At 42.8% G+C, this 115,343-nt stretch carries 119 protein-coding genes and 1 tRNA gene (2 of these 120 running past the window's edge); 41 read left to right on the top strand and 79 right to left on the bottom strand.

Translation table 11 applies throughout. From position 1 onward, the window contains the following. Together FHW88_RS22480 and FHW88_RS22475 are read left to right on the top strand one after the other, a co-directional pair. A protein-coding gene (locus tag FHW88_RS22480; RefSeq protein WP_176627978.1) for a DEAD/DEAH box helicase crosses the window boundary here: on the top strand, window positions 1-1,046 show its 3' portion. Its footprint begins 316 nt before the window's first position; 1,046 of the gene's 1,362 nt are visible here — the last part of the coding sequence; its start codon lies beyond the left edge, outside the window; its stop codon occupies window positions 1,044-1,046. A gap of 163 nt (window positions 1,047-1,209) precedes the next feature. Then, a complete protein-coding gene (locus FHW88_RS22475; protein ID WP_254780129.1) occupies window positions 1,210-1,533 on the top strand; it encodes an FtsB family cell division protein in 324 nt (107 codons plus the stop codon). Window positions 1,534-1,612: 79 nt separating this feature from the next. Here FHW88_RS22475 and FHW88_RS22470 read toward each other — a convergent pair whose 3' ends face one another. The 10 genes from FHW88_RS22470 to FHW88_RS22425 all read right to left on the bottom strand — a co-directional run bounded on the left by FHW88_RS22470 (window position 1,613) and on the right by FHW88_RS22425 (window position 12,469). Then, entirely contained in the window at window positions 1,613-2,035 is a 423-nt protein-coding gene (locus FHW88_RS22470; protein WP_176627977.1) for an endonuclease domain-containing protein, read from the bottom strand. A gap of 228 nt (window positions 2,036-2,263) precedes the next feature. Further along, window positions 2,264-4,345, bottom strand: coding sequence for a hypothetical protein (locus tag FHW88_RS22465; protein WP_176627976.1), 2,082 nt, complete (start codon window positions 4,343-4,345; stop codon window positions 2,264-2,266). 182 nt (window positions 4,346-4,527) lie between these two features. Then, entirely contained in the window at window positions 4,528-5,271 is a 744-nt protein-coding gene (fabG, locus tag FHW88_RS22460) for a 3-oxoacyl-[acyl-carrier-protein] reductase (protein WP_090529006.1), read from the bottom strand. Window positions 5,272-5,407: 136 nt separating this feature from the next. Beyond that, a complete protein-coding gene (locus FHW88_RS22455) occupies window positions 5,408-5,935 on the bottom strand; it encodes a hypothetical protein (protein WP_176627975.1) in 528 nt (175 codons plus the stop codon). Between the two features lie 296 nt (window positions 5,936-6,231). Next, entirely contained in the window at window positions 6,232-8,589 is a 2,358-nt protein-coding gene (locus FHW88_RS22450; RefSeq protein ID WP_176627974.1) for a TonB-dependent receptor, read from the bottom strand. 349 nt (window positions 8,590-8,938) lie between these two features. Next, window positions 8,939-10,255 carry an adenosylhomocysteinase gene (gene ahcY / locus FHW88_RS22445; protein ID WP_176627973.1) on the bottom strand — a complete coding sequence of 439 codons (1,317 nt, stop codon included), beginning with the start codon at window positions 10,253-10,255 and terminating at the stop codon, window positions 8,939-8,941. A 119-nt stretch (window positions 10,256-10,374) separates the two neighbouring features. After that, a complete protein-coding gene (locus tag FHW88_RS22440) occupies window positions 10,375-10,833 on the bottom strand; it encodes a DUF3368 domain-containing protein (protein WP_176627972.1) in 459 nt (152 codons plus the stop codon). After that, window positions 10,826-11,059 carry a UPF0175 family protein gene (locus tag FHW88_RS22435; RefSeq protein ID WP_090529023.1) on the bottom strand — a complete coding sequence of 78 codons (234 nt, stop codon included), beginning with the start codon at window positions 11,057-11,059 and terminating at the stop codon, window positions 10,826-10,828. The genes FHW88_RS22440 and FHW88_RS22435 overlap by 8 nt, the downstream gene beginning before the upstream one ends. 44 nt (window positions 11,060-11,103) lie before the next feature. Then, window positions 11,104-11,487, bottom strand: coding sequence for a polymer-forming cytoskeletal protein (locus FHW88_RS22430; RefSeq protein WP_090529026.1), 384 nt, complete (start codon window positions 11,485-11,487; stop codon window positions 11,104-11,106). A 115-nt stretch (window positions 11,488-11,602) separates the two neighbouring features. Further along, window positions 11,603-12,469 carry a M23 family metallopeptidase gene (locus FHW88_RS22425; protein WP_176627971.1) on the bottom strand — a complete coding sequence of 289 codons (867 nt, stop codon included), beginning with the start codon at window positions 12,467-12,469 and terminating at the stop codon, window positions 11,603-11,605. 202 nt (window positions 12,470-12,671) lie between these two features. On the opposite strand from FHW88_RS22425, the gene FHW88_RS22420 reads away from it, so the two are divergent. Further along, window positions 12,672-13,082: a BrxA/BrxB family bacilliredoxin gene (locus FHW88_RS22420; protein WP_176628095.1), complete on the top strand. Its 411-nt coding sequence runs from the start codon at window positions 12,672-12,674 to the stop codon at window positions 13,080-13,082. Between the two features lie 140 nt (window positions 13,083-13,222). On the opposite strand, the gene FHW88_RS22415 is transcribed toward FHW88_RS22420, so the two are convergent. Continuing rightward, a complete protein-coding gene (locus FHW88_RS22415) occupies window positions 13,223-13,780 on the bottom strand; it encodes a hypothetical protein (RefSeq protein WP_091165595.1) in 558 nt (185 codons plus the stop codon). A gap of 78 nt (window positions 13,781-13,858) precedes the next feature. Here FHW88_RS22415 and purD point away from each other — a divergent pair, with 78 nt between their 5' ends. Next, a complete protein-coding gene (gene purD / locus FHW88_RS22410; protein ID WP_176627970.1) occupies window positions 13,859-15,133 on the top strand; it encodes a phosphoribosylamine--glycine ligase in 1,275 nt (424 codons plus the stop codon). A 113-nt stretch (window positions 15,134-15,246) separates the two neighbouring features. On the opposite strand, the gene ispG is transcribed toward purD, so the two are convergent. From ispG to FHW88_RS22375, 7 genes are all read right to left on the bottom strand, one after another. Beyond that, window positions 15,247-17,316, bottom strand: a complete 2,070-nt coding sequence (ispG, locus tag FHW88_RS22405) for a (E)-4-hydroxy-3-methylbut-2-enyl-diphosphate synthase (protein WP_176627969.1) — start codon at window positions 17,314-17,316, stop codon at window positions 15,247-15,249. A 77-nt stretch (window positions 17,317-17,393) separates the two neighbouring features. Further along, the gene (locus FHW88_RS22400) at window positions 17,394-17,552 is read right to left on the bottom strand and encodes a DUF2683 family protein (RefSeq protein ID WP_176627968.1); all 159 of its coding nucleotides are present in this window, start codon (window positions 17,550-17,552) and stop codon (window positions 17,394-17,396) included. A 16-nt stretch (window positions 17,553-17,568) separates the two neighbouring features. Beyond that, a complete protein-coding gene (locus FHW88_RS22395) occupies window positions 17,569-17,868 on the bottom strand; it encodes a type II toxin-antitoxin system RelE/ParE family toxin (protein ID WP_176627967.1) in 300 nt (99 codons plus the stop codon). Continuing rightward, window positions 17,856-18,038 (bottom strand): hypothetical protein, encoded by a 183-nt coding sequence (locus tag FHW88_RS22390; RefSeq protein ID WP_091165582.1) that lies wholly within the window; start codon window positions 18,036-18,038, stop codon window positions 17,856-17,858. Before FHW88_RS22390 ends, FHW88_RS22395 begins: the two co-directional genes overlap by 13 nt. Before the next feature lie 48 nt (window positions 18,039-18,086). Then, complete coding sequence (locus FHW88_RS22385) at window positions 18,087-18,698, bottom strand: RDD family protein (RefSeq protein WP_176627966.1); 612 nt, start codon at window positions 18,696-18,698, stop codon at window positions 18,087-18,089. A 135-nt stretch (window positions 18,699-18,833) separates the two neighbouring features. Then, on the bottom strand, window positions 18,834-19,832 hold the full coding sequence (locus FHW88_RS22380; protein ID WP_176627965.1) for an MBL fold metallo-hydrolase: 999 nt from the start codon (window positions 19,830-19,832) through the stop codon (window positions 18,834-18,836). Between the two features lie 78 nt (window positions 19,833-19,910). Next, window positions 19,911-20,741, bottom strand: a complete 831-nt coding sequence (locus tag FHW88_RS22375) for an alpha/beta hydrolase family protein (protein WP_176627964.1) — start codon at window positions 20,739-20,741, stop codon at window positions 19,911-19,913. Window positions 20,742-20,915: 174 nt separating this feature from the next. Here FHW88_RS22375 and FHW88_RS22370 point away from each other — a divergent pair, with 174 nt between their 5' ends. Both FHW88_RS22370 and FHW88_RS22365 read left to right on the top strand, forming a co-directional pair. Beyond that, complete coding sequence (locus FHW88_RS22370; protein WP_176627963.1) at window positions 20,916-21,731, top strand: helix-turn-helix transcriptional regulator; 816 nt, start codon at window positions 20,916-20,918, stop codon at window positions 21,729-21,731. Window positions 21,732-21,810: 79 nt separating this feature from the next. Then, window positions 21,811-22,281, top strand: a complete 471-nt coding sequence (locus tag FHW88_RS22365; protein ID WP_090529058.1) for a YybH family protein — start codon at window positions 21,811-21,813, stop codon at window positions 22,279-22,281. 351 nt (window positions 22,282-22,632) lie between these two features. On the opposite strand, the gene FHW88_RS22360 is transcribed toward FHW88_RS22365, so the two are convergent. Together FHW88_RS22360 and FHW88_RS22355 are read right to left on the bottom strand one after the other, a co-directional pair. Next, complete coding sequence (locus FHW88_RS22360) at window positions 22,633-24,159, bottom strand: carbon-nitrogen hydrolase family protein (protein WP_176627962.1); 1,527 nt, start codon at window positions 24,157-24,159, stop codon at window positions 22,633-22,635. Window positions 24,160-24,203: 44 nt separating this feature from the next. Further along, window positions 24,204-24,590: a MauE/DoxX family redox-associated membrane protein gene (locus FHW88_RS22355; protein ID WP_090529065.1), complete on the bottom strand. Its 387-nt coding sequence runs from the start codon at window positions 24,588-24,590 to the stop codon at window positions 24,204-24,206. A gap of 168 nt (window positions 24,591-24,758) precedes the next feature. On the opposite strand from FHW88_RS22355, the gene hemA reads away from it, so the two are divergent. Further along, a complete protein-coding gene (gene hemA, locus FHW88_RS22350; RefSeq protein WP_090529068.1) occupies window positions 24,759-25,985 on the top strand; it encodes a glutamyl-tRNA reductase in 1,227 nt (408 codons plus the stop codon). A 394-nt stretch (window positions 25,986-26,379) separates the two neighbouring features. Here hemA and FHW88_RS22345 read toward each other — a convergent pair whose 3' ends face one another. Together FHW88_RS22345 and FHW88_RS22340 are read right to left on the bottom strand one after the other, a co-directional pair. Further along, window positions 26,380-28,749: an ABC transporter permease gene (locus tag FHW88_RS22345; RefSeq protein WP_176627961.1), complete on the bottom strand. Its 2,370-nt coding sequence runs from the start codon at window positions 28,747-28,749 to the stop codon at window positions 26,380-26,382. A gap of 349 nt (window positions 28,750-29,098) precedes the next feature. Then, window positions 29,099-32,758: an ABC transporter permease gene (locus FHW88_RS22340; protein WP_176627960.1), complete on the bottom strand. Its 3,660-nt coding sequence runs from the start codon at window positions 32,756-32,758 to the stop codon at window positions 29,099-29,101. An 819-nt stretch (window positions 32,759-33,577) separates the two neighbouring features. On the opposite strand from FHW88_RS22340, the gene hemC reads away from it, so the two are divergent. Then, the gene (gene hemC / locus FHW88_RS22335; RefSeq protein WP_255485396.1) at window positions 33,578-35,173 is read left to right on the top strand and encodes a hydroxymethylbilane synthase; all 1,596 of its coding nucleotides are present in this window, start codon (window positions 33,578-33,580) and stop codon (window positions 35,171-35,173) included. Window positions 35,174-35,222: 49 nt separating this feature from the next. Here the strand turns inward: hemC and FHW88_RS22330 are convergent, their stop codons facing one another. Both FHW88_RS22330 and FHW88_RS22325 read right to left on the bottom strand, forming a co-directional pair. Then, the gene (locus FHW88_RS22330) at window positions 35,223-35,666 is read right to left on the bottom strand and encodes a DNRLRE domain-containing protein (RefSeq protein ID WP_176627958.1); all 444 of its coding nucleotides are present in this window, start codon (window positions 35,664-35,666) and stop codon (window positions 35,223-35,225) included. Between the two features lie 42 nt (window positions 35,667-35,708). After that, window positions 35,709-36,176, bottom strand: coding sequence for a PKD domain-containing protein (locus tag FHW88_RS22325; protein WP_176627957.1), 468 nt, complete (start codon window positions 36,174-36,176; stop codon window positions 35,709-35,711). Between the two features lie 184 nt (window positions 36,177-36,360). Between FHW88_RS22325 and hemB the strand changes: the two genes are divergently transcribed. The 7 genes from hemB to hemJ all read left to right on the top strand — a co-directional run bounded on the left by hemB (window position 36,361) and on the right by hemJ (window position 42,994). Then, window positions 36,361-37,332, top strand: a complete 972-nt coding sequence (hemB, locus tag FHW88_RS22320; protein WP_176627956.1) for a porphobilinogen synthase — start codon at window positions 36,361-36,363, stop codon at window positions 37,330-37,332. A 258-nt stretch (window positions 37,333-37,590) separates the two neighbouring features. Continuing rightward, on the top strand, window positions 37,591-38,958 hold the full coding sequence (gene hemL, locus FHW88_RS22315; protein ID WP_176627955.1) for a glutamate-1-semialdehyde 2,1-aminomutase: 1,368 nt from the start codon (window positions 37,591-37,593) through the stop codon (window positions 38,956-38,958). A gap of 94 nt (window positions 38,959-39,052) precedes the next feature. Next, a complete protein-coding gene (locus FHW88_RS22310; RefSeq protein WP_090529091.1) occupies window positions 39,053-39,928 on the top strand; it encodes a sensor histidine kinase in 876 nt (291 codons plus the stop codon). Between the two features lie 18 nt (window positions 39,929-39,946). Next, window positions 39,947-40,654 (top strand): response regulator transcription factor, encoded by a 708-nt coding sequence (locus FHW88_RS22305; RefSeq protein ID WP_090529686.1) that lies wholly within the window; start codon window positions 39,947-39,949, stop codon window positions 40,652-40,654. Further along, window positions 40,654-41,184 (top strand): hypothetical protein, encoded by a 531-nt coding sequence (locus FHW88_RS22300; RefSeq protein WP_176627954.1) that lies wholly within the window; start codon window positions 40,654-40,656, stop codon window positions 41,182-41,184. The genes FHW88_RS22305 and FHW88_RS22300 overlap by 1 nt, the downstream gene beginning before the upstream one ends. A gap of 138 nt (window positions 41,185-41,322) precedes the next feature. After that, on the top strand, window positions 41,323-42,348 hold the full coding sequence (gene hemE, locus FHW88_RS22295) for a uroporphyrinogen decarboxylase (RefSeq protein WP_176627953.1): 1,026 nt from the start codon (window positions 41,323-41,325) through the stop codon (window positions 42,346-42,348). Window positions 42,349-42,460: 112 nt separating this feature from the next. Then, window positions 42,461-42,994 carry a protoporphyrinogen oxidase HemJ gene (hemJ, locus tag FHW88_RS22290; protein WP_176627952.1) on the top strand — a complete coding sequence of 178 codons (534 nt, stop codon included), beginning with the start codon at window positions 42,461-42,463 and terminating at the stop codon, window positions 42,992-42,994. 17 nt (window positions 42,995-43,011) lie between these two features. Here hemJ and FHW88_RS22285 read toward each other — a convergent pair whose 3' ends face one another. After that, a complete protein-coding gene (locus FHW88_RS22285) occupies window positions 43,012-43,314 on the bottom strand; it encodes a hypothetical protein (protein WP_090529102.1) in 303 nt (100 codons plus the stop codon). Window positions 43,315-43,456: 142 nt separating this feature from the next. Here FHW88_RS22285 and FHW88_RS22280 point away from each other — a divergent pair, with 142 nt between their 5' ends. The 4 genes from FHW88_RS22280 to FHW88_RS22265 all read left to right on the top strand — a co-directional run bounded on the left by FHW88_RS22280 (window position 43,457) and on the right by FHW88_RS22265 (window position 46,805). Beyond that, a complete protein-coding gene (locus tag FHW88_RS22280; RefSeq protein WP_176628094.1) occupies window positions 43,457-44,026 on the top strand; it encodes an RNA polymerase sigma factor in 570 nt (189 codons plus the stop codon). Continuing rightward, on the top strand, window positions 44,016-44,804 hold the full coding sequence (locus FHW88_RS22275; protein ID WP_176627951.1) for a hypothetical protein: 789 nt from the start codon (window positions 44,016-44,018) through the stop codon (window positions 44,802-44,804). Before FHW88_RS22280 ends, FHW88_RS22275 begins: the two co-directional genes overlap by 11 nt. A 32-nt stretch (window positions 44,805-44,836) precedes the next feature. Continuing rightward, entirely contained in the window at window positions 44,837-45,667 is an 831-nt protein-coding gene (locus tag FHW88_RS22270) for an outer membrane beta-barrel protein (protein WP_176627950.1), read from the top strand. 139 nt (window positions 45,668-45,806) lie between these two features. Next, window positions 45,807-46,805: an ABC transporter ATP-binding protein gene (locus FHW88_RS22265; RefSeq protein WP_176627949.1), complete on the top strand. Its 999-nt coding sequence runs from the start codon at window positions 45,807-45,809 to the stop codon at window positions 46,803-46,805. A 391-nt stretch (window positions 46,806-47,196) separates the two neighbouring features. Here the strand turns inward: FHW88_RS22265 and FHW88_RS22260 are convergent, their stop codons facing one another. Next, entirely contained in the window at window positions 47,197-47,508 is a 312-nt protein-coding gene (locus FHW88_RS22260) for a hypothetical protein (RefSeq protein WP_139159988.1), read from the bottom strand. 236 nt (window positions 47,509-47,744) lie between these two features. Here FHW88_RS22260 and FHW88_RS22255 point away from each other — a divergent pair, with 236 nt between their 5' ends. Together FHW88_RS22255 and FHW88_RS22250 are read left to right on the top strand one after the other, a co-directional pair. Continuing rightward, the gene (locus tag FHW88_RS22255) at window positions 47,745-48,860 is read left to right on the top strand and encodes a sensor histidine kinase (RefSeq protein ID WP_176627948.1); all 1,116 of its coding nucleotides are present in this window, start codon (window positions 47,745-47,747) and stop codon (window positions 48,858-48,860) included. Then, complete coding sequence (locus tag FHW88_RS22250; RefSeq protein WP_090529123.1) at window positions 48,857-49,591, top strand: LytR/AlgR family response regulator transcription factor; 735 nt, start codon at window positions 48,857-48,859, stop codon at window positions 49,589-49,591. The genes FHW88_RS22255 and FHW88_RS22250 overlap by 4 nt, the downstream gene beginning before the upstream one ends. Window positions 49,592-49,611: 20 nt before the next feature. Here the strand turns inward: FHW88_RS22250 and FHW88_RS22245 are convergent, their stop codons facing one another. Both FHW88_RS22245 and FHW88_RS22240 read right to left on the bottom strand, forming a co-directional pair. Continuing rightward, window positions 49,612-49,929, bottom strand: coding sequence for a hypothetical protein (locus FHW88_RS22245; protein WP_176627947.1), 318 nt, complete (start codon window positions 49,927-49,929; stop codon window positions 49,612-49,614). Window positions 49,930-50,146: 217 nt separating this feature from the next. Then, entirely contained in the window at window positions 50,147-52,138 is a 1,992-nt protein-coding gene (locus FHW88_RS22240) for a M1 family metallopeptidase (protein ID WP_176627946.1), read from the bottom strand. 347 nt (window positions 52,139-52,485) lie between these two features. Here FHW88_RS22240 and FHW88_RS22235 point away from each other — a divergent pair, with 347 nt between their 5' ends. Continuing rightward, a complete protein-coding gene (locus tag FHW88_RS22235) occupies window positions 52,486-52,713 on the top strand; it encodes a hypothetical protein (RefSeq protein ID WP_176627945.1) in 228 nt (75 codons plus the stop codon). A gap of 326 nt (window positions 52,714-53,039) precedes the next feature. Here FHW88_RS22235 and FHW88_RS22230 read toward each other — a convergent pair whose 3' ends face one another. The 7 genes from FHW88_RS22230 to FHW88_RS22200 all read right to left on the bottom strand — a co-directional run bounded on the left by FHW88_RS22230 (window position 53,040) and on the right by FHW88_RS22200 (window position 61,467). Further along, window positions 53,040-53,390: a Spx/MgsR family RNA polymerase-binding regulatory protein gene (locus FHW88_RS22230; protein WP_176627944.1), complete on the bottom strand. Its 351-nt coding sequence runs from the start codon at window positions 53,388-53,390 to the stop codon at window positions 53,040-53,042. A gap of 131 nt (window positions 53,391-53,521) precedes the next feature. Continuing rightward, window positions 53,522-55,993: a TonB-dependent receptor domain-containing protein gene (locus FHW88_RS22225; protein WP_176627943.1), complete on the bottom strand. Its 2,472-nt coding sequence runs from the start codon at window positions 55,991-55,993 to the stop codon at window positions 53,522-53,524. Window positions 55,994-56,108: 115 nt separating this feature from the next. Then, on the bottom strand, window positions 56,109-58,565 hold the full coding sequence (locus FHW88_RS22220; protein WP_176627942.1) for a TonB-dependent receptor domain-containing protein: 2,457 nt from the start codon (window positions 58,563-58,565) through the stop codon (window positions 56,109-56,111). Window positions 58,566-58,669: 104 nt separating this feature from the next. Beyond that, the gene (gene pth, locus FHW88_RS22215; RefSeq protein ID WP_176627941.1) at window positions 58,670-59,230 is read right to left on the bottom strand and encodes an aminoacyl-tRNA hydrolase; all 561 of its coding nucleotides are present in this window, start codon (window positions 59,228-59,230) and stop codon (window positions 58,670-58,672) included. Window positions 59,231-59,516: 286 nt separating this feature from the next. Continuing rightward, entirely contained in the window at window positions 59,517-60,101 is a 585-nt protein-coding gene (locus FHW88_RS22210; RefSeq protein WP_176627940.1) for a 50S ribosomal protein L25/general stress protein Ctc, read from the bottom strand. Window positions 60,102-60,297: 196 nt separating this feature from the next. Then, on the bottom strand, window positions 60,298-61,242 hold the full coding sequence (locus FHW88_RS22205) for a ribose-phosphate pyrophosphokinase (RefSeq protein ID WP_090529157.1): 945 nt from the start codon (window positions 61,240-61,242) through the stop codon (window positions 60,298-60,300). A 154-nt stretch (window positions 61,243-61,396) separates the two neighbouring features. Further along, window positions 61,397-61,467, bottom strand: a tRNA-Gln gene (locus FHW88_RS22200). Window positions 61,468-61,681: 214 nt separating this feature from the next. Between FHW88_RS22200 and FHW88_RS22195 the strand changes: the two genes are divergently transcribed. Further along, the gene (locus FHW88_RS22195; RefSeq protein ID WP_176627939.1) at window positions 61,682-64,819 is read left to right on the top strand and encodes a DUF2723 domain-containing protein; all 3,138 of its coding nucleotides are present in this window, start codon (window positions 61,682-61,684) and stop codon (window positions 64,817-64,819) included. Between the two features lie 253 nt (window positions 64,820-65,072). Here the strand turns inward: FHW88_RS22195 and FHW88_RS22190 are convergent, their stop codons facing one another. After that, a complete protein-coding gene (locus FHW88_RS22190) occupies window positions 65,073-66,149 on the bottom strand; it encodes a hypothetical protein (RefSeq protein WP_176627938.1) in 1,077 nt (358 codons plus the stop codon). A gap of 152 nt (window positions 66,150-66,301) precedes the next feature. Here FHW88_RS22190 and FHW88_RS22185 point away from each other — a divergent pair, with 152 nt between their 5' ends. From FHW88_RS22185 to FHW88_RS22175, 3 genes are all read left to right on the top strand, one after another. Next, entirely contained in the window at window positions 66,302-66,985 is a 684-nt protein-coding gene (locus FHW88_RS22185; RefSeq protein WP_176627937.1) for a response regulator transcription factor, read from the top strand. After that, a complete protein-coding gene (locus tag FHW88_RS22180) occupies window positions 66,982-68,349 on the top strand; it encodes a sensor histidine kinase (protein WP_176627936.1) in 1,368 nt (455 codons plus the stop codon). The genes FHW88_RS22185 and FHW88_RS22180 overlap by 4 nt, the downstream gene beginning before the upstream one ends. A gap of 198 nt (window positions 68,350-68,547) precedes the next feature. Beyond that, window positions 68,548-68,916 (top strand): hypothetical protein, encoded by a 369-nt coding sequence (locus FHW88_RS22175; protein WP_176627935.1) that lies wholly within the window; start codon window positions 68,548-68,550, stop codon window positions 68,914-68,916. A gap of 16 nt (window positions 68,917-68,932) precedes the next feature. Here the strand turns inward: FHW88_RS22175 and FHW88_RS22170 are convergent, their stop codons facing one another. After that, window positions 68,933-70,033, bottom strand: a complete 1,101-nt coding sequence (locus FHW88_RS22170; RefSeq protein ID WP_090529177.1) for an acyltransferase family protein — start codon at window positions 70,031-70,033, stop codon at window positions 68,933-68,935. A gap of 134 nt (window positions 70,034-70,167) precedes the next feature. Continuing rightward, window positions 70,168-72,252 (bottom strand): beta-galactosidase, encoded by a 2,085-nt coding sequence (locus tag FHW88_RS22165; RefSeq protein ID WP_218117270.1) that lies wholly within the window; start codon window positions 72,250-72,252, stop codon window positions 70,168-70,170. Window positions 72,253-72,438: 186 nt separating this feature from the next. On the opposite strand from FHW88_RS22165, the gene FHW88_RS30215 reads away from it, so the two are divergent. The 4 genes from FHW88_RS30215 to FHW88_RS22150 all read left to right on the top strand — a co-directional run bounded on the left by FHW88_RS30215 (window position 72,439) and on the right by FHW88_RS22150 (window position 76,235). Beyond that, window positions 72,439-73,476 carry a family 43 glycosylhydrolase gene (locus tag FHW88_RS30215; RefSeq protein ID WP_255485395.1) on the top strand — a complete coding sequence of 346 codons (1,038 nt, stop codon included), beginning with the start codon at window positions 72,439-72,441 and terminating at the stop codon, window positions 73,474-73,476. After that, a complete protein-coding gene (locus tag FHW88_RS30210) occupies window positions 73,424-74,191 on the top strand; it encodes a discoidin domain-containing protein (RefSeq protein ID WP_255485394.1) in 768 nt (255 codons plus the stop codon). The genes FHW88_RS30215 and FHW88_RS30210 overlap by 53 nt, the downstream gene beginning before the upstream one ends. Before the next feature lie 539 nt (window positions 74,192-74,730). Next, on the top strand, window positions 74,731-75,234 hold the full coding sequence (locus FHW88_RS22155; RefSeq protein ID WP_176627934.1) for a hypothetical protein: 504 nt from the start codon (window positions 74,731-74,733) through the stop codon (window positions 75,232-75,234). Window positions 75,235-75,281: 47 nt separating this feature from the next. Further along, entirely contained in the window at window positions 75,282-76,235 is a 954-nt protein-coding gene (locus tag FHW88_RS22150; protein ID WP_090529188.1) for an acetyl-CoA carboxylase carboxyltransferase subunit alpha, read from the top strand. 137 nt (window positions 76,236-76,372) lie between these two features. Here the strand turns inward: FHW88_RS22150 and FHW88_RS22145 are convergent, their stop codons facing one another. After that, window positions 76,373-76,945, bottom strand: a complete 573-nt coding sequence (locus FHW88_RS22145; RefSeq protein ID WP_176627933.1) for an REP-associated tyrosine transposase — start codon at window positions 76,943-76,945, stop codon at window positions 76,373-76,375. A gap of 130 nt (window positions 76,946-77,075) precedes the next feature. Between FHW88_RS22145 and FHW88_RS22140 the strand changes: the two genes are divergently transcribed. After that, on the top strand, window positions 77,076-77,279 hold the full coding sequence (locus tag FHW88_RS22140) for a hypothetical protein (protein ID WP_176627932.1): 204 nt from the start codon (window positions 77,076-77,078) through the stop codon (window positions 77,277-77,279). A 42-nt stretch (window positions 77,280-77,321) separates the two neighbouring features. Here FHW88_RS22140 and FHW88_RS22135 read toward each other — a convergent pair whose 3' ends face one another. The 4 genes from FHW88_RS22135 to dnaK form a co-directional block, all read right to left on the bottom strand. Continuing rightward, complete coding sequence (locus tag FHW88_RS22135; RefSeq protein ID WP_090529196.1) at window positions 77,322-78,251, bottom strand: bestrophin family protein; 930 nt, start codon at window positions 78,249-78,251, stop codon at window positions 77,322-77,324. 31 nt (window positions 78,252-78,282) lie between these two features. Beyond that, complete coding sequence (locus tag FHW88_RS22130; protein ID WP_090529199.1) at window positions 78,283-78,774, bottom strand: hypothetical protein; 492 nt, start codon at window positions 78,772-78,774, stop codon at window positions 78,283-78,285. Between the two features lie 330 nt (window positions 78,775-79,104). Continuing rightward, window positions 79,105-81,909: a leucine--tRNA ligase gene (leuS, locus tag FHW88_RS22125; RefSeq protein WP_176627931.1), complete on the bottom strand. Its 2,805-nt coding sequence runs from the start codon at window positions 81,907-81,909 to the stop codon at window positions 79,105-79,107. A gap of 430 nt (window positions 81,910-82,339) precedes the next feature. Then, a complete protein-coding gene (gene dnaK / locus FHW88_RS22120) occupies window positions 82,340-84,241 on the bottom strand; it encodes a molecular chaperone DnaK (protein ID WP_090529206.1) in 1,902 nt (633 codons plus the stop codon). Between the two features lie 258 nt (window positions 84,242-84,499). Between dnaK and FHW88_RS22115 the strand changes: the two genes are divergently transcribed. Then, complete coding sequence (locus FHW88_RS22115) at window positions 84,500-84,790, top strand: hypothetical protein (RefSeq protein ID WP_121808811.1); 291 nt, start codon at window positions 84,500-84,502, stop codon at window positions 84,788-84,790. 468 nt (window positions 84,791-85,258) lie between these two features. Further along, complete coding sequence (locus FHW88_RS22110) at window positions 85,259-85,753, top strand: GNAT family N-acetyltransferase (RefSeq protein WP_176627930.1); 495 nt, start codon at window positions 85,259-85,261, stop codon at window positions 85,751-85,753. Window positions 85,754-85,864: 111 nt separating this feature from the next. Here FHW88_RS22110 and rplQ read toward each other — a convergent pair whose 3' ends face one another. From rplQ to rplC, 29 genes are all read right to left on the bottom strand, one after another. Next, complete coding sequence (gene rplQ, locus FHW88_RS22105; protein ID WP_176627929.1) at window positions 85,865-86,416, bottom strand: 50S ribosomal protein L17; 552 nt, start codon at window positions 86,414-86,416, stop codon at window positions 85,865-85,867. A 159-nt stretch (window positions 86,417-86,575) separates the two neighbouring features. Continuing rightward, complete coding sequence (locus tag FHW88_RS22100; protein WP_090529218.1) at window positions 86,576-87,568, bottom strand: DNA-directed RNA polymerase subunit alpha; 993 nt, start codon at window positions 87,566-87,568, stop codon at window positions 86,576-86,578. Between the two features lie 178 nt (window positions 87,569-87,746). Further along, window positions 87,747-88,355 carry a 30S ribosomal protein S4 gene (rpsD, locus tag FHW88_RS22095; protein WP_090529221.1) on the bottom strand — a complete coding sequence of 203 codons (609 nt, stop codon included), beginning with the start codon at window positions 88,353-88,355 and terminating at the stop codon, window positions 87,747-87,749. Between the two features lie 67 nt (window positions 88,356-88,422). Next, the gene (rpsK, locus tag FHW88_RS22090) at window positions 88,423-88,812 is read right to left on the bottom strand and encodes a 30S ribosomal protein S11 (RefSeq protein WP_090529224.1); all 390 of its coding nucleotides are present in this window, start codon (window positions 88,810-88,812) and stop codon (window positions 88,423-88,425) included. 142 nt (window positions 88,813-88,954) lie between these two features. Then, on the bottom strand, window positions 88,955-89,332 hold the full coding sequence (rpsM, locus tag FHW88_RS22085; protein ID WP_090529226.1) for a 30S ribosomal protein S13: 378 nt from the start codon (window positions 89,330-89,332) through the stop codon (window positions 88,955-88,957). 99 nt (window positions 89,333-89,431) lie between these two features. Continuing rightward, a complete protein-coding gene (gene ykgO, locus FHW88_RS22080) occupies window positions 89,432-89,548 on the bottom strand; it encodes a type B 50S ribosomal protein L36 (RefSeq protein ID WP_022833269.1) in 117 nt (38 codons plus the stop codon). 4 nt (window positions 89,549-89,552) lie between these two features. After that, a complete protein-coding gene (gene infA / locus FHW88_RS22075; protein ID WP_022833270.1) occupies window positions 89,553-89,771 on the bottom strand; it encodes a translation initiation factor IF-1 in 219 nt (72 codons plus the stop codon). Between the two features lie 64 nt (window positions 89,772-89,835). After that, entirely contained in the window at window positions 89,836-90,627 is a 792-nt protein-coding gene (gene map, locus FHW88_RS22070) for a type I methionyl aminopeptidase (RefSeq protein ID WP_090529229.1), read from the bottom strand. 6 nt (window positions 90,628-90,633) lie between these two features. Continuing rightward, window positions 90,634-91,977 carry a preprotein translocase subunit SecY gene (gene secY, locus FHW88_RS22065; RefSeq protein WP_090529231.1) on the bottom strand — a complete coding sequence of 448 codons (1,344 nt, stop codon included), beginning with the start codon at window positions 91,975-91,977 and terminating at the stop codon, window positions 90,634-90,636. Window positions 91,978-91,982: 5 nt separating this feature from the next. Beyond that, window positions 91,983-92,429, bottom strand: coding sequence for a 50S ribosomal protein L15 (gene rplO, locus FHW88_RS22060; RefSeq protein ID WP_090529235.1), 447 nt, complete (start codon window positions 92,427-92,429; stop codon window positions 91,983-91,985). Window positions 92,430-92,433: 4 nt separating this feature from the next. Beyond that, window positions 92,434-92,613: a 50S ribosomal protein L30 gene (gene rpmD / locus FHW88_RS22055; protein WP_022833274.1), complete on the bottom strand. Its 180-nt coding sequence runs from the start codon at window positions 92,611-92,613 to the stop codon at window positions 92,434-92,436. Between the two features lie 6 nt (window positions 92,614-92,619). Next, window positions 92,620-93,138 carry a 30S ribosomal protein S5 gene (gene rpsE / locus FHW88_RS22050; protein ID WP_090529238.1) on the bottom strand — a complete coding sequence of 173 codons (519 nt, stop codon included), beginning with the start codon at window positions 93,136-93,138 and terminating at the stop codon, window positions 92,620-92,622. Between the two features lie 12 nt (window positions 93,139-93,150). Beyond that, window positions 93,151-93,501, bottom strand: coding sequence for a 50S ribosomal protein L18 (gene rplR / locus FHW88_RS22045; protein ID WP_090529241.1), 351 nt, complete (start codon window positions 93,499-93,501; stop codon window positions 93,151-93,153). Window positions 93,502-93,506: 5 nt separating this feature from the next. Then, complete coding sequence (gene rplF, locus FHW88_RS22040; RefSeq protein WP_090529244.1) at window positions 93,507-94,064, bottom strand: 50S ribosomal protein L6; 558 nt, start codon at window positions 94,062-94,064, stop codon at window positions 93,507-93,509. Between the two features lie 17 nt (window positions 94,065-94,081). After that, window positions 94,082-94,480, bottom strand: a complete 399-nt coding sequence (gene rpsH, locus FHW88_RS22035; RefSeq protein WP_090529247.1) for a 30S ribosomal protein S8 — start codon at window positions 94,478-94,480, stop codon at window positions 94,082-94,084. 148 nt (window positions 94,481-94,628) lie between these two features. Then, window positions 94,629-94,898, bottom strand: a complete 270-nt coding sequence (gene rpsN / locus FHW88_RS22030) for a 30S ribosomal protein S14 (RefSeq protein WP_090529250.1) — start codon at window positions 94,896-94,898, stop codon at window positions 94,629-94,631. Further along, on the bottom strand, window positions 94,891-95,454 hold the full coding sequence (gene rplE / locus FHW88_RS22025; RefSeq protein ID WP_090529254.1) for a 50S ribosomal protein L5: 564 nt from the start codon (window positions 95,452-95,454) through the stop codon (window positions 94,891-94,893). The genes rpsN and rplE overlap by 8 nt, the downstream gene beginning before the upstream one ends. Beyond that, window positions 95,454-95,783, bottom strand: coding sequence for a 50S ribosomal protein L24 (gene rplX, locus FHW88_RS22020; RefSeq protein WP_090529257.1), 330 nt, complete (start codon window positions 95,781-95,783; stop codon window positions 95,454-95,456). The genes rplE and rplX overlap by 1 nt, the downstream gene beginning before the upstream one ends. Before the next feature lies 1 nt (window position 95,784). Continuing rightward, the gene (gene rplN, locus FHW88_RS22015; RefSeq protein WP_090529260.1) at window positions 95,785-96,153 is read right to left on the bottom strand and encodes a 50S ribosomal protein L14; all 369 of its coding nucleotides are present in this window, start codon (window positions 96,151-96,153) and stop codon (window positions 95,785-95,787) included. 1 nt (window position 96,154) lies between these two features. Further along, complete coding sequence (gene rpsQ / locus FHW88_RS22010; protein ID WP_090529263.1) at window positions 96,155-96,409, bottom strand: 30S ribosomal protein S17; 255 nt, start codon at window positions 96,407-96,409, stop codon at window positions 96,155-96,157. A 20-nt stretch (window positions 96,410-96,429) separates the two neighbouring features. Then, window positions 96,430-96,639, bottom strand: a complete 210-nt coding sequence (rpmC, locus tag FHW88_RS22005; protein WP_090529266.1) for a 50S ribosomal protein L29 — start codon at window positions 96,637-96,639, stop codon at window positions 96,430-96,432. A 124-nt stretch (window positions 96,640-96,763) separates the two neighbouring features. Then, the gene (gene rplP / locus FHW88_RS22000) at window positions 96,764-97,186 is read right to left on the bottom strand and encodes a 50S ribosomal protein L16 (protein ID WP_090529269.1); all 423 of its coding nucleotides are present in this window, start codon (window positions 97,184-97,186) and stop codon (window positions 96,764-96,766) included. Between the two features lie 50 nt (window positions 97,187-97,236). Then, entirely contained in the window at window positions 97,237-98,109 is an 873-nt protein-coding gene (gene rpsC / locus FHW88_RS21995; protein WP_090529273.1) for a 30S ribosomal protein S3, read from the bottom strand. A gap of 6 nt (window positions 98,110-98,115) precedes the next feature. Further along, entirely contained in the window at window positions 98,116-98,544 is a 429-nt protein-coding gene (rplV, locus tag FHW88_RS21990) for a 50S ribosomal protein L22 (protein WP_090529276.1), read from the bottom strand. 6 nt (window positions 98,545-98,550) lie between these two features. Next, window positions 98,551-98,817, bottom strand: a complete 267-nt coding sequence (rpsS, locus tag FHW88_RS21985; protein ID WP_022832979.1) for a 30S ribosomal protein S19 — start codon at window positions 98,815-98,817, stop codon at window positions 98,551-98,553. Beyond that, window positions 98,817-99,644: a 50S ribosomal protein L2 gene (rplB, locus tag FHW88_RS21980; protein WP_090529279.1), complete on the bottom strand. Its 828-nt coding sequence runs from the start codon at window positions 99,642-99,644 to the stop codon at window positions 98,817-98,819. The genes rpsS and rplB overlap by 1 nt, the downstream gene beginning before the upstream one ends. Before the next feature lie 8 nt (window positions 99,645-99,652). Continuing rightward, window positions 99,653-99,943, bottom strand: coding sequence for a 50S ribosomal protein L23 (gene rplW, locus FHW88_RS21975; protein WP_090529282.1), 291 nt, complete (start codon window positions 99,941-99,943; stop codon window positions 99,653-99,655). A gap of 2 nt (window positions 99,944-99,945) precedes the next feature. Continuing rightward, complete coding sequence (gene rplD / locus FHW88_RS21970; protein WP_090529285.1) at window positions 99,946-100,578, bottom strand: 50S ribosomal protein L4; 633 nt, start codon at window positions 100,576-100,578, stop codon at window positions 99,946-99,948. 1 nt (window position 100,579) lies between these two features. Continuing rightward, on the bottom strand, window positions 100,580-101,197 hold the full coding sequence (rplC, locus tag FHW88_RS21965) for a 50S ribosomal protein L3 (RefSeq protein WP_090529696.1): 618 nt from the start codon (window positions 101,195-101,197) through the stop codon (window positions 100,580-100,582). A 416-nt stretch (window positions 101,198-101,613) separates the two neighbouring features. Here rplC and FHW88_RS21960 point away from each other — a divergent pair, with 416 nt between their 5' ends. From FHW88_RS21960 to FHW88_RS30440, 3 genes are read left to right on the top strand one after another with little or no spacing between them, the layout of a single operon-like run. Then, entirely contained in the window at window positions 101,614-101,820 is a 207-nt protein-coding gene (locus FHW88_RS21960; protein WP_090529288.1) for a hypothetical protein, read from the top strand. Then, a complete protein-coding gene (locus tag FHW88_RS21955) occupies window positions 101,808-102,029 on the top strand; it encodes a hypothetical protein (protein ID WP_176627928.1) in 222 nt (73 codons plus the stop codon). Before FHW88_RS21960 ends, FHW88_RS21955 begins: the two co-directional genes overlap by 13 nt. After that, window positions 101,996-102,187: a PIN domain-containing protein gene (locus tag FHW88_RS30440; RefSeq protein ID WP_176627927.1), complete on the top strand. Its 192-nt coding sequence runs from the start codon at window positions 101,996-101,998 to the stop codon at window positions 102,185-102,187. Before FHW88_RS21955 ends, FHW88_RS30440 begins: the two co-directional genes overlap by 34 nt. A gap of 185 nt (window positions 102,188-102,372) precedes the next feature. Here FHW88_RS30440 and FHW88_RS21945 read toward each other — a convergent pair whose 3' ends face one another. The 3 genes from FHW88_RS21945 to FHW88_RS21935 all read right to left on the bottom strand — a co-directional run bounded on the left by FHW88_RS21945 (window position 102,373) and on the right by FHW88_RS21935 (window position 106,523). Next, window positions 102,373-103,839: a hypothetical protein gene (locus FHW88_RS21945; protein WP_090529294.1), complete on the bottom strand. Its 1,467-nt coding sequence runs from the start codon at window positions 103,837-103,839 to the stop codon at window positions 102,373-102,375. A 115-nt stretch (window positions 103,840-103,954) separates the two neighbouring features. Then, window positions 103,955-105,667, bottom strand: a complete 1,713-nt coding sequence (locus FHW88_RS21940; protein ID WP_218117269.1) for a hypothetical protein — start codon at window positions 105,665-105,667, stop codon at window positions 103,955-103,957. Window positions 105,668-106,382: 715 nt separating this feature from the next. Then, complete coding sequence (locus tag FHW88_RS21935; RefSeq protein ID WP_175490012.1) at window positions 106,383-106,523, bottom strand: hypothetical protein; 141 nt, start codon at window positions 106,521-106,523, stop codon at window positions 106,383-106,385. Between the two features lie 603 nt (window positions 106,524-107,126). Between FHW88_RS21935 and FHW88_RS21930 the strand changes: the two genes are divergently transcribed. Further along, a complete protein-coding gene (locus FHW88_RS21930) occupies window positions 107,127-108,011 on the top strand; it encodes a hypothetical protein (protein WP_229701648.1) in 885 nt (294 codons plus the stop codon). 508 nt (window positions 108,012-108,519) lie between these two features. On the opposite strand, the gene FHW88_RS21925 is transcribed toward FHW88_RS21930, so the two are convergent. After that, on the bottom strand, window positions 108,520-108,975 hold the full coding sequence (locus FHW88_RS21925; RefSeq protein WP_217633161.1) for a winged helix-turn-helix transcriptional regulator: 456 nt from the start codon (window positions 108,973-108,975) through the stop codon (window positions 108,520-108,522). A gap of 195 nt (window positions 108,976-109,170) precedes the next feature. Here FHW88_RS21925 and FHW88_RS21920 point away from each other — a divergent pair, with 195 nt between their 5' ends. Together FHW88_RS21920 and FHW88_RS21915 are read left to right on the top strand one after the other, a co-directional pair. Then, entirely contained in the window at window positions 109,171-109,893 is a 723-nt protein-coding gene (locus FHW88_RS21920) for a hypothetical protein (protein WP_176627926.1), read from the top strand. Between the two features lie 447 nt (window positions 109,894-110,340). Further along, window positions 110,341-110,808 (top strand): SRPBCC family protein, encoded by a 468-nt coding sequence (locus FHW88_RS21915; protein ID WP_090529304.1) that lies wholly within the window; start codon window positions 110,341-110,343, stop codon window positions 110,806-110,808. A gap of 98 nt (window positions 110,809-110,906) precedes the next feature. On the opposite strand, the gene FHW88_RS21910 is transcribed toward FHW88_RS21915, so the two are convergent. Both FHW88_RS21910 and FHW88_RS21905 read right to left on the bottom strand, forming a co-directional pair. Continuing rightward, on the bottom strand, window positions 110,907-111,701 hold the full coding sequence (locus tag FHW88_RS21910) for a hypothetical protein (RefSeq protein WP_176627925.1): 795 nt from the start codon (window positions 111,699-111,701) through the stop codon (window positions 110,907-110,909). Window positions 111,702-111,793: 92 nt separating this feature from the next. Then, the gene (locus FHW88_RS21905; RefSeq protein WP_176627924.1) at window positions 111,794-112,954 is read right to left on the bottom strand and encodes an IPT/TIG domain-containing protein; all 1,161 of its coding nucleotides are present in this window, start codon (window positions 112,952-112,954) and stop codon (window positions 111,794-111,796) included. Between the two features lie 447 nt (window positions 112,955-113,401). On the opposite strand from FHW88_RS21905, the gene FHW88_RS21900 reads away from it, so the two are divergent. Together FHW88_RS21900 and FHW88_RS21895 are read left to right on the top strand one after the other, a co-directional pair. Further along, window positions 113,402-113,959: a hypothetical protein gene (locus FHW88_RS21900; protein WP_176627923.1), complete on the top strand. Its 558-nt coding sequence runs from the start codon at window positions 113,402-113,404 to the stop codon at window positions 113,957-113,959. Between the two features lie 27 nt (window positions 113,960-113,986). Next, a complete protein-coding gene (locus tag FHW88_RS21895) occupies window positions 113,987-114,397 on the top strand; it encodes a hypothetical protein (protein ID WP_176627922.1) in 411 nt (136 codons plus the stop codon). 274 nt (window positions 114,398-114,671) lie between these two features. Here the strand turns inward: FHW88_RS21895 and FHW88_RS21890 are convergent, their stop codons facing one another. Next, window positions 114,672-115,343, bottom strand: partial view of a prephenate dehydrogenase gene (locus FHW88_RS21890; protein ID WP_091165348.1) — the 3' portion only. It continues 588 nt past the right edge of the window; 672 of the gene's 1,260 nt are visible here — the last part of the coding sequence; its start codon lies beyond the right edge, outside the window; its stop codon occupies window positions 114,672-114,674.

Below are 115,343 nucleotides of genomic sequence, written 5' to 3'. Positions count from 1 at the left end.
ACCTCGTAATATTTGGCGGCGTATCACAAAACCCTCAGGTTGATGCTTTGCGTCGCGGTGTTGATATTTTAGTGGCAACCCCGGGGCGTTTGCTGGATTTAATGAACCAGCGTTATGTTCACCTGGAGCATGTTAAATTCCTGATACTGGATGAAGCCGACCGTATGTTAGATATGGGCTTTGTTAACGATGTTAAAAAGATCATAGCTAAAGTACCGGCAAAAAGGCAAACACTGTTCTTTTCGGCCACCATGCCAAAAGAGATCCAAAGCCTGGCAGATAGTATCCTGAATAACCCCGAAAAAGTTGAAGTTACCCCGGTTTCATCAACTGCGGATACCATTCAGCAAGCAGTTTATTATGTGGATAAGGGAGATAAGAAATCGTTGCTGATCCACATCCTGAAAGATAAGGACATTAAAACCGTTTTGGTATTTACCCGTACCAAACACGGTGCAGATAAAGTGGTTAAAGACCTGAACCGTGTAGGTATCACTGCCGAAGCCATCCACGGTAATAAATCACAAAATGCAAGGCAGCGTGCTTTAACTAACTTTAAAAACCGCACAACCCGAGTATTAATAGCTACAGATATCGCGGCCCGTGGTATTGATATCGATGACCTTACCCATGTTATCAACTATGAGTTGCCAAACGTACCCGAAACTTATGTACACCGTATTGGCCGTACAGGCCGGGCTGGTGCCAATGGCATAGCATTTTCATTTTGCGATGCTGAAGAGCTGGAATTTTTGAAAGATATCCACAAGCTGATAGCCAAACAGATCCCGATTGAGGAAGGGCATCCGTACCCGCTTAGTCCAGCAGCTATGGCAGCCAAAATAAACGAAGCGCCTAAAAAAGGTGGCTCAGGCGGTGGTCAACGCGGTGGTGGTGGTCGCGGCGGTAACCGCAGGTCTGGAGGGGGCGGCAATAATCGTTCGGCAGGCAACAGCCGCTCCGGCGGCAATAAAAGATCAGGCGGCAGCCGTTCAGAGGCTGGTCGCGGTGGCGCCAGCGGTATGAGTGGAGCTAAAAGAGGATAAATATTAAGTTGATTAAGTGAATGGTTGATTAAGTGAGTAGTTATAATCTCCGAAAACCAACCACTCACCTAATCAACTCAATCAACCATTCACCGCAAAAAACTTTCCTGTTAATAAGTTAATAAGCATATTTGTAACGGTCGAAAAAATTAAATAGCTTTAAATGAAAATTATCCAGCCGGTATCAATGAAACGCCTTATAGATCTTTTCAAGAATAAGTTTTTCCTGGTTACCATTGCTTTTGTGGTGTGGATGATATTTTTTGACAGGAACGATCTTTTTTCGCAATACCAATACCACCAGCAGGTTAAAAAACTAAGGCTCGAGCGCGATTTCTACAAAGCCCAAACCGACCAGGTGACCAAAGAGCTTAAAGAATTGACCACCAACCCCCAGCAAATGGAGAAATTTGCCCGCGAAAAGTACCTCATGAAAAAAGCCAATGAGGATGTTTACGTGGTGGTGCCTGAAAGTAAGGATAAGTAAATGACGAAATACGGAGCTTTAAAGAGCGCCGGACTGTGCGATTCCCTCCCCTCGGAGGGTGTAGGGAGGGGTTTCTACATCAATCCAACAATGTTCTATCAAAATCTTTCGGCAGTTCAATCGAAGAGTCGTCTTTCACAATCTCAATTATCATCCCTTCAATAGCCCGTAATACATTAGGCAGATCATCTTTTACATCCGCCTCGGCGAACCTTAAAAATTTAACACCGAAGCTTTCTAATTTCGCTTGCCTGACATCATCCTTAATCAAAACATCTTCATAATTATGATACCGCCCATCTACTTCAATTGCCAGCATTAGTTCCTTGCAATAAAAGTCGACTATATAATTATCCATACAACGCTGACGATCAAAGTCGAAACCCAGTAGCTTATTTTCTTTTAATTCATTCCGTAGGAGAACCTCGCCAAAAGTCATCTCTTTACGAAGTTTTCTGGCGATTGCTTTTAGTTTGGGGTTGTATGGGATGATTTTAACCATTTTTTTATCGTTTTATGATAATTATTCGAGTCTTTTTAATTCCCTCCCTTGGGAGGGGTGCGGTGGGATTGCGCATTGGCAGGGAGAGGTTATACGCTATTCCAAACGGGTAAGTATATCGATGAAACCCCTCCCTACACCCTCCCAAGGGAGGGAATCGCACGGGTCCCCGCTTTTTTTCCTTCCCTTCCCTGCCTCTTACTTCTTACCGTCTTGACTCTCTCTCCTCTAAACTTCTCCTTCCCGCCTCCTCAAAAACCACTCAGTTGATAACAGCAGCAGGATCAATACAAACAGCCATTTCAGATCTATCAAATCGCTGTAATGCTTATCTTCATAAACCACCGTTTTGATATTCTCATTTTTGCGGATCAGGTCGGCAAGCTGGCTTAGCTGCGATGGTTTGATCATTTGCCCGCCGCTTTGTTTGGCCAGGGTATTAAGCAAGGTATGATTAGCAGCGCTTTGACGGGTTTCGAGGTTAAGTGGTTTTATGGTGAATTGCCCGGTAGCTTTAAACTCCTGTTTGCCGTTTTGGGTTGATGCGTTGTAGGTGTATTCGCCTATGGGGAGGGTGCCTGCATCAAGTTGATAGCTTTGCCCGGTACGTGTAAACAGGAAGCTATAGTTTTTTCCGGCCGTGCTTTTCAGCTCTATCTTTACATCAGAGGTATTGATCAACTCAAGGGCTTCATTATATAATTCGGCATTAAGGATCACGTTTTCCCCTTCATCAAATACATTACGGGCCGGATAAACACGAAAACGCTGACGGTTTGCATTGGCAGTTAAATACTGTACAGTTTGGCTCAGCAATTCGTCAATAGCGTTGCGGTTACCATAGTTTTGATATTCGGCCAGTTGCCAACGCCACAGACCTTCACCGGTTAATACGGCGATACGCCGGCCGGCCTCATCGCCAAAGGCCAGTAAAGGATAGGTAGTAGCTACAGTCCCAATCTTTTGTTTCAATAAAACTGAAGCACCGGTAGCGGTTCCGTAACTGCCGAACGGCGCTACTAATGGCGGAAAGGCGGCAATCTTTTTTTGCGCCGAATCGGAGAGGGTGAAAGCCGTAAAATCATTGGTTGGCAGGGGCATCACTTCCTGCGTTTCAGCACGGCCTGCGCTTATGCGTACCGTGTTTTGCTCGCTGTTAACGGCCTGCAGGTTACTTTGTGAACCAATGATATACCAAACCGGTGTTTTGCTCTTAGCAATAAAACTTTTCACCGGCGGATATTCGCCTGCCGAAAGCTGGTACAGGACCACCAGGCTATAATCTGCCGGTTTAATGCTTGAAGCATCAGCAAGCGAACTTGCCTTTACCTCAAAGTTCTTATTGGTTTCGATAGCCTGTTTAATCACCGTTAAATCGGGATGCGGACCGTTGTATAACAGCAGCACCTTTTGCCGGGCATCAAGCACCTCCACATAAATAGTTTCGGTATTGTTTTGGATGGACAGCTCGTTCTTAACAGGAGCAATGCTGATAGTATATTTTCTGATGCCTTTTTTAGCAGCGTTCAGCTTTATGGGGACGATCTTTTTAAAATCGTTCGCGGTTACCGCAATGCTTTGGGCGTACACCTGTTTACCATCTTCGGTAACCGACAGGTTCATACTTTCGCCCTTGCTTTGGTAAGCCGTGGCAAGCACTTCTATCACAAAATCGTTCCCTAAAAAGGCCGTTTTGTTATAATTCACGTTGCCGATGAGCAGGTCGCGCTTGGCTGTGGTATCGCCAAGGGCTATGGTGTAGATGCTGGTTTTGATATTCCTGGCCTCATACTGCGGATCATTACCCTGGTTGTATAAACCGTCAGTTGCCAATATCAGCGCGCCGATGTTTTGATTAGTGAACCTGTCGTTAAGTTGGTGCAACGCACCTGCTATATCGGTTTGCTTACCATTAATTTTTTTTGAAAGGCCGGAATGCAGGCCTTTATCAAAGTTAAATTCCTGCACATCATACTTGTCGCCAAGTTCCTGTTTTAGTTTAGCCAGATCATCGACAAAGGCAGATGGTTTAAAACCAGCCGGTTTAAAGGTGTTAACAGACGACGAATTATCCTGGACGATAAGCACTAAAGGCTTTTGCGGCTCATATTTAACCGTTTTTACCAGGGGAGATATGAGCAGCACCGTTATAAAAAACACAGTTACCGCCCGGATAGCGGCAAGCACATAGCGTAAGTTTTTACCAAGATCAACCGGCTTGCGGTACATGAGCCAGGCATATGCCAAACCCAGTAATAAGCCGGCAGGCAACCACCATCCCGAAACAGAACCCCATGTAAGTGAAAACATTTGTAGCTATAGTATCGTCAGGGCGCAGATCATCCGGCCCAATAAACATTACCTGCAAAATGCGAAATTATTGTGAAAGGAGGGGAATAAGTTTTAAACCTCACCCAACCCTCTCCAAAGGAGAGGGCTTAAAAGCTTTTTCAAGTCTCCCCTTTTGGGGGAGATTTAGAGGAGGTGCATTCTTACAACATACCACCATCAACAGGGATAACCTGTCCGGTAATGTAGGCCGCCATATCAGATGCAAGGAATACACAGGCATTGGCTACGTCCTCAGTTTCACCGGCGCGTTTAAGCGGAATACCTGCTGCCCAGCCTTCAACAACTTTAGGGTCGAGCACTTCGGTCATTTCGGTACGGATAAAACCTGGTGCAACCACGTTGGTACGGATGTTACGTGAGCCCAGTTCTTTAGCTACTGATTTAGAGAAACCAATGATCCCTGCTTTTGAGGCAGCATAGTTGGCCTGGCCGGCATTGCCCTGCACACCAACAACCGAGCTCATGTTAATGAATACACCTTTGCGGTTTTTCATCATGATTTTTGAGGCAGCCTTGGTAACATTAAATATCGATTTCAGGTTTACGTCAAGCACTTCGTCCCAGTTTTCTTCGGTCATGCGCATCAGCAAACCGTCTTTAGTGATACCGGCATTGTTGACAACAATATCAAGCGTACCGAAATCAGCAACAATATCGGTAATCAATTTATCAGCTTCATCAAATTTGGAAGCATCAGAACGGTAACCTTTTACTTTAGTGCCGAAACTTTGCAGCTCCTGCTCAAGGGCCTGGCCTTTTTCAACAGACGACAAATAAGTGAAAGCTACATTAGCGCCATGCTCGGCAAATTTTTCGGCAATCTTGCGGCCTATTCCTTTTGACGCGCCGGTAACCAACGCGGTTTTTCCTTCTAATAATTTCATAATTAAAGTATATGATTTCAGGGCGGTGAAGTTAGGTATTTAGTTGGAAAGTTGAAAAAGTCCATGGTCGATGGTCCATAGTCCATGGCACTTAATTTTGGCTATGGTCTATCGACTATGGGCCATCAACTAAAAATCATTTCAAATACTCCGCTGGTATCGGGTTATCCTTGCGCTCGCCATCATAAAACCAGGCGAGAATCCAGAAACGGGTGCCATCGTTAAATAGTTCAATGCTGTTGATGCCGCGCTCGGTTACCGGCCCATCAGCTGTGTTGCGCGATTCGTAGGTGCTCCATACATGGTAAATACTGCCAAATTTTTCAACCCGCCGGGCTATCTCCCGCTCGTCAAAACCATTTTTTGACAATGATGGGTCGGCCAGTTTGTGGTATTCCTTCAACGTCATATAGCTGAACTGCTGTTTGCCTTGTTTATCGGTATAGCCTGCACCAACATGGGCATTGGCAATATGCAGCAAGCTATCGCGCTCATACCTTACCTTTTCGCCTTTCTTAACAGTAACTACACCATAATAGGCTTTCATGATACCGTCAAGAGTACTTACATTATCTCCGTATTTGGTAATAACCTGCGAGTGCGCAGGAAAAGTGATAGCAATGGTAATTATAGCGATAAGCAGCGGCAGGATATTCTTTTTCATGCGGATGGCAATTTTGTATAAATCAGATTTTAAATGAATTAACAAAAAATATCCGGAATATTATAAGGTAAAATAACCTAATGCGTCGACTTACCCGGGCATGGCTTAGAAGAAGCATTTTAAAATCCCCTCTGGAGAGGGGGCGCGATGGGTCGAGCGGTAGCAGGGGTGTGTTTCTATTGTAAGTTTATCAAAGCAGAGACACACCCCTCCACCCCTCTCGAGAGGGGAATCGCACACCCCAATGCTATAAAAAAGCATCATTCAAACATGGACGTTTGAACCTGCTTTTTCAATTAAAAAGTAGTATTCAGCGACACTCCATACGTGCGCGGGTTGCCTAAGTGTGTCGCGCCGAAATCATAGGCATAATCAATGTATTTTTTGTTGGCGATATTGCTTTCCCAAAAGAACAACCCAAACCTTTTGGTGCTTACACCTACCCTCGCGTTGAACTTGCTGTAGCCTTTTTGTTCTATCTGGTTAGCGAGGTCAAAATACTGATCGCCAAGATAGCGCCACTCGCCGCGGGCAATCAATTTGGTTTTCAGCGCACCGCCCAAATCATAGCCATATTGTAAGGCCAGCATACTGGTAATGTTCGGTGTATAAATTTGCTTGTTGCCCTTCAAATTCACCTCTTCGCCATTGCTGCCTACAACCAACGTAGTATAACGGGCGTGGGTATAACCAAAGTTGTAATCAAACTCCAGGCCTTTAATTGGGGTAGCGTTAATTTCGGCCTCTATACCTTTGCTGCTTAACTTGCCTGCGTTTTTGGTAATGGTAATAGCATCAGGCAATACCAGTGTTGGTACCTGGGCATCGGTAACGCGGGTATAAAATGCGGTTACGTTTACACGGAGGCGGTTATCTAAAAAGTCGTTTTTTGAGCCTATTTCAAAGTTGTTGCTGTACTCAGGTTTGAAAGAATAAAGCGGTGGAGATGACGGATCAGAACCCAACTCGGTAATGCCTCCCGCGCGGAAACCGCGGCTGTACGTAGCAAACAAATTACTGTGTGCCGATACATGGTAAGCCAAACTCACTTTAGGCGTAAAGGCTTTGTAATGTGCCGTTGACGAAGTATCCGAACGGGTAACCACCGGCTCGCCGCCATTTGGCAGAAACTCGCCCATTACGTTTTCTTTTTTATGCTCGTAGTCATAACGCAAACCCGCGGTGATGTCAAACTGCTCATTCACGGCATAAGTAGCCTGCCCGTAAACAGCTATGCCATAGTTCCTGTCGGTATTGGTATTGATACTGGTAAAATCAGTCATCGGCGAGCCAACAGCGCCGGCATCGTCACCAAAGTAAGTGCCCTGCCTGTTTGGCGCATAGTGATAAAAGCCATAAGTCCCGGCTGCCCATTTCAATTTTGAGGCAGATGAAGCCGGCGAAGTAAAGCGGAACTCCTGGATGGTGGTTTTTACTTTATTCCATTTGCCGCCATAGTTGTTTACGATAGATACGGCGTCGATAGGGGAAAAATCGCCATCGATAGGTGTGGTATAATAGCGGTTGTTTACCTGGTAAGATGTTTGCGAAGTAAAATTAAAATCACTACCGCTGTAGTTAGCCGTTAATGACGATTGGAAAGTATTATCAACCATTTTAGTCGTAGCGTTCTGGTTAACCTCAAAAGGATGACTTAGAGCATCATCAGGCGAACCGGCTAAAGTGAATGCGCCGTTGTTGCGGTTGTTGTAGTTTTTTACATTCAGAGTGAAAGCGAGCTTTGAAGTAGCCAAAAACTTTAGGTAATAGTTACCCAAAAAGTAATGTTGCTTATCGAAATGCGTATTGTTAAACGTATTGGTGTAAAAACCATTAAAACCTGAATAAATTCCGGCCACGCCTAAATACAATTTATCTTTTACTAATGGAGCCTTGATGCCCAGTGTATAGCGCTGTTGATTGTAATTACCCACATCAACACCGGCAAAACCGCTCAGGGTATTTGATGGCTGCCTGGTGATCACATTGATAACGCCGCCTGTAGCATTACGGCCGTAAAGCGTTCCCTGCGGGCCGCGAAGTACTTCTATCCTATCCACATCCAGCAATTGAGGAATATAGGTATCCAGCCCGTATTGGTTTACACCATCAACATAAGTTGCAACGGCGGGGTCATATGATGTGGTAACAATGCCGCGGATGCCGGTAACAGTACGGCCATCGCCGGGTGCTCCTGAATTTAAGTTAGGCACAATGGCGGTAAGGTCTTTCAGGTCCCAAAGCCTGTAATCCTGGATTTGTTTGGCCGAGAGCGTTGAAATACTGAATGGTACACGTTGGGCCTGTTCTTCTGTTTTTTGCGCCGATACTGTAACCTCATCCAACTGGTTGCTGGCATCATTCAACTGAATTGTTATTGGGCGACTGGTACCGATTATAATTACCGGGATATTTTTAGCCGCATAACCAACAGCGCTGATATGCAGGGTATATTTCCCGGCAGTTATGCTTTTTAAAATAAATTTTCCGCTTCTGTCGGCACTGGTTTGGTAATTGGTATTGAGCAAATACACCGTAGCGCCCGCGATAGGCTGGCTCTTATTATCGGTAACGGCGCCCGAAAAATCGCCCCTGGTTTGGCTCCGGGCCGATAGTGCAATAACAACGAGTAATAAAGTAAATAATTTACGCATAAGACAGGTATAAATGTGTACAGATCACACATTGTAATCGATTGTCAATATTAGCAAATGACAAACAATTAACAGTTACAGACACATAAATATTACTTAATTATGTAAAAAATATATTGTGTAATTGTAGTTACGCTTGCGCGGTTATTCAAGTGTAAATCACGTCTCAACCGCGACTTCTAAAACGGCTGATTATATTATGCCCGGGATAGTTCATCGAACTTATCCCATAAAATACATTCAATCATATAAATCAAAAAAGGCCGCATCGCAATTTGTGATACAGCCTCTCATATTTTCAAAGCAAAAACCTTTCAGCTTTCGCCTTTATACTTTAACCTTAAAAAGATTAATAACGGTAATATTCCGGTTTAAACGGACCTTCAACCGTTACGCCGATATACTCGGCCTGGTCCTGGTCAAGTACTTCCAGCTCAACACCAATTTTTGCAAGGTGCAGGCGGGCTACTTTTTCGTCAAGATGTTTTGGCAGGGTGTAAACTTTGTTTTCATAGGCGCCACCGTTTGTCCAAAGCTCTAACTGCGCTAAAGTTTGGTTGGTGAACGAGTTACTCATTACAAAGCTTGGGTGACCGGTAGCACAACCTAAGTTAACTAAACGGCCTTCGGCTAACACAATAACATCTTTGCCTTCAATGGTATATTTATCAACCTGTGGCTTAATTTCCACTTTGGTATTGCCATAAGCACCGTTTAACCAGGCCATATCAATCTCGTTATCAAAGTGACCGATGTTACAAACGATTGCTTTATCTTTCAACGCGCGGAAGTGCTGCTCGCGAACAATGTTCTTGTTGCCTGTAGCAGTAACCACGATATCAGCTTCAGTGATAGCAGTGCTTAGTTTTTTAACTTCAAAACCTTCCATTGCAGCCTGTAAAGCACAGATCGGGTCGATCTCGGTAACGATAACACGTACGCCGGAATTGCGTAAAGAATCGGCCGAACCTTTACCAACATCGCCATAACCGCAAACAACGGCCACTTTACCGGCCATCATCACATCGGTAGCGCGACGGATAGCGTCAACCAATGATTCGCGGCAACCGTATTTGTTATCAAATTTTGATTTGGTAACCGAATCATTAACGTTAATAGCAGGCATTGGCAGGGTTCCTGCTTTCATGCGCTCATATAAGCGGTGTACGCCGGTGGTTGTTTCTTCTGATAAGCCTTTGATAGCAGCAACCAGCTCAGGGTATTTATCCAATACCATGTTGGTTAAATCACCGCCATCATCAAGGATCATGTTAAGCGGCTGGCGGTCTTCGCCAAAAAATAAAGTTTGTTCAATGCACCAGTCAAATTCTTCGGCATTCATGCCTTTCCAGGCGTAAACAGAAATGCCGGCGGCAGCAATAGCAGCAGCGGCATGGTCCTGGGTTGAGAATATATTACATGACGACCAGGTAACTTCGGCACCAAGGGCAATCAGGGTTTCAATTAAAACAGCGGTTTGGATCGTCATGTGCAAACAACCGGCAATCCTTGCGCCTTTAAGCGGCTGGCTTGGGCCGTACTCTTTACGTAAAGCCATTAAGCCGGGCATCTCAGCCTCAGCCAGTTCAATTTCCTTCCGGCCCCACTCTGCCAGCGACAGATCTTTTACTTTGTATTTAACGAATGCAGTTTCTACTGATGACATATCGATTTTATTTTTGAGAGTGCAAAGTTAACTGATATCCTTGTGAAAATGAAATGTTTGGTTCACGCGCTTCGAGGATGTTCGATAAATGAGCCTGCGGCTTAAAAAGCTAACTGATATTAATTTTCCAAGTCTTTCAATATCCGTTCTAACAATAACGGGTCAATTCGAAAATTGGTTGACTTAATCAATTCAAAATAGGGCCTCAGTGACGGAATTTTATTTTGTTGTTTAGCGGCTATCAAAACACCCAGGGTACCAGTGAATTTGATATTAAGCTGACTTGCGAGTCGCCTGCCTTTAAAATCATCTACAATAAGTAAAGTATCTGGTATTTCTTGTGCTAAAGCTATAGCGCTTGCTTCACCTATATCAACCTGCAAACAGTAAACAGCAATTAATTGCGAATTTCTTACAGTCATTACCTGTATCCATTCGGGTAGGGGTTTTTTAAATTCAGCTGCAACTTCAGGCGTGGTTATGATATGATTATAAACGGATTGGAGAATATGCAGCGCCTGGATATTATCTAATAAAATCAAACAACTGGTATCGGTGATAACGGCGTATTCAACCATTGATCCGGGCTACATCCGCCAATATATCTTCGTAGTTGTATTGTATATAGTTAACGTTAAATTCAGCTAACACTGCCGGAAAATCAACCTTCTCCATTCCGCACATTTCAGCAGCCTGCCCTAACGATAATTTACCGGCTTCATATAACTTGGCGGCAAGAAAACGCACAGTTTCATCATGCTCTTTTTCAAGCGCATCAGGCACATTTAATGTCATCGTAGTCATAATATAAAGATAAGCATTTCTATATCAAAACAAAAACAAGGGGCTTATGCCTGCAACTGCTTTTGCACCTCTCCCTGCTGCATGGTCAGGTTGCCGTTATAAACTCCGCCATTTTCAACGGCCAGGTTCTGTGTTTTGATGTCGCCGGTTATACGGCCTGTAGCTTTTATTTCAAGCGAGGAGGTATTAATATCGCCCCTTACCGTGCCATAAACAAAGATCTCTTTAGTACTTATATTTCCCTTAACCTCTCCCTTTTCGCCCAGGATCAGGCCCTCATCAACCATTACATCGCCGTTAACCAATCCGTCGATCCGTACAAAAGCCGGGGCTTTCAGGTTACCTTCTAATACACTGCCTTCGCTAATGAGGGTAGAGATTGCCTGTAAATCAAGCGCAACCTTATCTTTTTTAGAAAAAATAGCCATGTTTTTGTGAGTTAAAGTCATAAGTCTATAGTCAAAAGTCTGAAGGCAAAAAATACACTGACCAACTATCCACTCCCGACTTAATACTTTGAACTTAAGACTTCGTACTTAGAACTTATTTATTCAGGGTTAAAAAATTTACCGGGTTAACCGGCTTCCCGTTTTTACGTACTTCATAATGCAAGTGCGCACCTGTTGAGTGCCCGGTTGAACCTACCTTGCCAATATTATCGCCAACCGTAACCTGCTGCCCTACCTTCACTTCAATTTTCGAAAGATGACCGTACAAGGTTTCCAGGTTGTTAATATGCTGAATCCGGACACATTTACCATAACCACCGGCCCATCCCGCAAAAACAACTTTGCCGCTCGCCGTACATTTTACTGCATCGCCACGGTTACCTTTAAAATCAATACCAGGGTGAAACTCGGCATGCTCCGAATCAAAAGGGTCGCTCCTGTAACCAAAAAATGAGGTAAACGAGCTGATCCTCGGATAGCCCATAGGGGTAAATGCAATGGTGCTTGTTAAATGTTTAAGATAATCGTCATACAGGCTGTAAGCTTCGGTATCGGGTAGCTTTACCCCTTCCCTGTTGCCATCGCCCCCGGTACCCTTTACAGTAAAACCTTTAAGGCCGCGCCTTTTTAAATACTCATTTATAGTTTTAAGTTTAACCTCGATAGATTGAATGTACGACTGGGCAGTACCCTGCGTATTTACCTCTGCTTTAACAACCGGCATGGTGCCTTTAAGTTTAGCTATCTGCGCCTGTAACTGTTGGTTTTCGGCCTCCTGCACAGCGCTTTTGTGATGCAGGTAAAACACCAAGCCACCAAGTACGGCAACAACAGCAGCTATGCTCCACGCGTAGTGTTTAAGCCTGTTAAGGTGCTTGGTTTTTATTTGTAATGATTTTGTATGCTGTTGATTTTTGTTGATGATAACAACAGTGCTAATATCAGGTGTTTTAAGTTTCATCAAATTCAAAATAAATTAGGGGTATGCAAGTTAAAAATTACTGTTAATAAAACAATATTAAATGTATGTAAACAGGTTATCAATGAAATAGCCTTCTACGTTAATCGTCAACCAATTGTTATTATTGAGTTTTTATAAACGTAAACCAAGTATCATTTCTTATTTTTGTAACACTGATTTTATTGTAAAGCAAAAAAAAATGATGTATCCGGAATATTTAGTAGCCCCGATGCGGGAAGATCTGACCAGGGTTGGTTTTGAAGAATTAAAAGATGCCGATGCTGTAAAAAACGCTATTGAAAGCGAAGGTACAGTATTTGTAATGGTTAACTCGGTATGTGGCTGTGCTGCGGCAAACGCGCGCCCGGCTGCTAAAATTGCCGCCACAAACGGCAAACATCCTGATAAACTGGTAACCGTTTTTGCAGGCATGGAAAAAGAAGCTGTTGATACCGCGCGTAACTATATGCTGCCTTACCCGCCATCGTCACCTGCCATGGCGCTGTTTAAAGATGGCAAGCTGGTGCATATGATTGAGCGCTACCAGATAGAAGGCCGCCCGGCACAAATGATTGCCGATAACCTGATTGACGCATTTGAACAATACTGCTAATTGAGCTGAAGGCCGAAGGCTTAAAGCAGAAAGCTAAAAAACATAAAAGAGCTGAGGGAAAATCCTTCAGCTCTTTTCGTTTGGTTCAAAATCCGGAATCAAAAATTCGATATCCTAAATCAAATCGATGTCGTTCTGCTTTATTTATCGTCGTCGTTTTTGTCCTCATCCTCTTCATCATCGTCAAAATCATCGAAGCTGCCCATGTCTTCGTCATCCTCATTAAATTCGCCAAAAAAGCGGTCTTCATCAAACATCAACTCTTCCATCTTTTCCTGTTCGGGCGTACTGGTGTCAAAGCGGATGGCCCAATTGTCGGGGATATCATAGCTTTTATCAAATCCCCTGATCCATTCTACAAAAACCAGGCGAAACTCCTCTACCTTTTCCCTCATCAACTGTACATAGTCCTCTTCATTAATTTTTACCATTGATGCAAAAGATACGGCATTAAACATATCCTGTACCGCAAGTTTAATGAGCACAGCATTTTGCATCCGCAGCGAATACAGGCTACCACCTTCGGCGCCGGCAATTTTTGCCTGGATAAGAGCGGCATTACTGCACATCTGTATGGCCAGATGTTCTTTCATGCTGTCTTCCTTTAATGATTCGGCAATTACATCCGCCAGGTCAAATAATTCCTGCGATTTTTGGTATACCGGGAGCTTTTCAAACTTTTCGAGTCTACGGGCCATGGGGTAAATTTACTACTTATAACACAAGTAGCCTCATATATAGTATTAAAGGCTTATTAAAAAAACTATCTTTGCCGCATGAACATTCTGATCCTTGGTTCGGGCGGAAGGGAAAGTGCCTTCGCCTGGAAAGTAGCCCAAAGCGCTCATTGCGACAAACTTTTTATTGCTCCCGGCAATGCCGGCACCACCCAATACGGTACAAACGTAAATATTAAAGTTACCGACTTTGAAGGCATTAAAGCACTTGTTTTAAAAGAGGATATCAACCTGGTATTGGTTGGCCCCGAAGAGCCCCTGGTAAAAGGCGTTCATGATTTTTTCCTGGCCGATGAGCAATTGAAAAACATCCCGGTTGTTGGTCCGCAGCAGGAAGGCGCACAATTGGAAGGCAGTAAAGATTTCTCCAAGCAGTTTATGGAAAGACATAACATCCCTACTGCTGCTTACAGAACTTTCACCAAAGATACCCTGCAGGATGGTCTTACTTATTTGGCTACTGCCGGTTTACCTGTGGTATTGAAAGCCGATGGACTTGCAGCCGGTAAAGGAGTACTGATTTGCCTTACTTTAGAGGAAGCCCAAACCGAACTTACTGCTATGCTGGCCGATGCTAAATTTGGCGAAGCGAGCTCACGTGTGGTTGTTGAACAATTTTTAACAGGCATTGAGCTCTCGGTTTTTGTGATGACCGATGGTAACAGCTATAAAATTTTACCCGAGGCTAAAGACTATAAACGTATTGGCGAAGGGGATACCGGCTTAAATACCGGTGGTATGGGCTCTATCTCTCCCGTTCCATTTGCCGATGCTGCCTATATGAAAAAGGTAGAGGAGCGCGTGATCACCCCTACCATTGAAGGTTTGAAGAAAGATGGCATCCCTTATAAAGGTTTTATTTTTATTGGCTTGATGAACAGCAATGGTGAACCCTGGGTTATTGAATACAACTGCCGTATGGGCGATCCGGAAACGGAAAGTGTGATGCGCCGTATAGATTCGGACTTTGTTGATTTGCTGTTAGGCGTTGCCGAAGGGAACCTGAACGAAAAAGAGATCATCATCAGCACTAAAACAGCGGCCACCGTAGTCATGGTTGCGGGCGGTTACCCAGGCGAATACCTGAAAAACAAGGTGATTACCGGTACCGAAAACGTGCGCGACTCGATCGTGTTCCACGCAGGCACTTCAATGGATGGCAATGATGTAATAACCACAGGCGGCCGTGTATTAGCTATTACTACCGTACAGGATAATATGTTCAGCGCCCTGCAACAGGCTACTGCCGATGCAAGCCGGATTTATTATGATGGCATGTACTTTAGGAAAGATATTGGCTTTGACCTTCTTTAAGAGGTCATTGGGGCATTAGTCATTAAGTCATTTTTTCTCGTCCCCTCAGGGTCCTCTGCGAGAGACCCTGAGGGGACTAATCCGGCAAATCAGTTTAATCCCGGTTCAGACAATTATTCTTGCACCGCGTCAATCCAATTGCCGTCGCCTTTAATAATATTGATAAGCTCATCAAGCGCATTGGCCGAACTGATGTTTTTCTTTACCGCTTCTTTACCACGGTAAAGGGTAATTTTATCAGTACCAGAGCCTACGTAACCGTAATCGGCATCAGCCATTTCACCGGGACCATTTACAATACAGCCCATGATGCCAATCTTTAACCCTTTAAGGTGACTGGTACGACTGCGGATCATTTGGGTAGTAACCATCAGATCGAACAAGGTACGCCCACAGCTTGGGCAAGAGATATATTCCGTTTTAGAAATCCTTGACCGGGTAGCCTGCAAAATACCAAAAGAAGTAGAAGTAATTACACTTGTAGGCAATTCAGGTGCATCTATCCAGATACCATCGCCAAAACCATCAACTAATAAAGCGCCGAGGTCAGTAGAGGCGTAGAGTTGGAGAAGAGTTTGTCCATGGTCCAAGGTCCATGGACTATGGACTTTCTCACTTTCGGACTTTTCGACTTCCGGACTTTCGGACTCAAAAATATAGCTTCTCTTCACTATCACCGGTACATCCAGACCCAGTTCTTCCATCTTGAAGAAGAACGAACGTTGCTCGGCCATGCCGTGTAAAGCATCTGTTTCAAGTACCAACACCAGCGACTTATCCAGTTGAATTGATCCGAAATCTTCCGAATCAATATCAGCAGGTTTTAAATGTACAAGGTTCAGTTTTGATGAACGATCGACATCGCCAATATATTCCTGTAAAGTAAATACCGGGTGGCAGTTGGTTTTATCGGCCAGTTTAAGCCAGGTATTATAATTATATAGTTGTTTTAAGTTGCCCGGTAAGGTAAATGAAGGTAATTCATCCGCCAGGTAAACAAAATCAACCGATTGCTCGGCCATGTTATATTTATCCAGCAGCGGCGAGTACAGGTAGCCCGCCTCGTTCAATACCGCCGGGTCTTTCAGGTTCTTTTTAGATAGGTCGACAACAACCCGCGGCACCAAATGCCCGCCTATGAAAGCGTTGGCCTCGTAGGTTTCACGTTTTTTATATTCGTAGGGGTTGTGTTTTGAAGGTAAAAGGTCAAAGGTTAAAGGCGAAAGGTTTTTAACTTCCGTAGCTACCTTTTGCCTTTCACCTTTCGCCTTTTCCCTCATAGTGTAACGTCGAACCAACTCAATAGCAACCGGTGCTTCCGCTTCGGGCTCTTCGGTAAGGGATACACGTACGGTATCGCCAAGGCCATCTTCCAACAAGGTGCCTATGCCCACGGCAGATTTGATACGCCCGTCTTCGCCATCACCGGCCTCGGTTACGCCAAGGTGCAGCGGATAGTTCATGCCCTCGGCAACCATGGTTTCAACCAACAGGCGGTAAGCTTGTACCATTACCTGTGGATTGCTCGATTTCATGGAGATCACGAGGTTATAAAAATTCAACTGCTCGCACATCCGCATAAATTCCATTGCCGATTCAACCATGCCCTGCGGGGTATCGCCATAACGGCTCATGATCCTGTCGCTCAGTGAACCATGGTTGGTACCTATGCGCATAGCGGTACCATATTCTTTACAAACTTTTACAAGCGGCGTAAATTTCTGAAAGATGCGTTCCAGTTCGCCCTGGTATTCCAGGTCGGTATAATCTATCTGGTCGAATTTCTTTTTATCGGCGTAGTTGCCGGGGTTTACACGCACTTTTTCAACTATGCGGGCAGCAACCTCGGCAGCATTTGGGGTAAAGTGGATATCAGCAACCAAAGGCACCATGTAGCCACGGGCGCGAAGCTGCTTTTTAATTTCGGCCAGGTTTTGGGCCTCTTTGATGCTGGGCGCGGTGATGCGCACATACTCGCAACCCGCATCAACCATGCGGATGGACTGCTCAACCGTACCAATGGTATCCATGGTATCGGTAGTGGTCATGCTTTGGATCCGGATTGGATTATTCCCACCCATAGGCACGTCGCCAATATTAACCTCGCGGGTAACAAAGCGTGAATATTCGGTTAACGAGTTACAATAACGGCCGGGCAGCACTTTAACAGCATCAGTATTCATCAATGATGGAAATTAGATCACAAAAATACGAAAGTTGTTTGATGGGAGGAAGTTGTAATGTTTAAAGGAGGGAAAGATTAGGTCAACGACCTTTCGCTATAATCATCTTTTACTTTATCAACTTTTTGTTTTTTTAGTGACTTTTTAATATCGAATGAAATGTTAAAAGCTTTGAACAGCTTTTTTAAAGCATCTAATTGCTCTTTATTTTCCGGATGTGCAATTAATGATTTCATAATCAACTAACGTTTTTCATAGCTCGATATCCAGCAATCTTGCTCCGTGTACAATTCTAAGCACATTAATATTTTTATCATCAACTATTTGGTAGATGATTCTATACTTGTTTAATAATAATTCCCTGATTGATCTATCTGCTATCTCTGGTACAAACTTTCCTGATGTAGGATATTTATAAAGCTGATCGATCTTGTCAAATATTTTATTGATAAAATTTCTGGCAATTAACTCAGAATCTTGCGATATATATGTTTCTATATCTAATAAATCGTCATAAGCAGATTCAGTGATAACAATGTTTACTTGCTCCACTTATCTGCGAATTTCCTTTTTACATCCTTATAGTCCATTACCTTGCCTTCTTTAACGTCCTGCAAACCCTTCTCAACTTTTTCAACAAATAAAAGGCGCTCAATCAGTTTTTCAGTATCAAATTCATCTTCAAATGAATCAAGGGTTTCAAGTACTGTGGTCTTTTTCATCTGACTTTAATTATATAGCTAATATACAGAATTCTGTAAACAAAACGCTCACACCAACCTATCCTTAATTACCAGTGTCCCCGCTATCATATCATGTAAACATTGCTGCTGTTTATTAAAAAAAGCCATCAGGTAGCCTATAAAAAAGGTTAGTACCGAAAATATTTTGGCCAGGTTACGGCCAATGGCTTTGCCAACACTGATCCTGTTTCCGTCCATATCAACTACTTTTATTTTGAGCATTTGTTTACCATAAGTAGCCTGCTTAACCGAGCTTTCCATTACCACATGATAAATAAATTTGCCTATGGGCGTAAAAGCGACAATGCTAATAGAGGTATATATCCGCGCCTGCTTATCCGTAATGAACAGGAACACCGCCATGGCTGCCAGTAAAACAAATACGCCGAACAGGATAAACCAGTCGAGCGCCGAGGCCAGCCAGCGCTGGTCAAAACTGCCGTAGTATTGCATGAGCAACTTAGGGCGGGCAAAGCCGAACAGTTCCCTTAATTCGGCAATTTCCTGAGCCTCTTTATAATCTACCATATCGTCGGTTTTAACAAAATCGCCGGGTTTGATGCCGCGGGTTTTGAGCTCGGGAATGGTAAATGGACCTTCGGGTTTACCATTAATGACTAATATATAAGATTGGGACATGGATTATAAACTATAACGTCATTGCGAGGCACGAAGCAATCCCCCAATTAGCAGATCGGCCCTGTATAGTTCGCGATTGCTTCGTACCTCGCAATGACGGGGGTGAAGTATTAATAAAGGATTGTGATTTGCCCTCTAAGATAAATATTCCTTCCACCAATCAGAATTATAGGCACCTTTTACTTCGGTTGGCTCACCGGGTTTGGGTACAAATAAATCGATGTGTTTTTGGTTTGCCATAGCGGTTAGCCATTCAATAGGCTCGTACCAGGCATGCGGGGCCAGGTTAAACGTACCGTAATGGATGGGCATCATCAATTTGCCTTTCAGATCGAGATGCGCATTTGAAGCATTATCAGGCCCCATATGAATATCCGGCCAGAATTTTCCGTAAGCACCTATCTCCAGCATAGTCAAATCAAACGGACCAAAAGCCTCTCCTATCGCCTTAAATTCGGGCGAGTAACCCGAATCGGCACCAAAGTAAATATTATGCTGCGGACCTTTGATCACGAATGATGACCAGAGTGTTTCATTCCGTCCGGTAATTCCCCTGCCCGAAAAATGGCGTGAGGGTGTTGCCGTAAGTACAATTTCATTGCCAATCATGGCGCTGTCGCCCCAATCCATTTCAGTAATAAAGTTGGCGGCCATGCCCCAGTTGGTTAAATACTGCGCTACCCCTATCGAACAGAAAAAAGGGATGTTCTTATCCGCAAAAAACTTAATGGTAGCCTTATCCAGATGGTCGTAATGATCGTGCGACTGGATCACGGCATCCAGCGGAGGCAGATCATCCAAAGCTATCGGCGGCTGAAAAAACCGCTTCGGCCCAAATGATTGCGAAAATGAAACCCTCTCGCTCCAAACCGGGTCGGTAAGGATGCGTTTGCCATCAATTTCAATCAGGATGCTGGAATGGCCAACCCAGGTAATGCGCAAGCCCGATGCCGGCGGAGTACCGTAAACCGATAGATCTGTTTTAAAAGGGCCTAAAGTTTTCTTAGGCGTATTTTCGGCCTTGTTGTTCATGTACTCCCTTAAAATGGGAATCATTTTACCAAAGCCGGCTTCATCGGTAGGTATGGTATTGAGATATTTTCGTCCTCTTTTTCGCGATGCGGGTAAACTCATAACAGCAATTATAGTACTTATATCAGGTATGATATAACTAACGCAAAAAAGTTACGAATGGTTGAAGCGGCTCAGCCTTTATTTACTTAAGAATGATATTGCCGTATTACAAAACTCAACAAGCGGGGCCGGCAAAGCATCTCCGGTAAAAGGGTGTTCGCCACCAAAAGTATGATCTGCGCCTTTTTGCACTATGTATTCCGCAGCAGGATTAGCTTCATGCAATTGCAGGGAATGGCTTACAGGTACCGTAGGATCGGCATCACCATGAACAATGAGCCATGGCTGTTTTATTAAACCTGCCTGCCTGATGATATCCAGCCTCAGCGGGTGATTGTCAAGATCATCTAACAGGGATGATTTAACAGGCATTTGCTGGCCGGTACGCTTATTTTCAAAGTAAAAAACGCTCTGTAAACGCCACTGCTGTTCTATTTGTTTAGGCCACAGGTTCCGGAAACCGGATATCGAGGCCATAGTTACCAGCTTTTTGATCCGGCTATCTTCGACCGTTTTGATAATACTTACACCACCGCCCATGCTATGTCCAATGAGGTATACACCATTAGCCATAGGCATACTGGCCCCGCTGCAAGCAAAATCAATGATGGTATCCAAATCTTCCAGTTCAATAGAGACGGTATTATCGGCAAAGGCTGTCAGATCGGCAAAATCTAAGGGGCTGGCAGGCGTTGTGCCATTGTGCGAAAAGTTAAATTTCAGGAAACGAAAACCCTTTTCGGCAAAGTACCGGGCTAACAGATCATGCGTGCCCCAATCTTTAAATCCTTTAAAACCATGGGCAAAAATTACCAGTGGCGTATTTTTAAAAACATCGTCGTAGGTAACATCGATAAGCATTGGCCGCCCTTTAGCGCCGGGAAGGGTAAAATTATCTTTCCTGATCATGGAGGCTAATTTAGTATTAAAGGCCGAAAATATTATTGAAATAAGTAAGTGCAATTGAACTGAAGCCTTCTCTTCCCGTCCCCTTTCCGGCCTTTCGTAGATTTTATTTAAACCTGAAAAGCAAAATCATCCAAACAGTTATATTAAATTTGATTATATTAGATTGCAGTTGACATGCGCTATACCGAATATCGTCCTAATGGCATACTAAAAGATTTCATACAATGTTATTTTGTGTGCGAAACAGATATTCCTGTTATGACTGATGACAAGGTGTTTGCTACCGGCGCTGTCGAAATCTTATTCAACCTTGGGGCAGATGGCCCGCAACAAATAAAAAACGGCGATTTTGTAACTCAGCCCGACATTCAATTGTGGGGGCAAACTATACAGCCATTTACATTTACATCATACGGTAAGCACTGTATGTTTGGAGTGCGTTTTTTCACCCATACCGCCGCCTGCTTTTTTAATGAGCAGATAGAAGAATTTAATGACCGGGTCATTGATTTCAAAGAGCTGGGGGGAAAGGAAGCTGCTTTGTTACATTTGAGATTAATGGAGGCCAAAACGCCGGACCGGAGAATAGATTTAGTGGAGGAATTTCTGATGAAAAGGTTGTTAGTATCAGGGCCTAAATTCAGCAGGCTAAAGCTGGTTAACAACATCATGCTTGACTTAAGCCGAGCGGATTTTCTGGAGAATATCAATACAGTGGCAGCTAAATACGGTCTTTCCTCCCGGTACCTTCAGAAAATATTTTTAAACTATTCCGGGCTGAGCCCGAACTTGTACACTAAAATAGCACGGTTTCAAAAAAGCCTTTACCGGGTTGCCGAAAACAAACTATCGCTCACCTCTATCGCTTATGAGTGCGGGTACTTTGATCAGTCGCATTTTATAAAGGATTTTAAATTCTTCACTGGGTCGCCCCCTTCCCGGTTTTCGCCCGAAAGTTCAACCGATTTTTCTGCCGCGCTCAATAATTAAGCTGTTCCGATTTTTACAATTTTGGTCCATTTTAAGGATATAGTTTCGCTTTAGTTATTCATTCAATATTTAAAGGATCATGAAACAAAAAACCTTAACTGCAGCAATTATATGCCTGTGTCTTTTCTTAACGTACAAAAGCAGCATCGCCCAGGCAAATAATCCCGGCTTACAGCAGATCAAAAGCTCAATTCAAAAAATAAATACACTTTATTATGAGCTGTTTGCAAAAAGTGACGCCTCAATCATAAACCTGTATACTGATGATGCTATATTATTGGCGCCAAATATGCTGCCTATAAATGGCAAAAATGCACTGAAAAAGGATTTCGAGGATACCTTTGTTGCAGGAAAAGTGAAAGGTGTTAAATTCCAAACGGGCAATATCTATGGCGATGGTAAAGCTTACATTACCGAAGAAGGCACCTGGCAGGTTTTTGACCCAAATGGTAAAGTTCTTGATGATGGGAAGTATTTAAAATTGTGGAAACTCACGAAAGCCGGCTGGAAAATATTCAGGGATTCTTTTAACAGCAACCACAAAATTTAAAACATTCCAGTCCCATCACGGTCTCTCGCAGTTTAAGTTTATCCATAAAATCAATAGTCAAATTGGGTAATCTTGATAAGTTGAACCCCTCTGGGGTTCGGGTATAGGGTGTGATGTTATTTCTACAAACCTTTTCCCCCTCTGGGGGATTTTTACAATTTAATAAACATGTATTAATCGCCCAAGGACAGATGCACCAGAGGTGCAAAAGGTTTGTAGCTCGTAAAGTTATAAAATACCCTTTGCCCCAGAGGGGCAAAACACGACGACTTGCTGTTTAAACGACAAGCAATTTTGTGGATAAACTTAAACTCGCAGAGGCATTGATGGAACAACTAAGGGGGACAATCCCTACACCCTCTTCCCATTAAAAGTAATGTTATACAAATCCGTGCGCCTGTCTTTGATATTTTGCACGCTGCCGTACTCATGCAGCTCATCCAGCAACGACAGGTCAACATCGGCAATAACAATCATTTCGGTGTTTGGCGTAGCTTCAGATTGGATCCCGTTAGTCGGGAAACCAAAATCTGAAGGTGTAAACACCGCCGACTGTGCATAGCTGATACCCATATTATTTACATTAGGCAGGTTGCCTACACAACCCGCTATAGCGACATAGCATTCGTTTTCCACCGCACGGGCCTGGGCGCAAAACTTAACCCGGTTGTAACCGTTTTGCGTATCGGTAAGGAAAGGTACAAACAGGATCTGCATATCCTGACCGGCCAAAATGCGTGACAGTTCCGGAAACTCTACATCATAACAAATCAGGATGCCAACTTTGCCGCAATCGGTATCAAAAACTTTCACCTCATCGCCGCCGCGCATTCCCCATGAGCTAATCTCGGCCGGGGTTGGGTGAATTTTGTATACCTCTTCCATGCTGCCGTTCCGCCTGAACAGATAGGAAACGTTATATAACGACTCCTCAAAAATATAAGGCATACTGCCCGCAATGATGTTTACATTATAGGATACCGCCAGTTTTGAAAACTCCTCGATAATGGGCTGGGTATATTTGGCCAGTTCGCGCATGGCCTTGGCCGAATCCATATGGTTATAATCGGACATGAGCGGTGTATTGAACAGCTCGGGGAACAGGATAAAATCGGCCTGGTAATCGCTCACCGCATCAACAAAATATTCGGCATGCTTCATCAGCTCACTGATATTACTGTACGAACGCATCTGCCATTGTACCAGGCCAATACGTACTACTGTTTTATGATTGATAACATCGCTTACTTCCTCGTAATACACGTTGTTCCACTCAATAAGTGTAGCAAAACCTTTTGAGCGGCTATCCTCGGGCAGGTAGTTACGCAATACCTTGCGCACGTGAAAATCATTTGACAGCTGAAATGATAATGTTGGATCATAGATCTCCTTATACTTTACCTTATCAATATACTGACGCGGCGTAAGCTCGTTCTGAAATTTTTGATAGTTGGGGATACGCCCGCCGGCAATAATACTTTTCAGGTTCAACTTTTCGCAAAGGGCCTTGCGGGCATCGTACAACCTCCGTGCAAGTCGCAAGCCGCGATATTTAGGATGGATAAACACATCAATACCGTACAGTACATCCCCTTTGTCATTATGGGTTTTAAAGGTACTGTCGCCGGTAATTTGCTTGTAGGTGTGGTTATCGCCAAATTTTTGGTAATCGACTATAATAGCCAGTGCACAGCCAACAACCGTATCGTTAACGGTAATGCAGATCTGCCCTTCGGGGAATATTTTGATGAGCCGGCGAATAGAATTGGCATCCCAATAGTCCTCGTCCATATCCATATAGGCCGATTTCATTGATTTTTTTAGCTCTTGGTAGTCCTGTACTTCCAGGTTGCGCATTTCAATACTTTGCAGATCCATATTTTTATTTTGCTTCGATAGCAACAGCCAAACGCTGTTTTGGTTTAGGCTTTTTTAGTATCGGTTGTGTGCCACCAGGCCCAGTAGATCAGCACAAACTGCAGGAATAGGCGCAGCCATGCTAAAAAAGGTGTAACCGTTATGGAATTTAACTTCATTGGCGCTTTAAATGCCATGCTCACGTGGATCTGCAAAAAGGCAATCAACATTAAAACAATTCCCCAGGCAGCCCAGTACCGTGTTTTGGATGGTATAAGTAACAACCCTAATGAAATTTCGGCAATCCCGGCAAGGAGGTTAACAGTCTCTGGGTAAAGCAGGTTATTGGGCATTACGGCGTAGTAAAAGCCCGGATCGCGGAAGTGATTAAGGCCTGCAAGCACGTAAAACGCCACGAGTATTACCAGGCTTATTTTTTTATACTTATCCATGTTTTAATTTACAAATATTTTGTGATACGCATTGCAAAACAGTTTAAATACTGCAAAACAAGCCGTTTTTGCAATTTATAACCATTCCAAATAAGCCTGTTTGACAAAGTGTTGACATTGGATGTGCCGAATAGTGATACTTTTGTTCGGTCAAATTTTAAAACTGCTTTGAAGTATCTAAAGGTAATAGCTTTTACGCACAAACAGATTGAACTGAAGGAATTGGGTAGATTGGTGGTTTGCCAGGAAAATCTGACAGATAAACTTGCACAGGTTAAAAAGCAGTTCAATATCCCGGAGATCTTCTACCTGGCTACCTGTAACCGTGTGGAATTTGTAATGACAACCCCACAATCTGTTGACAAAGATTTTGCCAAAAAATTCATAGAAGCCTTTAACACAGAGCTTTGCCATGATTCACTGAGTACTTTTATGGATAGCGCGTCTATTTATGAAGACCAGGAAGCCATGGTGCACTTATTGCGCACTTCATGTTCGCTGGAGAGTTTGATCGTGGGCGAAAAGGAGATCCTGGCCCAGTTACGCAAAGCATATGAACATTGCAAAGAGGCCGGCCTAACCGGCGATGCCATGCGCATGATCATGAACTGCGTGGTAAAAACAGCCAAGGAAGTTTATACGCATACCAACATCTCCAAAAACCCAATCTCGGTAGTATCGCTGGCTTACCGCAAGCTTAAAGACCTTAATCTTTGTTCAAATGCCCGTGTATTGATCATCGGCGCAGGCGAAACTAACCGTAACATTTCCAAATATCTTCAAAAACATAAATTTTCAAACTTCGCGGTATTTAACCGTACCGTGGCCAATGCCGAAAAATTAGCTGCCGATTTGGGCGGAGAAGCGTTTGACCTCGAAGCTTTGAAAAGCTATAAAAAAGGTTTTGATGCCATTATCACCTGCACATCGGCAGTTGAGCCAATCATCACTACCGAAATTTACCAATCGCTGCTCAACGGCGAAACCGGCAGGAAAACCATTGTCGATCTTGCCATCCCTAATGATACCGCTCCCGAAGTGCTGGAGCAATTCCCGGTTAACTTTATCGAAGTGCACTCGCTTAACGAAGTTGCCAAAAAGAACCTGCAGGAACGTTACCACGAACTGGTACACGCCGAAGCTATCATTGAGCAAAACATTGCCGAATTTGTACAGCAGCTTAAACAGCGCCGTATTGAGGTAGCTATGCGCCAGGTACCCGAAAAAATCAAGGAGATCCGCAATACCGCCATCAACTCGGTTTTTGCCGATGAAGTACAGGGCCTGGACGAGCAATCGCGAGAGATCCTGGAAAAGGTGATCAACTACATGGAGAAAAAATATATCAGCGTACCCATGGTTATGGCGAAAGATATATTGATCAATGAAAACTAAAACTTTCTGAATCAGAATTTACGGGATTTGAGGATTGACAGAATGCTTGCTTTTGTCTGAAACCGAATTTCTTTAATTTAAGAATTGATCAAATGCAAATCTGATACTAGTCGAAGTGTAGCGGAGCGTAACTTCGTCCTGAAATGAGTTAAGCTTTCAGCTTAACCGAACACCATATCATCAGCATGCAAAATATCAAATGTATGCTGCAAACTGTTTACTCATAACTGCCAACTGGATATGGGCGTTACCTCCGGTCCGGGCTGTATACTCATACGCCTGCAGGCTTTACGCTCGCTGGCCGGTATCCGCTCCCATCCCTAACGCAGGTATTTTTCGTTAAACCTATTTGGCTATTATTGGGGCTTATTTCCCTTATAAAACAAACATTCAATCATTCCGTCCTCAAACTCTTTATCGGGTTAACTGTCGCGGCTTTTACAGATTCATAACTAACCGTAATCCAGGCTATTCCCAATGCAGCTACAGAGGCAATAAAGAACACCAGCCAGCCAGCATTGATATGATAAGCAAAACCCGACAGCCAGCTGTTAACCGCATACCATGAAAGTGGGATAGCGATAACTATAGCTATCAAAATGAGCCTGGTGATACCTGATGACAGTAAGTAAACCAGGTTTACTACCGACGCCCCTAACACTTTGCGTACGCCAATCTCCTTGGTACGCTGCTCGGCCATAAATGCTGATAAACCATATAAACCCAGGCACGAAATAAAGATTCCCAAAGCGGCAAAAAGATTAAAAATATTGCCCATTTGTTGTTCGCCTTTGTAAAGTTTGGATAACTCCTGGTCAATAAAATCAAATTTGAAGGGATAAGCCGGATTGAGCGCCTGGCTCATAGCCGCCAGTGCCTTTATTGTAGCATTAATTTTTCCGGGCAAGGTCCTGATCACCACATAACCGCCTATTTTATTGAAAGGTATAACCAACGGCTCAATGCTTTGCTGAACGGGCTTAAAATTAAAGTCTTTTATAACCCCTACAATAATACCCTTGTTACCCCAAACCGCTAATGGCTTGCCTATTGCAGTACTGGCGGTAAGGCCCATTACGCTGGCCATTTTTTCGTTGATCATGTAATTATTCGAGTCGGTTTTAAAAGCTGTCGAAAAGCTACGGCCGGCGGCTAACTTCATTTTGAATGTTCGCGTAAAATCTTCGTCAGCCGCCATTACCGGGATAGACAATTGCGAACGTGGGTCCTTACCGCTCCACTGCACATTAAGTGTCCAGCCGCCAAGTTCAGTTGGCAAATCTGTAATCGTTGTAAAATCGCTCGTCAGCGAGGTTTGCCTTAACATGTTTTTCAAAGCCTCCTGCTTATGCCAGATCTCGCCCGTCATTGGCACGTATAAAAGATTGGCTTTCTCGAAACCGGGATTCCTGTCCCTGATAAATTTAAGCTGATTATAGATCACCACCGTACCCACTAACAATACAATGGAAACCATAAACTGAACTACAACTAAAGCATTACGGAACAGCAAATTGCCTCCCATTGATTTCACGTTACCCTTAAGCACTTTAACCGGGTTAAAACCAGAGAGAAATAAGGCAGGATAACTTCCCGAGATAAGACCAGTTATTAAAGCAATACCGGTAAGACTTAACCAAAGCCTGGCATCCGACAGATCAATAACAAGTTTCCTGTTAGCCAGATCATTAAACACTGGTAAAAACATCCGAACGATAACAAGCGCAAGCAATAGGGAAAGGAAAGAGATAAATACCGACTCGCTTAAAAACTGGATAACCAATTGCCCGCGAACAGCACCCGCTACCTTACGTAAGCCTATTTCTTTAGCCCTGCGTGCCGAGCGTGCAGTAGCCAGGTTCATGAAATTGATGCAGGCCACAATCAATATCAATATGGCGATCGCAAAAAAGATGCTTACATACTGCGCATTCCCATGCCCCGGCGAATCTCCCAATCTTTCAGGGTCAAGGTGTATTTTGGTTAAAGGCTGTAATTTGAAGGCAGCCTTGGTATCGAGACTGTGTTTGTGAAAAATCTGCCCGATTTGCGTTTCCAATTTGGCAACGTTAGCAGCGGAAGGGTCAAAACTTTTATCGAACTGTACGTAACCAAAAAAATTAAAATTATCCCAGATATTATTTTTTAGATCATTATTGGTTTGTGCTATTAAAGCCATAGGAAGCAGGATGTCAAATTGCAGATCGGAGTTAGCCGGGATATTGGCCATAACGCCTGTTACTACCAGATTTTCCTTATTATCTTTCCTTATCACTTTTCCTATGGGATCTTCTTTTCCGAAGTATTTTGTGGCGATATCTTCTGTTATTAAAACACCATTTGCCTGATTTAAAGCAGTAGCGCGGTCGCCTTTTATTAATGGATATGAAAACATGTCCATAAAATTGGGATCGGCATAAAACACATGTTCTTCCTGAAATTTCCGGTTACTTATTTCGAATAAAACAGATGGAAAACCGGGATATAAACGGGCTACATTTTTAACCGCAGGGATCTCCGATTTTAATCCAAAAGGCATCCCGGCCGAACTTGCCGCGGTTTTAGAATCACCAAAATCGCTGTCGATTCGATAGATCTGCCCGGCATTTTTATGGAACTTATCATAGCTCAATTCATTTTGCACCCAAAGCAAAATCAGGATACTTGAAGCAAGGCCTATCGCCAAACCCGATATATTGATAATGGAGTAAGCTTTATCCTTTATGACATTCCGGTAAGCCAGTTTAAAATATGTTTTGAACATGGGTATATTGATTGTAGAAGTTGTTGAACTTAAAACATTATTTAATATACAGGCATTATCTAAAACCCATGCCATTAATATAAATCATTGATAATTAAAACATTAATATCAATTTATTTATAACACCCGTTCGGAAACGTTACAACAAGTGTGCGCTTTTGCCGGGCATTACTACCCTGCGATAGAGCCCATCAAATTACGTTCCATCAGGGTCTCTCGTAGAGGACCCTGATGTCTTCGCCAAGCAGGTACGCCTTTTCTCGTAAGATGATCAAGGCTGATAGTGGAAACATCAGGGTCCTCTACAAGAGACCCTGATGAGAAGGTAGTCTCACAATCATCTTCCTGATTATTCTGTCCTCAAACTTTTTACAGGGTTCGCCAGCGCGGCTTTTAACGCTTTGTAACCTACCGTGAACCAGCCTATCAATAACGAAGTTGTAATGGCTGCCATAAAAACCCATAAGCCCGGCGAAATACGATAGGCGAAAGTTTGCAGCCATCCGTTCATCAGGTACCAGGCAAGGGGCGCTCCAATCACAAATGCCACTACGATAAGCACTAAAAACTCCTTCGAAAACAGGTACACAATGCTGCTTGTTGATGCGCCTAAAATCTTCCGGATCCCAACCTCCCTGGTACGCTGTACTGCCATAAATGATACCAGGCCATACAAGCCAAGACAGGAGATAAAAATCGCGATGAGCGCAAATACTTTATAAATCAGTTCGAGCTGGTTTTCCTGTTCGTAAAATTTGGCAATGCTTTCGTCAACAAAAAAACCGGTGTAGGCATATTCGGGATATTTTTTTTCCCAGGCACTTTGCACCAATGCTGCCGTTTTTGCAAGTCTCCGGCTTTCAATTTTTACGGCTATTTGCTGTTCCGATTGTTTTGAGGGGAACATCACCAGCGGTTTAATTTCCTCGCGCATGGAGTTTGTTTTAAAATCAGCAACAACGCCTGTTATAGGCAGGTTTCCGTAACTGTCGAAGGTGATAGTTTTACCCAAAGCATCGTCGGCACGTTTAATGCCAAGTTTGCGCACCAGGGTTTCATTCACCACCAGTTCGCGCGCGGTATCGCTGGCGCGATAAGGTTTACCCGCTATAAACCGGAGGTCAAATGTTTTAAAGTAATCCGCATCGGCCACTTTCATAAAAATATCAAAGCCTGGGTCCTTTTCTGAGTGGTTGAAAAAGAAATTACTTGAATTATTATGCGACGATGATGGTGCATCAGCCGAAAAGCTGGCTGCCTTTACTCCCGGCAATGTAAGTACCTGTTGCTTAAAGCTGTTTAATCGCGATAAACCTACGCTATCGGCAGGGCATGGTATAGCCAATACAGCTTCTTTATTAAATCCAAGGTCGGCGTTGTTTACAAAATCCATTTGCTTCACGGCGATGGCCGTTCCAATGATCAGCAGCTGTGAAATGGCAAACTGGGTAACTACCAGTACACGGCGGAGTGATATGCCGCCTACCGCTGCCGAATTAATCTTATTTTTCAGCGCCTGGACCGGTTTAAATCCTGATACGATAATTGCCGGGTATACTCCCGAAAGCAGGACCACAGCAAGTACTACGCAGGCCAGGCAAAGCAATATGCCGGGATTGAACAAACCAATGCTGTCCGAAACGCTGGCGATATGTTTGAGTAACGGTAAAGCTATTTCGGCCACGCAAACCGCAAGCCCGGCCGAAAACAGTACAATGATGGCTGTTTCGCATAGCACCAGGCCTACCAATTGCCCGCGGCTACTGCCCAGCACTTTGCGGATGCCTACTTCTTTGGAGCGGCCTACAGATTGCGCAGTCGAAAGGTTAATGAAATTGATGGATGCCATAACGATGATCAGCAACGCGATAAGCGACAAGGTACGCAGCGTGGACTTGCTGGTTACATGATCGCCCAGCGTGCCGCCAAAACTGGTGTCAAAATGGATTGCCGATAGGGGTTGCGCTACAGCATATCTTTTCCTGGCAGCGCGTTTACTATCACTATTAAATTGTTTTTCGGAAAAACTGAGCATTTGCCTTTCGATAGTGCTTTGCAGCACATTAGCCGGAAATTTTATATACACCTGGCAGTCACTGCTGGTTTCATCCCAGGTATATGAATAATGGTAGCTTTTGGCATTCTGCTTCCAGGTAATGTACGAAATTAGCACTTTAAACGGCAGGTCGGTATTGGGGGGAACATCCTGTATCACACCCGCAACCTTTAGCGTCAGCAGGTTGTCCATCCTAAGCGTTTTTCCTACTGCCAGTTGCCAGTTACCAAAATATTTTATGGCGCTGCTTTTATCTATCACCACCATATTGGGGGCCTTTAAAGCCGACGCGCTGCCGGCGAGCCAGGTTGCTGAAAAAATATTGAAAAGCTGGGGTTCGGCAAACATGATGCCGGTGTTCTCAATAAATTTTTTATCGCCGACGGGGTTACCATCGGCTGCAGGGGCCACGATCTGGCTGCCGTAAATGGCATTGATGCCAGCAACAACAGCCTGCGGAAAATAAAGGCGAAAAGCATCTACCGCGGGTGTTGAAATCCCGGCACTATACCTGATATTGCCTTCCCTGTCTTTTTTGGTAACGATGCGATAGGTGCTTTTATAACCGGGTTGATAGGTGTCAAAGCTCAACTCATATTGAACAACTACAAATATCAGCAGGCAGGCCGCAATGCCAACCGCCAGCCCGGCTACATTAATGGCCGAGTAACTTTTGTGACGGGTGATATTACGCCACGCGATCTTAAAATAATTTTTGAACATATAGCTGCGGTTTAATTTCCGGGAAGGCCACATAATTGTGGCTTCATGCTTCGAAATTACCCCTGCAAACTGGGTGTGTCGTCTTAAGTTATAACCTGGGAACTCTTTTTGAGGTTCATTTTTATATTCCGCCGGGCTTTTACCCGTCATTTGTTTAAAAATGCGGTTAAAGGTGGATTTTGAATTGAACCCCGACTCCAGTGCTATGCCAAGCAAGGTTATATGATCAAAAGCGGGATCCCGCATTTTCCGGATTACTTCCGCAACGCGATATTCGTTAATAAAATCGTTAAAGTTTTTTTTGAGAGCAATATTAATGATCCGGGATAATTCATGCACTGTGAGCCCAAGCTTGTCAGCGAGCGAGGTCAAACTCAACTCCGCGTCCTCGTAATACCGCTTGTCTTCCATAACCCGCCTGAGCCAGGCCCCCTTTTGCCGCAGCACTGCCGGAACCGGTGTTCTCGAAACCGCGGGAGCCTGCGCAATAATAGTGCTTCCTGGTTTTGAATGGACTGTCGCCGCTATCCAGATCATCATTCCTGCTAACAGCAAGTACAAGGGGTAATACGCGTTAATACCCAACCGGTAGTGGAAATAAAAATAATCCGCAGCGGCAAACGGCAGCCATAATAACCATAAAAGGCCCAAAGCCTTAATTAACCGATGCAGCCAGCGCATTTGGTTGCAGTAGCGGTCGTTTACGCTATTGAATTTTAACTCCCGGTCATAACTTTCTATCAGCCTGAAAGAAATATACAGGTAGGCAACCACCGAAATGAAGGCCACCATATTGAGTACCGGATTCGCTTGCCGAAAGATCGGTGTATCATAAGTTGCCGTGCCGGTGCTGACGCTTTGCCCAATCTCCAATACAAAAATGCCCTGTTGCAGCAACAAGGGGATAAAGTGCAGCAGATCCGCGCGGCGTAATTTATACTCTGGCCGGGTTATCATAAGTACGTAAAAATAAATGAGCGGACCAGGCGCAAGTGAAAATTGAAGCGGCAGCCGGCTCCAATGCGGAAAGTAAGTGCCCAATCCAATGCTTTGTCCCAATACCCGGACCATCCATAAAACTATGGTTAGCATCGCCAGGGCCAGAAAAAGGTTTGCAGCGCGATTAATATTGGGGGTAAACCATAAGAGCAGGCTAAAAGTCAGCCCGATAAATATCGTTGCTAAAAATGCAAAATCATAAGGGGTAATATGGAAAATGAATGCAGTCAAGTTGCCCAATTGCGTCAAAGGTTATTCCAACTTTATAACTTACTGAAATATAGCGATTACAATTTTACAAGAGGCAATTATTGTAATAAAAACGGACGTTTGGTTGTGCGGATATGGGTCACCATTATTGTTTGAGGATACAAAGTCAGGTTTGTGATTCCGCGGCGTTATGTTCCACTTTTCATTAGCCGGCCGAAGTTAAAATCTGTTATATGCGCCTGCAATAGCTATCTGACGAAGCTACGCTTCGTCAGATATAGAGAGAAGGGCACAAAGCTAATATTACATTCTTTAACTACTGGTGGCAATACTTTGTCAGTATCAAATTCAACCAACCGGTTTCACCTTAAAAAAATGAAAAAAAATGGGAAAAAAGATTAAAAAATCAGCTTTATCTTCAACAATCGTGAAACACTCAATAAACATTCCATAAAGTTTTAAACGTTGATTATCAATAATTTAACAATGTTCCATACAAAACATTAAAGCGCTGACTATCAATCGATAACTTATAAAAACCGTTTCACTGTTTCACTCTTAAAAAATGGAACATATCCATTTTTTAAGAAAAAGAAACACGGGGCTTTTTTCATTTTTTCTCGGGAATCAAAAAATTGGGACAGCCTGTTTGTTACACAAATGCTGCTATTATAAAATCGTCGCCGTCGCAAGCCTCCCGGCTTGCAGCCTGGCTGGTTTTACATGGCGCTAATCGTACACATTACCGTCATTTTGTTGCAATTAACAATAATTCATTATATTGATGTACCTTATCATCGGCATAAAAAATTAAATTTGCAGCTGCAAACATTCATTCTTTTGGACAGAAAACTGATTATAGGAACCCGTGGCAGTGAATTGGCTTTATGGCAGGCCAATTTCGTTAAAGACAGCCTTGCTGCCATTAATATTACCGCCGAGTTAAAGATCATTAAAACCCAGGGCGACCGCATCCTTAACCTCAGCTTTGATAAGTTGGAAGGTAAAGGCTTTTTTACCAAAGAATTAGAAGAAGAATTAATAGCCGGCACCATTGATATTGCGGTCCATTCGCATAAGGACCTGCCTACCGAAAATCCTCCGGGACTCATCATCGCAGCAGTTTCAGAACGGGAAGACCCGGCTGAACTGTTGTTGATCTTGAAAGACTGCGTTGATGTGCACCAAAAGCTATCTGTTAAATATGGTGCTATCGTTGGCACCTCGTCAAACCGGCGCAAAGCCCAGCTCCTGGCCCACCGTCCCGATCTTGAAATTGAAGAACTTCGCGGTAACGTGCCTACCCGTATCGGTAAGCTGCGCGATGAAAAATATGATGCCATTATGCTGGCCAAAGCCGGCGTTAGCCGTTTAGGCCTCGACCTGAGCGAGTTTCATGTGGAAGAAATAACTCCGGTTGAAATGATCCCGGCCCCTGCACAGGGCGCATTGGCTATCCAGATCCGCGAAACAGATCATGAACTTTTTGAGGCCCTGCAGGCCTTACATCATACCGATGTAGCCGAAGAACTGGCCGTTGAGCGTACCGTATTAAAATTATTTGGCGGTGGCTGCCACTTACCTTTAGGTTGTTATTGCCGTAAGGAAGATGGCTTTTTCCAGGTGTTTACCTCTAAAGCCAACGATGGAGATGAATTTCCGGACAGATTATTTGTAAAATCAGATACAACTGATGGATTAGCCGAGAGAATAGTATCTATGTTTGACGCCAATCGTAAACTGGCTCAAAGCGTATTTATAACCCGTGATCTTTCAGAGCAGAGTTATTTCCGTAAAGCTATGAAAAAACATGGCATAGCAATAGATGCCCGCTCGTTAATTCGAACCGTGCCGGTAATCAACAAACTTGACCCATATATTTTACGGGATATCAACTGGATATTTTTTAGCAGCAAAAATGCTGTTGAGTATTTCTTCGCCCTGAAACCGCAATTGCCATCTAAAATAAAATTTGGCGTAATGGGTACAGGATCAGAAGATGCCTTGCGCCGAAACGGCTATTTTGCTGCTTATGTTGGTGAAAGCGGCGATACCACCGATGTAGCAGCTGATTTTGCGGCAATAGCCAACCATTCAAAAGTATTGTTTCCTGGTGCCGAAGGTTCTTTACGCAGCATACAACAAGGTTTATCTGCAGATACAAAAATAATTGACCTCACGGTTTACGAAACGGTGTTAGAGCAGCACGTTGAAGCCACAGGCGCAGACATACTTGTGTTTACCAGCCCGTCAAATGTTGAGGCATATTTTCAGGATAATTTATTAGAACCTAATCAACAGGTAATTGCTATAGGTAAATCAACCGGTAAGAAATTTGATGAAATGGGTACCAGATATACCTTACCGTACTCGCCCGACGAAGTAGGTTTAGCCGAAGCTGTTTTTGGAACAGTCTGCCTAACTAACAGGTGCTAAAAAACAGATATTGTCCGTAGGTGGTAAGGCTACGGACAATATTAAAAAATCAATGTTTAACGTATTTCACAATCAACCTGGGGTGCCTTGTGTTGTCATAATAATAGCTTGAGCAAAATATCCGGCTGGTGTATAATACTTCATTTTGGAGAGAGAGCTTAAATCCATAATTTGATTTATTGCTTATCATCACACTTACTATATCTTTTACGTTTATATTCATATTTAGAAAGGGCTGGTTAGTACTTGGCACCACAATCTGGTTGGCCGTTAAACCTGCAGGCTGATTAAACCAGCTAACATTTGTTATATCCCAATCGGCAGCTACCTGCTGTATTACAAAAGAATTATCAGCACCGAAGTTTGCGTGTACCAAATCACCGTTTTTAGGTATAGTATCAGAATATAAGCGGAGCTCCGCGGATATGACAGTGGCATTGGCCGGAATGCTGCTTAAATCAAATTTTAATAAATTACGTACGGTGATGGGCAAGCCACCGATAGTCCAGGCAGCAAGCGGTTCCTCTATCGCGGTTCAGTTACTGGCATCCGTACCGTTGTACAAACCGATATTGGTTTCATAAGGATTGTTGGTTGGCGAAAGATCAAGTGTTGTTACATCCGAAGGCTTTACTGTTACCTCAACAGTATCAACACCCGTAAGACCATCCTTATTAATCACCATAAATTGGAACTGATACTTCCCTTCGACAAGATGTCTTGCTTTAGCCGATGCAGAAGCCTCATTTATAAGGAAAGCTTCTGCAGGCCCTGATATTTGGCTCCACAAATATCCGGCTATCCCATCAGCAGCATTACCACTTTTTCCGGTCAGTTGAACCGAATCCTGTGGTAAAGTAATGGTTACGTCAGCTCCGGCCTGAGCCAAAACCTTTTGGGATACAGATTTTGTGGATATAGGGGGGACGCTCGTTTTTTTACATGAACCCAGCATAGCAAAAACCAGCGGTGCAATTATCAGTGATAATCTAAAGTATTTCATTATTCCTCAAGTAGTTAGGCTATACAAATATAATTATATATTCTATATAAACCTCGCTTTAAATCATTCTTACGCCATAAATTGCCTTTAAAGTCTTTTAAAGCCACATAATTGTATACGTTTATATAAATTTGTGCTTCGCAGGCGGTAAGATAACTATAGAAACCTGAGTATTGATCATAATATGTTACAACGACCAAGAAGGAACCGAAAAAGTGAAGTGATCCGCCAGATGGTGCAGGAAACGCATGTTAGCGCTGCTAACCTGATTTTCCCGCTATTTATCATCGACGGCGTAAACCAGAAAAGTGAAGTGGCATCGATGCCGGGCATCTTCCGTAATTCTATCGATAACCTGCTGCGCGAAATTGAAAGCTGCCTTAAACTGGGCCTTAACTCTTTCGACCTGTTCCCTAATATTGCCGAGGAGTTGAAGGACAAATTTGCTACGGAAAGCTACCGCGACGAGAGTTTGTATCTGCGCGCTATCCGCGAGGTAAAAAAGAACTTTCCTGAAGCCTGCGTAATTACCGATGTAGCCATGGACCCCTACAGCAGTGATGGCCATGATGGTATTGTAGAAAATGGCGTGATCCTGAACGATGAAACGCTTGATGTTTTGGGTAAAATGGCTTTGGCACATGCACAGTCAGGCGCTGATATTATTGCGCCATCAGATATGATGGATGGCCGTGTAGGTTATATTCGTAATGTGCTTGACGACAATGGTTTTACCAACGTATCGATCATGTCATACTCGGCTAAATATGCGAGTGCATTTTATGGCCCGTTCAGGGATGCATTGAACTCGGCACCAAAGTTCGGCGATAAAAAAACTTACCAGATGAATCCCGCCAACCAGCGCGAAGCCCTGATTGAGGCCGAACTGGATGAACTGGAAGGCGCCGACTTTTTGATGGTAAAACCGGCCCTTCCCTACCTTGACGTTATTAAACTGATAAAAGATAATACCGAACTGCCTGTCGCTGCCTACAACGTAAGCGGCGAATATGCCATGATCAAAGCCGCCATACAACGCGGCTGGTTAAACGAGCAGCGTGCCATTACCGAGGTACTTACCAGTATCCGTCGTGCCGGTGCAACTGCTATTTTAACCTACCATGCCAAAGAGGTTTTGGAGAATAAGTGGTTGTAGGGTAGTGATTAGAGGTTGGAGATTAGAGGTTAGTGCGCAGGCCGCGTTAGGGATTGCAGTGGAAAGCCCACAGCGCGGGCGGGATTGAGGGATGGCAAAGCGAGGACTTGCAACGGAAAGCCCGGGCCGCAGGCAACGCCCACAGTGATAAACATAATCGAAAAGCACAATTAATACCGATTACTTACAATTAACCAATTACAAGGAATTAAGTAGTACTGGTTAAACAAAAATCAGAGTTTAGAATTTCAACAATATATGTTCGATTCAATAAAAAAGATGTTTTCTGCAGAGGATGAACCGGTAAATACTACGGGCAAGCCCGATATCAGTCGCGAAAAATCGGCCGAGCTTTATGCTAAGGCGCAAACCTATTTTCCGGGTGGGGTTAATTCACCGGTAAGGGCTTTCAAGTCTGTTTATGGCACGCCGCTGTTTATTCAAAAAGGCGATGGGAGCCATATCTGGGATGCCGACGGTAACGAATTTATCGATTACTGCTGCTCATGGGGGCCACTGATCCTGGGGCACAACAATGCTAAAGTAAGGGAAAAAGTTATTGAGGTAATGCAAAACGGCATGAGCTTCGGTGCACCTACCGCATTGGAAAATGAACTGGCCGAGCTGATCCTGAAAAACAATAAGTTTATTGAAAAAATCCGCTTTGTAAGCTCAGGTACTGAGGCTGTAATGTCGGCCATCAGGTTGGCCAGGGGATATACCAAACGCGATAAGATCCTGAAATTTGAAGGCTGCTATCACGGCCATGCTGATGCTTTATTGGTAAAAGCAGGTTCGGGCCTGGTTACCTTCGGCGAAACTTCATCAGCCGGCGTGCCTAAATCAGTCGCTGATGAAACCATAGTAGTAGCACTTAACGATAAGGAAGCATTAGCTAAAGCTTTTGAAGAATTTAAAGACCAGATTGCGGCGGTGATCATTGAGCCGGTACCAGCAAATAACGGTTTGCTGCTACAGGAAAAAGAATACCTGCAATATCTGCGCGACATCTGTACGCAAAACGGCACCATGCTGATATTTGATGAGGTGATCTCCGGTTTCCGCGTTGGCTTTGAAGGTGCTGCCGGTTACTACCAGATCAAGCCTGATATTATTACTTACGGTAAAATTATCGGTGGCGGTATGCCTGTTGGTGCTTATGGATCATCGGCAGCAATCATGAGCAATATCTCGCCGGAAGGTTCGGTTTACCAGGCAGGCACACTATCGGGTAACCCAGTTGCTATGGGTGCCGGTATCGCCCAGCTTAGTGAGCTTTTACGCATGGGCTTTTACCGCGACCTGAACAATAAAACAGAGGAGTTCGTAGAAGCCATTCAGCGTTTTGCTACCGCCCGCAATTATAAGTTTAAGGTGTTTGGCATAGGCTCCATATTTTGGTTTGCTTTTACAGATAAAGAGTATATTCGTAAAGCCGAAGATATTGATTCGTCAAGCATGGAAAAATTCAAAAAGTTCCACCGCGAATTGTTGAACAGGGGCATTTATTTAGGTCCGTCGGGTTATGAGGTTGGCTTTATATCATCAGCCCATACCAAAACAGACCTGGAGAAAACAAAACGTGCTATATTTGATAGTTTGGATTTAGTATTCAATTCTAAGTAGCCAGTTTGCAGTTGCCGGCGGGCAGTTTGCACTTAATATAACATTGCAAACTGACAAACTACTGCCAACTGAAAACTGATAACTGCCAACTGATATGAAGAAGTCATTTGTTATTTTTTACGCGCTCATCACCTACGCCGTTGCCGAACTGGTATGGTGGGGCTATATGCTGGTTACGCTGCAACCGCGCCGTACCGGTATGATTCTGGGCGAAGGGGCTATGTTTGTAGCCGTATTTTTAATTGGCGCCATTAACCTGCACCGCTCGTTTAATAAAGAGCGCCGTCTGCAGGAGCAAAAAAAGAACTTCCTGCTTTCGGTAACGCATGAGCTGAAATCGCCGCTGGCATCAATCAAGATCCTCTTGCAAACCATCCAGAAACGTCATCTAACCAAAGAACAGCTGCTTGATTTTATTGAAAAATCATTGAACGATGTTGAGCGTTTGGATGACATGGTTGAGAATATGCTGCTTGCATCTAAGATCGAAAACCGCTCATATAGTTTCCCTAAGGCCAGCTTTAACCTTTCGGTTTTGGTTGACAGCATTGTTAACCGTCTGCAGATCTCCAAATGCGATTGCAACCAGCAGATCATAGAAGCCGAGATTGAGCCTAAGGTGGAGATTGTGGGCGATAAATTTGCCCTGACATCGGTAGTGACCAATTTGATAGAAAACGCTGTAAAATATTCAAGCCCCTGCTCATCTGTTGGGGTAAAGCTGTTTTCGAAAGATGATAAAGTTTATTTGCAGGTATCTGATCATGGTATCGGCATAGCCGACGAGGAGAAAACCCGCATTTTCGACCGTTTTTACCGTGTAGGCAGTGAAGAAACCCGTAACACAAAGGGCACCGGACTGGGCCTTTATATTGTTAAGGAGGTGTTGGATAAACACCAGGCCAGCATCAGGGTTAAAGATAACCGCCCTGCTGGTAGTATTTTTGAAGTTACATTTGGACTAACCTAAATTAAGACAATGAATAATATGCCAAACAAAAAAAGGATTTTATTGGCCGAAGACGAAGAGCATTTGTTAGAAGCAATTAAGCTTAACCTTGAGCTGGAAGGCTATAAGGTAACTCCGGCTAAAAACGGCAAAAAAGCTTTACAGTTATTTAAGGAAGAACGTTTTAACCTGGTGATACTGGACGTAATGATGCCCGAAATTGACGGCTTTGTTGTCGCCGAAACCATCAGGCTTGAAAATACCGAAGTACCTATCATGTTCCTTACGGCTAAAAACACCAATGAGGACAAGATTTCGGGCTTAAAAAAAGGTGCTGATGATTATCTTACCAAGCCGTTTAACCTCGAGGAGCTTATTTTAAGGGTGAACAACCTGGTAAAACGCAGCTTAAAAGGCGAAGACCTGAAAGAGTTTAACAGCTATAAAATAGGTGATAAAACCATCCATTTTAACTCATTTGAGCTGGTTAACGAAGATGGCTCCATTACCGCCCTTACCAAAAAGGAAACCATGCTGCTTAAATTGTTGATTGAGCGCCGTAATGACGCCGTATCGCGCGAGCAAATCCTGGAAACCGTTTGGAATTATGACGTTTATCCGTCAACCCGTACTATCGACAACTTTATCCTAACCTTCCGTAAGTACTTTGAACCAGATCCTAAAAACCCGGTTTATTTCCACTCCATTCGTGGCGTTGGCTATAAATTTACCGATAACCAGCATTAATGTTCAGTAACAGGACACGTATATTCATTGCGTTTATATTTCTGCTGTCGTTAGGTATATTGGTATACTTTCAAATTTATGAACTTGCGGCAGTTGCAGCTATGATGATCATCCTGCTTATCTGGGATTATTTCAGGCAGGGTACGTTGGTTGTAGCATCCAAACATTTTCATGTAAAGGATTATGATAAAACTGCTGCCTCGTTAAACGAGATCATGAAACCCGAATGGCTCAGCAAAAACCGCCGGGGATATTATGAGTTTATATACGGCGGTTTATGCCTGCAAAGGCAGGATTTTGAAGGGGCAGAAATGCACTATGAAATAGCGGCACAATACCCCTTGCGTTCGGTTAATGACCACGTAGCCGCTTTGGTTAGTGTAGCCAATATCAGCATCAGGCGTGGTAATTTTGAAAAAGCGAAAGCTTACCTGCAGTTAACCGAGCAGCATAAAGAAAAAATAACTGCCAAAATGAGGGAAGTGATAAGCCGACTTCAGCAGGAGCTTCAGAAAGAATCAAGACAGTAAGAAGAAAGAATCAAGACTATAAGAGTCAAGAGACAAGAAAATAAGAAATAAGACGGCAGGAGTCAGGAAGCAAGAATTATGAAGGGAGACGTTCTCTTCTTGGTTCTTGATTCTTGACCTCTTGCATCTAACTAAAGTATGAGAGATTCGTTATTAATAAAAGCGGCATTTTCGGAGCAAACAGAACGCCCACCAGTTTGGATGATGAGGCAGGCAGGCCGCTTTATGAAAGAGTATTGGGACATTAAAAACAAATACTCGTTCCTTGAAATGTGCAAAACGCCGGAGATAGCCGCCGATGTTACCATGCTACCGGTTGATCTGTTAGGAATTGACGGTGCAATTTTGTTTTCAGATATCCTGGTAACGGGTGAAGCCATGGGCGGTGACCTTAGTTTCAACGCAGGTGTTGGTCCGCTGTTTGCTAACCCTGTACGTACACAAGCCGATATCGATAACCTGCAAACTAATGTTATTGATAAGCTGCAATATGTTGCCGATGCTATTAAGGTGATTCAACAGCGCCTTGGCGGCCGTATTCCGTTGATAGGTTTTGCCGGTGCACCGTTTACCGTAATGAGCTATTTGGTTGAAGGCGGATCATCAAAAGATTTTAAACTTACCAAACTGATGCTGCACAATGAGCCGGAAATGGCCCATCAGTTGTTATCAAAAATAGCTGCCGTGACGGCCGACTATCTCAACATGCAGATTGCTGCGGGCGTAAATGCTGTACAGATCTTTGACAGTTGGGCGCAAGCTTTGGCATGGGATGATTATAAAGAATTTAGTCACCGTTATATTGCTGAGATCATCAGCAAACTAAACCGTAAAGATATCCCGGTGATTTCTTTCTGTAAAGGCAGCTCGGTTTTTGCACCGCTAATGGCAGAGGCTAAGCCGGATGTAATTTCTATCGATTGGAATGTCGATCTGTTAGATATCAAAAAACGTTTACCGGCAGGTATTGCAGTACAGGGGAACCTTGATCCGCACATCCTTTATGCCGATAAAAAAGTAATTAAAGAACGCATCTACCACCTGTTCGACCGAATGAAAGGCGAAAACGGCTTCATCTTTAACCTGGGCCATGGCATTATGCCTGATATCCCGTTTGATAATGTGAAGTACGCGGTAGAAGTGATAAAAGAATACAGAAACTAATAATAAAGCCAACATGTCATTGCGAGCGATAGCGTGGCAATCCCGAACTATGCAAGTCGCTCTGTAAAGTTCGCGATTGCTTCGTTCCTCGCAATGACATGTATTAATTGACATGTACGATTACGTAAAAGCTATACATATCATTTTTGTGGTCTGCTGGATGGCGGGGTTATTTTATAGCGTACGTTTATTTATTTATCATACCGAAGCCCAGGATAAGCCCGAGCCGGATCGTACTATATTGTCTAAACAATTCGAAATCATTGAACGCAAGTTATGGAATATCATAACTATCCCCTCAATGTACATTACTATAGTAGCGGGCGCAACGATGCTTATCCTCAAGCCAATTTGGCTTCAATTTGGATGGATGCATATCAAGCTAACCTTTGTTGTGGCTTTAGTGATCTATCATTTCATCTGCCAAAATAAAATAAAACAGATGCGTAACGGCGTATTCAGATGGACATCCATTCAGCTCCGCTTGTGGAATGAACTTGCTACCATTTTTCTGTTCGCCATTGTTTTCCTTGTGGTGCTTAAGAGCGCTTTGAATTGGATCTTTGGTGTTGTTGGCTTGGTATCGCTGGCAGTGATATTGATGATAGCCGTGAAGATTTATAAAAGATATAGGGAGAAGAAATAATCAGCTGATTTTAATATTTATCTAAAAGCCTCATCGTCAAGTTCTATTTTCCCCTCCAGTTCAAGCAACTTCTTTTGATTTTCTAAAATCGCAGATATATCTAATTCATGATCTCCCCTTTGAGCTCTTTGCCATTCTACCGGATCCCCAAATGAAGATTCAGAAGCAGCCCTGAAATTCAAAATCCGCTCTTTGAGCGCTTCGCGGCTTATACTCTCAGTTTCTGCACTTTTTTCTTCTATAATAACATTAAGCTCTTTAGCCAAAGCGATTATCTTCGCGATGCTTTGCTTGTTATCTGATTTTAGGATTAATTCCATGATTTTATCTATTGGCGCTTCTCAAAAAGCTGTAAACCGAAGTTACAACAAATCATCATCATTCATCTTCTTAAACTATTCATCAAAATATTTACATCCCCATGCAACCATTTGCATCACTCTGCCATCTTACTTATAAATGATGTTTTTGGAACCTAAATATACCATTCACCAACTGATAGACCGCTGCCGGGCCGGTGAGCGCAAGGCGCAGGAACTGCTTTATAAGCAGTTTGCCTCAAAAATGTTGGGGGTGTGTATGCGCTATGCCACCGACCGCATGGAGGCCGAAGACATGTTGCAGAATGGCTTTATAAGGGTTTTCCACAAAATGGATGATTACCGGGGCGATGGCTCATTTGAGGGCTGGATTAGGCGCATCATGGTTCACAGTTCAATTGAATACTATCGCAAACATCATAAAATGATGCAGGTAATTGATATTGATGAGGCAGGGCATGAGCCATCGGTTAATCCAATAGCAGCGGCCAACCTGGATGCAAAAGTGCTGATGGGCATGATACAGCAGCTTGCACCAGGATACCGGATAGTATTTAACCTTTATGCGCTGGAAGGCTATTCGCACAAAGAGATAGCGGAGATTGTAGGCATTACCGAGGGTGCCTCTAAATCACAGCTGTCAAGGGCTCGTACAATATTGAAAGAACAAATTGCTAAAATGGAGGGCAAAAGTTATGGATATGCAGGATAAGGAACTGGACAGGCTGTTTCAACAAAAGCTTGATGACCTGGAGATACAACCGTCGGCCCATGTATGGCAGGGCATCAACGCCGAATTAAACGCCGGCAGGCGTAAAGGAATATTATTGCCTTTGCTAAGCGCAGCAGCAGGTGTTATATTACTGATCACCGCAGGTATCCTGTTTATCCCTAAACAAGTGGCTAAACATCATGACCATCCAACAGAAATAGTTAAAACCCACCAACCGGTAAAACAACCCGTTGCAGTTACAGTTGAGCCTGTGGTACCTCCGCCCCCTGCCCAAAACAAAATTACTGCTAACCCGGTTATAGCACCTGTTAACAATTTGGCCCACGTTAATAAAACCAAAACAAAAACTAACTTGACGCAATCCATACAACAGCCAATAGTTACTGCCCAACCGCCTGTAGATGCCCATACAGATGAACCATTATTAGCAAATGCCCCTGCCGCAGATTATCCTGTTGTTAAAGCCGCAGCCCCGGATACAGCAGCCAGGATCAGCCCGAAATCAACCATCATTGCCGGCGACAACACACAGCCGGTATTGATAGCCCAGATACCGCCGCATGCCGTTCCTGCTACAGCAAAATCTGTAAAAAGGCACCGCATCCGCAGCCTTGGCGATGTTTTTAACGTGGTGATAGCCGCTGTTGATAAACGTAAAGACAAAGTAATTGAATTCAGTAATACCGATGAAGACGATGCCACCATTACAGGCCTGAACCTGGGCTTTATTAAAGTAAAAAAAGAGAAAGACAAATAATATCTTAGCGAACGATAGACATACCACAACATATGAAACGCCTTATTTTTACCATCACAATATGCCTTGCCGCAAGCTTTGGTTTTGCTCAAAGCACACCTGCCGATTCTGCACAAAACACGTCAGATACCACTGCACATAAAAAGCATGTTAAAGTAAAACTTGGCTTTGGCGATGACGTAACCCAGGTTAACATTAATAATGATGAGCCAGATACTACCTACCATGCCCACAAGGCACCTGGATTTTCCTTTGGGGTAACCTTTTCAAGGATCGACCTCGGTTTTGCTACGCTGATTGACAATGGCAGCTTTACCCTATCTGATAAAAACAAATTTTTAAGCTACCGCCAGTGGAAAACAAGCAACTTTGGTTTTGATGTACTGCAATTTGGTTACCGGTTTAACAGTGCTTTCAAAATCTATGTATCCGGCGGTTTCGACTGGACCCATATCCGCTTACGTAATGATATCACCATACAGCGTAACGCGCCGGTGCTCACCTACGTTCAGGACAGTATCCACTTCAGTAAAAACCGTTTTTCATCAACCTACCTTCGCATACCGCTATCGTTCTATTACCGCAGCCATGAAGATGACCGGGGGAATTATTTCAGGTTAGTTGCCGGTCCGGAGATTGGCATCTTGCTTAACGGCCGCGTAAAACAAATCAGTGAGGAAAATGGCAAGCAAAAATTTAACGACGACTATCATTTTGCCAAACTGCGCAAAGGCGTATTCGTACGCATGGGTTACGGCATTATGGGCTTATACGCCAAGTATTACTTTAACGACATGTTTGAAAACAGCCCGGATCAAAAAGGGTTAAGGAACTTCTCATTCGGATTGACTTTTGGCTTCTAAACAGAACCATGATTCTGAACCATGATTTTTAGGATTCTGGGATTACCATGATAGATAGATGACTTGCTCTATCCTATAATCTTTAAATCAGGCAAATCATGGTTCAAAATCATGGCTCAAACGTTTATCTTTGCCCCTGATGTCAGAGATTCCTTTTTTGCAGGCAGTTGCCATAAGTAAAATATACCCGGGAAAGCAGCAGGCCGGTGTAAAAAAAACCGGGCTCATTATTGAGCCGGGCAAAATCACCGCCATTATTGGCGAAAGTGGCAGCGGTAAAAGCACTTTACTACGCTTGTTATATGGATTGCTCTCACCCGATGAAGGCACCGTTTACTTTAAAGGTGAACGCATTTGGGGCCCTGAAGAAAAGCTGATCCCCGGTCATGATGCCATGAAAATGGTAACCCAGCATACCGATGATCTTAACCTGTTTGCCAAAGTTTGGGATAACGTGGCGGCTATGCTGCCGGCAACAGATCTCAAAGCCAAACAGGAGAAAACCGAAAGCGTGCTCAAACAGCTCAATATGTTCAACATGGCTGATAAGCGGGTGGCCGACCTGAGCGGTGGCGAAAAGCAACGCGTAGCCATCGCCCGCGCCATCGTTACCCATCCCCAGGTATTATTGCTCGATGAACCTTTTAACCAGGTTGATACTTCGTTCAGGGAAGGCCTGCAGCATGATATCAGGCAGATAGTTAAAGAAACCGGATTAACGGTGATCATGGTATCCCATGACCCGGCCGAAGTACTATCGATGGCAGATGAGCTCATTGTTATAAACAAAGGAGAAATTGTTGAGCATGGCAATCCCAAGGCACTGTACAAACACCCTAAATTTCTTTACACCGCCCAGTTGCTCACCAATTGCAATGTACTAACCGCTCATGAGGCCCGTTTTTGCGGCATTGACATAACCAAAGAATATGCGGTTGTTTATCCTGAGCAAATCAAAATTAAATTGATAGCGGCAACCAAAAGCTGGGTTGTTAAGCAGGTGTTATTTAAAGGCTTTTATGAGGATCTGATCCTTCAGCACGAAGATATAACCCTACGGGTCTTGAGCGAGGAAACCGGAAAGTATGCCGAGGGAGATTTGGTAGCAGTACGGGTTGAGAAGTATTTGGAGTATTAATCCCACGATTAGGCTTACAAGGCAAGCAAGATATTTAGTTGTAGTTAACTGATATCGGCCCGCTCATTCGCCGCGGGTTGGCTTTGTTCTTTTTCTTGATAAAAAGAACCAAAAATCAAGTCAGCAGATAGGCTTCTTTGCGCTCAAGGCCTTTGCCCTGCAAACCGGGCATAACCACGGGCTGCAATTATTTTGCCCTGCTTCGCTCGCTCGTTGTCCCCGCTTCTGCAAAAACTTGCTATGCCCCAACAGCAGCACAGGCCACCATTGTTCTGCCCGCTTTCGCCCGAAGCTTACCTGCTGACGGGAAGGAAAAGAATTTTCTTAAAAATAAACCGGCGCCATACCTCGCGTTGACCACCGGTTTTTAAACGTATATTTAAAAAAGATCTTAATGCCTTAAATCAAGGCTCAGCATTACCAGGTTTTTACTTTCAACATAGGCGGTGCGCTCGTTCAACCTGTCAAGGACCTGGTCAAGCGCCAGGCGGGTCTTTTTCTTTTTAATGTTGAGTTTGCTGTAAACTGTTTCCTCGTATATCAGCTTATTGTTATCGTTATAAAACTTAATGGTTTGCACGCGGGGCAAATTAATATTGTGTTCAACTACCCAAAAACCGCGTACGTTTGTTATTTTATTTTGAGCCTGCACCGCAGCTGCTGCAAATGCCAGTATACAAACTGTGATAATCAACTTTTTCATGGTGTTATTTTTAATATAAACTAAAATTAAGGGCTCGTAAAATGGCTTGAAAATAGCATAGGCACACAACCCGCCAGTTACGATTAACCGCATTTTAATACGACAAATAAACATCCAACCTGAAAAACGTACCGAAGCAGCCTTACTCCAGGTAGTTCGTCATCAAATGATTGCAGTTTGTCGCACTTTTATCCTAAAAGCCGTCCAATTAAACTGTTTTACAGTAAATTAGCTATATGAATACCGGCTTCGATCTCCTGCTCAATAATATAAAGCTGCCGCGCTTTTGGCAGCACGTGATATTTTGGGTAATTGTATCGTTTTTCATCACGACGCTTTATTCGTTCCAGACCAATTTTTGGGTATCCTTACGCAATAACCTTTTGTACATGCCCATACAAATAGCGTATTACTATGCCATTGCTTACTGGTTGGTGCCCAAATATGTTTTTGAAAAACGATATGTGATGTTTTTCATGATGCTGATACCGCTTGTTTTTGCATGTATGTTTATCAGCCGTACCATCGGAATCCTTTTTGTTGCGCCCTACCTGATCAGGGTGATGCACGTAACAGATGCCGGTTATATCGCCTCAACCCAACGCCCGTTTTTTGAGCAGTTAACAGATGGGCAAAGCCTGGTAAATTCATTTAAAGGGACTAACCTGTTTACCGGGTTTGTACTTGCTATTAAACTTTTTAAAATGTGGTATGAGCGCAAGCAGGCGGCATTAGAAGCCGAACTCAACGCGTTGAAAGCCCAGGTACATCCGCATTTTTTATTTAATACACTTAATAACCTTTATTCGTTAAGTCTTAATAATTCGCCCAAATCGCCGCAGGCCATAATTGGCCTGTCGGATCTGCTGCGCTATATGCTCTATGAATGCTCAGATAACGAAGTACTTTTGGAGAAGGAAGTATTTATGATGCAGCAATATGTAAAGCTCGAAAAACTACGCTATGAAGAACGCATCGACATTAACTTTACCATTACCGGTAATTTGAAAGATAAAACTATAGCCCCGCTGCTCATTTTACCTTTTATCGAAAATGCTTTTAAACACGGCACCAGCGAGCAGGTAGGCGCTACCTGGATCAATATTGATATAAGTGTTACACTAAACCACTTCAAGTTAAAAGTAGCCAACAGCAAACCCGAACATCTTGTTGAAGAAGGCTGTACACCGGGGCATATCGGACTAAAGAACGTAACCAAAAGGCTCAACCTGCTGTACCCTCATACCTCACGCCTGAAGATCGTGAACGAAGAAGATACCTTTTTTGTGGCGCTTGACCTCGACCTGAAAATCATAAAACACGCTGCTGTACAACAAATGGTAACCGCATGAAAATCCGCACACTTATAGTCGACGATGAGCCACATGCCATTGAGGTATTGAAAAACTATCTTGCGCGCTTCAGCGAGATGGAGGTTACCGCCACCTGTAATGACGGTATTGAAGCCTTTCGCCTCTTGCAACAAAAACCTATCGATTTGATGTTCCTGGATATTCAGATGCCGGGAATAAAAGGTACCGACCTGCTGAAAAGCCTCAAGAACCCGCCTAAAGTAATTTTCACCACCGCCTACAGCGAATACGCCCTTGATGGTTTTGAGCTCAACGCGGTTGATTACCTTTTAAAGCCTATCTCTTTTGAGCGTTTCCTGCGGGCGGTCGACAAGATTTATCAGCTAAACGAGCATAAGGGCAAACTCCTGATTACCCATGAAGAGCCTGTAAGTGATACCCATACGTTCATTTATCTTAAAGTAGACCGCAAAACAATTAAGGTTAATATCAATGATATTTTATGGATAGAAAGCCTGCGCGATTATGTTAAAGTAGTGGCCGTAAATAACCACGTCCACATTACCAGGCAAAAGATCAGCTTGCTCGAAGAAATGCTTCCTGAGAACAGGTTCGTACGCATCCACCGGTCATTTATAGTGGCATTAAACAAAATAGATTCTTTCTATGCCTATAGCATGGATGTTGCCGGGCATGAGCTGCCTATCGGTCGCAACTATAAGCAGGATGTACAGAAAAAGCTGAAGAGTGAACGGTTGCAGATGGGATAGAAATAAGCTCATCCATACTTTTAATTAACCGGCTTGAAGCCTGCAAACATATCACCTGCCTCCTTCAAAGTATTCAACGGCACATAATCACAAACTTCTGCATATTCGCCCCACATTTGCTGCACTGCTTTATTATGATGAGCACTTACAATAGCTTCAGCACTCAGCCATTCAAAAACTTCTATGATAGTGCCGTCAGCAGCTTCCATAATGATGGATTCACGATCGGTTACCAACCTCTCTTGCTTAAGGCGTGGCAGATGCGTTTTCATTAACTGTTTTAGTGCTTCCTGTTTGCCCGGTTTAGGTTTATAAGCAACAATTACAATCTGTCCCATGGGTTTCAGTTTATTAATATGCAATTTACAAAAAACTGCATAGGCTATAGACTAAAAAACAAGTTTAAAACTGGTCGTTCCCGGGTATGGTGTTTAGCATTGTAAGCAGGGGCACTTATCGCTATTGGAGACCAGGCAAGGGACGCTTAATGCAAAAACGGCAACAAGATATCTTGTCGCCGTTCACCGATCTCCCCTTCAGGAGAGATTTATAAGATTATTTTTTCCAAACGTTATTTTCGGGATTGTAATCCGGTAATACTTTATCAGGATCGTAAGTAACCGATTCAATTTCTTCGGTTGATGGATATTTAAATGTCCATGATGCATAACGCTCCCAAATTTCAACCGGCAGTTTTACGCGGTCAACTTTACCACCTTTGGTTTTAACTTCCAGGATAACCGGCATTGCCATTTTACCCAGGTTATCTAAAGTGATCAGCGAGCCTTTAGTTGGATCGTTGTCGACATATTTCACATCGCTTACAGCAACATCCAAACGCCAGTCGTTCAGGAACCAGCCTCTCCAAAACCATTGCAGGTTTTCGCCGCTTGCATTTTCCATCGTGCGGAAAAAGTCGTCGGGAGTTGGGTGTTTAAATGCCCAGCGGTTGATGTAGGTTTTAAATGCGAAATCAAAACGTTCAGGGCCTAAGATCTGCTCGCGTAGCAATACTAAACCGGCACTTGGTTTTGAGTAAAGCAGGGTACCTGTATTTCTTTCTTTCAGGTTGGCCGGCTGGCTCATAACAGGCTCAAGGTCGGGCCTGGTAAAGAAAGCGCCGATAGTGTGCATATCCGGCACGCGGGTATTTTTGTATTCGCCGTTATTAAAGTTAGCGGTAGAAAGTGTATTGATGAACGTATTAAAGCCCTCGTCCATCCAGCCGTACATGCGCTCGTTTGAGCCTACGATCATCGGGAACCAGGTGTGACCAAACTCGTGATCGTTAACTCCCCAAAGGCTTGCTTTTTTCGCTTTAGCTCCGCAGAAAACAATACCGGGGTATTCCATACCACCTACTATCCCGGCAACAGCAGTAGCGGCAGGGTAAGGGTACTCAAACCATTTTGATGAGTTATACTCGATAGATTTTTTAACATACTCGGTTGAACGGCCCCATGCATCGTTGCCATCGCTTTCAACAGGGTAAGCTGATATTGCAGTTGATTTTTTACCGCTTGGCAGGTCCATTTTAGCTGCATCGATAATAAAGGCTGCAGATGAAGCCCATGAAGCATCGCGGGCATTCTTGATTTTAAAGTGCCAGGTTAACTGGGTTTTACCGGCAGGGCGCGATTTTGGATCGGTAACCTCAGCAGCCGAACGGATGATCACTGTGCTTTCGCTTTTTTCGGCGGCTGCCCAGCGTTTCAATTGCTCAGGGGTATATACATCCTGCGGGTTTAATAATTCGCCGGATGCTACTACGATATGGTTTGCAGGAGCAGTGATGCTCAGGTCAAAATCACCATATTCCAGGTAAAACTCACCCGGGCCGCTATACGGCAGGGTGTTCCAGCCCATTACGTCGTCATACACACATACGCGCGGGTACCACTGTGCAATAGTATAAACTTTACCATTTTTGGTTTGCAGATAGCCCATACGGTCTGATCCATAATTTGGCGACACAAATGAGTATTCAATTTTCAGTTTAGCCTGTCCGCCGTTCGCGGCAATTTCCTTTGGAAGGAAAACCTGCATCCTGGTGTCGGTGATCAGGAATTTAACGTCGACATATTCGCCTTTCGTACCGGCAACTTTTACCGATTTAATTTTATAACCAGCATCAAATGCTTCACCGCGGCCCCAGTTACGGCTACCCGCAGGCGGAACGATAGCTGTGCCTCTTGAATCGAGCTTAAACAGGTTCTGATCAAGCTGCATCCACATAAAGCCCAATGTTTGCGGACTGTTATTGGTATACGTTAAAACTTCCGAGCCGGTAATTTCGTTGGTTTGATCGTTCAGCTTGGCAGCCAACTGATAGTCGGCACGGTTTTGCCAGTATTTATATCCCGGCTCACCGCTTGCCGCGCGGAACTCAGTACCATTCTTAGTGTAAAACCCGGGACCGAAAGTTTCGTGATAATCGTAAACAGAACCAGCGGGGAGTGTGGTGGTAGGCGCTGGCTGCTGGGCATAACTCATCCCTGCGGCCAACATAAAGGCAAGGCTGCAACCTGCCATCAGTTTTAGTTTCATGTTCAGTCAAATAAATTGCGTAAAGGAACAAGTATACTACAAATTAGGCAGAAGCAAAAGATCGGTAAAACGATTGTTACGGATTTATTAAATAATTAAATTCATGCTTAGTAGCTATATATCAGGTGGATTGGGATAAATATTGAAATAAGCATTTCGAAAATATCATGTCATTGCGAGCGTAGCGCGGCAATCGCATGTTATACAGGGCGGCCTACCTCCGTGCGATTGCTTCGTTCCTCGCGATAACATATTTATTTCCACCATTGTTGGGAGTTGTCATACCAACAACGGTGGAACTTTAAAGGCTTATATTCATAAACCAAATTTCTTTTGTAAATTTGAATATGACCACGCTAACTGTGAACATAACTAATGAAAGCGATTTACCTGTATTACAGGAGATATTAAATCGTTTTGGTTTAACATATACTATCGATATAGAAAATGAGTTCTCTTTTTCAAAAAAAGATATCGAAGGCTTACTAAAATCAAAAAAAGATTTTCTGGAAGGAAAAACCACGGCCCGAAATTGGGATGATATAGAGGAAGACCTGAACCGTGGCTACAATTAAGCTTTTAAAGAGGGCCGAGCTTGAACTTATTGATGCCTGTAACTGGTATGAGGAACAACAAAAGGCCTATCAAAATATCTTAGGAAAGAGCTCAAAGGGGTTTTAGGTATTATAAAACTCCATCCCGAACTGTATTCAAAAAGATATGATATAGATCTTCACTTCGCCCCGCTACAGAAATTCCCATACGTAATAGTTTATTGGTATGATAAAGACCTTGATACTGCTTTTATTATCTCAATTTTTCATACCAAACGAAACCCCGATGAATTCGAAAGCTAACTAAAACTTACGAAGCCCTAAGCCTCGTAAGTCGTCGAATTCCCTTACTTCCCCAAAAAATGATCGGCATAAACCTTTTCATCAAAGCCGAAGAAAATGAAGCCGTTATCTTCAATAACCGGGCGTTTGATCATGCTGGTTTTTTGCTGTAACAGTTGCAGCGCATCGATATTGGTTTTGATGCTTTCTTTAACTGCCGGGTCAAGCTGTTTCCAGGTGAGGCCCTGTTTATTCAAAAATTTCTCATAGCCCGCTTTGCTGTCCCATTCCTGCAGCTTTTCGGTACTTACACCCAGCTTTTTGAAATCCTGGAAATCGTAAGCTACTTTATTTTCTTTAAGCCAGTCGAGGGCTTTTTTTACTGTATTGCAATTGGTAATTCCGTAAACTTTCATGGGGTAAATTTACGGATTTAGAGGTATCATAGGCAGATGCTATGGCAACTCACCTGTTCTTTTACAATGAGACGATACGAAACAAAAAGAGGCGCCATTACGCGCCTCTCCTAACAAATATCTATCAGCAATTAACCATTGCCGCCGCCATTGCTTTTTCCTCCGCCTTTGGTATCATCGTTATTAATGCCACGCTGGTTCTTTTTGATATCGCCATTCAATTTACCAAACTTAAAGTTTAATCTCACGGCAAAATTCCTGTAGCGGTTATGGTATAATGATTCCTGGTCAAAATCAACTGTATGTGTGGTCGATCTGAATGTACGGTATCTACTGTATGGGTTGTTGGCTACCGCTGATATGGTTAGCTTTTTGTTCAGGAACTCTTTAGATAGTACGTAGGAGTTAAAAATAAAATTGCTCGATTTACCTTGTAAGGTAACATCACCGCTAAAGAAACCGGCATCAAGCCCTAAACGGTAGCCACCATCAAACTTGTAACCAATATTGGCAAAAGCGTTGCCGGTGTAACCATCGTTTTTGTAAAACTGACCATTATAAGTACCTTTTAACCATACATGCGAAATTTGCCCGTTGATGTTAACCGTAAATTTCTTAGTGATAGAATAATTGGTATTAAGGTTTAACCCTAACGAACGGTTACTGCCCAGGTTTTGATAGGTGGTAAAAGTAACCGTGTCGATATGATCGCCCATGTTGTTTTGAATCAGGCTGGTCACATTTTGGATAGCATTATTGGAGAATGCATAGCTCAAACCAACATTGATTGATCCTTTTGAGAAATTACTATAGTTCAACTCAAAAGTATTGTTCAGCTCCGGCTTCAGATCGGGATTACCTGTGCTGATAAATTTGGGGTTCGATTTATCGATAAATGGGTTTAATTGGTAAATGCCTGGCCTTTGAATGCGCTGGGTAAAGCCCAAACTGATGCTGCTGCTTTTCATAGAGCGCTGAACAGAAACCGATGGAATAAAGTTATTATAGCTTTTATCAAGCGGCGTGCCTGTAAACACGGCATTTACCTGCGTATGCTCTAAACGCAAACCCGCCTTGCCTGTCCATTTATTCATCTTTAACTGATACGAGTTATAAGCACTGTACACGTCCTGGTGATAGTCGAACTCGCCGGTTTGCCCTGCATTGACGTTATATACCGAACTGGTTGAATCTTTGTCTTCGCGTCTGTAGTCGCTGAAATTGTTCCGCAGGATCACTTTACCGCCGGCCTCAATACTGATTTTCTTCAATGGATAAGCATAATCTAACTGGAAAGTATGCTCACGATTACCTGCATTATTATATTGCCTGAAATCGGGCTGAAGGGCATTGTAATAATTAACCCTTTCCGAAAACTGGTTATCTGTAAAATTTTTGCTCGGCCCGTAACTGTATTTGTAGGATAAAGTAAGCAATTCATCTTTATGCCCTTTAAACCCTAACTGGTAGTTGATAGAGGCGTCGAGACCCTGATCATGATTGTAACCGTTGCTCGACAGCCTATAACCCTGTGTCAGATCACCGGCCGCGTTCGTCTGGGCCGATCGTTGTGAGCCGTCCTGATTAAATTCGCCATGGAAAAACTCGAATGAACCGGTAAGCAGGTTTAGCGTATCAACCTCATAGCTCAGCTCTGCATTAGCATAGCGATATTTACCGCCAAATGAATTATTGCCTGTTTGCAGGATGCTTGATTCAGGATCAAAAAAAGTTTGTTTGGTGGTTGATGTATTAGTATTACGCTTCTGGTTACCAAAACCCGCATAACCCGAAACTCCAAACTTACCTTGCTTGGCAGTCATGTTCAGGTTATAGCCAGGGCCCCATACACTATTATAGCGCATGTTGACGCTGCCGTTATACCCCTGATCGGCGTTCTTTTTAGTGATGATGTTAATTATACCTGCCAAGCCCTCCGCATCATATTTTGCAGGCGGCGTAGTGATCACCTCAATCTTTTCGATGTTGGTAGCCGGCATTGCTTTTAACACGTCTGATGGGTTTTTGGCCATCAGCGCCGACTCTTTTCCGTTGATCAGGATCTTGTATTTACCGCTGCCTTTTAATTTAATGTTATCATCGCCGTCCACAGCTAAAAGCGGCACTTTACGCATCATGTCCAATGCAGATACCGCTTTACTTTCCGGATCGGCAGTTACATCGTAACTGAGGCGGTCAACCTCTTGTTTCATTACCGGCTTTACTGCGGTAATGGTTACTTCATTTAGTTGTTTATTTGATACAGTTACCAGGATCCGGCCCGCATCAAACGTTTTACCAGTTATTGTTACCGGGAGCACTTTGGTTGCATATCCTACTGAAGCTACTACTAACTGATACGTTTTACCTTCGGGAGCTTTCAACTCAAAGCTGCCATCATCTTTTGCAAGCGTACTTTTTACCGGAGTTTTGGTAGCGGCATCCTGCAATGCAACAGTGCCATAACCCAATGGCTTATTGGTTGCCGAATCGATCACGGTACCTTTAACGGTTATATTTTGAACAGGAACCGGTGCGGCAGCCTGGGCCATAGCCATGCCCGTGACAAAACAGCATAGCACTGTTAGTAGAAATTGTTTCATAATTGCGATTTTGGTCATAAGACGTTTAAGATACCCGGGCGTGACACCAAAAAGTATGCGTTTAACACTTTTTAACGTTTGCCACTGCCAGGTAACGGATTAGTTACTAAAGTTGTTAATTGCGGCTTCCGCTGCTGGTATCATCATTATTAATACCACGTTGATTTTTCTTTATGTTACTGTTAAGCCTGCCGAACTTGTAGCTCAGGCTCACGTTAATGGTGCGGTAAAAGTTGTTATTGGCTGTGTAAGTTTCAAAGCCATCACCTTTGGTATAAAAGTCGAGCTTGTTGAATTTTTTGAAAGGATTGTTAACATTTACTGATAGTGTGGCCTTTTCCTTAAACATGGTTTTGGTACCGCTGATGGAGCTGAAGAAAAAATAATTATCCTTTCCCTGCAACAATACATAACGGCTGTCATACCCAATGTTTAAACCGGCGCGGTAGCCGCCATCAAATTTGTAGCTGGTATAAGTAAAAATGTGTCCCTGGTTACCACTGTTGCTGAAAAGCGAGCCGTTGTAATAGCCCTTCAGCCAAACAAACAGTAATTCGGCATTTATATTCACGTTCAGTTTTTTGGTGATTGGATAATTCACATTCAAATCAAAACCCCAGTTTTTGTTCGAGCCCACGTTAGCGTAAGTTGTAGTAGTAACTCCTGCTGTATCAACCGAGGCTAAATTTTGCACCGTGTTATTGGCAAATGAGTAATTGGTGCTCAGGTTGATGGAGCCTTTGGCAAAATTGCTGTAGCCTAATTCAAAATTATTGGTTACCGCGGCCCTTAGGTTAGGATTACCAACGTTACGGTATTGCGGGTTGGATTGGTCGGTATATGGGTTAAGCTGGTAAATACCGGGGCGTTGGATGCGTTGGGTAAAACCAAGTGTGAGACTGCTGCTTTTCAGGCTCCGTTGTACCGATATCGAGGGCACAAAATTATCATAGTTTTGGTTAACGGTTGGTTTCCCTACCGCGAAATCGGCGTTAACCGTGGTATGTTCCAACCGCATACCGCCTTTAAAAGCCCATTTGGTTAGCTTAACCGAATAGGAGTTGTACACACCGTAAATATTTTGTTTATAGGTAAAATTATTCACCTGCGCTGTATCGGCGTGGTACTCATTATCCACGTCACTTTTTACATCAGTATTAAACTGGCTATAGTTATTGCGCAGCGTTGCTTTACCACCGGCCTCAACAGTAAGAATTTTGGAAGGTTGGATATAATCTAACTGAAAAGCATGCTGCTTTGAACCTGAGTTATTGTATTGCCTGTAATCTTTAGGGACACCTTCGCCGCTAAAGTCATTACCTTTTGTGGCTTCGCTGGTTTGAAGATTGTTATTATAATTGTATTTGTAGGATACGGTAAGCAGCTGCTCCTTGTTTTTTTTAAAGCCTAACTGGTAATTCAGCCCCACATCCGATCCTTTAAATTCGCCTGTGCCATTGTTAAACAAACGGTAAAATTGCGTAACGGCATCGGCGCTATCGCGTTGGGTAGTAACCTGATAATTATGCTGATTGCTTTTGCCATGATAAAAATCAAACATGCCGGTAATCAGGTTCAGGGTATCTACCTCATAACTTAACTCACCGCTGCCATACAGGTTTTTGCCAGTGTTGCCCCTTGTACCTGTTTGACTAAGTGTTGACTGCGGATCGGTTGACTGTGGCTTAAAAAAAGTGGTCATGTTCTCGAACGATGACGTACGCAAGGGCCTGTAGTTATAACCAGCATAGCCGCTAAAACCAAACTTCCCTTGCTTCAAGGTAAGGTTAACATTGCCCCGTTCACCATAAACACTATTATAGCCCGTATTGATACTTACGTTATACCCCTGGTCCGCATTTTTTTTGGTGATGATATTGATGATCCCCGCAAGGCCTTCGGCATCATATTTTGCGGGTGGCGTGGTGATTACTTCTATCTTTTCAATATTGGCAGCGGGCATGGATTTCAGCACATCCGATGGGTTCTTGGCCATCATGGCCGATTCTTTTCCATTGATCAGGATCTTGTAATTATCATTACCCCGTAGTTTGATAGCGTCGTTGCCATCAACAGATAACAAAGGTACTTTCCGGATCATATCCAGCGCGGTGATAGACTTGCTTTCCGGGTCGGCCTGCACATCATAACTCAGGCGGTCTACCTCTTGTTTCATTACCGGCCTTACAGCGGTAACGGTAACTTCTTTCAATTGTTTGCTCGATGCCGAAAGCAGGATCCGGCCTGCATTAAATGTATTATTTGTAAGTTTTACCGGGATAGTTTTGGTGGCGTAACCAATAAAAACAGCAACTAACTGGTAAGTTTTACCTTCGGGTGCTTTTAGTTCAAAACTGCCATCGTCTTTAGCCAGCGTGCTTTTTACCGGGGCTTTGGTGGCGGCATCCAGGAGCGCAACAGTAACATATCCCATAGGTTTGTTATTAGCCGAATCAATGATAATACCTTTTACAGTAATATTAGGAACTGCCGGAGCGACGGGAGCTTTTGTTTGAGCAAATAAGAAGGTAGAAAAGCAACAGCAAAGTACCGTTAGCAGGATTTGTTTCATAAGGTTATTTAGGTTTACAAGACGTAAGTACACACCCGTGTGTTACAACACGAATTACGATTTGAACGGAATTTTAACTAAAATATTAGTTTGTAACGACGTTGTTACTTATTATAACGGGTCATGGTAAGTTCGGTTCCAATGGTGGCAAAACTCTTTAACATCTCTATCGAACGATCGATCAATGCAGGCAGTTCGGGCTGTTCGTCTTTATCAAACGGGCTCAGCACAAAATCAACCTGGCGGCCTTTGGGGTAATTATCACCAATGCCAAAGCGCAAACGGGCGTAGTTATTGTTGCCAAGCACCTCTTCAATGTTTTTAAGGCCGTTATGCCCGGCGGCACTGCCTTTGGGTTTTAAGCGTAAGGTACCCAGCGGCAGGGCAAGGTCATCCACGATAACTAAAACATTCCCCACCGGAATTTTCAGGTCTTTCATCCAGTAGCTCAGGGCTTTTCCGCTCAGGTTCATGTAGGTAGTAGGTTTAATAAGGCAAAGCGTACGGCTCTTGAAGGATACCTCGGTATAATAAGCCAGCCGCGAGTTTTGGAATCTCGCTCCCTCTTGCCTGGCCAGTTCATCCAACACCATAAAACCTATATTATGCCGTGTATCTGCATACTCCGGACCAATATTTCCTAAACCTACAATTAAATATTTCATGCCCCCTGGCCCCCTAAAGGGGGAATTATGAAGCTATCCAAACCAACAATACAATCGTCATTGCGAGGTACCAAGCAATCGCAAACTGTACAGGGCGGACCTCCTAATCGGGGATTGCTTCGTACCTCGCAATGACGTGATGGTTATCTTTCAGAAATGCTCCGAGTAATTAATTAAATTTTTATGCGAAGATATTATTTATTGCTCAAACAAAAACAGCGATAGAAATTACTCTACCGCTGTTTTTAATTTCACCTCTTGTTCCCCCTTCAGGGGGTTAGGGGGCTTATTTTTTACCTTGAGCTGCTTCTTGTTCTGCCTGACGTAAAGCACGTGAGGTAGTTACAGAAACAATGGTATCTTCTTTAGCGTTGGTGATAGTTAGGTTTTCTAATTTAATATCAGATACTTTTACTGATTTACCAACTTCAAGAGATTCGATGCTTACTTCAATAGCATCAAGATGATCTTTAGGAAGCCCTTTAATACGCAGTTTCCTTAATTTTTGAACCAGTTTACCACCTACTTTAACACCTGGAGAAGTGCCGGTTAATTTTACCGGGATTTCGATGGCGATAGGTTTTTTCTCATCTAACAATAAAAAGTCAACGTGAGTGATTTTTTCAGTTAGTGGGTGGAACTGAATGTCCTGGATGATAGCTTGTGATTTAACACCGGCAATTTCAAGATCGATGAAATGAACAACCGGAGTGTAAACTACGGCCCTCAAATCAGCTGCGGACACAGAAAAGTGGGTCTGGGTAGCACCACCGTAAAGCACTGCAGGCACCAGGCCATTGTAACGCAGCTCTTTCGCGTCTCTTTTCCCTACGTTCTCTCTTGGAGAACCGCTAATAGCAATTGATTTCATTTTTATTTATTTGTTTATTATTTAGTTCATGGTTGATAGATCATTGTTCATGGCTCTATCTCCCACAAGCTCTTTTTAGTTCATGGTTCATAGATCATTGTTCATGGTCTATTCCCAAGTCGCTATTTTTATATTTATGTTCTCACTCTCAAGGCAGATGATTACTATGAACCATCAACCATGATCTATGAACTTCTTAATCCACCTTAAACAAGGTACTAATCGAACCGTGTTCGTTTACGTTGCTTATCGCTTTAGCAAACAGTTCGGCGGTTGAAAGCACCCTTATTTTGGGGCTGCTGTGTTTAAGCGGGATCGTATCTGTAACTATCAGTTCGGTTAATGCCGAGTTTTCGATAGTTTCATAAGCTTTACCTGATAATACCGGATGTGTACAAACGGCACGTACGCTGCGTGCACCACGCTCCATGATCAGTCCGGCTGCTTTTGCCAATGTACCCGCGGTATCGCAAATGTCATCAATCAGTACTATGTCCTGATCGGTAACATCACCTATCAGCGTCATGGCTTCAATTTCGTTGGCACGTTTACGGCGTTTATCGCAAATTACCACTTCGGCATTAAAGAACTTGGCAAAGCTGCGGGCCCTGTATGAACCGCCCATATCCGGCGATGCAATGGTAAGGTGACCTAAACCAAGGCTTTTAATATAAGGTACAAAAATAATAGAAGCATCCAGGTGATCAACCGGAACATCAAAAAATCCCTGAATCTGCGCTGCGTGCAAATCCATGGTCATGATGCGGTTAATACCGGCTGCAACTAACAGGTTGGCTACCAGTTTCGCGCCAATGGCAACACGTGGTTTATCTTTCCTGTCCTGACGGGCCAAACCAAAGTAAGGTATAACGGCGTTTACATAATGTGCTGAAGCGCGGCGGGCGGCATCAATCATCATGAGTAACTCCATTAAATTATCGGTAGGCTGGTGGGTAGACTGGATCAGGAAAACATCGCATCCCCTTACAGATTCATTAAAATGCGGCTGGTATTCGCCATCGCTAAAACGCGATATCACAACTTCGCCTAACTCACGACCATAAGCATCAGCTATAAGATGCGCAAGCTCCTGCGAACCTGATCCTGAAAATAATTTAACCGGGTTAAATTGTAAGGGCATTTTGATTTTGAATTTGGGATGTTCGATTTCGGATCTTACCTGTCCTTCACCGTTGATCTTTTACAAATACAACCGTTATAAAACACAATTCGGATTTCAAGTTTTCCAATCAGAATAAATCCGAAATTGAAAATCCGAAATCCGAATTTTATTGTTGCCCGACCAGGATTCGAACCTAGACAAACGGTACCAAAAACCGTCGTACTACCATTATACTATCAGGCAATCTCCTTTGGTTTGTTTTACTCCCCGAAAAGGAATGCAAATATAGCGCGAATATTTGATTCTCAAAATAGAATTTTAAAAAAGTTCATTATTAACTCAAACACAGCAAAATAAAATACAAATACGCCTCAAAAGCCCGTTTTTGATGGCAACATCCCAATAGTTTTATTATTTTCGGCTGCATTAATCCTGTTTTTTTACATAGTGTTCGATCATGAATTATAAAAAACTCAACAATATATTTGGCTGGGTAGCCTTTATTATTGCCACAGTAACCTACATTTTAACCCTTGAGCCATCATCAAGCTTTTGGGATTGCGGCGAATTTATAGCCTGTATTTATCGCCTGCAGGTAGCGCACCAGCCTGGCGCGCCCCTGTTTACCATCATTGGCAAGGTATTTACCCTGTTATCTATGGGCGATAATACCAAAGTTGCTTATTGGGCCAATATGGCATCGGCCCTGGCCAGCGGCGCTACCATCATGTTCCTGTTTTGGACCATTACGGCCCTCGCCAAAAAGCTTTTGATTAAAACAGAAGAGCAACTTAATTCAACCAACCTGATCCTCATCATTGGTTCGGGCCTTGTTGGTGCTTTAGCCTATGCATGGTCGGATACCTTTTGGTTTTCGGCCGTCGAATCAGAGGTTTATGCGCAATCATCCCTTTGTACCGCTGTAGTATTTTGGGCGATATTAAAATGGGATGCCCATGCCGATGAACCTCATGCCGACAGGTGGATAGTTTTTATCGCCTATGTAATGGGCCTTTCCATCGGTATTCACTTATTAAACTTACTGGTGATCCCGGCTATCGGTTTGGTGATCTATTTCCGCAGGGTAAAAAATGTTACTACAAAAGGCACACTGCTTACTTTTTTGGTAAGTGTTGTGGCACTGGCATTTGTACTTTGGGGCGTTATACAATACACCGTAAAAGGCGCGGCTTTTTCCGATCTGCTCTTTGTAAATACCCTGGGAATGGGCTTTGGCAGTGGTGCGGTGGTGTTTTTTGTACTGCTCATTATTACCATTGTTGCAGGCATTTACTATACTATAAATCCTGTTAAACCTGCCATTATTTTAGCGGCCGTATGCTTTGTATTGATATTAGGCATCAGCGGTGGTATTATTGGTTTAATAGTAAGCGCGGGTATTTTAGCGCTGCTGGAGTATGTAGTAAAGATCCGCGAAAAGCGTTTCGCGCTTAACAGCTTTTTAATTTGCCTGCTGTTTATCCTGTTTGGCTACAGTTCATTTGTGATGATTGTTGTACGTGCAAAAGCTAATCCTAACCTGAACAACAGCGACCCTGAAAATGCCTTCGCCCTAAACAGCTACCTTAACCGCGATCAGTACGGCGATACCCCGTTATTATTCGGGCAGTTTTTTGATTCGGAAGCTACGGCTCAAACCGAAGGTGCTAATATTTACCGCCGCGGGGCAACCAAATACGAAGTTGCCGGTAAAAAATTGAATACCGTTTATGACCGTAATACCATATTTCCGCGGATGTTTAGCGATAAGCCCGGTCACCCGGAGTTTTACCGTGAGTGGACGGGTCTCGGTGAAAGCGAACACCCAACCTTTGGCTCAAACATTAGCTTTTTTGCCAAATGGCAGATCAACCAAATGTATACGCGCTATTTCCTGTGGAACTTTGCAGGGCGTGCCAATGACCTCGATGGTCAAAGCTTAAATTCAGGCGCCGATGGCGAATGGATAAGCGGATGGAATTTCAGTAAACCCCTGCCCTATTCGGTTACCCAAAGCAAAAGCTATAACCGCCTGTTCTTTTTACCGCTTATCATTGGCTTGTTTGGTGCTGTATTTCATTTTGCGCGCAACCAGCGCGAAGCCGGGGTTGTTGCCATCCTGTTTGTTTGTACCGGTTTAGCCATTGTACTTTACCTTAACCAGGACCCGCTGCAGCCCCGCGAACGTGACTATGCTTATGCAGGCTCCTTTTATGCCTTTGCCATATGGATAGGTTTGGGCGTGATAGGCATTGCCGATGTGTTAAGCAAAAAGCTGAATGCAAAGGTTAGCGCCATTATCTCTACAGTGGTTTGTTTACTGGCCGCTCCTTTATTAATGGCCAACCAGGAATGGGACGATCATGACCGCTCAACCAAGCTTACCCCGCATGATATGGCTTATAACTACCTGAACTCATGCGCGCCAAATGCCATTTTGTTTACTTATGGCGATAATGATACTTACCCGCTCTGGTACATCCAGGAGGTGGAAAATGTACGCCCGGATGTGCGTATCGTGAACCTGAGCCTGCTGGGTACCGACTGGTACATCCGCGGTATGAAAAACAAGATGAACGAATCGGAACCATTGCCGATCAGTATGCCGAATGATAAATTTAAACCGGGCGTACGTGATGTGATCTATTTTAGCGATCAGAAAATTGCGGGGGCTACCGAGCTGAAAGATGTTTTCGATTTCATTACCTCTGATAAAAAAGAAGCCATGGTTGAGTATAACAACGGAGACGTTGCCAATTACCTGCCAACCAATAAATTCAAATTGACAGTTAACCCCGACGAGGTAATTAAAACCGGTACTGTACCAACTGCCGATAAAGATAAAATAGCCCCGGAAATGGACTGGACATTTAACGGTCGTTACGTTACCAAGGATGTACTGGCGATGATGGATATCCTGAGCCATAACAACTGGAAGCGGCCGATTTATTTTTCGGTTACCGTACCTAACAGTAATATGATCGGTTTGGACAAATACATGTACAACGAGGGCTTCGCTTACCGTTTACTGCCATTAAAACCAGATACAGCTGTCGGACCACTTGAAGCCAGCAACACCGGTAAGATGTACGAAAACATGATGACCAAATACAAATGGGGGAACATGAAAAACGCCAGCTATCTTGATCACGAATCAATGACCATGTTTTACCCACTCATCACCAGGCTTTACTCAACCCTGGCCGATGACCTGGCCAAAGCAGGTAAACCTGATTCGGCCCGTAAGGTGCTTAAAAAATATGATGAGGTAATGCCGACAACTATTAACTCGTTAGAAATAGCGGTACGTAAATATTATATGATTGAAAACGCTTACCGCTTAAACGATATTCAGTTAGGCAACAAACTGGCTAACCTGGTTGATGACTATGTAAGCAATCAGCTTGATTACAGCTACGCACTATTCCAAAAAGGTGAAACCAACCTCGAAAACCGTGACCTGCAATATTCCATGCAGATATTAGGTGGATTGGTTGAGTTTAGCAAACAATACAAGCAGTCGCAATTGTTTAATAAATTCAGCGCACAGCTAAATGGCTTTGAAAAGAAATTTGGAGTGACAGGGAAAAAATAAGTCTCCTTTTCGATATTTGTAAAATGCCCACCGGTGAGGAGGGCATTTTTTTATCTACACGAGAACTGGTCGAAGTTTAGCGACAGCGTAACTTCGACCTAAAACAGCTCAAGCTTTCAGCTTGAGTGTGCCTGTCTAAATAGAATTCAAAGCGAGCATTTTAACCTGAGTCGCGGAAGCAGGATGCTTCCACGATTTTAGGTCGAAGTTACGCTGTCGCTAAACTTCGACCAGTTTTAGACAAAAAAACTGACTACTTGTTAACAGTGTCCTGATCAACTTTCACATTCCGGAGATAACTCAATATTAACGGCCTGTTTTCTTTGTTATTTAAAGCAGCCTTCAGTGGTCTGTTAAAAACATTAATAAACAGTAGATCATTATCCTCCAGATAATATGATAAAATCTGTGCTTTACTAATTTTAGATTTTTCGTATTGCCCGATAAGTGTTTTTGATTTTTCATCCCATCTATAGCTAACCATGGTTGAATCGTTGATAATATTAGGTCCAAATTCTATTTTGTCTTTATCAACAAATTGATTATAATAGACCATTTTTATCGTTAACGGATTTGTTCGCTTCACCGTAGCATCTAACCATATGACACGCCCTATCCAACTCCCCTGGGCATTTCCATTGGCAAGTTCATTTAACACCGGGATTAATTTATCACCATCGTATTTATAGAAAAAATAATTAAACCATCCAACGCCTGATCCTTCGGCAAACTGATATTGCCTGTAAACAATATTTTCACCATCTACATTGGTAAAATATTCCGGTTCGCTTTCAAATCGCGAATATCCATCCTGTTTCGCTATGATCTTATTTCCTCTGAAATAATAGATCATAGCACCCGGACAATGCCCGCGATCGCCTACGCCAACCGCAAATTCATCAAACTTATTTTTATTACGGATAAAATGATAGGCCTGTAAATAAACATATCCTCTCTTAACCGAATCAAATAAGCCATTTAAATTGCAATTACTATCCACCGTAAACTCCCCGAAGATTCTTTTCGCCGCACTTATATTTATTCTTTTGGCCGCTATGGCTTGCTTCAACGATTTAAAGTCGGCCATAGAAAGCTGCCGGTTTGTGGGTTTTGTAAAAGTTTTAAAAACAGAATCGGCATAGTAAGCCGCCTTATTCGCTAAAGGTTCAGCGGGCAATTTGCCAACACTATCAAAAAAAGCGATTAGCTGCGACTCAGTGTAGTTGACCTCTTTATATTCTTTCGGCTTTACTTTCTGCGCTTTTTTTACAGTTTTTTTATCAGGTTTCTTAGTCGCATGATTGCAGGCAAACGCGGCTAAAACAAGCATAAAACAGATTATTTTATTAATGATGTTGAAAGGGATAGGCATAACCCGGCTTACAATTAATATTGCTTTAATTTAACGATATTCCTGGTGAGTTTAACCAAAACATCATGGTTATTTATTGTTTATACTAAGCGTAATATATATTTGCCACAATGAAGATCCTGCTCATAGAAGATGAAGCTAAACTGGTATCCATTATCCAGCGCGATCTTACCGCCGAAGGCCACGAAATAAGTGTTGCCCTTGATGGTACAACCGGCTTGGATATGGCTATGAAAATGGATTTTCAATTGATCATCCTTGATATCATGCTGCCGGGTATTAATGGCATTGAGGTTTGTCGCCGCTTACGGCAGGCCAACCAAAATGCCGCCATATTAATGCTTACTGCCCTGGGGACTACCGAAAACGTAGTTGTAGGCCTCGACAGCGGTGCCGATGATTATATGGTTAAACCCTTTAGCCTGGCCGAGCTTAACGCCCGCATCCGGACGTTAGCCCGCCGCAATACCAATCTTGTACAGCCGCCAAACGTGATCCAAATTGCTGATCTGGTAATTAACGGCGACGAAAAATCAGTTAAACGCGGTGATAAAACCATCGACCTGACAGCTACGGAATATCGCCTGCTGGAGTTTCTGGCTAAAAATAAAAACCACATGCTCAGCCGCATTGAGATATTGGAGCACGTTTGGAACATTGATTTCAATATGGGTACCAACGTGGTTGATGTATACATTAACTACCTGCGCAAAAAGGTGGATAAAGATTTTGAGCCCAAGCTCATCCATACAGTTATTGGCATGGGCTATATTTTAAAAAACAACGCGGCATGAGCATCCAGAAAAAAGTTGCGCTGTTGTTCCTGGTACTAACAGTGTCGGTAATATTGATATTCAGCAGTGCTATTTTTTATTTTGTGCACCAGTTTACCTTCGATGATTTTTATAAACGGCTTGAGACCCGTGTAAACATCTCCTCCCAGATCCATCACCTTAATGATCGCGACAGCCTCGGCATGTACCGGGAAATACGCCAGCGCTATCTGGAACGCCTCATAGCCGAAAAGCAATACATCATTAAACCTGATATTTACACAAAAGGCAAAACAGTTAAAGGCGTTCCGCGCCAACTAATTAATAATATCATCGCCAACGGTAAATCGAGGTTTAAAGCCGATAATGTATTTTACGCCGGCAATATCTTCCACTTTCCGGAGGGGGATGCTATTATTGTGGTTTCGGCAACCAATCCATCTGGCCTTAGTGAGCTGAATGATCTTGAGCAGGTGCTGATAGTCAGTTTCCTGATTTCGATATTGATCGTGTATATTATTGGTCGCCGGTTTTCATACCATACCTTTAAGCCGGTACGCAGCATCATTAAAAAGGTAAATACCATTACCGCCAGCAACCTGCATTTGCGTTTGGAGGATTATAACGGGAAAGACGAAATAGCCGAGCTTACCCAAACTTTCAACAACATGCTCGACAGGCTGGAAACAGCCTTTGAAACCCAAAACAACTTTATCAGCAACGCCTCGCACGAGTTACGCACCCCCCTGGCCATCATTAAAGGCGAAGCCGAACTTTCCCTTAAAAATCTGGATCAACCAGGGGCCGATCTGCATAAAAACCTCAAAGAGATCCTAACCGGCACACAAAGCCTGCAGGATATCATTACCAGCCTATTGGGGCTGGCACAAAGCGGGTTCGACGGTAAAAAACAAAACTGGGAGCAAATTAGGGCTGATGAGCTGGCGTTTATGGTTAAAGAAGCCGTTGATCATATTATCCCGACAAATAACCTCAGCATTGATTTTTCATCACTGCCTGATGATGTGGATAGCCTGGTTACACAGGGCAACATCAACCTGCTCAAACTGGCCATCAGTAATATTGGCCTTAACGCCTGTAAATATTCCGAAAACAAACCGGTAATTCTTAAGGTATATGCCGAAAATCACAGCGTCATTTTTAGTGTAAAGGACCAGGGGATAGGTATTCCCGAATGTGATGTCCAACACATATTCGAACCATTTTTCCGTGCATCAAATACCGGCAAATATGAGGGGCACGGCGTAGGCCTCCCTCTTGCACTAAACATTGTAAGGTTGCATAAGGGCAATATCGGTATCGTTTCTAAAGAGGGCGAAGGTACCGAGATCAGGGTAATGCTGCCGGTTTATAAAACCAAATAACACGTTTTGCCACGAACGTACCCCTGAGGGTATTGTGTGTTTTATAGGCTTTGCAAAGCGAATTAAGCATGGCGTAGGAGATTTCTTTTTCCCGCCAGCTCTCAACCGTTTGTTTATCATTCAACATTGTATTTATTAACATTAATCCATCACTGGCACAGCTATTGTTTTAATCAACCTGCATCAAAACTAAACACCATGAAAGCATTTAAAATAAAACTGGCCGTTATGCTATTGGGATTAACATTGGGCGCTACAGCGCCTTTGCTGGCGCAATCATCTAAAGATACTTCATCATCAACTACCAAGGCTAATGGGGCAGGCGCCGGGAACGGGTCGAGCCAGGGTGCTCCGGGCACAGCTACCGTATCAGGCACCGGAACGGGGACATTGCAGGACAGTGACAAAGCCAGCGTACCCAGCGGCGATGCCGGCGTAAAGCAAAGTACCGATCAGAAAACGGTAAACCCATCGCAGATAAGCGGTTACTGGATTTTGGGACTATTTAGCCTCATTGGCTTGATCATGCTGATCATATTGCGGAGAAAGAAGCAAGCAAATAACTAAGCATACGCGTTAACGATTATAGCAATTGTTTGCTCTCACGCTTTTTTATGATTCGGTAGCCGATTTTTTGAGCGGGCAACTCAATAAAATAATATAGAAATGAAGCAATAAATATGCAAACCACCAAGACTAATAAAAACCTTGTAGTATAATTTGCTATAGCTTCGGTTCGGCTTTGAACAGTAAAATAATTGAGCAGTTGGAAATGCTTTAGCCAATCTATCACAGCGAAATTGATTAAGTATATGCTGAAACTTATTTTACCTATATACCTTGTGACCTGGTTAACAATTATTTTAAATTCAAATTTGCTTAGGGCAAGGGCCAGCAATAAAAATGCTATTGTGCATAATAGATAATCGGGAATAATGTCTATTTGAGCATTTCGCAGCATCAGAATCAGTGCAGCGAGTAATATGACAGATGGCTTAATCTTTATTTGATAATTATCCTTGATGATAAAATAAAAGATTATACCCAGTGCAAATGCCGGTAATTGTGAGGGAAAGTAAAAGAAGAGGTAATTACTCCATAAAATTTCGTTGTGCATCAATGGATGGCGGTGCAAAATATTATCAAGAATAAAACGAAAAATAAGTGATAAAATAAAAAATACTGCGGCTTGCTGTGTGTTTTTTATTTTATGAAATAAAACGGGAACGAAGAGATAAAAAAGCATTTCAACAGCAACCGACCAGCCGCCCGGCACAGTGCTGTTGAGCCAGGTGGGATTGAAGCCGTGTAAAAAAAGTACGTTGCCAATAATATTTTCAACTGTTATACCAGGAGCATCACCTAACGAATGACGGGGGCCAAAACCATCCTGCCATAAAAAATAAATGATGGCGAGATAGTACATCGGCGCGATTCTGAAAAAGCGACGGATAAAAAAATTACCCGTAAAATGTTGCTCTGTTCCATACTTGGCATTTGCGGAAAGAAAAAGAGTAAACGCACTAATAAAAAAGAATAGCTGAACACCGGCGCTCCCACGCACCAAAATGTTATTGAGCTGGGGTGGTATGTAACTGGCCGAGCCTGCCTGCCAGCTGTGTACCATTATAACTCCTAAAATAGCCCAGCCCCTTAAGGCGTCAATATATCTTAATTTTAGCATGCAGACTTTGTGATAAGCTGTCTTTTTATTACACGATTTTTAGGAGGCTAAAGGTGTAAAAAAGATAGCGCAATATAAAGCAAACCGCTATTAAATAATTTTTTCGTAGATGTTGTCATTTTAGACAACGATAATTAATTAACCTCAATGATCTTAACTGCCCATGGCTCCAGTTTTAAATCGCTGTTTTTGCTGATATTATCGCCTGATAACAACTCTTTGCCATTATTATAAGGATAAGTCAAACTGGTTTCATTAGCTGAATAATTAAAATAATAATGAACCGTTTTGCCGCCCTGGTTTACACCTTGTTTGGTGATAACCGGCCAGGCTATCTGCTGATCGGCACCCCAGAGGCCAACTTTTTTAACGGCATCGGCCAATAATTTGTCGGTAACGGCGCTGTTGGTTAAGCTGCCTATATATGTTGCCAGGCCCTTGCCGTAAGTGTTTTCGGTAATGGCCGCGTATTTGCCCCAAACCGGGTGATCATAATAAGCTAATACTTTAGCGGTAGTAGGAGTAATGAGCTCCATCCAGGTATTCAGCTTTTTATCTTCGGGTTTCAGGTTCCAGTCATCGGCTTTTAATGACACATTGCTGGGTTCGGTGAACTGGCTGTAGTAAATTCCGCAGGCTTCTTCAATAATTCCCGGCTGATGGGTGGTACGTACTTTCACATTTTCATCGGCGAAACCGCTTTTGAAGGTATAAATGATGTGCCCGCCGTTTTTAACATACGTGTTTAAGCGCTTTAACAAACTATCCGGTGCCGCGTATAGCAGGGGAACTATCAGCAGTTTATAATCTTCAATATTTTTACTTGTTGGGTCAACAAAATCACAGCCTACGTTCATATGGTACAGTCCATCGTAAAACTGGCGCAATACATCATTATAGCCGGTACGCATACCCCAGCCAAAGCCAAAAGCTTTAAAGCCGGTAAGGGCTTCGTTACTGAATAGGATGGCTACGTCGTTTTTCTTTTTCAGGTTAATGAGCTTGCTGCTTAGCCTGTCGAAATCTTTGCCGATGGTTTTGGCTTCGTCATAAACCGGGTTGGGCTCAAAATCATGGCTTAACAAGCCTTTCCAGTACGTTTCGGCCGAGTTATGGATGGAGTGCCATGGCCAGTAGCTCACCATATTTGCCCCCGATGCTAAATGACTAAAAGCCTGCAACCTCAACTGACCGGGATAAGGTACCCATTGCGGAAAGCCCTGAGCTTCGGTTTCGATAGTAAGGTAGTTTTTGCCGCCTTTCATTGATCGGGCCACATCGCCCCCAAAAGAGATCTCCACACCGGTAAGCTTATCCTGGCTGGGGTGGTAAATATCAATGCCTGCAATATCCAAAGCTTTGGCTGCTGCAAAATGATCAACATCGGGCTGAATGCCGAACGAATAGCCGTGCCATTCCAGGTCGAAGTTTTGGGTGATGAACTGATCGGGACGTTTATATTCGCGCACTATGGCGGCCTGCCATGCTAAATAATCAGTAACCAGCTGCCGCTGAAATTTGGCAAACTCCGATGAAAGGCTGCCATTAATGGTATTAACCATCGACGGAAAATCGTCCCAGTTATTGATGCGGTTGCTCCAGTAATCGAGCCCGAAAATATGGTTGATGTTATCAAGTGTTTTATACTTAGCCTTCATGTAGTTAACAAACAACGCCTGCACGTTTGGTCCGGCCGTGCCGTATGATTTGGTTTCGTTATCCACCTGGTATCCTATTACCGCCTTATTGTCCTTAACGTGTTCCATGATCTTGCGGATAACACGCTCGGCATAAAAACGGTAATCTTTATTGGTGATATCCATGTTTTGCCGTGGCCCGTACTGGTTTTGGCCCGATGGGGTAATAGCTAAGATCTCGGGATGCTTTTTTACCATCCAGGTAGGCACAGCATAGGTTGGCGTACCTATAATAACATGGATCCCTGCTTTTTGCATAGCATTTAAAACCCTGTCGATATGAGTAAAATCGAAAACGCCATCCTGTGGCTCTTCCGTACTCCAGGTCGATTCGGCAATGCGTACTACGTTAATACCACAGGCTTTCATCATTTGCACGTCCTTATCCAGCCTTTCATAAGGCATGTACTCGTCATAATAAGCTACTCCGTAAAGCAGCTTATCCATTTTGGGATATTGCGCGAAAGCAGATGCAATAAAAAGTAATTGCATGACGAAGAACAGCAGGGATTTCTTGTTCATAAAAGCGATATTTAGGATAACTGGCTTGTGCTGATGAAAGTACGAATTAATTGTGTTTTTAACACACAATGTTAAAATATTTTACGTTGTGAAACAGATGTAGTAGTACACAAAACTTTTATTGCTGTTTAAAAACTGATATTAGCCCCCTGTTGTAATACCATTATAACCTGTTAGTATTTCCTTATGAAAACAGTTACCAGTTATCTGCTCATCCTGATATGTTGCTGCGCAATGAGCGCCCAAGCGCAACAAAAACGCCTTACCTATTGTAACCCACTTAACCTCGATTATGGTTACACCCCCTTCGAAACTTTTGCAAGCTGGGGTAAACACCGTGCCACCGCCGATCCAACCATGACCCTGTTTAAAGGTAAATATTACCTGTTCTCCACCAACCAATTCGGTTACTGGTGGAGCGATGACATGCTGAACTGGAATTTTGTTTACCGCAAGTTCGTCCGTCCGTACAATGAAGTTAAAGACGATGAACTTTGTGCACCCGCTACATTGGTTTTGGGCGATACCCTGCTGGTGATCGGATCAACCTATAATAAAGATTTTACCCTATGGATGAGCACCAACCCAACGCACGACGACTGGAAAGCCGCTAAAGACTATTTTAAAGTTGGCGCCTGGGACCCGGGTATGTTTGCCGACGATGACGGCCGGGTTTATATTTACCATGGTTCCAGCAATACACTGCCGCTTTACGGGCAGGAGATTGACAGGCGCACCTTCGAACCCATCGGCCCAAAAAAAGAAATGGTTAAGCTTAACCCCGAAGAGCATGGCTGGGAACGTTTTGGTGAGCATAACGATAATGTGTTTCTGCTGCCATTTATAGAAGGCTCGTGGATGAACAAGTATAAAGGCAAATACTATTTGCAGTTCGGCGCGCCGGGTACCGAGCAAAGTGGCTATGGCGATGGTGTTTTTGTGGGCGATCACCCGCTGGGGCCTTTCACCTATCAAAAGCATAACCCTTTTTCATACAAGCCGGGAGGCTTTGCCAAAGGTGCAGGGCATGGCGCTACCTGGGCCGATAAATATGGAAATTACTGGCATATCAGCACGATGGGCATCTCGGTGAAAAACAACTTTGAGCGCCGCATTGGCTTCTGGCCTGCCGGGTTTGATAAGGATGGCGTACTGTACAGCAATACCGCTTATGGCGATTATCCGCATTATTTATCGCGGCCCCGAAGACCATCTGAAAAGTAATTTTACCGGCTGGATGATCCTTAATTATAATAAACCTGTAGAGGTTTCATCAACCCTGGGCGCTTATGCCGCCAATAATGCTGTTGATGAAGACATTAAAACTTATTGGAGCGCCAAAACAGCCAATAAAGGCGAATGGCTTAAAACTGATCTCGGCGGGATCAGCACTGTAAATGCCATCCAAATTAACTATGCCGATCAGGATGCCACGTTTATGGGCAAATCATTAGGTGTGTATCATCAGTATATCGTTTATTCGTCGGTTAACGGCAAAACATGGCAGCCCCTTATCGACAAAAGCAAAAACCGTAAAGATGTGCCGCACGATTATATCGAGCTTAAAAATCCTGTCAAAGCGCGTTACATAAAAATGGTTAACCTGCACATGCCTACAGGCAAATTTGCAATATCTGGCTTAAGGGTGTTTGGTAAAGGTGCAGGTGCAAAACCCGATACCGTGCAAAACCTGATTATACTGCGTGGCGACAGCGAACGCCGCAACGCCTGGCTTAAGTGGAAGCCAAACGATAATGCCACCGGCTACACCATTTACTTCGGCATAGCGCCCGATAAATTGTACAACAACATGATGGTTTACGGCCGTAACGAATACTATTTTAATGGGATGGATAAAAGCCTGCCATACTATTTTCAGATAGAAGCGTTTAATGAAAACGGAATTTCGGCAAGGACAAAGGTTGTGAAGGTGGAATAGTAAAAATCTGTATTGATTGGTTAAATTGTTTCACGCAAAGTCGCTAAGGTGCAATTGAAAACACAATTAACCTTAGTGTCTTTGGGATCCACCACGGAAGCCCCGGAAAAAATAGTGATAGTGTGTATAATATATTTTAGGGGTGTTGTGTGTGGGGTGCGTTAGGGATTGCAGTGTAAAGCCCACAGCGTGTATAGGGATTGCGGGCAGGAAAAGCGAGGACTTGTAACGGAAAGCCCGGGCCGCAGGCAACGCCCATATTTATAAAACAAATCGAAAATATGCCTAATAACCAATGATTTACAATCACGTCATCAGAAAGATATAATCTTTGATTTTGGTTGAAATTTGAGTTATATTTAATAATGAAGTCGATACAAAGACAAAAAATTAAACGCGATAAATTTTCAAGGGAGGATATCTTGAGATCGATGATTGCCTCTTTTAAAATAGAAGGTATTCAAATTCCATATGAAAAAGCCCTGGCTATCTTAAAAAAGATAGATCCATGTTTAAAAAAGTAAGAATTAAATCAACGCATGCTAAAAACCATCCTCCCCCTCCTCATAACCCTAATGCTCAGCATCACTGCCAAAGCCCAGCAAGCCGACAGTACGCTGAAAAAATCGCCCATAAAAACCCTGAGCGACAAAAAGTTTACCCAACTGATTACCGGTGAGTATTTATTTGACGATATTGAACAGGTTGCCCGGCTTAACCATTACCCCATGCCTGATGCAGTGCTGAAGTTTAAAAAAGAATTAAGCCTGAGCCCGATTCAGCTGACCAAAATTACGGCCATTGCTGCCGAACTGCACCGCAAACGTGTAGAGATGGGCAATTTTATTGTTACCAACGAAACCACGCTTGATAAACTGATGAGAAAAGGCACGGATAATGGTAGTATCATCTTTTACGCTAACCGCTCGGGACTGTATTACGGCGAACTCAGGAACGCTATTTTACAGGCTTGTTTAAGCACCGGAAGCGCCCTCGCACCGCAGCAAATCACGAAGTTGGAAACACTCGCTGCTCATAATTGAAAATATCCCGTTTGATTTGCTTAATTTAGCGCCTCCAAATAAAGTGTATGAAGATTACGTTTGATTTTGAAAAACCACTGGCTGAGTTACAGCAGCAAATAGAGAAGGTAAAGCAGGTTGAGGAAAAAAACAAACTCGACATGTCGGCAACTGTTGCCGAACTGGAAGGAAAGCTGGAAGAAGCCAAAAAAGATATATACAGCAACCTCACAGGCTGGCAAAAAGTACAAATTTCACGTCACCCCGAAAGGCCTTACACCTTGCAGTACATCGAGCTGATGTGCGATGATTTCATCGAGCTGCATGGCGACCGTACCGTAGGTGATGATAAAGCTATAATTGGCGGTTTTGGTACCTTGAATGGCCAAACAGTAATGTTTATCGGTCATCAAAAGGGCCGTAACACTAAAGAGCGCCAGTACCGTAACTTCGGCATGGCTAATCCTGAGGGCTATCGTAAAGCCTTAAGGCTGATGAAAATGGCCGAAAAATTTAACAAGCCCGTTGTTACTTTAATTGATACTCCGGGTGCTTATCCGGGTTTAGAGGCCGAAGAGCGCGGGCAAGGTGAAGCCATTGCCCGTAACCTGCTCGAAATGGCAGTGCTGAAAGTGCCGGTGATCTGTGTTATTATTGGCGAAGGCGCATCGGGCGGCGCATTGGGTATTGGTATTGGCGATAGGGTGCTGATGCTGGATAACTCATGGTATTCGGTGATCTCTCCCGAAAACTGCTCAACCATTCTTTGGAAAACCTGGGAAAATAAAGAGCGTGCCGCTGAAGTTCTTAAACTAACATCGACAGAGATGTTTAAGAACAAGTTGATTGACGGGGTGATCAAAGAACCACTTGGCGGTGCCCATCAAGACCCGGTTGCTATGGCCGGTATTCTGAAAAAACAATTATTAAAAGACCTGAAAACCCTTAAAGAGCGCAATATTGATGAGCTTGTAGCGGAGCGTATTGATAAATTCTGCTCAATGGGTGTGGTTAATGAATAATAACAAGGTATCGCGATGCAATCGCTAAACCATATTAAGCGCTCGTTGCAAACGAGCGCAAGAACTAAATAAAATACCCTTGCGCTCGTTTATAACGAGTGCTTAACATGGGTTTACGTTTGTAACGTAAATCCATGTTAAGCTTTCACGGAGATAAATCCCCTCTCCAATAAAGTCACTTCCAATAGTCCCCGTTCCCCGGCATAGTTAATCGCCGAGCTATATATGTAATGTTCAGGATAGCTTACTATTTCTGCCCGTACGGGATTATCATGAATGTAATCCAATTTTTGAAAAAGTATGTCTTCCCGGTCGCACTCAATTGAATGATAGCCATCCCGCCACACTTTATAATTTTGTATCCGATCATCAAACCTTGCATTATATTGAAAGCGATATAACATCCAATCCCTCCGGCTTTCATTCTCTTCTTTTATTAGTTTAATGATTTGTTTGTTGGTATGTTTTTTAAAGTCCCGAATAATATCGGGTAATCTTACAGGATGCTTTGCCGACACCAACAGATGGAGGTGGTTTGTCATCAGGCAAAATGCATATATCTCTAACCCTTTGCTTTTTTGGCAGTAAATAAGAGAGTCAATGAGGAGTTGTTTATAAGATGGCCTGATAAATATATCAACCCAATCAACTATTGTAAATATTACAAAGTGAATTTCCTCATGGTTTCTAACTCTGTATTGATGCGACATTGATGATAAGTGTTTAAGCTAAATTAATGATCGTGCGATACAATCGCAAAACCATGTTAATCGCTCGTTGCAAACGAGCGCAAGAGTATTAATTAATTGGTAAATTTGCTCATCCATAAAACCATTGCTCATGAAGACTGAAAAATCAGAAAGCCCATTTGGTAAATTGGGCAACCCTGCTCAGCGTGCGTTGGCTAATGCGGGCATAACATCCTTGCTTGAATTATCAAAACTTACCAAGAAAGAGTTTTTGCAGTTGCACGGTGTCGGCAAAAGTTCGGTGCCGATAGTGAAGGAGAAGATGAAAGAAGAAGGTTTAGGCTTTAGGGAATAAAATAAGTGAACCCCTGTGCCTTCCCGCACAGGGGTATAAAGCTTACAGTATATAATATACGTTTGCTTTAGCGGCAGTTGATACTGCTGCTTTTTCACTCTCATGTTTATCGTTAAGCATCTGCTTTAAATCGCGTTCAATAGTTTGCGATATGGCAGTTGTTGGGGTATCTGTCGGTTTGTTTTCAAACGGGTCCTGCAGGTGGATGGCCATTTTCTCTACCAGTAAAAATGCTGCCGCTATAGCTATGATCAGCGGTACTTCAAACATGCCGAAGAATTCGATGAGGCCAAATGGCAGCAATATGATAAACAGGTACAGGCAAAAATGGATGTATAAGCTGTATGTAACCGGGAATACCGTGTTCTTGATCCGCTCGCATTTGCCCATAGCATCGCACAGGCGGTTAAGCGTGCCATCTATCTGCACTTGCTGGTAATCATTAAGCCATCCATTTTTATAAGCCAGTTTTAGGTCAAGTCCGTGCAGTTTTAGCAAGCTGTTGGGCATGTTTGTAAAACGATGAGTGAATTTTACTTCTTCGTCAACCAGCAGGTGGCCGTTTTTAGCATATGGATCTTGCTTGCGTAATGATTGGCTTAAGCCATGGCACCATGCTATCTGCCTGTAAACAAACCGTTTTTTGAAACCTTCTATTTCTTCACATGTGGCATTATCGCCATCTAAAAAAGTGATCAACTCGCGCACCAGCGATCTTGAATCGTTCACTATAGCTCCCCAAATGCTCCGGGCTTCCCACCAGCGGTCGTAGGCCTGGTTTGAACGAAATGCCAGCAGCAAGGATATGATGGTAGCCAATATGGCCGGCACAGCAATTGGGATTGAAATGCGGTACTCAGGCAAAAAACGATGGAATAAGGCTATAGCTACAGCATACACGGCAACCAGTAACAATTCATTCTTTATTTTGCCTACCACATATTTTACCGGGATATTTTCTTTTAGTAACATAGATAGTTGTTTTAAATGATTTTAATAAATATTAAACCTCCAGCAGCTCATGCTCTGCTTCGGCATTAACTATGATTAAAGGCTGTTTAACCTCAGCTTTAAGGGTAATTATTTTATACCCGCTCCGTTGCATCAATATGGTAGGGTCAAAACTGTTAGGTGTTAACCTTGCATAGCTGTGGTTTTCGGGCATGGCAATCAGGCCTGTCTCTTTTTCTTCGAGATAGTTTTTAAATACAGCCACCGTGTTGCCATAAAAAAAATCGGGGGTGATGTTTTCTATCCGGTCTGCATAGTCATTCTTCAGCATAGTACAACCGGCGTAAAATTCATCGCTGATGAGCTGATATTCCCTGCTTCTGCGGGATAATAATAGCAGATCGGATATAGAGTCGGACAATTGGAGGAAATGAACGAGCGATATATTGAGCTTTTGATCCGGATAGCGCTCTGCCAAAACAGGTATAATGTTTAATGATGATAAGGTGAAATCAGACGGGATGATAATGTTTAATGTTTTCATGATGATACCTTTTTTGTGTTTACTACTGTTTGTTGATACAATAGTCGGTACCGGGCATTAAAACGGTTTAAGAAAGAAATTAGAATGTGATTAGAATTTTCAGGATGTCATCGGGATAATTTGTACGTTAGGGCGATAGAAAAATCCTATATACCCTGCCAAGGGCTATACAGGGCGGATAAGATTTCCTACCCCTTCATCGCCCGTTCCCGCCTTTCGAAGTGTTTCGGATTTGATATCTTTATTTCAGGTAATAAAAAAAGCCCTGGCCTTGCGTTGCAAAACCAGGGCTGGAAATCCTAAAAGCCCCCCTTTAAGGAGCAGACGGGTTTAAACCACCATATTCACAATCCTGCCTTTTACTACAATCAGTTTTTTAGGGGTTTTACCATCCAGGTATTTTTGTACATCGGCATTAGCCAAAACAAAGGCTTCTATTTCTTCAACATCAAGGCTTAACGAGATGCTTAGGTTCATTTTCATTTTACCGTTGATTGAGATTGGGTAAGCAAACTCATCTTCAACCAAATACTCGGCATTAAATTTAGGGAAAGGTGCATATGATAAAGTACCATCAGCATTACCCAATAACGACCAAAGTTCCTCGCAAATGTGCGGCGCATAAGGCGACAGGATGATCACCATATCCTGCAATATCGCACGGTTGTTGCATTTCAAATCGGTTAATTCATTAACAGCGATCATGAAGCTGGATACCGAAGTGTTAAACGAGAAACGCTCGATATCTTCTTCAACCTTTTTAATGATCTTATGCAATGATTTCAGCTCGGCTTTTGACGGAGCGGCATTGTTTACACCAAACTCCCATGCATCATTATGGAACAACCTCCAGAATTTACGCAGGAATTTGAAAACACCCTCAATACCATTGGTATTCCACGGTTTGCTTTGCTCCAGCGGACCTAAGAACATCTCATACATCCGTAAGGTATCGGCACCAAAGCGGGTTGCTATATCATCCGGATTTACAACGTTGTAATACCGTTTCGACATTTTTTCAACTTCGACGCCACAGATGTATTTGCCGTTTTCCAGGATAAATTCAGCATCTGCAAATTCAGGTCGCCATTGTTTAAACTTGGCAATGTTTAATACTTCGTTTTCAACAATGTTAACATCAACGTGTATCGGCGTAGTTTTATGTTCTTTGATCAATCCGTGCGATACATAGGTGTTGGTACCTTTGCCTTCCTCGTCAATCAGCCTGTAAACAAAATTACTACGGCCCTGGATCATGCCCTGGTTGATTAATTTTTTGAAAGGCTCTTCCTCAACAACCAGGTCAAGGTCTTTCAAAAACTTATTCCAGAAACGGCTGTACAACAGGTGACCCGTTGCATGTTCACTGCCACCGATGTACAAATCAACGTCTTTCCAGTATTCAATAGCCTCGCGCGATGCAAACTCCTTATCGTTTTGGGCATCCATATAACGGTACCAGTACCAGCTTGAGCCAGCCCAGCCCGGCATGGTGCTTAGCTCGTAAGGCAAACCACCTTCATATTTCCAATCCTCTGCCCGACCTAACGGCGGTTCGCCGGTTTCGGTGGGGAGATATTTATCAATTTCGGGCAATAGTAATGGCAAGTGGCTTTCATTAATTAAATGAGGTAAACCCTCTTTAAAGTAAACCGGCACCGGCTCGCCCCAGTAACGTTGACGACCGAAAATGGCGTCACGCATCCTGAAGTTAACTTTGGCTTTACCGGCATTGATCTCTTCCAGTTTGGCAACCACCGCGGCAGTTGCTTCTTTGTAAGCTAAGCCGTTGATAAAATCAGAGTTGATGTAGGTGCCTTCTTTAGTTGGGTCGGCTTCAGTTTCGATATTTTGAATATCGATGATCGGCACTATCGGCAAATTAAAATGCTTCGCGAAAAGGTAATCTCGCTGATCGCCTGATGGTACGGCCATAACCGCGCCCGTTCCGTATCCTGCCAAAACATAATCGGCAATCCAGATTGGAATTTGCTGCCCATTTAACGGGTTAAGCACATAGCTGCCGGTAAATGCGCCTGATACAGTCTTGGCATCAGCCATCCTGTCAAGCTCCGATTTCTTTTTGGTTTGAGTAATGTAAGCTTCAATTTCTGCCTTTTGCTCAGGTGTAGTTAATGCAGAAACTAATTCATGCTCAGGAGCAATTACCAAGAAGGTAACACCGAAAATAGTATCAACCCTTGTGGTAAACACTTCGATGAAGTCGGTATCCAAAACAGCGTTATGACCTGATTTATCTATCGGGAATTTAACTGAAGCACCAGTACTTTTACCGATCCAGTTCCTTTGCATTTCTTTCAAAGGCTCGGGCCAGTCGATATTATCAAGGCCTTGTAATAACCTTTCGGCATATGCGGTAATGCGCATGCTCCATTGGGTCATTTTCTTTTGTTCAACGGGGTAGCCGCCACGCTCGCTAAAGCCGTCTTTTACTTCGTCGTTTGCCAATACGGTACCAAGAGCGGGGCACCAGTTTACGGTACTTTCGCGCAGGTAGGTAAGGCGGTATTTTAACAATTCGGACTGCTGTTCTTCATTGCTGAACGCTTTCCACTCATCGGCAGTAAAACTTAAAATTTCATCATCACAAACGGCATTGATACCGGCAGAGCCTTTTGTTTCAAAATGTGCAACCAACTGATCAATTGACTGGGCTTTGTCGGCATCTTTATTATACCAGCTGTTAAACAACTGCATAAAGATCCATTGGGTCCATTTATAATAATCGGGAGAGCTGGTACGCACCTCGCGGCTCCAGTCGAACGAAAAGCCGATCTGGTCCAACTGGCGACGATAGGTTGCAATATTATCTTCGGTAGTTATAGCAGGGTGCTGACCGGTTTGTATGGCGTATTGCTCGGCCGGCAGACCAAAGCTATCATAGCCCATAGGGTGCAATACGTTAAAGCCTTTTAAACGTTTGTAGCGTGCAAAAATATCAGAAGCGATATAGCCCAGCGGGTGCCCAACGTGCAGGCCTGCCCCAGACGGGTAAGGGAACATATCCAGCACATAATATTTGGGCTTACTGCTTTTGTCTTCGGCTTTGAAGGTTTGGTTTTGTGCCCAAAACTGCTGCCATTTTTGCTCTATCTCTTTAAATTGGTAGTCCATTTTATGTTTTACGCGTATGAGGTTGCGAAATTAAGCATTTCCCTATTAGTTTAGTAGTTATTAATGGATTAGTTGACGGTTAATGGCGTCTTTTTAAATAATTTGCTATGGAGTTTAACCTTTCAGGGGCTTTTGCATATTTAGGTTAACGCACAAAATTAATCAATCTAAAATTTCAACAGGATGAGTCTCCGGAGTTAAAACCGCTCTTTATGTCTCGTCCTAAAAAAGTTTACAGATTTTAGTGTAGTGTTCTTAGGTATTTACGGAGGCCATAAATACGTAGCGCAGCTGGGGCTTACGTTGCTTTATATTATGATCAGTTATGGCTCCGCAGGTCCCTCCTACTCTGCAACCAGGCAATATCTCCCCACAAAAAAAGCCCGGGATGGAATTAACCAAACCGGGCTTTTCATTATATAAAAACTTATTATTTCACTTCTTCAAAATCAACATCTGTTACAGTGTCAGAGTTGTCTTGCGCGCCTGCACCGTTATCACCGGCACCTGGTGCGCCTTGAGCACCTTCGGCAGAAGCTTTGTACATATCTTCAGATGCAGCAGTCCAGGCAGTGTTAAGCTCGGTTTGTGCAGCTTCGATAGCGTCAAAGTTTTTAGCTGAATAAGCCTCTTTCAATTTAGCTAAACCAGCTTCGATAGGTGCTTTTTTATCAGCAGGGATCTTATCGCCGTACTCTTTCAATTGTTTTTCAGTCGAGAAGATCAGGGCATCAGCAGCGTTCAGTTTTTCAACTTCTTCTTTTGCCTTTTTGTCAGCATCAGCATTAGCCTCAGCTTCGTCCTTCATCTTTTTGATCTCGGCATCAGTTAAACCTGAAGAAGCTTCGATACGGATTTTTTGCTCTTTACCTGTAGCTTTATCTTTTGCAGATACGTGCAGGATACCGTTAGCATCAATATCGAAAGTAACTTCGATTTGTGGTACGCCACGAGGTGCTGGCGGAATGCCATCCAGGTGGAAACGACCTATAGTACGGTTACCCGCAGCCATTGGGCGCTCACCTTGTAATATGTGGATCTCAACTGAAGGCTGGCTGTCGCTGGCGGTTGAGAAAGTTTCAGATTTTTTAGTAGGGATAGTAGTGTTTGACTCGATCAATTTAGTCATTACACCACCCATGGTTTCGATACCTAATGAAAGCGGGGTAACGTCAAGCAATAACACATCCTTAACCTCACCGGTTAATACACCACCCTGGATAGCAGCACCGATAGCAACAACTTCATCAGGGTTAACACCTTTTGAAGGAGCTTTACCAAAGAATTTTTGTACAGCTTCCTGGATAGCAGGGATACGGGTTGAACCACCTACCAAAATCACTTCGTCGATATCAGAAGTGCTTAAACCGGCATTTTTCAAAGCTGATTTACAAGGCTCAATAGTACGTTTGATCAGGCTATCAGCTAATTGCTCAAATTTAGCACGGGTTAATGTTTTAACCAAGTGCTTAGGCATACCGTCAACTGCAGTAATGTATGGCAGGTTAACTTCAGTTTGAGCAGAGCTTGATAACTCAATTTTAGCTTTCTCAGCCGATTCTTTTAAACGTTGTAAAGCCATTGGGTCTTTACGCAGGTCAATGCCTTCGTCGTTTTTAAACTCGTCGGCTAACCAGTCAATAATTACCTGGTCAAAGTCGTCACCACCTAAGTGAGTATCACCATCGGTAGCTTTTACTTCAAATACACCGTCGCCTAATTCCAATACGGATACGTCATGAGTACCGCCACCGCAGTCAAACACAACTATCTTCATATCTTTATGAGCTTTATCAAAACCGTAAGCTAATGCAGCAGCAGTAGGTTCGTTAATGATACGGCGTACTTTTAAACCGGCAATTTCACCAGCTTCTTTAGTTGCCTGGCGCTGAGCGTCGTTAAAGTAAGCAGGAACGGTAATAACCGCTTCGGTTACTTCGGTACCTAAGAAATCTTCGGCAGTTTTCTTCATTTTCTGAAGAATCATTGCAGAAATTTCTTGCGGGGTATATTTACGGTCGCCAATTTCAACACGAGGAGTGTTGTTGTCACCTTTAACTACTTTATAAGGTACACGTGCCGCTTCACTTGTAACTTCACTAAACTGGTTACCCATAAAGCGTTTAATTGACGAAATGGTTTTTGTAGGGTTTGTGATAGCCTGACGTTTTGCAGGATCACCAACTTTACGTTCGCCATTATCAATAAAAGCTACTACAGACGGCGTAGTACGTTTACCCTCGCTGTTAGCTATAACAACAGGCTCGTTACCTTCCATTACAGCAACGCAGGAGTTTGTTGTTCCTAAGTCGATTCCAATTATTTTAGACATATATGATTGTTTTTTCTTTTTGATTTATTGTTTACTTACCATTGCTGTTTATCAATGCCTGTGCCAATATGCCAATGGCAGTAAAAATTGCCTGTAATTGTCAGTTCATGAACAAGGCGGCAGAATAGCTTACTTTGTGATGACAGGTTGGCAGGACCGTTTGAGGTTAAAGGCGAAAGGTTGAAGGCAAAAGTTATTGTGTGGTTTGCTAATTGGCAGGATATCGTTTAACTTAAAACACGTAATTATAACACCGTTATGAAATATATCAGGGAGGGTAACAATAAATTCGGAACAGTACTTTATACTATCGATGGCAGTTATGTGCGGAAAGGCCAGGGCAGGTTTGGCGATATTTTATATACCATAGATGGCAAAATAGTAAAAAAGGGGCAAGGGATGTTTGGCGATGTGGTTTGCAATATTGATGACAACCTGATCAGGAAAGGCCGGACCCTTTTTGGCGACGTGCTGTATAATATTGATGGCAACTTTGTTCGGGAAGGTCGTAGCCGTTTTAATGATATCAAGTTTTATATTGATGAGTGATGGTGAGTATTGTCTGAACCGAAATTTATTGAATTAAAGAATTGACAGAATACTAATCAAATTCGATCATTTTTTTTATTCATTTAATTCGGGTTCATACAAAATCAGCGAAACAAACTGCAAACTGCCACCTCAAATTTGCCAACTGATATGGGCGTTGCCTGCGGCCGGGCTATGCACTCATACTGCACAGGCATTAGCCACAGGCCGGTATCCGCTACTATCCCTAACGCACTTTTCGGTTTTATAAATTGTTAAAGGCTTTTAATTAAAATCCTTACCTTTATATCAACTAAATAAACGCCTCTGTTATTCAACAAACCCAACAGGCTAATTACCGTGCCTGGAATTGCATAACAAACAGCCTTATCTAAAGGCTGTGCCTTCACTTTAAAAAAGCGAACTGGTTTTTTATTGTTATTTAATTCCAAACACAAAATGTTTTCTATACAATCACAACGGTTACAAATGATACCGTTAACTCACGCACAATTATTATTGCTTAAACAAAACCGTAAGCTGCTGGAGCTATCATTAGGCTTAACTCCTTCAGCTATGCTGATCGATCCGTTATACATCAAAGAAATTGATGATGCCTTCGATAATTTCTGGCTGCCTAATACGCTCGCCTTCCCGGATAAATACCTATGGTATACTGGCTGGGAGATCGTTCTTAAAAGCACCAATACTGTCATTGGCGGCATGGGTTTTGCCGGCTATCCTAATGATGCCGGAGAAGCCGAGATTGGTTATATGATCGACGCTAACCAACATAACAAAGGCTATGCTACAGAAGCTTTACAGTTGCTTTCGCAATGGGCATTTACACATGAATTTGTGAAAGTTATCATAGTGCACACTTATGCAGATAACCTGCCATCGCGAAGGATATTGGAAAAGTGTGGTTTCACTTTGATGAATGATGTTGAATGCTTATTGACTTATAGCCTAAATCGCGAGTAACAGATTAGGGAATTGCCATGCTTTAACCTAAATCGGTAGTTAATTACATAAAAAAACGGCACCGATCATAGATCAGTGCCGTTTTTTGTATCTGTTAAACCGAATAATTAATTATTCGCCTTTTTCAGCGTTTTCTTCGTTTTCAGAAGGTGCAGGTGCTTCAGCAGCCGGCTCTTCTTTAACGTCTTCAACTACTACAGCTTCTTCTGCAGCTACTGGAGCAGCAGTTTTAGCTTTTGCGCCAGAACCACCACGACGACGGGTTGATTTCTTAGCAGGAGCAGCAGCGTCAGCACCGTAAACAGTGTTGTAATCAACAAGCTCGATGATTGCCATTTCAGCGTTATCACCTAAACGGTTTTCTAACTTGATGATACGGGTATAACCACCCGGACGGTTAGCAATTTTTTCAGCGATTTCGCGGAAAACGATTGATGTAGCATCTTTATCCTGCAGGTAGCTGAATACTGTACGACGTGAGTGCGTAGTATCGTTTTTTGATTTTGTTAAAAGTGGCTCAACATAACCGCGTAAAACTTTTGCTTTTGCTAATGTTGTAGTGATACGCTTGTGTAAAATAAGCGAAGATGCCATGTTAGCCAGCATCGCTTTGCGGTGGCTGGTAGTACGGCCTAAGTGATTGTTTTTGTTTCCGTGTCTCATTGTTTTATATATTTCACGTGCATACCGTTGGGCGATAGGCTCAAGCCCTCGGAATTATGCTTTCGCTTAATGTTTGCAACAAGAATCAAGAGTCAAGAAATCAAGAGGCAAGATCTAAAATCTATCTTGCCTCTTGCTTCTCGCAGTCTTGCTCCTCTATTATTCTTCGTCTAACTTAAATTTAGACAGGTTCATGCCAAAAGATAAGCCTTTTGATTTAACCAGGTCCTGGATTTCAGTTAATGACTTTTTACCAAAGTTCCTGAATTTCAACATGTCAGCAACATCGTACGACACCAGGTCGGCCAGGCTGCGGATATCAGCAGCTTTAAGGCAGTTAAGGGCACGTACAGAAAGGTCAAGATCAACCAATTCGGTTTTAAGGATCTTGCGCATGTGCAGGATCTCTTCATCCACTTCTTTGGTTTCTTCTTTAGCTTGTGCTTCAAGCATCATGTTTTCATCACTGAACAGCATAAAGTGCTGGATCAGGATTTTAGCTGCTTCTTTCAAAGCATCTTCAGGGTGGATCGAACCATCGGTAGCAATATCCAATACTAATTTCTCATAGTCGGTTTTTTGCTCAACACGATAGTTTTCGATGGTATATTTTACGTTTTTGATCGGCGTATAGATCGAGTCGATAGCGATCACACCTACGTTAGCATCAGGATTTTTATTTTCCTCGCTTGGTACGTAACCACGGCCCTTGCCTACAGTAAGCTCAACTTCAAGCGTTACAGCCGGGTCCATATTGCAAAGTACCAAATCAGGATTTAATACAGTAAAGTTGTTAGAGAATTTGGTGATATCTCCTGCTTTAAATGCATCCTGGCCATTTACAATAACAAATATTTTCTCGCTGTCGCCAGATTCACCTGTTTTCTTAAAACGAACTTGTTTAAGGTTCAGGATGATCTCGGTTACGTCTTCAACAACACCTTTGATGGTTGAAAATTCATGCGTTACTCCCGAAAAACGAACAGAAGTAATTGCATAACCTTCAAGTGATGAAAGTAAGATACGACGCAGAGCATTACCAATGGTTACACCAAAACCTGGTTCTAACGGACGAAATTCAAACGTACCATCAAAATCATTTGCTTTTTGCATGATAACCTTGTCTGGTTTTTGAAATGCTAAAATTGCCATTTATATCCTTTATTTATTGTTTACTTGATAATTGATTTGAGATATGGGATTTGAGATGTGAGATTTACTCTGCTGTTCAAACGCTTATTCAAATCTTTTGTTTGTGATTTGCATATATACGAAAACCAGAAATGAGATTTGAAAAAACTCTCAAATCTCACATCTGATATCTCATATCTTATTTAGAGTACAACTCGACGATCAGGTTTTCCTTGATGTTTTCAGGGATCTCATCGCGGTTAGGATAGTTAAGGAATTTACCTGTAAGGTTGTTCGCATCCCACTCTAACCAGCTGTATTTGTTGATTCTTCTACCGGCTACTGAAGTAGTGATAGCCTCTAATGATTTAGATTTTTCACGTACCGCAACCACGTCACCAGCCTTCAATGCATATGAAGCGATGTTTACAACAGCACCGTTAACAGTGATGTGTTTGTGGTTAACCAATTGGCGAGCTGCCGAACGTGTAGGAGCAATACCTAAACGGAAAACAGCGTTATCTAAACGTGCTTCCAGGAATTTCAACAGGTTTTCGCCTGTGATACCTTCTTTAGCAGAAGCGCGGTGAAATAAGTTTTCGAACTGACGCTCTAATACACCATAAGTGTATTTAACTTTTTGTTTCTCTTGCAACTGAGTAGAGTACTCTGATTGCTTTCCACGGCGTTTTGAAGCACCGTGCATGCCCGGAGGATAGTTTTTACGTTCTAACGCTTTGTCCGGACCGAAGATCGGCTCACGGAAACGACGGGCAATTTTGGATTTTGGTCCTGTATATCTGGCCATTTTTGTGTGTTCTTAAAGTATCATGCAGCCTGCAGCTGCCGAATCTTAGCTTTAAAAAATATGTTAATTAAACTCTTCTTCTTTTTGAAGGACGGCAACCGTTGTGTGGAAGCGGTGTAATATCTTTAATCGTAGTTACTTCGATACCTGCAGTTTGCAAAGTACGGATAGCTGACTCACGACCGGCACCTGGGCCTTTTACAAATACTTCAACTTTACGTAAGCCTAAGTCATAAGCAACTTTACCGCAATCGGCAGCAGCTTGTGAGGCAGCGTAAGGAGTATTCTTTTTTGAACCTTTGAAACCCATTTTACCAGCTGATGACCAAGAAACTGCCTGGCCTGTTTTGTTGGTAAGGGTGATGATGATGTTGTTGAAAGTAGCATTGATGTGTGCTTCGCCAACAGGCTCAACAATCACAATGCGTTTCTTGGTTACTTTTTTAGCTTTAGCCATTTTTTTAATTTTTGAATTAATGAATTACTGAATTAGCGAATAATCCGGACCCATTAATTATACTGTCAAAATGAGGTATTCCTGATGATTTAAAGGTTATCAAGCGGTAATTAACCAATCTCTAACCTCTAAGCACCAATCACTATTTAGTAGCTTTTTTCTTGTTAGCAACTGTTTTACGTTTACCTTTACGGGTACGTGAGTTGTTTTTAGTACGCTGACCACGTAATGGTAAACCTTTACGGTGACGTGTACCGCGGTAACAACCAATATCCATCAAACGCTTAATGTTAAGCTGCACTTCTGAACGTAACGCACCTTCAACCTTAATTTGGTCGTTAATAATTCCGCGTATAGAAGATAATTGCTCATCGGTCCAGTCTTGTACTTTGATATTAAAATCAATACCAGCCTCAGTCAAAATTCTTTGAGCTGTTGAGCGGCCAATACCGAAAATGTAAGTAAGTCCGATTTCTCCTCTTTTATTCTTTGGTAAATCAATACCTGATATCCTTGCCATATTGTTTATTTAGTGATTTAGTGACTTAGTGATTGGGTGAGTTTTAAATGCTGATAAATTCAACAACTCACTAATTCACTAATTCAAAATTAATTTTTCTTAGCCCTGGCGTTGTTTAAACTTCGGGTTCTTCTTGTTAATAACGTAAAGTTTCCCGTTACGGCGGATGATCTTGCAATCAGCGCTGCGCTTTTTGATGGATGCTCTAACTTTCATCTTTTTATTTATATCTATAGGTTATTCTACCCTTTGTTAAATCGTATGGACTCATTTCCAGCTTCACCCTGTCGCCAGGAAGAATTTTGATGTAGTGCATACGCATTTTGCCCGATATGTGCGCTATAATCTCATGACCATTTTCAAGTTCAACTCTGAACATTGCATTTGACAATGCCTCTCTAATTGTACCGTCTTGCTCAATCGAAGATTGTTTAGCCATATTTTGTTGATTATTACTTAATTATCCGCCCTAAAACCGGGATGCAAAATTAATAAAAAATTATTTAATTATTATTTTTTTCTTTTAAAACATTTTCTACGTAATCAAACGTCGATAAAATGTCTGGAGTACCTTTTCGTACCGCTACTGTATGCTCATAATGTGCCGAAGGTTTCTTGTCAGATGTTGAAACTGTCCAGCCATCATCCCAAAACTTAACACCGGCACGGCCGGCATTGATCATGGGCTCAATGGCTATCACCATGCCTTCTTCCAGTTTGATACCGGCACCGCGTTTGCCATAGTTAGGTACTTCGGGCTTTTCGTGCAGCTTTAATCCTACACCATGGCCAACAAGTTCCTTTACTACACCAAAGCCGTTCTTTTCGGCATGCTCCTGTACCGCGTATCCTATATCACCAATACGCATCCCTACAACCGCCTTTTCAACACCCAGCTTTAAGCATTCCTGCGTTACACGCATCAGCTTTTTAACCTGGTCGTTAACTTCACCAATGGCAAAGGTATAAGCCGAGTCGCCGTAGTATTTATTTAAAACAACGCCGCAATCAACTGATACCAGGTCGCCCTCAGTTAAAACATGCGATCCGGGGAAGCCGTGTACAACCTGGTCATTCAGGGAGATACACAGTGAATAAGGAAATCCGTGATAGTTTAAAAAGGCAGGAATCCCGCCGTTGTCCCGTATAAAGGTTTCGGCAAGCTTATCCAGTTCAATTGTTTTAACACCCGGAGCAATAACCTTAGCTATCTCTCCGAGTGTTTTTGAAACAAGTAAAGAACTTTCTCTTATGAGTTCTATCTCTTCGACAGACTTATAATTGATTTTTGACATTGCTAATTAAATCGCTGTCGGACTGGTACCGGCAGCGGCAGGCATAGCTGTACGTCCCTTAATCCGTCCGGTTTTCATTAAACCATCATAATGGCGCATCAACAGGTGACTTTCTATTTGCTGTAATGTATCCAAAACAACACCCACCAGGATGATCAGCGATGTACCGCCGAAGAACCTTGCGAATACCGGAGATACACCAACCAAACTGGCCAATGCCGGGATGATTGCTATAATAGCCAGGAATACTGATCCTGGTAAAGTGATCTTTGAAATTACGCCATCAATAAACTCTGCAGTAGTACGGCCTGGTTTAATGCCCGGGATAAAGCCACCATTCTTCTTCATATCATCGGCCATTTGGTTAGGATTAACCGTAATGGCGGTATAGAAGTAAGTGAACAGGATGATCAATATCCCAAACAACAGGTTATGCTCCCATGAGTTATAGTTAGCTAAAGCTATCAATATACCGTTTGATGATACGTTAGGGAAAAACTGCGATACAGTTTGCGGGATAAACATCAATGCCTGAGCAAATATGATTGGCATTACACCTGCAGCATTAACCTTTAAAGGTATATACTGGCGTACACCGCCATATTGTTTGTTACCCACAATACGTTTAGCGTATTGTACCGAAATTTTACGTGTTCCCTGTACTATCAGTATAGTAAACATTACTACACCAATAAGACCTACGATCTCCACAATGAAAGCAATTAAACCACCGGCACCGCCATTACGCGAAACGAACTCGGTAGTAAACGCCATTGGTAACTGAGCAATGATACCCACCATAATAATAAGTGAGATACCATTACCGATACCTTTATCGGTGATCTTTTCGCCTAACCACATTACAAATAATGTACCTGCCGTTAACACAAACGTGTTAATGAAGATAAAGGTAAAAGGATCGGCAATAGTCCTTGCATCAGCAGCAACCTGCGACTTAAGGTAACCTATAGCCTGTAAAAAGGTAATACCTATTGTCAGGTAGCGGGTCCATTGGTTAAGCTTGTTGCGACCGCTTTCACCTTCTTTTTGCAATTTGGTAAAATACGGAACGGCAATACCCAGCAGTTGCACCACAATTGAAGCCGAAATGTAAGGCATAACACCTAACGCGAAAATAGAGGAACGTGAAAACGATCCTCCTGCAAACATATTCAGCAATCCTACTAATCCTTCTGCCTTTTGAGTTGATGCTACCGCGGCGTTAACGCCCGGTAAAACCACGAATGAGCCTACACGATATATTAAAAGAAATAAGAGTGTGTTAGTAATACGCACTCTCAGATCTTCGATTTTCCAGATATTGGATAATGTGGTGAAAAATTTCTTCATCGAAATTATAACTTAACTATGGTACCACCTGCAGCTTCAATAGCTTTTTGAGCTGTAGCAGTAAATGCATGTGCTTTAACTTCTAATTTGGCAGTAAGCTCACCACGACCCAGGATCTTAACCAGGTCGTTACGTGATACCAAACCGTGCTCTTTCAAAGTATCAAAATCAACAGCAGTAAGCGAAAACTTTGTTACTAATTCCTGAAGTACGTCAAGGTTTACACCTGTGTACTCAACACGGTTAGGGTTTTTAAAGCCCACTTTAGGCACACGGCGCTGTAAAGGCATCTGACCGCCTTCAAAGCCTACCTTGGTGCTGGTACCTGAACGTGAACCGGCGCCTTTGTGGCCACGGGTTGACGTACCGCCACGGCCAGAACCTGTACCACGGCCAATTCTTTTTCTATTTTTGGTTGAACCTTCTGCAGGTTTTAAATTACTTAAATTCATGATATTAAATATTTTCAACCGCTACCAGGTGGTTCACTTTCCTAACCATCCCAACTATAGCAGGTGTAGCCTCAACTTCCACACTGTGGTTAATTTTACGCAAGCCTAAAGCCTCGATTGTTTTTTTCTGGCGTTCCGTTCTGTCGATCACGCTCTTAATCTGTGTTATTTTGATCTTAGCCATGACTGATTATCCGTTAAATACTTTACCTAAACTAATTCCGCGCTGTTGTGCTACTGTATTTGCATCACGTAACTGGGCTAATGCCGATACGGTTGCTTTTACCACGTTGTGCGGGTTTGATGAACCTTTTGATTTTGCCAATACGTTGTGTACACCTGCCGATTCTAATACGGCACGCATAGCACCACCAGCAATTACACCGGTACCGTTAGCAGCTGGTTTAATGAAAACAAAACCACCGCTAAATTTACCAATTTGCTCATGAGGTACAGTTCCGTTAATGATTGGAACTTTTACCAGGTTCTTTTTAGCATCATCAATGCCTTTAGCAATAGCTTCAGTTACCTCTTTAGCTTTACCTAAACCGTAACCTACAACACCGTTTTCATCACCTACTACCACGATAGCAGAGAAGCTGAAAGTACGGCCGCCTTTGGTTACTTTGGCAACACGCTGTATGCTTACCAAGCGGTCTTTTAATTCGATCTCGCTTGTTTTTACTCTTTTTATGTTGATTGTTGACATTTCTCTTTTCGATTAAAAGTTTAAACCACCTTCACGTGCACCTTCGGCCAATGACTTAACACGGCCATGGTACAGGTAACCGTTCCTGTCGAAAACCACATCTTTAATACCTGCAGCGATAGCTTTTGAAGCTACCAGTTTGCCTACAGCTACTGATTGATCTGATTTTGTACCTTCAGCGGCAAAATCTTTTGATAAAGATGATGCTGAAACTAAAGTTTTACCGGTTACATCGTCAATGATCTGCGCATAAATACCTTTATTACTTCTAAATACTGACAGGCGGGGACGTTCTGTTGACCCTGAAAGGCGTTTCCTGATGCCTTTTTTAATCCTGTCTCTTCTTGATAGTTTAGCTCCCATGACGATTATTTTTTAGATGCTGATTTACCTGCTTTTCTTCTCAAAATCTCGCCCTGGAACTTGATACCTTTACCTTTGTAAGGCTCTGGTGCGCGTAATGAACGGATTTTAGCTGCTACCTGGCCAATTAACTGTTTGTCAATTGATTCAAGGATGATGGTTGGGTTTTTACCCTTATCAGCAGTGGTTGTAACTTTAATTTCTTGCGGTAATTCAAATACATAGTGGTGAGAGAAACCCAACACTAAATCTAATGTATTACCGGTATTGGTGGCACGGTAACCTACACCCACTAATTCCTGGGTTACTTTGTAACCTTCGGTTACACCAATTACCATGTTATTTAAAAGCGCGCGGTATAAACCATGTAACGCTTTGTGACGTTTTTGATCAGACGGGCGTTGAACCAGTAACTGACCGTCTTCCTGTGCAATAGTGATATCGCTATCAATTGCCTGTTGCAACTGGCCTTTAGGACCTTTTACGGTAACAACATTATCTGCTGAAACTGTAATGGTTACTCCCTGTGGCAGTGCTATCGGTGCTTTTCCTACTCTTGACATTGCTTAAATTTCTTCTGTTAATAAACGTAGCATAAAACCTCACCACCAACATTTTGCTGACGAGCTTCTTTATCAGACATAACGCCTTTAGAAGTTGACAGGATGGCGATACCTAAACCATTTAATACACGTGGCATGTTTTCCATACCTGCGTATTTCCTCAAACCTGGTTTGCTGATGCGCGAAATGCTGCGGATAGCAGAAATTTTAGTTATCGGGTGGTATTTCAAAGCAACTTTGATAGTGCCCTGAGGACCATTATCCTCAAACTTATAATTTGCAATGTAACCTTTGTCGAAAAGCACCTTAGTGATTTCCTTCTTCAGATTTGATGCAGGAATTTCAACAACCCGGTGGTTGGCTTTAATAGCATTCCTTACTCTTGTAAGATAATCTGCGATTGGATCTGTATTCATTTTATTGTGTTATGACGGTGGTTTCCTTCCGGTAACATCCCGGGCGACCTTCCATCGGTTAATTCATTCATTTTAAGCTCAATGCATAAAGCAAAAAGCCTAAAGCTTTTATGCCTTACGCTTTTCGCCTTTTGCTTTCAGCTTTTGCTTACCAGCTTGCTTTTTTTACTCCCGGGATCTTGCCTTCAAGAGCCATTTCACGGAATGTAACACGTGAAATGCCAAACTGACGCATATAACCACGAGGGCGGCCGGTTAATTTGCAACGGTTGTGCAGTTTTACCGGTGATGATGCTTTTGGTAATTTATCTAAAGCAGCGTAATCGCCAGCTTCTTTTAAAGCAGCTCTTTTTTCAGCGTATTTAGCTACTAATTTTGCGCGCTTTACTTCACGTGCTTTTACACCTTCTTTAGCCATTGCTATTTTGATTTTTAAATGGTAAACCAAATTGTTTCAACAACTCCAATGCTTCAACATCGTTTGTTGCGGAGGTTACAAAGGTAATATCCATACCTTGGATTTTATTGATTTTGTCAATATTTATCTCAGGGAAGATAATTTGCTCAGTAATACCTAATGTATAGTTGCCGCGGCCATCAAAACCTTTATCGTTGATGCCTTTGAAGTCACGGATACGTGGCAGGGCTACAGCGATTAAACGATCCAAAAACTCGTACATTGTGTTGTCACGCAGGGTAACACGTACGCCAACCGGCATATTTTTACGCAATTTAAAGTTTGAGATATCTTTTTTAGATTTTGAAGATACTGCTTGCTGACCAGTGATGGTAGTTAACTCGGTGATGGTGTTTTCGATCAATTTCTTGTCGGTAGTTGCACCACCTACACCCTGGTTAATGGCAATTTTCTCCAATTTAGGAACCTGCATTACGCTTTTGTACTGAAATTTATCTTTCAGTGCGGTGCGGATTTCGTCCTTGTATTTTGATTTTAATCTTGGTACGTAAGTCATTACTTAATTTCCTCCCCTGATTTTTTTGCTACCCTTACTAATTTGCCGGCGTCATTTTTTTGACGGCCAACACGGGTTGTATTACCTGTTTTAGGATCAACCAGCATTAGGTTTGAAATATGTATAGCAGCTTCTTGTTTAACAATTCCGCCGTTAGGGTTAGCAGCATTAGGTTTAGTATGTTTTGATACCATATTGGCACCTTCAACAATAGCCCTGTTCTTATCTACCAAAACCTCAACGATTTTGCCTTGTGATCCTTTTGAATCGCCGGCGATAACTTTAACCAGGTCGCCTTTACGGATCTTTAATTTTACTTTCTTTTCCATGTTACAATACCTCCGGTGCTAATGATACAATTTTCATAAATTGTTTCTCGCGCAGTTCCCTTGCAACAGGGCCAAAGATACGTGTACCTCTTGGCTCGTCCTGGTTGTTTAACAACACAGCTGCGTTATCGTCGAAACGGATATATGAACCGTCTTTTCTGCGGATCTCTTTTTTAGTGCGCACAACTACGGCTTTTGATACGGTACCTTTTTTCACGTTACCTGATGGTAAAGCGCTTTTTACGGTAACCACAATTTTATCGCCGATTGATGCATACCTTTTACCGGTACCACCCAATACACGGATCACTAAAACTTCTTTAGCGCCGCTATTGTCGGCTACTGTTAATCTTGATTCCTGTTGTACCATCTTATTTAGCCCTTTCTAAAATTTCAACTAATCGCCAGTTTTTGGTTTTGCTCAGCGGGCGGGTTTCCATGATCAATACTGTATCGCCTACGCCACAGGTATTGTTTTCATCATGAGCCTTGAATTTGGTAGTTTTCTTTACGAATTTACCATAGATAGGGTGTTTCACCTTACGCTCAACGGCCACAACAATAGATTTTTCCATCTTGTTGCTTACTACGAGGCCGGTACGTGTTTTTCTTAAATTTCTTTCCATTTTTACTAATGTTTAAAAAATTAATTCTTTTCAGAAGCGGCCGCCGCTTTACGTTTTGTTAATTCAGTATTTAACTGAGCAATTCCTTTGCGTACTTTGGTTATACGGGACGGGTTCTCAATAGCTGAAACTGCATGAGCAAATTTCAATTTGGTAAGGGTAGCCCTTTCCTCGCTGATCTTAGCAACAATCTCTTCAGTTGATAGGCCCAAAATTTCTGAGTTCTTCATTTTTCTTTGTTATTTGTTGTCTGTTGGTAAGTTTAAACGTTGTATTGTTTTTATTTGAATGGTGAAATTCGGCATCTAACTTCACAACATTAAAACTTTACAACTCTTCAACTAACTCCTCAATTTATGCTTCTACGTAATCCCTACGTACAATAAATTTAGTTTGCACCGGTAATTTCTGTGCTGCAAGGCGTAAAGCCTCTTTAGCAACTTCCAAAGGCACGCCTTCGGCTTCAAAAATGATCCTTCCGGGGCGTACTACCGCAACCCAGTATTCAGGAGCACCTTTACCTTTACCCATACGTACCTCTGCAGGTTTCTTGGTTACAGGTTTGTCAGGGAATATCCTGATCCAAACCTGTCCTTCACGTTTCATAAAACGTGTTACAGCGATACGTGCAGCCTCGATCTGACGGCTGGTAATCCATGCCGCTTCGAGTGATTTAACACCAAAAGATCCGAATGAAAGTTCAGCACCACGGGTGGCTAAACCTTTCATCCTGCCTTTTTGCATCTTTCTGAACTTCGTTCTTTTTGGCTGTAGCATTTTCTTAAGCTTTTATATCGTTATTCGATATTTGTCTTGTACTTTAATTATTATCTCTTACCTGGGCCACCCGGACGGTTTCCACCTTGTCCACCCGGACGGTTTCCACCTTGTCCGCCTGGACGGTTACCACCGCCACGACGATCGCCACCTGGTTTCCTGTCGCCACGACGCTCACCGCCGCGCTCGCCGCCTCTTTCGTTACCACGGCCACCAAAGCCTGGTGCACCGCCCTCTGGCCTGCCACCTTTGCCGCTTGCGCTGCTGGTACCGCCAATGTTTGGAGAAAGATCGCGTTTGCCATAAACCTCGCCTTTGCAGATCCAAACTTTAACACCTATTTTACCATAGGTAGTTAATGCTTCTGCTAATGCGTAGTCGATGTCAGCACGGAAAGTGTGCAAAGGAATCCTGCCTTCTTTATATTGCTCGCTACGTGCCATCTCAGCGCCGCCTAAACGGCCTGAAGTCATTACCTTGATACCTTCGGCACCCATACGCATGGTTGCAGCGATTGTGGTTTTCATGGCACGACGGAAAGAGATACGTGCTTCTAATTGTTTTGCAATGCCTTCTGCAACTAATTGTGCATCAAGCTCAGGACGTTTGATCTCGAAAATGTTGATCTGAACTTCTTTCTTGGTAAGTTTTTTCAACTCTTCTTTGATCTTGTCAACTTCCTGACCGCCTTTACCGATCACAATACCCGGACGGGCAGTGTGGATAGTTACGGTAATGCGTTTTAAAGTACGCTCGATAACTACTTTAGATACACCACCTTTAGCAATACGAGCTGAAAGGTATTTGCGGATTTTTTCGTCTTCAACTAATTTATCGGAGTAGTTGTTGCCACCGAACCAGTTAGAATCCCAACCTCTGATGATTCCTAACCTGTTACCTATTGGATGTGCTTTCTGTCCCATTTCAAATTAATTGTTATCGTTTTTACTATCCACAACAAGTGTTACGTGGTTTGAGCGTTTGCGGATACGGTATCCCCTTCCTTGCGGAGCAGGGCGTAACCTTTTTAACTGACGGCCACCGCCTACAGATACTTCCTTAACAAAAAGGTTGCTGTCTTCAACACGTTTGCCTTCGTTTTTTGCTTCCCAGTTTTTGATAGCTGATAACAAAAGTTTCTCTACACGAATAGCAGCTTCTTTGTTAGTAAATTTCAATATGTATAACGCTTTCTCAACGTTTTCACCGCGGATCAAGTCAACCACCAAACGCATTTTGCGTGGTGAAGTTGGGCAGTCCTGTAACTTAGCAACAGAAGCGCCGCCTACAAGAGCTTTCGCAGCTTCTTTTTGTTGCCTGATCAGTACAGACTTTTTAATTTTTGTTGTTGCTTCCATTGCCTGTTATTTTTTCTTTTCTGCGTGTCCGCGGAATGTACGGGTTGGGGCAAACTCTCCCAGCTTGTGTCCAACCATGTTTTCTGTTACGTACACAGGGATAAACTTGTTACCGTTGTGTACTGCGAATGTATGACCAACGAAATCAGGAGAGATCATGGAACGACGTGACCATGTTTTTACAACTGATTTTTTATTTGCATCATTCAGCACCATAACTTTTTTATCTAAGTTATGATCGATGTAAGGTCCTTTTTTTATTGAACGAGCCATTATTTCTTCCTTCTTTCAATGATGTAACGATCCGATGTTTTCTTCTTGTCACGGGTTTTGTAGCCTTTAGCCAATAAACCTTTACGTGAACGTGGGTGACCACCTGAGGCACGGCCTTCACCACCACCCATAGGGTGATCTACCGGGTTCATAGCTACACCACGTACCCTTGGCCTGCGGCCTAACCAGCGTTTGCGGCCGGCTTTACCTAACACAGCGTTTGCTCTTTCGCCATTTGAAACGGTACCGATAGTTGCCAAACAAGTTGACAGGATCATGCGGGTTTCGCCTGAAGGCAATTTGATGATAGCATATTTGCCATCACGTGCTGATAATTGAGCGTAAGTACCGGCGCTGCGGGCAATTACACCACCCTGGCCAGGGTTTAACTCAATGTTGTGAATGATCGAACCAAGAGGGATATTCTTTAATGGTAAGGTATTACCTACTTCGGGAGCTGCTGTTTCGCCTGCTGTTACAATTGTACCAACTGTTAAGCCTTCCGGAGCAATCATGTACCTTTTCTCGCCATCAGCAAAGTGTAGCAGGGCTATACGTGCCGAACGGTTAGGATCGTACTCGATAGTTGCAACTTTTGCCGGGATATCAAACTTATTACGTTTAAAATCAATTAACCTGTATGCTTGTTTATGACCACCACCTAAGTAGCGCATAGTCATTTTACCGCTGTTGTTACGACCGCCCGATCTTTTGTTTGATGCTACAACCAACGATTTTTCAGGAACGTTTGTTGTGATATCTGAATTAGATACATCAACTCTGAAGCGGGTACCCGGGGTAACCGGTTTAAATCTCTTTACTGCCATTTCTATAATTATATATTGCTGTAAAAATCAATTACTTCTCCGTCCTTCAACGTAATGATCGCTTTTTTGTAAGTAGCTGAACGGCCCTGAACGGCGCCTGCCTTAGTATTGCGAGTTTTAAGTTTGCCGACGTATTTCATGGTGTTTACCGCCGTAACGTTTACACCGTACATTGCCTCAATGGCACTCTTGATCTGAATTTTGTTAGCCCTGTGATCAACTTTGAAAGCATAACGGTTAAGCTTGTCAGTTAACTGAGTAACTTTTTCAGTAAGTAGGGGTTGTTTTAAAATTTCCATAATTACTTAGCTAATGCTTCCTCCAAAGTTTTAACAGCACCTGTAGTTAACAACAGCTTGCCTGCGTTTAACACATCATAAGTGTTAAGCTGCTCAACTGAAATTACTTTGCTTTTCTTCAGGTTCCTGCTTGATAAATACACATTGTTATTTTCGGCAGATGCTACTACTAATAATGTTTTTTCATTAGTAACATTCAGATCGGCCTCCAATTTAATGTAGTTTTTAGTTTTGATACTATCAAAGCTAAAATCCTCTAACACTAAAATATTGTTATCTTTTGCTTTGTATGATAAAGCTGATTTACGGGCCAGTGATTTAAGCTTTTTGTTTAATTTGAAGCTATAATCGCGTGGCTGCGGACCGAATACACGGCCACCACCGTTAAATAATGGTGATTTAATACCACCGGCACGGGCACCGCCTGTACCTTTTTGTTTGTATAATTTGCGGGTTGAACCTGCAATTTCATTACGCTGTTTTGATTTGTGTGTACCCTGACGCTGGTTAGCAAGAAATTGCTTAACATCAAGATAGATAGCGTGATCATTTGGCTCAATACCGAAAACCGACTCAGGAAGCTGCACCTTGGCACCTGTTTCTTTACCTGATACGTTTAATACGTTAACTTCCATCTTATTTATCCACTATTACGAATGAACCCTTAGCTCCGGGGATGGAACCTTTAACTACTAACAGATTCTGCTCCGCGAAAACCTTAACTACTTCAAGGTTTTGTATTTTAACACGGGCGTTTCCGGTTTGACCTGCCATGCGCATACCTTTAAATACACGTGATGGCCATGATGACGCACCCAAAGAACCTGGCGCACGTAAACGGTTGTGCTGACCGTGAGTTTGCATACCCACGCCGCCAAAACCATGACGTTTTACCACACCCTGAAAACCCTTACCTTTTGAGGTACCTACCACATCAACAAAATCTCCCGCAGCAAAAATGTCGACAGTAACGGTGTCGCCTAATGCTTTTTGATCTTCGAAAGTTTTGAATTCAACCAGTTTACGCTTTGGAGCGCTACCGGCTTTCTGGAAGTGTCCTTTTAGAGGGGCAGAAGTGTTTTTTTCCTTTTTGTCGCCATACGCTAACTGAACAGCAGCGTATCCGTCTGTATCCACAGACTTAACTTGTGTTACCACGCAAGGGCCAGCTTCGATTACTGTGCAGGGAATGTTTTTCCCTGTTTCGTCGAAAATGCTGGTCATTCCTACTTTTTTACCAATAATTCCTGACATTTTTTTAATTGTTTTTGTGCCCATCGAAGCAGTAGGGCTTCGTTCAAGGCATATTTCTCCCCCGAAAGGGACGGCAAAGATAGAAACTTTGTATTAATTATCAAATAGTTAGTAAGTTATTTTTTTATAATTTTTGCATCCGCGTTTTAACATATGTTTGAAAGGTATTTGGCTAAGCATTAGCCGGTTTGATTTTTTGACTTTTCGCAGCCATTTTGGATGGTATGTTACCGCATCACCCGGTTGACGGCGTAAAACTGAAGATGGGCCGGGGAAATTTTTAAAGATTGGGGGGATTAAGGGGAAGGTTACTATAGCCCATATCCGCTATGCCAACTACAATAATTGCCATCCCAATGATCAGGGCTTAAATTTAATGATTGGAATTTCATAAATTTGAATTTAAACTTCAAATAATGGATACTTTACTTATAGAAGTAACTAATCAAAACGCATATAACCTGCTCAGGGAGCTTGAAAAGTTGCATTTGATCAAAGTTCTCAAAAACACTTCCTCTCCTAAAATAAAGTTATCAGATAAATTTGCTGGCAAATTACCAATCGCTGATGCTGAGAAACTCCAGGAACACATTAAACAAAGCCGTAAAGAATGGGATATTTGATTGATAGCAACGCTATAATTGATTATCTGAGCGGCAATCTGCCTGAAAAAGGTATGCTTTGGATGAATGATGTAATCAATGAAACTCCTGTTGTTTCTGTAATTGTAAAAATTGAAGTATTAGGCTATAAAAATTCTCCTGAAACTGACCAATTATTAAATGAATTTATTGGTGCTTGTATAATGATTCCATATCGGATGAAATTATAGATCAGACTATTCAACTTAAAAAGGCACACAAGATAAAAACTCCCGACGCCATCATAGCAGCTACCGCCAAATCGCTTGGATTTACGCTGATTTCACGCAATACCGGTGACTTTAAAAAAATAAAAGGGTTAATAGTATCTAATCCATGGACGGTTTAACTCCTATTTCAGAAAATCAGTTTTTTTGTCACTTTTAGTTCCTCCAACATTAACTAAACAATGTTTTTTGTACCCTAATGCAAACAATTAACAGTCGGACACCATAAGCCAGCATTCCGAAAAATGAAATCCTCCTGCTGTTTCTATTAAGGCCTTTCTAAATATTCAGTTCTTTACTATGGCAACTATTTTTTTTGAACAAGTGCATTGTCTTGCGCAAACAAGCTAAAGCGTACACCGCCGCGGGTTTCAAAACTGTCTTTTTTTATTAATTGCCTGCTTTTCAATAGTTCAGAAAGTTTCCGGGGTTGATCTTCAACGGAATATGTAAGTACCCACAAACGCTTAACGGCATAAGGAGGATGCGTATTTAAAAGGCCATCCCTATAGATTACATCGAGCCCCTCATTTATAATACCTAAATCTTTATAGTATTTTACCGGTAAGCCTGTTAAGTTGCCGGTATAAAGGGCATCGCCTTTTTCAAATTTTTTATTGATGGTTTCAATCCCCCTTTTAATATCATCATGCTGCGTGTACGGTGGCTGATGTATAAATACAACCCTGGCCATTAATGCCGGAAGCAGTAAAAAGATAAAACCGATAACTTTTCCAAATCTCAGATGAGATAGCCCGGTGACTAAAAACTCACAGCTAAATACACACGTAATGACCAGGCCAGGGGTTAAGTACAAATATAAGCGGGTTTCAAATGGATATAATTTAAGCCCGGATAAAACAAGATGGACGCAAACCGGCAGTAATGTTAATATCATGAGATCGTATCTTCTGTACCTAACCAACAGTATGACCCCCAAGCCGAATAATGCCATAATACAGCTCCCGATAAGTTGCCCGAAGTAAAAAAGAAAATAAAAAATGCCGTGAAAACGACCTGCTATCCACCCCCAAAACGACGAATCAAGGGGCATAAAAGCACCCGCGTTTGACCAGTAACCAACCATTTTATGTTGTGTTGGGTGGCTGTAGATAAACACAAAATAATATAAAGCAAAGAAAACACCCCAACACAAATTGGTGATTATAAAATGCCTGCCCAGGGGCCTATTTTCCGATCTCGATTTATAAAACAGGTATACATCAACCGTAAGCAGGATAATCGGTGTGATGTTGGAGAGATATATGCAGATTAAGCCCAGTACCAAAAGCTTATAGTAAAACCCCTTTAATGCTTTCTCTTCAATCAACAGATAATAGAATATGGTAATTACCAGAAGATCGACAATATACTGCTTGGCCTCGCTCGAGTAATAAATTATGGTTTGATTAAAAACAACCAGGCTCAATCCTAAAATAATGCTGTAAATGCTTTTGAAAAGCCTGCTTAGTATCCGGGCAAACAGAGGCAGGAACGCCAAATAGCAGATAAGTGGAAATACCTTAAGCGCATAATCAGATCTGGGCACCAGCGATATAAATGCTTTTTGAATAAGCAGGAACAACACAGGCGCAACCCCATTATAATCAAGAGGCCGGAACAGACCAACAGCATTACGGTGTATTAAATTAAGGGTTAATACAGCTTCATCAAGCCATACGCCCCGGTCGCTTAAAAATTGAATCCCCGCTAATATTATTGCGATTATAAAAAGGGCACTTAAAACAAATCTTTGGGTTAGGTATCTGTTCACTTAAATTTCGTTTAAGGCTTTTTAGATTTGAGTCTAAACTACAAAAGTATTTAGATTTTTCCCCGAAAGCTAACCAACAAAAACCGGCACCGCACCTGTCGCCCGGAACATTACCTTAATTCATAACCACCGAACTTACGGGCACCTCATCGGCATGCGAAAACGAGCGCGTGAAGCCCGCCTTGTAATAAGGCAACTTTTCAGTACGGTTTTGCGCCTTTAAACTTTGGTACATTCCCAGCATCGACCAGCCGTTACCCGGGTTACGTTCCAGGTCTTCGCGGAAAACTTTTTCGGCCTGCGGGTTATAATCGGTTTTGAGCAGGTAGGCCCCGAGAAACTGCCTTGCCGGGATAGGCCACTCGGCAGGCTCCGAGTAAATCATGTTATCTTCTGTTTGCACTGCTTTTTTTAAAGCTGCCATGCCATCATCAAACTTATTGCGGCCAAGTAAAATAGCACCATCCAATATATTTTCGGCAACAGTGGCGCCATCCAGCGCGATATTAAAAGGAATATGCCGCTGTTTTAAAGAGGCATCATCAAGCCTGCCACGCAATAAAGCAAGCTGGGCCACGGCCGAATCCTGCCCGCCCGTATACAGAAATGCCATTCCGCGGGCAAAATGGTATAACACCTGCGCATAAGCCCAGTCGCCATTGGGGCCAACGCTGTCTTTCAGCAGTTCGTGCCATTTGCCAAGGCGCATCATCGTAAATACGGGCATCATGTACAGATATTGCGAATAAGTATCGCCTGCCGAAGGTTTTACCGCATTGCGGCAGCGTTGGGCCGCTTCCATCCCCCGCTCGTACATAGCCCCGTTAAAGGCACAAAGTGTTTCGACAGCGTAAAAATGAGAGTTTATTTTTGTGAGCTTTAAATTGGGCGCCAGGGCGGCATAAGTAACAATACATTTTGCTGCTTTTTCATTAGCGTCAACACCCTGAAAATACAAACCATTGCGCTGATAAACATGACTGGCCATATGCACCATATGCCCGATACCGGGGAACAACCTTTTTAAAGCCCCTGCATTGGCCAGCGCGGCGCCGGGGTTACGCGAAGCCTCGGTTAAATGGATATAATAATGCAGCGCCGCCGGGTGCTCCGGATTGGTATTTAAAACGCCTTTACACAAGGTAACCAGTTCGGCTGTCCAGGGTTTATCGGTACCGTCGGGCGCCCAAAAATCCCAGGGGTGAATGAGCATTACCGCGTCGATATACAGCATCTTAAGGTCGGCATCGGTTGGGTAAGCCTGCATCAGTTTCTTCAGATCCTGTGCATAAGCTTCATTGTCGCTTGCGTTGGTGCCCCCCTGCGGGTAACGAAGGTTCATCGCCGCTATCAAGGCTTTTTCCTTTTCGGGGGCACTGCCGGCAACAGCGTTCATTTGTTTCAAAACAGCAGGCAAACCGGCGGGCGCAACATACGGCCCGCCTGCGTTATAGTAAGGGCCCTGGCTTAAAGCCTGCCCCCAGTAAGCCATGGCAGCCGAGGGGTCAAAGCGCGACGCTTCTTTGAACGACGCGAATGCCTCCTTCATGTGATAGCTGTAATACATAGTTAAGCCCTGGTTAAAATAAAACCGGGCGCTGTCATTATGGGCAGTTATGGCATAATTATGATGCCCCCAGCCGGGCAAGCGCTGTATAAATTTGCCGTTCCCCGCCGTATCTGCATCCTGCACTATACCCGATCCGCACATTACCGGGATTGCCGGTTTTGTTTTGCCCGATACTTTTAATTTTTTTCCCTGGAACGCAAACAAATAGGTAGCGAACAACACCACAGGGAACACAAATAACAGCGATACCTTTTTCATGTTCGACTTTTTAAAATGAGAAACCGGAATACAATTGGCTGGTTACGAAAACCTATACTAATATAAGGTATTATAGGCAGGAATGGATGAGGGAATTGATTTGGGCTGGATAGTATATTTTGTTGAGCTGAAGACAGATAAATGTAAATAAGAAGAAAGGGTAGAATCGTTTATTTAGGAACTCAGGTTTTGATAAGATATTCTTTCCTCTAATGAAAACAGATAATGGCGTTGCCTGCGGCCCGGGCTTTCCGCTGCAAATCCTCGCCTTGCCCCGATCACTAATGCCTGCCCAAGCTGTGGGTTTTCCGCTGCAATCCCTAACGTGGCAGGAAGTTTGGTCCCATCGCTGCTGCAAGCGTCCTCGTTTGTAGCCCGCGTTTAGGTTCAATGTAAAGACAGGGATTGACAGGTTGCACCAGAGGTGCAAAAGGTTTGTAGAAATCAAATAAACAGTGTTTTTAGTGTGCCAGAGGTACACAACTCCGGTGTTCCGTACCTCTGGCACGGTTGTGTTCGGTATAATATATTGCTACAACCGGTTCCCCCTCTGGGAATGTTCCATAACTTAATGACATTGCCTTGCGGTAGCGGTGAAATTTATATTATTCTTAAATCGTAACCCGTGGCGGTTATTAAAAATGACAGCATTCAACATAAAAACAAAGGACCGGCTTCACCGGTCCTCTGAATAGCATACCAAAGCAAAATTTACTTAAGCGTAAATTACATCCAGTGAAATAGGCACATTCAAGGCTTTGGAGATGATACAATTTGCTTTTGCACCTTCAGCAATTTCTTTAAACTGTTGCTCACTAAGGCCGTCAATAGCAGTGGCTTTCAAGTTTAAAATCATCGCTCCCGCAAGCGTCCTCGCTTGTGGCCCGCGTTCAGGTATACAATGTGAAAAGCCCTCTTACAACTTAGCATGGTGCCCACAAGCGAGGACGCTTGCGGGAGCGGGGGACGCATCACACGCGTCTCTACAAAAAACATTTATTTATTCGTTTTACAACACGCGAAACATTCATTACCGTTGGCTTTAATGTTGTGCAACAGCCACTAAAACCAACGGCAATGATTTTATTAGGATACATAAATAATTCGATTCAATTTTAACAGCTTCATAGCTTACCAGGCTGCTGATCACGGACTCACTCACCTTCCCGTTGATACATGAGTGTCGCGTATATCAATACCATGTATAGATAACTAAGTTGATTGCAATAGATTGGCGAGACTCAATAAGAACACACACACGCGTGCGTCAGCAAATGGATATTATTACACGGGTTCTCAATCCTATTTAAAACCCGAAACGGAATAGTTGCAGGTATTTAAACTACCTTTAGCAGATCTGTTGAAACCACCAAAGCCCTTCAATCAATTAATTGCGTGCATGATAGCTTATTTAAGCAGGCTTTGTTATATTTGACGACTTAATTAACTTAAACATATCATGAACCAAATCTTAAGTTTCGGAGCTGGCCGAAATCCGTCCCTTCTGCTCTCATTTAAAACATTAGCTTTAATAATTTTCTTCAGTACTTTTTCACTGGTAAGCAAAGCTCAAGTTGACACAATTATTTCCAATAACGCCAAAATAGCCTGCAACGTAAAAGAGATCACACCAGATGCAGTTAAGTATTCCTATCCCGGCGAAGACTTACTAAATTCCGTTTATAAAAACACCATACAAAAGATAGTTTTCAAAAGCGGCCGTGTCCAGACTTTTGCAGAAGCTACGTCGTATAAAACCATTAACGGCGTTATGGATTATGATAAAGTTGCTATTACTGCTGTTGAAAGCGAAGTTCGGGGCCTTTATAAACTAACCGATGTAAGTTCAAAAGCTAAAGGAACAACCGTATTCTCCAGCCAGGAAAGAGTAAAAGACAGAGCATATCATAAAATGAAGATTCAAGCGGCCATGTTTGGAGCGAACATCGTTTATCTTACAAATCAACGTACGGAAGGCAATAAATACGGAGGTTATTTTCAAAGCGGTTCTACAGCCGAAACAAATCTAACCGGCGTAGGCTACTCTAATGTTTTACCGGATTATGAAAAGTTTAAACAGCTGATCGGATCTAAAACAGATTTCATTGCTGTAAAAAAATATGAATTAGGCGCCAGTGATACAGATGTATCATTAGATGATATCGAAAAGCCTTTCACACTATCTAATGTTACATTCGATAGCGGAATTGTATTAGTAACTGCTCAATTGAAGGGTGAAAGTAATAACAATGTATTTCAATTAGCAAGCTTTACAGATAGCACGTTTAGCGTTGCTTACAAACACAAAGGAACCGCATATAACATCGAAATAAAAGTTAAGTAGTAATACAGTTTTCAAACGCCAGGCTTACCTCCGCCTGGCGTTTTCTGCATTTAATCAAAAAATTCCTTTTTCCTTACATAATAAAGGCACGTCATGTATGCCGCAACATACGAGTGCCTTATTGATTGATAAGAAATTATTATCATAAGCCAAACCCTCGCCGGCGCACACGTGTCGCGTGCGCCTCGCACGTTAAATTTACGTCATCACCAACTCACAATCTTTCATTTCCGATAATAGTTCAGCTATAAAAAAGACAATACGTCGGATAAGGACACGCTTCCGCCAGCCTAAGGATCGACTACTTTGCTTCTGCGAAGCTGGACGATGTGGTACAGTGCCTAAGCAGGATCATTATTTAGGCCGACAGGTCATCCCCGTTGAGTTCGGGCTTTGGCCTCCCCTTAAAAATAGCTTGCCTGCACCTGGTTCATCTAATTTAATGAAAACTAAACTGCCAATGTCAGAGCAAGGAAAATTTGAAATTTCAGCACAGGATGTTTGATCATTAGGCGCTGGGAAGGTCCGGTTCTATCCTTGATTCCTTCCTTTGCCCGTATATCTCCAAATGTTTAGTCGCCAATGCCGATATAACACCTGCCTTGTCGTTTTTGAGTGCCGCCGTCAATTCCTTTTTGATCTCGGTGTTATTTTCTGAGACTCCCCAAAGGGCCATTTCCATAATGATCGGGATAAGCCCGACACCCCTCTCCGTAAGACAATAGGCCACCCTCGGTTTACCGGGAACCGGGTATTTCATAATGAACCCTTCGTTTTCCAGCATTTTTAACCGATCTGTTAACACATTGGTCGCGATACCCTCAGCCGACTGAATGAACTCTCCAAAGGTATTTTTATTGTTAAGCAGAATGTCACGGATGATGAGCAGCGTCCATTTATCACCGAGAAAGTCAAGGCTGAAGCTGATCGGACAAGCCGAACGTTTCTTTATTTTTTTTATCATATCGTCGTAATCGTCAACAACCATTGCGCTTGCTGATCACAAGCGCAAATTTAAATATAAAACGGGCGATAAAAAAATCAACGAAGAAATTTGCACTTGCAAATAACAAGTAAATATATCTATATTTGCACTTGCAAAAAACAACTACAAATGCACGTTTAGTTTCTTTAGACAAACAAAGCAAATAACTCATATATGAACGACCTCTTGAAATTTACGATCGACGCCCATGGCGGCTTAGATAACTGGAAAAAATTTAAAAACATATCCGCGCACCTTAAGATTGGCGGTGTCACCTGGGCATTTAAGCAGGTACCGGGTATAATGGATGATATTAATGTCTTGTCAAGCACAACAAAGCAACATGTTTCTTTTTATCCTTTCTTAAAAGAAGATTGGCACAATACGTTTGAAGCACATAAAGTTGCCATCATCGACGACAATGACCTATTGGTTGATCAGCTTTATTTTCCGCGAAACAGTTTTAAGGGATATGTAACAGAAACCCCCTGGTCAAAACTCCAGGTAACTTATTTTAGCGGTTACGCAATGTGGACCTATTTAAATGCGCCATTTTGCCTTGCAGAGCCTGGGTATGAGGTAAAGGAACTGGAACCATGGACTGAAAATGGTGAGGTTTTAAGACGATTGCATGTTACCTTCCCCGAAGACATTGCTACTCATGGCAGGGAACAGGTATTCTATATTGATGAAACAGGCCTTCTCAAGAGACATGATTACAATGTCGAGATCCTTAACAATGCGGCTTCCGTGCATTATGCGGCCGATTATACAGAAGTTCAAGGTATAAAGTTTCCAACAAACAGGCATGTTTACAAGCGGAATGAAGATAATACCGCTTTGGTTCCTGCCCCGCTATTCATTTCCATTGAATTAAGTGATATAAAATTGAATTAAGCATTAACGCTTTATAACGTAAAGCCGGCATCTGCTGGCTTTGCCTTTTTGAAACGATTTTTTTCTGATCGCGCTATGTTTACCATATACGAGGCGCAATTAAGATGGCCAGCTCCCGATCCCCCTCGCTGGCGCATGTGGCCCGAATGCTATTCTACATCATCACAAAACTCACGATCTTTTATTCCGGCAAATGGTTTGAGCTTTCAGCTTAACCTGTGTGCTTATTACGCCCCCATTCACGCCTGTCGCTGCCCCGCCAGGGTGTCTGTGCCAATCCCCCCGATAAAAACACGCAACACACGTCGCCCTCAAGATGAAGCAATAAAAAATTTCCAGAAAAAATTGCGTAACTCAAAAGTTACCTATACATTTACGTAACTTTAAAGTTACCCATTTTAACAAGGCCTGTTAAATAACGAATTATTCAACTTAAAGATCAAAAAAATGACAACTACAGATTTCACAACAACCTTATTGGTAAACCACAGCCCTGAAGAAGTTTTTGATGCGTTAAAAAATGTCCGGGGATGGTGGTCAGGCCTGCATTCGGAAATATTTGAAGGCGAGTCGGAAAAACTTGGCGACGAGTTTTCATTCTTTGCCGGCGACGGGGCGCACTACACCAAACAAAAACTTGTTGAATTGGTTCCCAACAAGAAAATAGCCTGGCTGATTACCGATAGCAAGCTAACTTTTACACAAAACCAAACCGAGTGGACCGGCACCAAACTTTGCTTTGAAATTTTTGCAGAGGGCGATGCGACAAAAATTGTATTTACCCACGTTGGACTGGTACCAGAATTTGAATGTTATCACGCCTGCGCACCGGCATGGACACAATACATCCAGGAGCGGTTGCTGAACTGGATAAATACAGCTACGGCAAGCAAAACAATGTCAGCGGCGCAGTAATGCGTGATTTGGTATATCTGTTTTCATATCATTGGCTCGCACATGTGGCAAGCCAATGATATATTTTTTTATACAGTGAGTAAATTTCTACTTCTGTATTATGAAACCATCCACTCACCAGCATACTCAATAAACGCTTTATTTACAAAAGGAAAAACTGTAACGTTTGGAATATGGTTAACTTCCAGCAGGTACCTTTCGCCGTTTTTACCAATAATGTAATCAACGCCCACGGTTTGGAGATTAAAGTGTTTGGCTATAGCCGTGCTATCAAGCAATAGTTCCTGATCTATCTCCATTTCCCATGAACCTTCGTTATGGATTGATTTTAGCCAGGTGTCGCCTGTAAGCCTGATCTGCCAGTTTTTATCACCCACTATCATGATGCGTACGGCTTCGCCATCAATAAATTCTTCAATAACGGATGTTTCTGTACTTGTCCAGTCGCCGTTAAATTTATTTTTATCTTCACCACAATGCCATATACCCCATTTGGCAACAACTTCTGTTTCTGAATTGTATTCCTGCTCGCCGATAACCATTCCGCGTTTGATGTCCGAAAATTTCGATACCGACAAAGCCCTTACCAGGCCGGGGATGCGTTGGCGCAGATCCATCATGCCAAGCGCATTAGGCAGACATGGCCCGTTCCACATGGCCAATAGCGTAATGAAATCGAGATCATCCTTGTAAATACCATGAAATATCACTTTGTTAACGAGCAAATACTTTCCTGGTATAGATGAACTTTCAACATATAGCTGCCCCTCAATAAGTTTCACCTGGGGTACCAGGTCATAATGCACCATCAGGTAGTTAAAATTTAAACTTTGTTTAAGTGCATTTACTTCGGCTTCTTCCAGGCCAATTACCAGGATGCGTATCTTGTCCATAGCATTACTTTTGTTTATTGAATATTTACTGATCGGCCACCATTCTGGCAGAGTCAATTACGGCTATATAAAACCAATCGTTTCACCCCAGCCTAATTAAAGGTAACCTTGCTTATTTTGTGTACCCCGGAGTTCACTATATAAAGATTCCCGGTAGAATCAAAGGCAAGCCCCAAAGGACGATTGGTAGTGGCTGTTCCAAGAGCACCGTTAGCAATGCCATTTGTTGTGTTACCAGAAATAAGGGTTATCACCTGGCCTAATTTATTGAGCATCCTTATCCTGTAGAGATGGTTTTCAAAATCAGCATCGCTAAAAAATATATTACCTTCTGCGTCTGATACCAATGATTGAGGACCGAATATTTGTGCATTTGTTCCCTCGCCATCGGTAAGGCCAAATGCTCCATTACCTATAACAGTACTAACTTCGCCCTCGGGAGTAATTTTACGGATTCGGAAATGATCGGCATCAACTATATAAACATTACCTGTTGGATCGGCAGTTCCTCTGGTCATAACACCAAACCTCGCAGCACTTCCTTTCCCGTCAACATATCCCTGCTCTCCGGTTTTACCACCTGCAATAATTGTAGCAACTCCTGCGGGAGTGACCTTAAACACACAACCGCCACTGCTTAGATAATACAAATTCCCTGCAGCATCAATAGGTAAATCAATTGACTGAGAACCTAATTTTGCAACGGCTCCAGCACCATCTGCTAATCCGGTACTGGTAGCACTACCAGCTAAAACAGATACATTTTTTCCGGGCGATACTTTCAATATCGTGCCTGCAACTGGTATGTATAAATTGCCCTGTACGTCGGCAGCGAAACCGGTGAAATTACTCACAGAGGTATTAGTGTAATATACCTCTTGCGCACCCGGTTTTATTTCATACACGTTAGTACCGTCGGCACCAAACATACGTCCTGTGCCATCAAACTTAATTTGATCAATATTTATAGCTCCAAGAGATGCAAAATCAGTCATTGCTCCTGTTGTAACAGTAAAACCTGTAGCCGACGCCGCCTTTTTTCCGTTACTAAGTAATTCTATTTTACCGGTGACTGCCGTTGCGGGTACCGTTGCTACAATTTGAGTTGCTGTTACCGAATTAATTTTGGCGGCAACACCGTTAAACGTAACCGTGTTGTTAGCTATAGTAGTGTTAAAGTTTGTTCCTGTTATAATTACAACGGTATTGGGTAAGCCTTTTACAGGGGCAAATGCTGTTATAGTAACCGGCATTTCGGGATTAATGGGTGGTTTGGGTTGCGATTTTGAACAGGAGATGAGCAAAATTGAAAAAACGGATATAACAACGAGGTTTAAAATTGCCTTTAGAGGATAAAAATTGTGCATATATAATTTATGATTGGTTTAGGCAACAAATGTAGCTATTTATCGCCGGAAATAAGGACAGTCAGATAGGTGTCGCGCATAATTGAAATTATTAAGACTGACACCATCCTGTCAGTGTTCCACTTTAAAAGCACCAACCAGTAACGCGTTGATTATCAAAATACATCACTGGTTGAAGTTTAGCGATAGTACAAATCGTCCTAAAATAAGTTAAGCTTTCAGCTTAACCGGCCTTGCTGATCTATGTATACGACAACATTGTGAGTATCAATAACTGATCCCGATGGGAGAAGCAACATTAGTTTATTATATATTTGAGAAACAAATAACCTTATGACAATAAAGTTAAGCGACTTCTTCCCTAAGAAATCAGTAGATGAGCCGGCATTGGAACTTGACGACCCAAGATGGTCAACTTTAGAAGGCGGTTACAGAGGAACATTATATGATGCTTCAATAGCCTTGAAGAAACTTGAACTTGCAGACAATAAACAAACTGTTAACCAAATCTATCAAGAACTATGGAACGAGCTGCACCATCAGGGAGACGTTGGTTTAGCCTCATATTATTCAGTTCCTCATTTGGTCAGAATAGCTAAACAGAAACAAATTGTAGATTATAATATACTTGGGCTGGTTTCGGTGATCGAAATACAAAGGCATAAAGACAATCCACTTTTACCTAATAAATTAAAGCCAAATTATAAGAAAGCTATTGAAGATTTGGCAGAGCTTGCAAAACTTGCTATGAACCAAGATTGGGATTTAGATTTAGCAGCAACAGCATTAACAGCAATTGCATTAGCTAAAGGGCAAGTAAAATTAGCAAATGCTATTCTGAACATGGATAGTGAATATACTATAGATGAGTTCCTTGAATCCTATAGTTAGCCATTTGCTGATATATTCCTTGATACAATGAAGAAAAAACTTTGTGGCTTAGAATTTAATATAGAGAATATAGAGCAGATCATTAACATGGGCGGCCCATGGATTTGCTCTGTATACCTCGAAAACCATTTAATTTCAGACCATTGTGTTATCGACAATATTTTAGAACATCCTTCCTTTGAAAGAGTTTATTTCGTTAAATATCACCGTACCTCAAAATGGAAAACAGATAACTTCTTTACTTTGAATTACTTTTCGGTTAATGATAATAAGATCTATCAATCAAAACGAAGATTTGAAATGCTCTATCTTAAAAAAATTTTGAATCAGGAAAGCATCGAGATATTCTATGCATTTCGTGACAAAAACCAAGATAGAAGAGATGTTTTCGCAGTCTCTGAACAACAATTTGATATAATATCAGAATATTTGAAATGACCTTAGCTTTTCTGAAAGCTTACAACCAATGTCAGTGTTCAATTTTTCAAAAACAGGGTGTTCAACATTTTACGAGCCAAAATTACAACTAACTGACTATCAACACCAACCTGTTCAAAACAGCGAATAGATGATTTTACATATTTTTATAAACGACTGATTATCAACAACAATCAGATTACAAAAAACAACAAGTGTTCACACCTTAAAAAATTGAACACCTGTCAGTCAATCCCTAACCTCTAATCTCCAACCTCTAATCACTAATACCAAACTATTCCATCATCAACCTGCGGATCAGCTCCGCGCTCTGGGCTTTGCCCTCTTCAAGCCGGTGGCTAAAGAATGCCTGCGTATCGTTAAAGTGTTTCTTATAACCCTCCATATCCCCATATCCAATAATAGCCGACCATTCCCTCACCGCCGAGTGAAATTCCAGGTCGTCGCCGCGGATGGTTTTATCGTACAGGGCTGTTTCCAGTGATTCTTCCAGCAGCTCTTCGTTCTTAAACAGGTATTCGGCAATACCCAAGCGCAGACGGAAGGGCGGGGTTTGGCAAATGAGGTTATCATAGGGATTAACGCCGAGGTGGTACCAGGCATCAACCATGCTCAGGATACTGAGGTGCGAGTTTGGCTTTTGATGATCGGCATGCTGTGACAGCGAGAACTCCTTCATCACCGTATCATTGAGCATAATAGGCTTGCGGCTTTCGTGAAAAACAAAGTCACGCGCGCGGTAAAGGCGCTGCTTAAACGCATCGGCTTCTTCCTTGATCATCAGCTTAAACAACTCCGACTCCGATTCGGCATAGCGCTTCACCTGCTGGCGGGCATACGGGTTGAGGATAGCAAGCCCGGCATAAACGTGGGCCTTATAGCTGAAGATGCGGAGGGTGGTCAGGATCTTCACATTATCTATCCCCCCAATATATGAAGCGTTTTC

Source organism: Mucilaginibacter sp. SG538B (assembly GCF_013376065.1).
GTDB lineage: Bacteria > Bacteroidota > Bacteroidia > Sphingobacteriales > Sphingobacteriaceae > Mucilaginibacter > Mucilaginibacter rubeus.
This window is presented reverse-complemented; position numbering and strand designations above follow the sequence as displayed.

Coding starts and splice junctions, on each gene's coding strand:
- rplF (WP_090529244.1), bottom strand. CDS start 94,064: ATGTCAAGAGTAGGAAAAGCACCGATAGCACTGCCACAGGGAGTAACC.
- rpsC (WP_090529273.1), bottom strand. CDS start 98,109: ATGGGACAGAAAGCACATCCAATAGGTAACAGGTTAGGAATCATCAGA.
- rplQ (WP_176627929.1), bottom strand. CDS start 86,416: ATGAGACACGGAAACAAAAACAATCACTTAGGCCGTACTACCAGCCAC.
- rpsM (WP_090529226.1), bottom strand. CDS start 89,332: ATGGCAAGGATATCAGGTATTGATTTACCAAAGAATAAAAGAGGAGAA.
- infA (WP_022833270.1), bottom strand. CDS start 89,771: ATGGCTAAACAATCTTCGATTGAGCAAGACGGTACAATTAGAGAGGCA.
- map (WP_090529229.1), bottom strand. CDS start 90,627: ATGTCAAAAATCAATTATAAGTCTGTCGAAGAGATAGAACTCATAAGA.
- rplP (WP_090529269.1), bottom strand. CDS start 97,186: ATGCTACAGCCAAAAAGAACGAAGTTCAGAAAGATGCAAAAAGGCAGG.
- rpsE (WP_090529238.1), bottom strand. CDS start 93,138: ATGTCAACAATCAACATAAAAAGAGTAAAAACAAGCGAGATCGAATTA.
- FHW88_RS22365 (WP_090529058.1), top strand. CDS start 21,811: ATGAAACAAAAAACCTTAACTGCAGCAATTATATGCCTGTGTCTTTTC.
- FHW88_RS22115 (WP_121808811.1), top strand. CDS start 84,500: ATGAAATATATCAGGGAGGGTAACAATAAATTCGGAACAGTACTTTAT.
- fabG (WP_090529006.1), bottom strand. CDS start 5,271: ATGAAATTATTAGAAGGAAAAACCGCGTTGGTTACCGGCGCGTCAAAA.
- FHW88_RS22185 (WP_176627937.1), top strand. CDS start 66,302: ATGAAGATCCTGCTCATAGAAGATGAAGCTAAACTGGTATCCATTATC.
- FHW88_RS22325 (WP_176627957.1), bottom strand. CDS start 36,176: ATGAAATACTTTAGATTATCACTGATAATTGCACCGCTGGTTTTTGCT.
- FHW88_RS22270 (WP_176627950.1), top strand. CDS start 44,837: ATGAAACGCCTTATTTTTACCATCACAATATGCCTTGCCGCAAGCTTT.
- rpsN (WP_090529250.1), bottom strand. CDS start 94,898: ATGGCTAAAGAAGGTGTAAAAGCACGTGAAGTAAAGCGCGCAAAATTA.
- FHW88_RS22100 (WP_090529218.1), bottom strand. CDS start 87,568: ATGGCAATTTTAGCATTTCAAAAACCAGACAAGGTTATCATGCAAAAA.
- FHW88_RS22300 (WP_176627954.1), top strand. CDS start 40,654: ATGTTCAGTAACAGGACACGTATATTCATTGCGTTTATATTTCTGCTG.
- FHW88_RS22145 (WP_176627933.1), bottom strand. CDS start 76,945: ATGTCGCATCAATACAGAGTTAGAAACCATGAGGAAATTCACTTTGTA.
- FHW88_RS22285 (WP_090529102.1), bottom strand. CDS start 43,314: ATGGAATTAATCCTAAAATCAGATAACAAGCAAAGCATCGCGAAGATA.
- FHW88_RS22370 (WP_176627963.1), top strand. CDS start 20,916: ATGCGCTATACCGAATATCGTCCTAATGGCATACTAAAAGATTTCATA.
- FHW88_RS22255 (WP_176627948.1), top strand. CDS start 47,745: ATGAATACCGGCTTCGATCTCCTGCTCAATAATATAAAGCTGCCGCGC.
- leuS (WP_176627931.1), bottom strand. CDS start 81,909: ATGGACTACCAATTTAAAGAGATAGAGCAAAAATGGCAGCAGTTTTGG.
- FHW88_RS22195 (WP_176627939.1), top strand. CDS start 61,682: ATGAATTATAAAAAACTCAACAATATATTTGGCTGGGTAGCCTTTATT.
- ykgO (WP_022833269.1), bottom strand. CDS start 89,548: ATGAAAGTTAGAGCATCCATCAAAAAGCGCAGCGCTGATTGCAAGATC.
- FHW88_RS22175 (WP_176627935.1), top strand. CDS start 68,548: ATGAAAGCATTTAAAATAAAACTGGCCGTTATGCTATTGGGATTAACA.
- rplW (WP_090529282.1), bottom strand. CDS start 99,943: ATGGAAATTTTAAAACAACCCCTACTTACTGAAAAAGTTACTCAGTTA.
- FHW88_RS22470 (WP_176627977.1), bottom strand. CDS start 2,035: ATGGTTAAAATCATCCCATACAACCCCAAACTAAAAGCAATCGCCAGA.
- FHW88_RS22465 (WP_176627976.1), bottom strand. CDS start 4,345: ATGTTTTCACTTACATGGGGTTCTGTTTCGGGATGGTGGTTGCCTGCC.
- FHW88_RS21955 (WP_176627928.1), top strand. CDS start 101,808: ATGGGATATTTGATTGATAGCAACGCTATAATTGATTATCTGAGCGGC.
- FHW88_RS21925 (WP_217633161.1), bottom strand. CDS start 108,975: ATGATAAAAAAAATAAAGAAACGTTCGGCTTGTCCGATCAGCTTCAGC.
- FHW88_RS22450 (WP_176627974.1), bottom strand. CDS start 8,589: ATGCGTAAATTATTTACTTTATTACTCGTTGTTATTGCACTATCGGCC.
- pth (WP_176627941.1), bottom strand. CDS start 59,230: ATGAAATATTTAATTGTAGGTTTAGGAAATATTGGTCCGGAGTATGCA.
- FHW88_RS22260 (WP_139159988.1), bottom strand. CDS start 47,508: ATGAAAAAGTTGATTATCACAGTTTGTATACTGGCATTTGCAGCAGCT.
- FHW88_RS22375 (WP_176627964.1), bottom strand. CDS start 20,741: ATGATCAGGAAAGATAATTTTACCCTTCCCGGCGCTAAAGGGCGGCCA.
- FHW88_RS21910 (WP_176627925.1), bottom strand. CDS start 111,701: ATGGACAAGATACGCATCCTGGTAATTGGCCTGGAAGAAGCCGAAGTA.
- rplX (WP_090529257.1), bottom strand. CDS start 95,783: ATGGAAAAGAAAGTAAAATTAAAGATCCGTAAAGGCGACCTGGTTAAA.
- rpmC (WP_090529266.1), bottom strand. CDS start 96,639: ATGAAGAACTCAGAAATTTTGGGCCTATCAACTGAAGAGATTGTTGCT.
- FHW88_RS22140 (WP_176627932.1), top strand. CDS start 77,076: ATGAAGACTGAAAAATCAGAAAGCCCATTTGGTAAATTGGGCAACCCT.
- FHW88_RS30210 (WP_255485394.1), top strand. CDS start 73,424: ATGGCGATTATCCGCATTATTTATCGCGGCCCCGAAGACCATCTGAAA.
- FHW88_RS22440 (WP_176627972.1), bottom strand. CDS start 10,833: ATGGTTGAATACGCCGTTATCACCGATACCAGTTGTTTGATTTTATTA.
- FHW88_RS22360 (WP_176627962.1), bottom strand. CDS start 24,159: ATGGATCTGCAAAGTATTGAAATGCGCAACCTGGAAGTACAGGACTAC.
- rplR (WP_090529241.1), bottom strand. CDS start 93,501: ATGGGAGCTAAACTATCAAGAAGAGACAGGATTAAAAAAGGCATCAGG.
- FHW88_RS22190 (WP_176627938.1), bottom strand. CDS start 66,149: ATGCTTGTTTTAGCCGCGTTTGCCTGCAATCATGCGACTAAGAAACCT.
- FHW88_RS22265 (WP_176627949.1), top strand. CDS start 45,807: ATGTCAGAGATTCCTTTTTTGCAGGCAGTTGCCATAAGTAAAATATAC.
- hemB (WP_176627956.1), top strand. CDS start 36,361: ATGTTACAACGACCAAGAAGGAACCGAAAAAGTGAAGTGATCCGCCAG.
- rplD (WP_090529285.1), bottom strand. CDS start 100,578: ATGGAAGTTAACGTATTAAACGTATCAGGTAAAGAAACAGGTGCCAAG.
- FHW88_RS22180 (WP_176627936.1), top strand. CDS start 66,982: ATGAGCATCCAGAAAAAAGTTGCGCTGTTGTTCCTGGTACTAACAGTG.
- FHW88_RS21940 (WP_218117269.1), bottom strand. CDS start 105,667: ATGAAAAAGGTATCGCTGTTATTTGTGTTCCCTGTGGTGTTGTTCGCT.
- FHW88_RS22150 (WP_090529188.1), top strand. CDS start 75,282: ATGAAGATTACGTTTGATTTTGAAAAACCACTGGCTGAGTTACAGCAG.
- dnaK (WP_090529206.1), bottom strand. CDS start 84,241: ATGTCTAAAATAATTGGAATCGACTTAGGAACAACAAACTCCTGCGTT.
- FHW88_RS22420 (WP_176628095.1), top strand. CDS start 12,672: ATGTATCCGGAATATTTAGTAGCCCCGATGCGGGAAGATCTGACCAGG.
- FHW88_RS22205 (WP_090529157.1), bottom strand. CDS start 61,242: ATGCCCTTACAATTTAACCCGGTTAAATTATTTTCAGGATCAGGTTCG.
- FHW88_RS22430 (WP_090529026.1), bottom strand. CDS start 11,487: ATGGCTATTTTTTCTAAAAAAGATAAGGTTGCGCTTGATTTACAGGCA.
- FHW88_RS22250 (WP_090529123.1), top strand. CDS start 48,857: ATGAAAATCCGCACACTTATAGTCGACGATGAGCCACATGCCATTGAG.
- FHW88_RS22455 (WP_176627975.1), bottom strand. CDS start 5,935: ATGAAAAAGAATATCCTGCCGCTGCTTATCGCTATAATTACCATTGCT.
- ispG (WP_176627969.1), bottom strand. CDS start 17,316: ATGAATACTGATGCTGTTAAAGTGCTGCCCGGCCGTTATTGTAACTCG.
- FHW88_RS21960 (WP_090529288.1), top strand. CDS start 101,614: ATGGATACTTTACTTATAGAAGTAACTAATCAAAACGCATATAACCTG.
- FHW88_RS22275 (WP_176627951.1), top strand. CDS start 44,016: ATGCAGGATAAGGAACTGGACAGGCTGTTTCAACAAAAGCTTGATGAC.
- rpsD (WP_090529221.1), bottom strand. CDS start 88,355: ATGGCCAGATATACAGGACCAAAATCCAAAATTGCCCGTCGTTTCCGT.
- FHW88_RS22345 (WP_176627961.1), bottom strand. CDS start 28,749: ATGTTCAAAACATATTTTAAACTGGCTTACCGGAATGTCATAAAGGAT.
- rplC (WP_090529696.1), bottom strand. CDS start 101,197: ATGTCAGGAATTATTGGTAAAAAAGTAGGAATGACCAGCATTTTCGAC.
- rpmD (WP_022833274.1), bottom strand. CDS start 92,613: ATGGCTAAGATCAAAATAACACAGATTAAGAGCGTGATCGACAGAACG.
- FHW88_RS22130 (WP_090529199.1), bottom strand. CDS start 78,774: ATGAAAACATTAAACATTATCATCCCGTCTGATTTCACCTTATCATCA.
- FHW88_RS22225 (WP_176627943.1), bottom strand. CDS start 55,993: ATGAAACAATTTCTACTAACAGTGCTATGCTGTTTTGTCACGGGCATG.
- rplB (WP_090529279.1), bottom strand. CDS start 99,644: ATGGCAGTAAAGAGATTTAAACCGGTTACCCCGGGTACCCGCTTCAGA.
- secY (WP_090529231.1), bottom strand. CDS start 91,977: ATGAAGAAATTTTTCACCACATTATCCAATATCTGGAAAATCGAAGAT.
- FHW88_RS22385 (WP_176627966.1), bottom strand. CDS start 18,698: ATGTCCCAATCTTATATATTAGTCATTAATGGTAAACCCGAAGGTCCA.
- FHW88_RS22235 (WP_176627945.1), top strand. CDS start 52,486: ATGACCACGCTAACTGTGAACATAACTAATGAAAGCGATTTACCTGTA.
- rpsQ (WP_090529263.1), bottom strand. CDS start 96,409: ATGGAAAGAAATTTAAGAAAAACACGTACCGGCCTCGTAGTAAGCAAC.
- FHW88_RS22155 (WP_176627934.1), top strand. CDS start 74,731: ATGCTAAAAACCATCCTCCCCCTCCTCATAACCCTAATGCTCAGCATC.
- FHW88_RS22415 (WP_091165595.1), bottom strand. CDS start 13,780: ATGGCCCGTAGACTCGAAAAGTTTGAAAAGCTCCCGGTATACCAAAAA.
- FHW88_RS22170 (WP_090529177.1), bottom strand. CDS start 70,033: ATGCTAAAATTAAGATATATTGACGCCTTAAGGGGCTGGGCTATTTTA.
- rplV (WP_090529276.1), bottom strand. CDS start 98,544: ATGGAAGCAACAACAAAAATTAAAAAGTCTGTACTGATCAGGCAACAA.
- hemL (WP_176627955.1), top strand. CDS start 37,591: ATGTTCGATTCAATAAAAAAGATGTTTTCTGCAGAGGATGAACCGGTA.
- hemE (WP_176627953.1), top strand. CDS start 41,323: ATGAGAGATTCGTTATTAATAAAAGCGGCATTTTCGGAGCAAACAGAA.
- FHW88_RS22210 (WP_176627940.1), bottom strand. CDS start 60,101: ATGAAATCAATTGCTATTAGCGGTTCTCCAAGAGAGAACGTAGGGAAA.
- FHW88_RS21895 (WP_176627922.1), top strand. CDS start 113,987: ATGAAGAAAAAACTTTGTGGCTTAGAATTTAATATAGAGAATATAGAG.
- rpsS (WP_022832979.1), bottom strand. CDS start 98,817: ATGGCTCGTTCAATAAAAAAAGGACCTTACATCGATCATAACTTAGAT.
- FHW88_RS22220 (WP_176627942.1), bottom strand. CDS start 58,565: ATGAAACAAATCCTGCTAACGGTACTTTGCTGTTGCTTTTCTACCTTC.
- FHW88_RS21900 (WP_176627923.1), top strand. CDS start 113,402: ATGACAATAAAGTTAAGCGACTTCTTCCCTAAGAAATCAGTAGATGAG.
- FHW88_RS22355 (WP_090529065.1), bottom strand. CDS start 24,590: ATGGATAAGTATAAAAAAATAAGCCTGGTAATACTCGTGGCGTTTTAC.
- rplO (WP_090529235.1), bottom strand. CDS start 92,429: ATGAATTTAAGTAATTTAAAACCTGCAGAAGGTTCAACCAAAAATAGA.
- FHW88_RS22135 (WP_090529196.1), bottom strand. CDS start 78,251: ATGTTACTAAAAGAAAATATCCCGGTAAAATATGTGGTAGGCAAAATA.
- FHW88_RS21920 (WP_176627926.1), top strand. CDS start 109,171: ATGAACGACCTCTTGAAATTTACGATCGACGCCCATGGCGGCTTAGAT.
- FHW88_RS30215 (WP_255485395.1), top strand. CDS start 72,439: ATGAAAACAGTTACCAGTTATCTGCTCATCCTGATATGTTGCTGCGCA.
- rpsH (WP_090529247.1), bottom strand. CDS start 94,480: ATGAATACAGATCCAATCGCAGATTATCTTACAAGAGTAAGGAATGCT.
- FHW88_RS21935 (WP_175490012.1), bottom strand. CDS start 106,523: ATGATTTTAAACTTGAAAGCCACTGCTATTGACGGCCTTAGTGAGCAA.
- FHW88_RS22380 (WP_176627965.1), bottom strand. CDS start 19,832: ATGAGTTTACCCGCATCGCGAAAAAGAGGACGAAAATATCTCAATACC.
- FHW88_RS22390 (WP_091165582.1), bottom strand. CDS start 18,038: ATGAAAAAGACCACAGTACTTGAAACCCTTGATTCATTTGAAGATGAA.
- FHW88_RS22110 (WP_176627930.1), top strand. CDS start 85,259: ATGATACCGTTAACTCACGCACAATTATTATTGCTTAAACAAAACCGT.
- rplE (WP_090529254.1), bottom strand. CDS start 95,454: ATGACTTACGTACCAAGATTAAAATCAAAATACAAGGACGAAATCCGC.
- hemJ (WP_176627952.1), top strand. CDS start 42,461: ATGTACGATTACGTAAAAGCTATACATATCATTTTTGTGGTCTGCTGG.
- FHW88_RS22305 (WP_090529686.1), top strand. CDS start 39,947: ATGCCAAACAAAAAAAGGATTTTATTGGCCGAAGACGAAGAGCATTTG.
- rpsK (WP_090529224.1), bottom strand. CDS start 88,812: ATGGCTAAAGCTAAAAAAGTAACCAAGAAACGCATTGTGATTGTTGAG.
- FHW88_RS22400 (WP_176627968.1), bottom strand. CDS start 17,552: ATGAAATCATTAATTGCACATCCGGAAAATAAAGAGCAATTAGATGCT.
- FHW88_RS22425 (WP_176627971.1), bottom strand. CDS start 12,469: ATGAAACTTAAAACACCTGATATTAGCACTGTTGTTATCATCAACAAA.
- rplN (WP_090529260.1), bottom strand. CDS start 96,153: ATGGTACAACAGGAATCAAGATTAACAGTAGCCGACAATAGCGGCGCT.
- FHW88_RS22310 (WP_090529091.1), top strand. CDS start 39,053: ATGAAGAAGTCATTTGTTATTTTTTACGCGCTCATCACCTACGCCGTT.
- FHW88_RS22475 (WP_254780129.1), top strand. CDS start 1,210: ATGAAAATTATCCAGCCGGTATCAATGAAACGCCTTATAGATCTTTTC.
- purD (WP_176627970.1), top strand. CDS start 13,859: ATGAACATTCTGATCCTTGGTTCGGGCGGAAGGGAAAGTGCCTTCGCC.
- FHW88_RS22435 (WP_090529023.1), bottom strand. CDS start 11,059: ATGACTACGATGACATTAAATGTGCCTGATGCGCTTGAAAAAGAGCAT.
- FHW88_RS21905 (WP_176627924.1), bottom strand. CDS start 112,954: ATGCCGGTTACTATAACAGCATTTGCCCCTGTAAAAGGCTTACCCAAT.
- FHW88_RS22245 (WP_176627947.1), bottom strand. CDS start 49,929: ATGGGACAGATTGTAATTGTTGCTTATAAACCTAAACCGGGCAAACAG.
- FHW88_RS22230 (WP_176627944.1), bottom strand. CDS start 53,390: ATGAAAGTTTACGGAATTACCAATTGCAATACAGTAAAAAAAGCCCTC.
- FHW88_RS21915 (WP_090529304.1), top strand. CDS start 110,341: ATGACAACTACAGATTTCACAACAACCTTATTGGTAAACCACAGCCCT.
- ahcY (WP_176627973.1), bottom strand. CDS start 10,255: ATGTCATCAGTAGAAACTGCATTCGTTAAATACAAAGTAAAAGATCTG.
- FHW88_RS22280 (WP_176628094.1), top strand. CDS start 43,457: ATGTTTTTGGAACCTAAATATACCATTCACCAACTGATAGACCGCTGC.
- FHW88_RS21930 (WP_229701648.1), top strand. CDS start 107,127: ATGAACCAAATCTTAAGTTTCGGAGCTGGCCGAAATCCGTCCCTTCTG.
- FHW88_RS22165 (WP_218117270.1), bottom strand. CDS start 72,252: ATGAACAAGAAATCCCTGCTGTTCTTCGTCATGCAATTACTTTTTATT.
- FHW88_RS22240 (WP_176627946.1), bottom strand. CDS start 52,138: ATGAAACTAAAACTGATGGCAGGTTGCAGCCTTGCCTTTATGTTGGCC.